The sequence below is a fragment of the Bradyrhizobium sp. SZCCHNS2022 genome (assembly GCF_032377575.1).
In the GTDB taxonomy this organism is placed as follows: domain Bacteria; phylum Pseudomonadota; class Alphaproteobacteria; order Rhizobiales; family Xanthobacteraceae; genus Bradyrhizobium; species Bradyrhizobium aeschynomenes.
Genome location: NZ_JAUHHZ010000001.1, coordinates 2,049,687 through 2,164,094 on the forward strand (window position 1 = coordinate 2,049,687; position 114,408 = coordinate 2,164,094).

103 protein-coding genes, 3 tRNA genes and 1 pseudogene (2 of these 107 running past the window's edge) are annotated in these 114,408 nt (G+C 63.7%); 43 read left to right on the top strand and 64 right to left on the bottom strand.

Annotation, left to right across the window (positions count from 1 at the left end):
* Positions 1-77 carry the beginning of a nitrogen regulation protein NR(II) gene (locus tag QXZ94_RS09085; RefSeq protein WP_315720126.1) on the bottom strand. The gene continues 1,099 nt to the left of window position 1, outside the view, so only the first 77 of its 1,176 coding nucleotides appear in the window; the start codon lies at positions 75-77; its stop codon lies beyond the left edge, outside the window.
* Positions 74-1,075: a tRNA dihydrouridine synthase DusB gene (gene dusB / locus QXZ94_RS09090; protein ID WP_315726168.1), complete on the bottom strand. Its 1,002-nt coding sequence runs from the start codon at positions 1,073-1,075 to the stop codon at positions 74-76. The genes QXZ94_RS09085 and dusB overlap by 4 nt, the downstream gene beginning before the upstream one ends.
* A gap of 395 nt (positions 1,076-1,470) precedes the next feature.
* Here dusB and QXZ94_RS09095 point away from each other — a divergent pair, with 395 nt between their 5' ends.
* Both QXZ94_RS09095 and QXZ94_RS09100 read left to right on the top strand, forming a co-directional pair.
* Positions 1,471-2,652, top strand: coding sequence for a bifunctional 2-C-methyl-D-erythritol 4-phosphate cytidylyltransferase/2-C-methyl-D-erythritol 2,4-cyclodiphosphate synthase (locus tag QXZ94_RS09095; RefSeq protein WP_315720127.1), 1,182 nt, complete (start codon positions 1,471-1,473; stop codon positions 2,650-2,652).
* A 342-nt stretch (positions 2,653-2,994) separates the two neighbouring features.
* Complete coding sequence (locus QXZ94_RS09100; protein WP_315720128.1) at positions 2,995-3,606, top strand: CinA family protein; 612 nt, start codon at positions 2,995-2,997, stop codon at positions 3,604-3,606.
* 296 nt (positions 3,607-3,902) lie between these two features.
* On the opposite strand, the gene QXZ94_RS09105 is transcribed toward QXZ94_RS09100, so the two are convergent.
* Together QXZ94_RS09105 and QXZ94_RS09110 are read right to left on the bottom strand one after the other, a co-directional pair.
* On the bottom strand, positions 3,903-4,250 hold the full coding sequence (locus tag QXZ94_RS09105) for a DUF1127 domain-containing protein (RefSeq protein ID WP_315720129.1): 348 nt from the start codon (positions 4,248-4,250) through the stop codon (positions 3,903-3,905).
* A 247-nt stretch (positions 4,251-4,497) separates the two neighbouring features.
* On the bottom strand, positions 4,498-5,055 hold the full coding sequence (locus tag QXZ94_RS09110) for an HD domain-containing protein (protein WP_315720130.1): 558 nt from the start codon (positions 5,053-5,055) through the stop codon (positions 4,498-4,500).
* Positions 5,056-5,902: 847 nt separating this feature from the next.
* On the opposite strand from QXZ94_RS09110, the gene QXZ94_RS09115 reads away from it, so the two are divergent.
* Positions 5,903-7,165: a methyl-accepting chemotaxis protein gene (locus tag QXZ94_RS09115; RefSeq protein WP_315720131.1), complete on the top strand. Its 1,263-nt coding sequence runs from the start codon at positions 5,903-5,905 to the stop codon at positions 7,163-7,165.
* A 380-nt stretch (positions 7,166-7,545) separates the two neighbouring features.
* Here the strand turns inward: QXZ94_RS09115 and QXZ94_RS09120 are convergent, their stop codons facing one another.
* Both QXZ94_RS09120 and lipA read right to left on the bottom strand, forming a co-directional pair.
* On the bottom strand, positions 7,546-8,019 hold the full coding sequence (locus QXZ94_RS09120; protein WP_315720132.1) for a type II toxin-antitoxin system RatA family toxin: 474 nt from the start codon (positions 8,017-8,019) through the stop codon (positions 7,546-7,548).
* A gap of 10 nt (positions 8,020-8,029) precedes the next feature.
* Positions 8,030-8,989, bottom strand: coding sequence for a lipoyl synthase (gene lipA / locus QXZ94_RS09125; RefSeq protein ID WP_315720133.1), 960 nt, complete (start codon positions 8,987-8,989; stop codon positions 8,030-8,032).
* A 134-nt stretch (positions 8,990-9,123) separates the two neighbouring features.
* Here lipA and QXZ94_RS09130 point away from each other — a divergent pair, with 134 nt between their 5' ends.
* On the top strand, positions 9,124-9,747 hold the full coding sequence (locus QXZ94_RS09130; protein WP_315720134.1) for a DNA-3-methyladenine glycosylase: 624 nt from the start codon (positions 9,124-9,126) through the stop codon (positions 9,745-9,747).
* 109 nt (positions 9,748-9,856) lie between these two features.
* Here QXZ94_RS09130 and QXZ94_RS09135 read toward each other — a convergent pair whose 3' ends face one another.
* The 5 genes from QXZ94_RS09135 to QXZ94_RS09155 all read right to left on the bottom strand — a co-directional run bounded on the left by QXZ94_RS09135 (position 9,857) and on the right by QXZ94_RS09155 (position 16,765).
* Complete coding sequence (locus tag QXZ94_RS09135) at positions 9,857-12,721, bottom strand: valine--tRNA ligase (RefSeq protein ID WP_315720135.1); 2,865 nt, start codon at positions 12,719-12,721, stop codon at positions 9,857-9,859.
* A 265-nt stretch (positions 12,722-12,986) separates the two neighbouring features.
* Positions 12,987-13,739 carry a DUF2497 domain-containing protein gene (locus QXZ94_RS09140; protein ID WP_315720136.1) on the bottom strand — a complete coding sequence of 251 codons (753 nt, stop codon included), beginning with the start codon at positions 13,737-13,739 and terminating at the stop codon, positions 12,987-12,989.
* 378 nt (positions 13,740-14,117) lie between these two features.
* The gene (locus tag QXZ94_RS09145) at positions 14,118-15,503 is read right to left on the bottom strand and encodes a TolC family outer membrane protein (protein WP_315720137.1); all 1,386 of its coding nucleotides are present in this window, start codon (positions 15,501-15,503) and stop codon (positions 14,118-14,120) included.
* 284 nt (positions 15,504-15,787) lie between these two features.
* On the bottom strand, positions 15,788-16,453 hold the full coding sequence (locus tag QXZ94_RS09150; RefSeq protein WP_315720138.1) for a protein-L-isoaspartate O-methyltransferase family protein: 666 nt from the start codon (positions 16,451-16,453) through the stop codon (positions 15,788-15,790).
* A 126-nt stretch (positions 16,454-16,579) separates the two neighbouring features.
* Positions 16,580-16,765 (bottom strand): hypothetical protein, encoded by a 186-nt coding sequence (locus tag QXZ94_RS09155; RefSeq protein WP_172108807.1) that lies wholly within the window; start codon positions 16,763-16,765, stop codon positions 16,580-16,582.
* Between the two features lie 256 nt (positions 16,766-17,021).
* Between QXZ94_RS09155 and QXZ94_RS09160 the strand changes: the two genes are divergently transcribed.
* The 3 genes from QXZ94_RS09160 (at position 17,022) to QXZ94_RS09170 (ending at position 19,256) form a co-directional block, all read left to right on the top strand.
* Positions 17,022-17,096, top strand: a tRNA-Asn gene (locus QXZ94_RS09160).
* 226 nt (positions 17,097-17,322) lie between these two features.
* A complete protein-coding gene (locus tag QXZ94_RS09165; RefSeq protein WP_315726170.1) occupies positions 17,323-18,636 on the top strand; it encodes a tyrosine-type recombinase/integrase in 1,314 nt (437 codons plus the stop codon).
* A gap of 14 nt (positions 18,637-18,650) precedes the next feature.
* Positions 18,651-19,256 carry a thermonuclease family protein gene (locus QXZ94_RS09170; protein ID WP_315720139.1) on the top strand — a complete coding sequence of 202 codons (606 nt, stop codon included), beginning with the start codon at positions 18,651-18,653 and terminating at the stop codon, positions 19,254-19,256.
* Here QXZ94_RS09170 and QXZ94_RS09175 read toward each other — a convergent pair.
* On the bottom strand, positions 19,251-19,499 hold the full coding sequence (locus tag QXZ94_RS09175; RefSeq protein ID WP_315720140.1) for a DNA -binding domain-containing protein: 249 nt from the start codon (positions 19,497-19,499) through the stop codon (positions 19,251-19,253). The genes QXZ94_RS09170 and QXZ94_RS09175 overlap by 6 nt on opposite strands.
* A 259-nt stretch (positions 19,500-19,758) precedes the next feature.
* Here QXZ94_RS09175 and QXZ94_RS09180 point away from each other — a divergent pair, with 259 nt between their 5' ends.
* A complete protein-coding gene (locus tag QXZ94_RS09180; protein ID WP_315720141.1) occupies positions 19,759-20,208 on the top strand; it encodes a hypothetical protein in 450 nt (149 codons plus the stop codon).
* Between the two features lie 60 nt (positions 20,209-20,268).
* Here QXZ94_RS09180 and QXZ94_RS09185 read toward each other — a convergent pair whose 3' ends face one another.
* Positions 20,269-20,652, bottom strand: coding sequence for a hypothetical protein (locus QXZ94_RS09185; RefSeq protein WP_315720142.1), 384 nt, complete (start codon positions 20,650-20,652; stop codon positions 20,269-20,271).
* A gap of 209 nt (positions 20,653-20,861) precedes the next feature.
* Between QXZ94_RS09185 and QXZ94_RS09190 the strand changes: the two genes are divergently transcribed.
* From QXZ94_RS09190 to QXZ94_RS09205, 4 genes are all read left to right on the top strand, one after another.
* Positions 20,862-21,251, top strand: a complete 390-nt coding sequence (locus tag QXZ94_RS09190) for a hypothetical protein (protein WP_315720143.1) — start codon at positions 20,862-20,864, stop codon at positions 21,249-21,251.
* 633 nt (positions 21,252-21,884) lie between these two features.
* Positions 21,885-22,430 (top strand): hypothetical protein, encoded by a 546-nt coding sequence (locus QXZ94_RS09195; RefSeq protein ID WP_315720144.1) that lies wholly within the window; start codon positions 21,885-21,887, stop codon positions 22,428-22,430.
* A 46-nt stretch (positions 22,431-22,476) separates the two neighbouring features.
* Positions 22,477-23,142, top strand: a complete 666-nt coding sequence (locus QXZ94_RS09200) for an SOS response-associated peptidase (protein ID WP_315720145.1) — start codon at positions 22,477-22,479, stop codon at positions 23,140-23,142.
* Positions 23,143-23,262: 120 nt separating this feature from the next.
* Positions 23,263-24,747 carry a gamma-glutamylcyclotransferase family protein gene (locus tag QXZ94_RS09205; RefSeq protein ID WP_315720146.1) on the top strand — a complete coding sequence of 495 codons (1,485 nt, stop codon included), beginning with the start codon at positions 23,263-23,265 and terminating at the stop codon, positions 24,745-24,747.
* Positions 24,748-25,234: 487 nt separating this feature from the next.
* Here the strand turns inward: QXZ94_RS09205 and QXZ94_RS09210 are convergent.
* The 9 genes from QXZ94_RS09210 to QXZ94_RS09250 all read right to left on the bottom strand — a co-directional run bounded on the left by QXZ94_RS09210 (position 25,235) and on the right by QXZ94_RS09250 (position 29,374).
* Positions 25,235-25,998, bottom strand: a protein-coding gene (locus QXZ94_RS09210) for an IS5 family transposase (RefSeq protein ID WP_315719298.1) whose coding sequence is annotated in 2 segments (ribosomal slippage) — positions 25,235-25,660 and positions 25,663-25,998 — 762 coding nt in all. Because the reading frame shifts where the segments join, the coding sequence is not laid out codon by codon here.
* A gap of 381 nt (positions 25,999-26,379) precedes the next feature.
* Positions 26,380-26,757 (bottom strand): hypothetical protein, encoded by a 378-nt coding sequence (locus tag QXZ94_RS09215; protein ID WP_315720147.1) that lies wholly within the window; start codon positions 26,755-26,757, stop codon positions 26,380-26,382.
* Entirely contained in the window at positions 26,741-26,929 is a 189-nt protein-coding gene (locus QXZ94_RS09220; protein ID WP_315720148.1) for a hypothetical protein, read from the bottom strand. The genes QXZ94_RS09215 and QXZ94_RS09220 overlap by 17 nt, the downstream gene beginning before the upstream one ends.
* 184 nt (positions 26,930-27,113) lie before the next feature.
* Positions 27,114-27,848: a hypothetical protein gene (locus QXZ94_RS09225; RefSeq protein WP_315720149.1), complete on the bottom strand. Its 735-nt coding sequence runs from the start codon at positions 27,846-27,848 to the stop codon at positions 27,114-27,116.
* A gap of 77 nt (positions 27,849-27,925) precedes the next feature.
* Positions 27,926-28,144 carry a hypothetical protein gene (locus QXZ94_RS09230; RefSeq protein ID WP_315720150.1) on the bottom strand — a complete coding sequence of 73 codons (219 nt, stop codon included), beginning with the start codon at positions 28,142-28,144 and terminating at the stop codon, positions 27,926-27,928.
* Positions 28,145-28,153: 9 nt separating this feature from the next.
* Positions 28,154-28,501: a hypothetical protein gene (locus QXZ94_RS09235; protein WP_172182138.1), complete on the bottom strand. Its 348-nt coding sequence runs from the start codon at positions 28,499-28,501 to the stop codon at positions 28,154-28,156.
* A gap of 3 nt (positions 28,502-28,504) precedes the next feature.
* The gene (locus QXZ94_RS09240; protein WP_315720151.1) at positions 28,505-28,873 is read right to left on the bottom strand and encodes a hypothetical protein; all 369 of its coding nucleotides are present in this window, start codon (positions 28,871-28,873) and stop codon (positions 28,505-28,507) included.
* A gap of 35 nt (positions 28,874-28,908) precedes the next feature.
* Positions 28,909-29,127, bottom strand: a complete 219-nt coding sequence (locus QXZ94_RS09245; RefSeq protein ID WP_315720152.1) for a hypothetical protein — start codon at positions 29,125-29,127, stop codon at positions 28,909-28,911.
* Positions 29,128-29,194: 67 nt separating this feature from the next.
* Positions 29,195-29,374 carry a hypothetical protein gene (locus tag QXZ94_RS09250; protein WP_315720153.1) on the bottom strand — a complete coding sequence of 60 codons (180 nt, stop codon included), beginning with the start codon at positions 29,372-29,374 and terminating at the stop codon, positions 29,195-29,197.
* A 96-nt stretch (positions 29,375-29,470) separates the two neighbouring features.
* Between QXZ94_RS09250 and QXZ94_RS09255 the strand changes: the two genes are divergently transcribed.
* Positions 29,471-29,803, top strand: coding sequence for a hypothetical protein (locus QXZ94_RS09255; protein ID WP_315720154.1), 333 nt, complete (start codon positions 29,471-29,473; stop codon positions 29,801-29,803).
* Positions 29,804-29,944: 141 nt separating this feature from the next.
* Entirely contained in the window at positions 29,945-30,775 is an 831-nt protein-coding gene (locus tag QXZ94_RS09260; RefSeq protein ID WP_315720155.1) for a hypothetical protein, read from the top strand.
* A gap of 135 nt (positions 30,776-30,910) precedes the next feature.
* Here the strand turns inward: QXZ94_RS09260 and QXZ94_RS09265 are convergent, their stop codons facing one another.
* The 4 genes from QXZ94_RS09265 to QXZ94_RS09280 form a co-directional block, all read right to left on the bottom strand.
* A complete protein-coding gene (locus QXZ94_RS09265; RefSeq protein WP_315720156.1) occupies positions 30,911-31,933 on the bottom strand; it encodes a ParB/RepB/Spo0J family partition protein in 1,023 nt (340 codons plus the stop codon).
* Complete coding sequence (locus QXZ94_RS09270) at positions 31,930-32,172, bottom strand: hypothetical protein (protein ID WP_315720157.1); 243 nt, start codon at positions 32,170-32,172, stop codon at positions 31,930-31,932. The genes QXZ94_RS09265 and QXZ94_RS09270 overlap by 4 nt, the downstream gene beginning before the upstream one ends.
* Positions 32,173-32,428: 256 nt before the next feature.
* Entirely contained in the window at positions 32,429-32,608 is a 180-nt protein-coding gene (locus QXZ94_RS09275; protein WP_315720158.1) for a hypothetical protein, read from the bottom strand.
* A gap of 320 nt (positions 32,609-32,928) precedes the next feature.
* The gene (locus tag QXZ94_RS09280; RefSeq protein ID WP_315720159.1) at positions 32,929-33,429 is read right to left on the bottom strand and encodes a terminase small subunit; all 501 of its coding nucleotides are present in this window, start codon (positions 33,427-33,429) and stop codon (positions 32,929-32,931) included.
* A 1,008-nt stretch (positions 33,430-34,437) separates the two neighbouring features.
* Here QXZ94_RS09280 and QXZ94_RS09285 point away from each other — a divergent pair.
* The 6 genes from QXZ94_RS09285 to QXZ94_RS09310 all read left to right on the top strand — a co-directional run bounded on the left by QXZ94_RS09285 (position 34,438) and on the right by QXZ94_RS09310 (position 38,177).
* Positions 34,438-34,680 carry a helix-turn-helix domain-containing protein gene (locus QXZ94_RS09285; RefSeq protein WP_315720160.1) on the top strand — a complete coding sequence of 81 codons (243 nt, stop codon included), beginning with the start codon at positions 34,438-34,440 and terminating at the stop codon, positions 34,678-34,680.
* Positions 34,681-34,983: 303 nt separating this feature from the next.
* On the top strand, positions 34,984-35,487 hold the full coding sequence (locus tag QXZ94_RS09290) for an NUDIX domain-containing protein (RefSeq protein WP_315720161.1): 504 nt from the start codon (positions 34,984-34,986) through the stop codon (positions 35,485-35,487).
* Between the two features lie 35 nt (positions 35,488-35,522).
* Positions 35,523-36,368 (top strand): EamA family transporter, encoded by an 846-nt coding sequence (locus QXZ94_RS09295; RefSeq protein WP_315720162.1) that lies wholly within the window; start codon positions 35,523-35,525, stop codon positions 36,366-36,368.
* A gap of 234 nt (positions 36,369-36,602) precedes the next feature.
* Positions 36,603-37,049 carry a response regulator gene (locus QXZ94_RS09300; protein WP_172108801.1) on the top strand — a complete coding sequence of 149 codons (447 nt, stop codon included), beginning with the start codon at positions 36,603-36,605 and terminating at the stop codon, positions 37,047-37,049.
* Entirely contained in the window at positions 37,046-37,462 is a 417-nt protein-coding gene (locus QXZ94_RS09305; RefSeq protein WP_315720163.1) for a response regulator, read from the top strand. The genes QXZ94_RS09300 and QXZ94_RS09305 overlap by 4 nt, the downstream gene beginning before the upstream one ends.
* Before the next feature lie 535 nt (positions 37,463-37,997).
* Positions 37,998-38,177 (top strand): hypothetical protein, encoded by a 180-nt coding sequence (locus tag QXZ94_RS09310; RefSeq protein ID WP_172108797.1) that lies wholly within the window; start codon positions 37,998-38,000, stop codon positions 38,175-38,177.
* A gap of 146 nt (positions 38,178-38,323) precedes the next feature.
* Here the strand turns inward: QXZ94_RS09310 and QXZ94_RS09315 are convergent, their stop codons facing one another.
* Entirely contained in the window at positions 38,324-40,066 is a 1,743-nt protein-coding gene (locus QXZ94_RS09315; protein ID WP_315720164.1) for a methanol/ethanol family PQQ-dependent dehydrogenase, read from the bottom strand.
* A 79-nt stretch (positions 40,067-40,145) separates the two neighbouring features.
* Positions 40,146-40,721, bottom strand: a complete 576-nt coding sequence (locus tag QXZ94_RS09320; protein WP_315720165.1) for a ubiquinol-cytochrome c reductase iron-sulfur subunit — start codon at positions 40,719-40,721, stop codon at positions 40,146-40,148.
* A 323-nt stretch (positions 40,722-41,044) separates the two neighbouring features.
* On the opposite strand from QXZ94_RS09320, the gene QXZ94_RS09325 reads away from it, so the two are divergent.
* The 7 genes from QXZ94_RS09325 (at position 41,045) to QXZ94_RS09355 (ending at position 48,208) form a co-directional block, all read left to right on the top strand.
* Entirely contained in the window at positions 41,045-41,353 is a 309-nt protein-coding gene (locus QXZ94_RS09325) for a hypothetical protein (RefSeq protein ID WP_315720166.1), read from the top strand.
* A 173-nt stretch (positions 41,354-41,526) separates the two neighbouring features.
* Positions 41,527-41,600, top strand: a tRNA-Cys gene (locus QXZ94_RS09330).
* 603 nt (positions 41,601-42,203) lie between these two features.
* A complete protein-coding gene (locus QXZ94_RS09335) occupies positions 42,204-43,202 on the top strand; it encodes an ATP-binding protein (RefSeq protein WP_315720167.1) in 999 nt (332 codons plus the stop codon).
* 58 nt (positions 43,203-43,260) lie between these two features.
* On the top strand, positions 43,261-45,822 hold the full coding sequence (locus QXZ94_RS09340; RefSeq protein WP_315720168.1) for a S8 family peptidase: 2,562 nt from the start codon (positions 43,261-43,263) through the stop codon (positions 45,820-45,822).
* 292 nt (positions 45,823-46,114) lie between these two features.
* Positions 46,115-46,891 carry a dCTP deaminase domain-containing protein gene (locus QXZ94_RS09345; RefSeq protein WP_409998739.1) on the top strand — a complete coding sequence of 259 codons (777 nt, stop codon included), beginning with the start codon at positions 46,115-46,117 and terminating at the stop codon, positions 46,889-46,891.
* Complete coding sequence (locus QXZ94_RS09350; RefSeq protein WP_315720170.1) at positions 46,891-47,244, top strand: hypothetical protein; 354 nt, start codon at positions 46,891-46,893, stop codon at positions 47,242-47,244. Before QXZ94_RS09345 ends, QXZ94_RS09350 begins: the two co-directional genes overlap by 1 nt.
* A complete protein-coding gene (locus tag QXZ94_RS09355; RefSeq protein WP_315720171.1) occupies positions 47,216-48,208 on the top strand; it encodes a hypothetical protein in 993 nt (330 codons plus the stop codon). The genes QXZ94_RS09350 and QXZ94_RS09355 overlap by 29 nt, the downstream gene beginning before the upstream one ends.
* A gap of 120 nt (positions 48,209-48,328) precedes the next feature.
* On the opposite strand, the gene QXZ94_RS09360 is transcribed toward QXZ94_RS09355, so the two are convergent.
* The 15 genes from QXZ94_RS09360 to QXZ94_RS09425 form a co-directional block, all read right to left on the bottom strand.
* A complete protein-coding gene (locus QXZ94_RS09360) occupies positions 48,329-48,547 on the bottom strand; it encodes a hypothetical protein (RefSeq protein ID WP_315720172.1) in 219 nt (72 codons plus the stop codon).
* Positions 48,537-49,034 carry a hypothetical protein gene (locus QXZ94_RS09365; protein WP_315720173.1) on the bottom strand — a complete coding sequence of 166 codons (498 nt, stop codon included), beginning with the start codon at positions 49,032-49,034 and terminating at the stop codon, positions 48,537-48,539. The genes QXZ94_RS09360 and QXZ94_RS09365 overlap by 11 nt, the downstream gene beginning before the upstream one ends.
* Positions 49,035-49,262: 228 nt before the next feature.
* Positions 49,263-50,369: a hypothetical protein gene (locus tag QXZ94_RS09370; protein ID WP_315720174.1), complete on the bottom strand. Its 1,107-nt coding sequence runs from the start codon at positions 50,367-50,369 to the stop codon at positions 49,263-49,265.
* Between the two features lie 71 nt (positions 50,370-50,440).
* Positions 50,441-50,803, bottom strand: a complete 363-nt coding sequence (locus tag QXZ94_RS09375) for a hypothetical protein (protein ID WP_315720175.1) — start codon at positions 50,801-50,803, stop codon at positions 50,441-50,443.
* A 442-nt stretch (positions 50,804-51,245) separates the two neighbouring features.
* On the bottom strand, positions 51,246-51,671 hold the full coding sequence (locus QXZ94_RS09380; RefSeq protein WP_315720176.1) for a hypothetical protein: 426 nt from the start codon (positions 51,669-51,671) through the stop codon (positions 51,246-51,248).
* Positions 51,668-52,558, bottom strand: coding sequence for a hypothetical protein (locus QXZ94_RS09385; protein WP_315720177.1), 891 nt, complete (start codon positions 52,556-52,558; stop codon positions 51,668-51,670). Before QXZ94_RS09385 ends, QXZ94_RS09380 begins: the two co-directional genes overlap by 4 nt.
* A gap of 278 nt (positions 52,559-52,836) precedes the next feature.
* On the bottom strand, positions 52,837-53,055 hold the full coding sequence (locus QXZ94_RS34395; protein WP_409998740.1) for a helix-turn-helix transcriptional regulator: 219 nt from the start codon (positions 53,053-53,055) through the stop codon (positions 52,837-52,839).
* An 86-nt stretch (positions 53,056-53,141) separates the two neighbouring features.
* Entirely contained in the window at positions 53,142-53,807 is a 666-nt protein-coding gene (locus QXZ94_RS09390; RefSeq protein WP_315720178.1) for a hypothetical protein, read from the bottom strand.
* Positions 53,804-55,036 (bottom strand): tyrosine-type recombinase/integrase, encoded by a 1,233-nt coding sequence (locus tag QXZ94_RS09395; RefSeq protein ID WP_315720179.1) that lies wholly within the window; start codon positions 55,034-55,036, stop codon positions 53,804-53,806. The genes QXZ94_RS09390 and QXZ94_RS09395 overlap by 4 nt, the downstream gene beginning before the upstream one ends.
* 232 nt (positions 55,037-55,268) lie before the next feature.
* A complete protein-coding gene (locus QXZ94_RS09400; RefSeq protein WP_315720180.1) occupies positions 55,269-55,442 on the bottom strand; it encodes a hypothetical protein in 174 nt (57 codons plus the stop codon).
* A gap of 50 nt (positions 55,443-55,492) precedes the next feature.
* The gene (locus tag QXZ94_RS09405) at positions 55,493-56,233 is read right to left on the bottom strand and encodes a tRNA-uridine aminocarboxypropyltransferase (RefSeq protein WP_315720181.1); all 741 of its coding nucleotides are present in this window, start codon (positions 56,231-56,233) and stop codon (positions 55,493-55,495) included.
* Between the two features lie 39 nt (positions 56,234-56,272).
* Positions 56,273-59,377 (bottom strand): efflux RND transporter permease subunit, encoded by a 3,105-nt coding sequence (locus QXZ94_RS09410; protein WP_315720182.1) that lies wholly within the window; start codon positions 59,375-59,377, stop codon positions 56,273-56,275.
* A complete protein-coding gene (locus tag QXZ94_RS09415) occupies positions 59,377-62,505 on the bottom strand; it encodes an efflux RND transporter permease subunit (protein WP_315720183.1) in 3,129 nt (1,042 codons plus the stop codon). The genes QXZ94_RS09410 and QXZ94_RS09415 overlap by 1 nt, the downstream gene beginning before the upstream one ends.
* Positions 62,506-62,535: 30 nt before the next feature.
* On the bottom strand, positions 62,536-63,927 hold the full coding sequence (locus QXZ94_RS09420) for an efflux RND transporter periplasmic adaptor subunit (RefSeq protein WP_315720184.1): 1,392 nt from the start codon (positions 63,925-63,927) through the stop codon (positions 62,536-62,538).
* Entirely contained in the window at positions 63,917-65,440 is a 1,524-nt protein-coding gene (locus tag QXZ94_RS09425) for an efflux transporter outer membrane subunit (RefSeq protein ID WP_315720185.1), read from the bottom strand. The genes QXZ94_RS09420 and QXZ94_RS09425 overlap by 11 nt, the downstream gene beginning before the upstream one ends.
* A 297-nt stretch (positions 65,441-65,737) precedes the next feature.
* Between QXZ94_RS09425 and QXZ94_RS09430 the strand changes: the two genes are divergently transcribed.
* The 4 genes from QXZ94_RS09430 to QXZ94_RS09445 all read left to right on the top strand — a co-directional run bounded on the left by QXZ94_RS09430 (position 65,738) and on the right by QXZ94_RS09445 (position 70,358).
* Complete coding sequence (locus QXZ94_RS09430) at positions 65,738-67,051, top strand: NAD(P)/FAD-dependent oxidoreductase (RefSeq protein ID WP_315720186.1); 1,314 nt, start codon at positions 65,738-65,740, stop codon at positions 67,049-67,051.
* Between the two features lie 7 nt (positions 67,052-67,058).
* A complete protein-coding gene (locus QXZ94_RS09435) occupies positions 67,059-67,901 on the top strand; it encodes a DUF1365 domain-containing protein (protein ID WP_315720187.1) in 843 nt (280 codons plus the stop codon).
* Between the two features lie 109 nt (positions 67,902-68,010).
* Positions 68,011-69,243 carry a cyclopropane-fatty-acyl-phospholipid synthase family protein gene (locus QXZ94_RS09440; protein WP_315720188.1) on the top strand — a complete coding sequence of 411 codons (1,233 nt, stop codon included), beginning with the start codon at positions 68,011-68,013 and terminating at the stop codon, positions 69,241-69,243.
* Between the two features lie 80 nt (positions 69,244-69,323).
* On the top strand, positions 69,324-70,358 hold the full coding sequence (locus QXZ94_RS09445; protein ID WP_315720189.1) for a cysteine synthase A: 1,035 nt from the start codon (positions 69,324-69,326) through the stop codon (positions 70,356-70,358).
* 81 nt (positions 70,359-70,439) lie between these two features.
* On the opposite strand, the gene QXZ94_RS09450 is transcribed toward QXZ94_RS09445, so the two are convergent.
* Genes QXZ94_RS09450 through QXZ94_RS09465 form a run of 4 tightly spaced genes read right to left on the bottom strand, consistent with a single transcriptional unit; the run spans position 70,440 to position 75,038 of the window.
* Positions 70,440-71,183 (bottom strand): amino acid ABC transporter ATP-binding protein, encoded by a 744-nt coding sequence (locus QXZ94_RS09450; RefSeq protein WP_172108771.1) that lies wholly within the window; start codon positions 71,181-71,183, stop codon positions 70,440-70,442.
* 25 nt (positions 71,184-71,208) lie between these two features.
* Positions 71,209-72,729, bottom strand: coding sequence for an amino acid ABC transporter permease (locus QXZ94_RS09455; protein WP_315720190.1), 1,521 nt, complete (start codon positions 72,727-72,729; stop codon positions 71,209-71,211).
* Between the two features lie 58 nt (positions 72,730-72,787).
* Positions 72,788-73,993, bottom strand: a complete 1,206-nt coding sequence (locus QXZ94_RS09460) for an amino acid ABC transporter permease (RefSeq protein WP_315720191.1) — start codon at positions 73,991-73,993, stop codon at positions 72,788-72,790.
* 28 nt (positions 73,994-74,021) lie between these two features.
* A complete protein-coding gene (locus QXZ94_RS09465; protein WP_315720192.1) occupies positions 74,022-75,038 on the bottom strand; it encodes an amino acid ABC transporter substrate-binding protein in 1,017 nt (338 codons plus the stop codon).
* Between the two features lie 326 nt (positions 75,039-75,364).
* Here QXZ94_RS09465 and metC point away from each other — a divergent pair, with 326 nt between their 5' ends.
* Together metC and QXZ94_RS09475 are read left to right on the top strand one after the other, a co-directional pair.
* The gene (gene metC, locus QXZ94_RS09470; protein WP_315726172.1) at positions 75,365-76,558 is read left to right on the top strand and encodes a cystathionine beta-lyase; all 1,194 of its coding nucleotides are present in this window, start codon (positions 75,365-75,367) and stop codon (positions 76,556-76,558) included.
* A 122-nt stretch (positions 76,559-76,680) separates the two neighbouring features.
* Positions 76,681-78,378 (top strand): Na/Pi cotransporter family protein, encoded by a 1,698-nt coding sequence (locus QXZ94_RS09475; RefSeq protein ID WP_315720193.1) that lies wholly within the window; start codon positions 76,681-76,683, stop codon positions 78,376-78,378.
* Between the two features lie 217 nt (positions 78,379-78,595).
* Here the strand turns inward: QXZ94_RS09475 and QXZ94_RS09480 are convergent, their stop codons facing one another.
* The 6 genes from QXZ94_RS09480 to QXZ94_RS09505 form a co-directional block, all read right to left on the bottom strand.
* Positions 78,596-78,934, bottom strand: coding sequence for a lipid-A-disaccharide synthase N-terminal domain-containing protein (locus QXZ94_RS09480; protein ID WP_172109779.1), 339 nt, complete (start codon positions 78,932-78,934; stop codon positions 78,596-78,598).
* Positions 78,934-79,671, bottom strand: a complete 738-nt coding sequence (locus QXZ94_RS09485) for a glycosyltransferase family 2 protein (RefSeq protein ID WP_315720194.1) — start codon at positions 79,669-79,671, stop codon at positions 78,934-78,936. Before QXZ94_RS09485 ends, QXZ94_RS09480 begins: the two co-directional genes overlap by 1 nt.
* Before the next feature lie 93 nt (positions 79,672-79,764).
* Positions 79,765-80,556: a phosphatase PAP2 family protein gene (locus tag QXZ94_RS09490; protein WP_315720195.1), complete on the bottom strand. Its 792-nt coding sequence runs from the start codon at positions 80,554-80,556 to the stop codon at positions 79,765-79,767.
* Positions 80,557-82,299: a glycosyltransferase family 39 protein gene (locus QXZ94_RS09495; RefSeq protein WP_315720196.1), complete on the bottom strand. Its 1,743-nt coding sequence runs from the start codon at positions 82,297-82,299 to the stop codon at positions 80,557-80,559.
* 51 nt (positions 82,300-82,350) lie between these two features.
* On the bottom strand, positions 82,351-84,576 hold the full coding sequence (pbpC, locus tag QXZ94_RS09500) for a penicillin-binding protein 1C (RefSeq protein WP_315720197.1): 2,226 nt from the start codon (positions 84,574-84,576) through the stop codon (positions 82,351-82,353).
* Positions 84,573-89,804: an alpha-2-macroglobulin gene (locus QXZ94_RS09505; protein ID WP_315720198.1), complete on the bottom strand. Its 5,232-nt coding sequence runs from the start codon at positions 89,802-89,804 to the stop codon at positions 84,573-84,575. The genes pbpC and QXZ94_RS09505 overlap by 4 nt, the downstream gene beginning before the upstream one ends.
* Positions 89,805-90,263: 459 nt before the next feature.
* On the opposite strand from QXZ94_RS09505, the gene QXZ94_RS09510 reads away from it, so the two are divergent.
* Positions 90,264-90,340: transfer RNA gene (locus QXZ94_RS09510), tRNA-Arg, on the top strand.
* 212 nt (positions 90,341-90,552) lie between these two features.
* On the opposite strand, the gene QXZ94_RS09515 is transcribed toward QXZ94_RS09510, so the two are convergent.
* Positions 90,553-90,777 carry a hypothetical protein gene (locus QXZ94_RS09515; protein WP_315720199.1) on the bottom strand — a complete coding sequence of 75 codons (225 nt, stop codon included), beginning with the start codon at positions 90,775-90,777 and terminating at the stop codon, positions 90,553-90,555.
* A gap of 132 nt (positions 90,778-90,909) precedes the next feature.
* Positions 90,910-92,085 (bottom strand): S8 family serine peptidase, encoded by a 1,176-nt coding sequence (locus QXZ94_RS09520; protein WP_315720200.1) that lies wholly within the window; start codon positions 92,083-92,085, stop codon positions 90,910-90,912.
* 634 nt (positions 92,086-92,719) lie between these two features.
* Between QXZ94_RS09520 and QXZ94_RS09525 the strand changes: the two genes are divergently transcribed.
* Complete coding sequence (locus QXZ94_RS09525; protein ID WP_315720201.1) at positions 92,720-93,457, top strand: FkbM family methyltransferase; 738 nt, start codon at positions 92,720-92,722, stop codon at positions 93,455-93,457.
* A gap of 243 nt (positions 93,458-93,700) precedes the next feature.
* Here the strand turns inward: QXZ94_RS09525 and QXZ94_RS09530 are convergent, their stop codons facing one another.
* Positions 93,701-95,437: a hypothetical protein gene (locus QXZ94_RS09530; RefSeq protein WP_315720202.1), complete on the bottom strand. Its 1,737-nt coding sequence runs from the start codon at positions 95,435-95,437 to the stop codon at positions 93,701-93,703.
* Positions 95,438-95,956: 519 nt separating this feature from the next.
* On the opposite strand from QXZ94_RS09530, the gene QXZ94_RS09535 reads away from it, so the two are divergent.
* Positions 95,957-96,115 (top strand): hypothetical protein, encoded by a 159-nt coding sequence (locus QXZ94_RS09535; protein ID WP_172108745.1) that lies wholly within the window; start codon positions 95,957-95,959, stop codon positions 96,113-96,115.
* A gap of 91 nt (positions 96,116-96,206) precedes the next feature.
* Here the strand turns inward: QXZ94_RS09535 and QXZ94_RS09540 are convergent, their stop codons facing one another.
* Together QXZ94_RS09540 and QXZ94_RS09545 are read right to left on the bottom strand one after the other, a co-directional pair.
* Positions 96,207-96,419: a hypothetical protein gene (locus QXZ94_RS09540; RefSeq protein ID WP_172108743.1), complete on the bottom strand. Its 213-nt coding sequence runs from the start codon at positions 96,417-96,419 to the stop codon at positions 96,207-96,209.
* Between the two features lie 116 nt (positions 96,420-96,535).
* Entirely contained in the window at positions 96,536-97,009 is a 474-nt protein-coding gene (locus QXZ94_RS09545) for a hypothetical protein (protein ID WP_315720203.1), read from the bottom strand.
* 1,459 nt (positions 97,010-98,468) lie between these two features.
* On the opposite strand from QXZ94_RS09545, the gene QXZ94_RS09550 reads away from it, so the two are divergent.
* Positions 98,469-98,624, top strand: a complete 156-nt coding sequence (locus tag QXZ94_RS09550; RefSeq protein ID WP_012043977.1) for a hypothetical protein — start codon at positions 98,469-98,471, stop codon at positions 98,622-98,624.
* A gap of 267 nt (positions 98,625-98,891) precedes the next feature.
* On the top strand, positions 98,892-99,167 hold the full coding sequence (locus tag QXZ94_RS09555; protein ID WP_315720204.1) for a hypothetical protein: 276 nt from the start codon (positions 98,892-98,894) through the stop codon (positions 99,165-99,167).
* A 29-nt stretch (positions 99,168-99,196) separates the two neighbouring features.
* Here the strand turns inward: QXZ94_RS09555 and QXZ94_RS09560 are convergent, their stop codons facing one another.
* Both QXZ94_RS09560 and QXZ94_RS09565 read right to left on the bottom strand, forming a co-directional pair.
* On the bottom strand, positions 99,197-99,580 hold the full coding sequence (locus QXZ94_RS09560; RefSeq protein WP_409998741.1) for a PRC-barrel domain-containing protein: 384 nt from the start codon (positions 99,578-99,580) through the stop codon (positions 99,197-99,199).
* A gap of 241 nt (positions 99,581-99,821) precedes the next feature.
* Entirely contained in the window at positions 99,822-100,040 is a 219-nt protein-coding gene (locus tag QXZ94_RS09565; protein ID WP_172108733.1) for a DUF6894 family protein, read from the bottom strand.
* A 307-nt stretch (positions 100,041-100,347) separates the two neighbouring features.
* Between QXZ94_RS09565 and QXZ94_RS09570 the strand changes: the two are divergent.
* A pseudogene (locus tag QXZ94_RS09570) lies at positions 100,348-101,072 on the top strand (SDR family oxidoreductase); the annotation flags it as partial.
* A gap of 183 nt (positions 101,073-101,255) precedes the next feature.
* Here the strand turns inward: QXZ94_RS09570 and QXZ94_RS09575 are convergent.
* The gene (locus tag QXZ94_RS09575; RefSeq protein ID WP_315720205.1) at positions 101,256-101,450 is read right to left on the bottom strand and encodes a hypothetical protein; all 195 of its coding nucleotides are present in this window, start codon (positions 101,448-101,450) and stop codon (positions 101,256-101,258) included.
* A gap of 227 nt (positions 101,451-101,677) precedes the next feature.
* On the opposite strand from QXZ94_RS09575, the gene QXZ94_RS09580 reads away from it, so the two are divergent.
* The 3 genes from QXZ94_RS09580 (at position 101,678) to QXZ94_RS09590 (ending at position 110,419) form a co-directional block, all read left to right on the top strand.
* The gene (locus QXZ94_RS09580; protein WP_315720206.1) at positions 101,678-102,079 is read left to right on the top strand and encodes a DUF4142 domain-containing protein; all 402 of its coding nucleotides are present in this window, start codon (positions 101,678-101,680) and stop codon (positions 102,077-102,079) included.
* Positions 102,080-102,735: 656 nt separating this feature from the next.
* Entirely contained in the window at positions 102,736-108,912 is a 6,177-nt protein-coding gene (locus QXZ94_RS09585; protein ID WP_409998503.1) for a HAMP domain-containing protein, read from the top strand.
* 13 nt (positions 108,913-108,925) lie between these two features.
* Positions 108,926-110,419, top strand: coding sequence for an HWE histidine kinase domain-containing protein (locus tag QXZ94_RS09590; RefSeq protein ID WP_315726176.1), 1,494 nt, complete (start codon positions 108,926-108,928; stop codon positions 110,417-110,419).
* A 15-nt stretch (positions 110,420-110,434) separates the two neighbouring features.
* On the opposite strand, the gene QXZ94_RS09595 is transcribed toward QXZ94_RS09590, so the two are convergent.
* Together QXZ94_RS09595 and QXZ94_RS09600 are read right to left on the bottom strand one after the other, a co-directional pair.
* Positions 110,435-112,720, bottom strand: coding sequence for an FdhF/YdeP family oxidoreductase (locus QXZ94_RS09595; protein ID WP_315720208.1), 2,286 nt, complete (start codon positions 112,718-112,720; stop codon positions 110,435-110,437).
* Between the two features lie 318 nt (positions 112,721-113,038).
* Entirely contained in the window at positions 113,039-113,599 is a 561-nt protein-coding gene (locus tag QXZ94_RS09600; protein WP_315720209.1) for a type 1 glutamine amidotransferase domain-containing protein, read from the bottom strand.
* A gap of 159 nt (positions 113,600-113,758) precedes the next feature.
* Between QXZ94_RS09600 and QXZ94_RS09605 the strand changes: the two genes are divergently transcribed.
* Positions 113,759-114,115: a hypothetical protein gene (locus QXZ94_RS09605; RefSeq protein WP_315720210.1), complete on the top strand. Its 357-nt coding sequence runs from the start codon at positions 113,759-113,761 to the stop codon at positions 114,113-114,115.
* 81 nt (positions 114,116-114,196) lie between these two features.
* Here the strand turns inward: QXZ94_RS09605 and QXZ94_RS09610 are convergent, their stop codons facing one another.
* Positions 114,197-114,408: the 3' portion of a hypothetical protein gene (locus QXZ94_RS09610; protein ID WP_315720211.1), read on the bottom strand. The gene runs 19 nt beyond the window's last position; only the last 212 of its 231 coding nucleotides appear in the window; its start codon lies off the right edge, out of view — the gene reads right to left on this strand; it ends in the stop codon at positions 114,197-114,199.

Genomic DNA, 114,408 nt, shown 5'->3' on the forward strand with positions numbered 1-114,408 from the left:
ACCGGATTCGGCAGAGCGTTGAGGATGGCGTCGCCATCCGAGGGAAGGCGCTTGCGCTGTTCTGCGGCTGAGCTCATGCGGCTGCACTCCAGGCAAAATCGTCGAAGGCGTCACGCAGCGCCCGATGCACCAGGGACGGCTGCTCGGATGTCAGGATACGCTCGCGCCACGCCTTCAGTTTTTCGGCAGGCGCGTCGGCGTGCCGGGCGGCGACGTCGAGCCCCCAGCCGAGATGCTTGCGGGCGTGGCGCAGGCCGACCCGCTCGCCGTAGTGGCGGCAGATCTCGTCATAGAGTGCGGTGAGAAGACCAAGCTGCTGCGTCAGCTCGGGCGCACCCTCCTCCGCGCCGCCGTCGAGGCGGCGGCCGATCTGGCCCGGCAGCCAGGGGGCGCCCTGCGCGCCGCGGCCGATCATCACGGCATCGGCGCCGGAGGCGTCGAGCGCCTCGCGCGCATCCGCGTAGGTGGTGATGTCGCCGTTGACGACGACCGGCAGATCGACGGCGTCCTTCACCGCGCGCACCGCGCTCCAGTCCGCCTCGCCCTTGTAGAACTGCTGACGCGTGCGGCCGTGCACGGTGATCAGCTGCACGCCGGCGGCTTCGGCGCGGCGCGCCAGCTCCGGCGCATTCAGGCTGCGCTCGTCCCAGCCGAGTCGCATCTTCAGGGTGACCGGCACGTCGACAGCCTCGACCGTCGCCTCGATCAGGGTCAGCGCATGGTCGAGATCGCGCATCAGCGCCGAGCCGGACTGGCCGCCGGTGACGTGCCGCGCCGGGCAGCCCATGTTGATGTCGATGATGTCGGCGCCGCCATCCTCGGCGACCTTGGCGCCCTCGGCCATCCAGCGGGCCTCGCAGCCGGCGAGCTGCACCACATGCGGCCCGATGCCGCTGGCCTCGCAGCGCAACCGGGATATCCAGCGCCCGCGCACCAGATCGTCGCTTGCGGTCATTTCGGACACCACCAGCCCGGCACCGAGCTCGGCCGCGAGTCGGCGGAACGGCGCGTCGGTGATGCCCGACATCGGCGCGAGAATGGCCCGGTTCGCGAGCGAAACGTCGCCTATCTTCAAAGCGTTGGCAGGTGTATTGGCCGGACCGGTCACGAACGACTCTTAAAGCTCTTCCGACGCATCATTGCGTCTGCCTGCACTCTTGAGCACAATTCTTGGGCAGTCAAGCGTCATGCCTACACTTTAGCCAAAACCCCCAGCATTTCAAGTGCAGTGCAGCAAAATATGCTTGTTCGGCAGTCATGGTAAACCCTTGAGCCGCCGGATTTTTGCATGGCTCGCGGGCGACCTCCGCGAGCCGGTCGTCGGACCCACGATGCGTCCTGCACCTGCGTCGGGCTTGCAGCCGCCGCTCATGCAATGTGTGATCCTGCTCGCTTAACATCCTCTGCAGATGTAAGAAGCCGCGACCATTCACCGCTTCCTCATCTCCTCAGCACCGATACCCTGTTCCCATGACGACTTCTCAGCGGACTGCAGCCATTCTCGTCGCGGCCGGACGCGGCCTGCGTGCCGGCGCCGGCGGTCCGAAGCAATACCGCACGATCGGCGGCCGCACCGTCATCCATCGCGCGCTCGCGGCGTTCGCGGATCATCCCGACGTGGCCGTCGTGCAGCCGGTGGTGAACCCCGATGACATCGACGTCTTCAATGCCGCGGTATCGGGCCTGCGCCACGAGGCGCCCGCGCATGGCGGCGCGACGCGCCAGGCCTCGGTGCTATCAGGACTCGAAGCGCTGGTGCCGCACAAGCCGGAGATCGTGCTGATCCACGACGCCGCCCGCCCCTTCGTGACGCCGGCGGTGATCTCGCGCGCGATTCAAGCTGCGAACAAGACCGGCGCCGCGATCCCCGTCGTGCCGGTCACCGACACGATCAAGGAGGTCGGCGCCGGCGGTGACATCACCGCGACGCCGGAGCGCGCCAAGCTGCGCATTGCGCAGACTCCGCAGACCTTCAAGTTCGAGGCGATCCTCGAGGCGCATCGCCGCGCCGCGCGCGAGGGCCTCACCGAGTTCACAGATGATGCGGCGATTGCCGAATGGGCGGGATTGACCGTCGCGACCTTTGAGGGCGATGTTGCCAACATGAAGCTCACCACCCCGGAAGATTTCGTGCGCGAGGAAGCGCGGCTGGCAGCCTCGCTCGGTGACATCAGGACCGGCACCGGCTACGACGTCCACGCCTTCGGCGAAGGCGACCATGTCTGGCTGTGCGGCCTGCGTGTGCCGCATAGCAAGGGCTTCCTGGCCCACTCCGACGGCGACGTCGGCCTGCACGCTCTGGTTGATGCAATTTTGGGCGCCCTGGCCGACGGCGACATCGGCTCGCACTTCCCGCCCTCCGACATGAAGTGGAAGGGCGCCTCCTCCGACCAGTTCCTGAAATACGCCATCGAGCGCGTCACCGCCCGCGGCGGCCGCGTCGCAAATCTCGAGGTCACGATGATCTGCGAGCGCCCGAAGATCGGCCCTCTCCGCGACCAGATGCGCGCCCGCATCGCCGAGATCTCCGGCGTCGACATCTCCCGCATCGCGGTGAAAGCCACCACCAGCGAACGCCTCGGCTTCACCGGCCGCGAGGAAGGCATCGCAGCGACGGCGAGCGCGACGGTCAGGTTGCCGTGGGGTGTGTAGTCAGTGAGATTGGATTGATCTGAAGCAGCGGCAAACTTTGACTGCTGACGCGCGTTACAAGATCGGTCCAATCAGAGTTTGAGTCACGCTATCACCGCGACCGCGGTGCGCCCCCTCGCCCCGTTCTTACGGGGAGAGGGTTGGGGTGAGGGGCAGCCGCACGGGTGGTGCGTGTTGGTGGACCTGTACCCCCTCACCCGGATCGCATCTGACGATGCAATCCGACCTCTCCCCGCAGGCGGGGAGAGGTGGAGATCGCGGCAGCGCTTCGAACTCATCGAACGCCGTCTCATTCGGTGAGGTCATTCTGAGGTAGCTATCAGTTCGAGGATAAGCGGGGACATGGCGAGCGAACGTCAAATCGGCTCCACCAGCGCGCTGGCCCGCTCGCTGCTCGACCTCTGCCGGTCGCGCAAGCTGATGATCGCCACCGCCGAGTCCTGCACCGGCGGCCTGGTCGCCGCCGCGCTGACCGAGATCCCCGGCTCCTCCGACGTCATCGACCGCGGCTTCGTCACCTACTCCAACGAGGCCAAGCGCGCGATGCTCGGCGTCGAGGCCTCGACCCTGCAGACCTTCGGCGCCGTCTCCAAGGAGACCGCGATCCAGATGGCCGTCGGCGCGCTCGAACGCGCCGACGTCGACCTCGCGGTGGCCATCACCGGCATCGCCGGCCCCGGCGGTGCCACCCCCGGCAAGCCGGTCGGCCTCGTGCATTTCGCCGTCGCCGCCCGCGACGGCCGCATCACCCACCGCGAACACCGTTTTGGTGCCATCGGCCGCAGCACGGTGCGGACACGGTCGGTGATCGAGGCACTGCGCATGCTGATGGAACTGGCGAGGCCGAAGGTGCCGGCCAAGCCAAAGCGCGCGGCGGCGACCCGGCTGCGTCCGCGCGTGGCACGGGCGCCGCGGCTGCATCCGGTGAAGCGGCCGAGACGGCCACGGACTTGACTGGCCACAGGATGCGGGCCGCACGAGTCGTGAAGCGAAGCCTCAGAGACCGTGCTTGGCCCATATGGCCTTGATCTCGTCTGCCGCCTCACCCTCCGTCGTCATCCCCGCGAAAGCGGGGATCCAAAACCACAGGATCCCGTGTGGCGGCACGTCGGTGGCTCAGATCTCATTCCACCACACCTGCTGCGGCGTATGGACCCCGGGTCGGCGCCTCCACTGCGCTTCGCGCCGTTCCAGCTTGCCCGGGATGACAATTGTGGGTGGGCCGCCACCTCGGTCTCAGCTCGAAGTCCTCATGCGCGCCAGAACGGCCGCCGGCACAGCCGCCGCGCTTCGTCGCGCGTCAGGCCGTAGTCCTCCAGCACTTCGTCGGCGAGCCAGGGCAGCTCCATGGCGAAGCGGCGACGCTCGCTCCAGCGTGCCCACCAGAGCCGAAGCAGCGATTTTGACTCGGGCTCAGCGCGGGCGGGGTCGGCAACCACATGCGGCAAGTAGTAGACGTTGCCTCCAGGCTTCGGCGAAGCAGGACGTCGCGCGGAGCGATCGCGACCGCGCTCGAAGATCCGCGGCCCATGCGCGACACCACGAAATCCGCGCGTGCCGATGGCGCTGAGGCTCGGATCGTCGGTCGTGCTCTGCATGGCGGACTCCCTTGAAAAGAAGAACCTGCCGGCAACAAAAAAGCCGCCAGGTTCCTGGCGGCTGTTCGGATCAAAAACTGCAATTCATCAGATTGCGCGTGATCCTCCCGCCGCCCGCGAGCTACGGTGCGTCCAACGACCGAAACGATGGGTGGCGACGGTGATCATGGTTGGCTCTATAGCTGATCGATCTGAGGTTGTCATCTGCCGGTCCGGCCAAAGATCGGCACCCGCCCTGTCCAATCTGTCAGGCCGGAAACGTGTCCACCGCCCGCGCAAGCTGCCGCGCCAACGATCCCGGCAACGCCTGATCGAAGATGTTGCTCAGCGTTTGGTAGTACCAGATCGTCCCGTCCTTGCCGCCGGTGAAGCGTTGCCACACCATCTCGCCGACTTCGTCGAGATCGCGCGCGATTGCCTCGGCATTGTCGACCTTGTCGGCGAGCGAGACCAGGAGCGATGACGCCGGCTTGTCCGGCAGTTTCGCGAGATAGGCTTCCTTCCGCGGACGCCAGAGTGGTTTCGGCTCGACCCAGGAATCCGTGCAGTCCGCGACGATGTCGGCGACGCCGTCGCCGAACCGCCGCCGGATCACGTCCAGCGTCGGCTGACCGCCCTGATCCTCCGCCGCGTCGTGCAGCAGGCCGGCGATCGCCTGCACCTCGCTGCCGCCGGCGGACAGCACACGGCTGGAGACGCTCAGCAGATGCGCGATGTAGGGCACGTTGCTGCCCTTGCGGAATTGGCTGCGATGCAGCTGCGCTGCATAGACCAGCGCGTCGTCGTAGATTGTCGAGAGTGACATCGGTTCGCTTTCTTCTCCTCGTGATCGCAGATCATCGTCGCAGACGTGAGATGTAGCCAGTCGCCCCAGGGGACATCGTGCGCCAGCATAGCCCGCCCGTCGGGCAAATCAGCAATGCTCCCGGCTTGCGGCGGTCGCCGTTTCCACCCTGCAGCGGCCGGAAAGCGCGACAGAAGCCGTGCGTCGCGCGGCGAATTTCTCCTGTGCATTCAACACCCGACTCACTGTCCAGTCCTCACAGCAAAAATATCCTACTTTCATTTTTCCGAATTTCATGTTTTCTCCCCTCATCCCGCCTCGACACGAGGGACGTATCGCGATCGTCACGAGACGCGAGGTGGGGAGGCGATGGCCGCCGGTGAGCCCCAGCGCGTCCAAGGACGTGCCGACGAACGGCTCTTGGCGGACGTGAAGTCGCAGCGTCCTGACGCCCCGATGCTGGTGTCACGCCGGCGGTGATGATCCGCCGGTCACGGGGGCAAGATAGCCGGTCCCCGGGGAGACTGCGTATAAGCGTGAAGACCATCGCGCAGGGAATGCCGGATGTCGGCTGAACCTGTGGTGACTGCCGCCTGCTTTTTTGTTGCAGGCGGGCCATGGGTTGCGGCCAGCGCCCGGCATTCCCTGCGCCCTCGTGATTGTTCCGAGGGTGATCGACGAGCACAGCCCGGGCGTCATCGCGCCGCGGAAGACGCGGCTGCACGCCCGCAGCCACTCTCACCCGTATTTGTCCGGAACGCGCCCCTCCCGATGAATATCGCTCACCGACCGTGCGCCGAAAGGTTTTGGTTAATTTTGTCCTGCTACCTCTCGCTCATTCTTCTCTGACAGTGGATTCGGTATCCCCATGGCTTTCTTCTCCGGCAAGTCGGCCGATCGCGTGCACAACCTCCTGATGGCCGAGCTGTTCGAACGCCATCGCGACGCCATCCTGGTGATGTCCGAGGGCAAGATCATCGCCTGCAACGAGAGTGCGGTGCGCTTCGGCGGTTTCCGCAGCAAGCAGGATCTGCTGTCGCGCTCGCCGGCGGCGATGGCGCCGGAAGTCCAGCCCAACGGCAAGAAATCCGCCGACGTGGTGCGCGAGATGGACGCCAAGGCCAAGCGCGAGGGCCATGCCAGCTTCGAATGGACCACCAAGCGCGCTGACGGCAGCCCGGCGCTGGTGCAGATCACGCTGGTGCCGACCACGATCGAGGGCCAGACCTACGTCTTCAGCTTCCGCCGGGATCTCTCCGACCTCGTCGCCGCGCGCGAGGAGAAGAAGCGTGCGCTGGACCGGATCGCCAAGGATTTCGAGGCTAGCGTCGGCGCGATCGCCAATGCGATCTCCGGCGCCTCGCGCGAGGTCGAGACCACCGCGGCGTCGCTGACCACGACCGCCGACCAGGCAGCGCAGCGCGTGGCGCTGGTCGCATCGGCGTCAAGCTCGGCCTCGTCCAACGTTCAGTCGGTCGCGGGTGCGACCGAGGAGCTGTCGAGCTCGGTCAGCGAGATCAACCGCCAGGTCGCGACCTCCTCGACCATTGCGGCCGAAGCGGTCGAGGCGTCCTCTCGCACCAACGACCTCGTCAACAGCCTCGCGGATGCGGCCGCCAAAATCGGCGCGGTCACCGACATGATCAATGCGATCGCCAGCCAGACCAATCTCCTCGCTTTGAATGCCACGATCGAGGCGGCGCGGGCCGGCGATGCCGGCCGAGGTTTTGCCGTGGTCGCCTCGGAGGTGAAGAGCCTGTCGAGCCAGACCGCCAAGGCGACCGACGAGATCTCGGCCCATATCAGCGCGATGCAGCGAGCCACCAGCGACACGGTGGCCGCCATCCAGGGTATCGGCGGCACCATCGGCCAGATCAGCGAGATCGCCAAGACGATCGCCACCGCGGTCGATCAGCAGGGCCACGCGACGCAGGAGATCGCGCGCTCGGTGAGCCAGGCCGCCAGCGGCACCCGCGAGGTGGCGACCAATATCGGCTCGGTCAGCCAGACGGTGGAATCCGCCGGCGGCGCCGCGCGGCAGATGCTGGGAGCTGCGGGTCAGCTCTCCAAGCATGCCGACGAGCTGCGCGGCAAGGTGAAGGACTTTTTGACCGCCGTGCAGGCGGCGTAGGGTCTTGGTCGCAGACTGACCGTCCGCGATCAGACCGGCTCCGCGACGATGTCGCGGAGCAGCTGTTTGAAACGTGGATAGGACTTTGAAGCCAGGTCGAGCTGGCAGCGGCTTGATAGGGGGCAGCTTTGCTGTGAGTTGGCACGCGGCCGACCAACCCTCCGCCGTCGTCCCGGGCTTAACCCGGGACCCATACTCTGCGGCGGATGTGGTGAGACGAGATCGGAACGACGGGCGTACCGCCACACGACATCCTGTGGTTATGGGTCCCGGCGTTCGCCGGGACGACAACTGAGGGTGAGGCGCCCTCTGTCGTCTACCATCGGCTGGCATGGAGAAAGACTTACGTCGTCGTCTACCAGGCAGCCATAGAGAAAGACTTACGTCGGCGACACCACCGGCTTGCGCCCGTAGATCGCGTCCGCCCGCCTCTCGAACGCCGCCGACATCCGCGCGAAGATCGTGTCGAACATCGAGCCCATCAGCATCGCCAGCATGCGGCTCTTGAACTCGTAGGCGATGAAGAACGTCACCTCGCAGGCGCCCTCGCCTGTTGGCTCGAAGCTCCAGCGGTTTTCCAGGCTGGAGAACGGCCCGCTGACATATTCGACCAGGATGTTGCGCTTGGCGCGGTCCAGCGTGACCCGGCTGGTGAAGGTCTCCTTCACGAGCTTGAACGACACCGTCATGTCGGCGACGACCACCTCGGTGCCATCGGGCTTCGCGTTGCGCTGGCGCACCACCAGCCGCTCGCACAGCGGCACGAATTCGGGATAGCGCTCGACATCGGCAACGAGGTCGAACATCTGGTCGGCCGTATGCGCGACGCGGCGCTTGTTGGAAAATCTCGGCATCTCGTCTCGATCAGCGCGCGAGCGCGTCGCGCGCGGCCTTCAGCTTGGCGAAATCCTCGCCGGCGTGGTGGGAGGAGCGCGTCAGCGGGCTGGCCGACACCATCAGAAAACCCTTGGTGTAGGCGACGGTCTCGTAGTTGGAGAACTCCTCCGGCGTGACGAAGCTCATCACCGCATGGTGCTTCTTGGTCGGCTGCAGGTACTGCCCGATGGTGAGGAAATCGACCTCCGCGGAGCGCAAATCGTCCATCACCTGCAGCACCTCGTGGCGCTGCTCGCCCAGGCCGACCATGATGCCGGACTTGGTGAAGATGGTCGGATCGATCTCCTTGACCCGCTGCAGCAGCCGGATCGAGTGGAAGTAGCGCGCGCCCGGGCGGACCGAGAGATAGCGCGACGGCACGGTCTCGAGATTGTGGTTGAAGACGTCCGGCTTGGCGGCGACGACCTGCTCCAGCGCGCCCTCCTTGCGCAGGAAGTCGGGCGTCAGCACCTCGATGGTCGTGGTCGGACACTTCGCGCGGATGGCGCGGATGGTCGCGGCGATATGGGCGGCACCGCCGTCGGCGAGATCGTCGCGATCGACCGAGGTGACGACGACATGGGCAAGGCCGAGCTTGAAGGTCGCCTCGGCGACATGCTCGGGCTCACCGGCATCGAGCGCGGCGGGCATGCCGGTCTTGACGTTGCAGAAGGCGCAGGCCCGCGTGCAGGTGTCGCCCATGATCATGAAGGTGGCGTGCTTCTTGTCCCAGCACTCGCCGATGTTCGGGCAGCCGGCCTCCTCGCACACGGTGACCAGGCCGTTCTCGCGGACGATGTTGCGGGTGTCGGCATAGCCGCGGGTGGTCGGCGCCTTGACGCGGATCCAGGCCGGCTTGGCGGGCGAGACCGAGTCCGGCCGGTTCACCTTCTCGGGGTGGCGGGGGCGCAGCGGCGTGTTCGCGTTGATGTCGACGATGGTGACCATGATGCCCAGCAAATCTCTGTTGCGCCCTAGCTATTCCGTGGCGGGCTGCGCCGCAACCGGCTGGCCGAGGATACCAGGGCATGGCAGATATGGGCAGCGCGGAACCGCGCTGATCCCGGCGGAATTCTTCAAGAATGGCGCAAAAACCGGCAAGAACCACCGGAGTTTCCCGGCCCTCGCGCGCAGCGCCTGGCAAGCGCCTCACGCGGGCGTTCTTCGCCCGCGACGTGCTCCAGGTGGCGCCGGAGCTGATCGGGGCGACGTTCCTGGTCGACGGCGTCGGCGGCGTGATCGTCGAGGTCGAGGCGTATCACCACACCGACCCGGCGGCACATTCATTCCGCGGACCGACCCCGCGCAACCAGGTGATGTTCGGCCCGCCCGGCTTCGCCTATGTCTACCGCTCCTACGGCATCCATTGGTGCGTGAACTTCGTCTGCGAGCCTGCGGGCTCGGCCAGCGCGGTGCTGATCCGGGCGATCGAGCCGACGCTCGGGATTGGCGAGATGCAGCGACGGCGCGGGCTGGAGGATATCAGGATGCTGTGCTCGGGGCCGGGCAAGCTGACGGAGGCGATGGGGATCACGATCGCGCATAACGCGCTGCCGCTCGATGCTCCGCCGATCGAGCTGTTCGCACGATCTGCCGATGTCGAGATCGTCACCGGCGTCCGCATCGGCATCACCAAGGCCGTCGAGAAGCCCTGGCGCTTCGGCCTGAAGGGCTCGCGATTCCTGAGCAAGCCGTTTCCGGGCTAACTGCTGGGCCGTCATTCCGGGATGGTCCGAAGGACCAGACCCGGAATCTCGAGATTCCGGGTTCGATGCTTCGCATCGCCCCGGAATGACGGAGAGAGAGAGCGTCGCGTCAGACGCCCTGCAGCCGCGACAGCGCCTCCTGGAACTTGGCCTTGCGCGCCAGCGCCGCCTCGCGCTTCTCCTTCTCCTCCTCCACGAGCTCCTCCGGCGCGTTGGCGACGAACTTCTCGTTACCGAGCTTCTTGTCGACGCGCTCGATGTCCGCCTCGGCCTTGGCGATCTCCTTTCCGAGCCGGGTGCGCTCGGCGGCGAGATCGACGACGCCCTTGAGCGGCAACGCTGCCACCTCGCCGCGGATGACGAGCTGGGCCGAGCCTTCCGGCGCGGTGTCCGCAAAGGTGATGTCCGACAGCCGCGCGAGGCGCTTGATCACCTCGCTCCAGCGCGGCGCGCGGTCGCGGGTCTCGGCGGAGGCACCGACGAGGGCGAGCGGCATCAAGGTGGCCGGCGGGATGTTCATCTCGGCGCGGACCGAGCGGATCGCGGTGACGAGATCGACCACCCAGCCGATCTCGGCCTCGGCCGCCTCGTCCTTGAAGCTGGCGGCATCGAATGACACCAGCACCGGCGGCACCAGCGGATCGCCGAAGCTGGCAGCGGACAGCGCCGCGATCTCGGCGACGGTCGGCGTGTCGACGCGGTGCGGCCACGGCGAGAGCGTCAGCAGGCTGTCGCGCTTGGCCGTCGACTCCCACAGCGCCTCGGTGATGAAGGGCATGAACGGATGCAGCAGCTTGAGGATCTCGTCGCGCGCCCAGGCGACCATCGCCTTGGTCTCATCCTTGGCCGGCCCCTCTTCGCCCAGCAAGGTCGGCTTGGAGAGCTCGACATACCAGTCGCAATAGACGTCCCAGACGAAGCGGTAGATCGCGTTGGCCGCATCGTTGAAGCGATAGGCCTCCAGCGCCTCGGTCACCTCGCGCGTGGCGGCGGCCGCCTCATGGGCGATCCAGCGGTTCAGCGTCTCCTTCGCGGAGGCAGGATCGAAGCCCTCGGGGACGGTGCAGCCGTTCATCTCGGCAAAGCGGCTGGCGTTCCAGAGCTTGTTGGCGAACTTGCGGTAGCCCTCGACCCGCTGCGTCGACAGCTTGATGTCGCGGCCCTGGGCGGCCATGGCGGCGAGCGTGAAGCGCAGCGCGTCGGCGCCGTGCTCGTCGATCAAGGCCAGGGGATCGATGACGTTGCCTTTCGACTTCGACATCTTGGCGCCCTTCTCGTCGCGGACGAGCGCATGGATGTAGACGGTCGAGAAAGGCACCTCCTTCATGAAGTGGATGCCCATCATCATCATGCGGGCGACCCAGAAGAAGATGATGTCGAAACCGGTGACCAGCACGTTGGTCGGGTAGTAGCGCTTCACCTCGGGCGTGTCGTCGGGCCAGCCGAGCGTCGAGAACGGCCACAGCGCCGAGGAGAACCAGGTGTCGAGAACATCTTCATCGCGGGTGATGAAGCCCTCGCGCTTGTTGCGGTCGAGCGCCATCTCACGGCCCTGCTCCGCCGTGATCACTTCTTGCTCGACGTAGTAGCCGATGGCGTGGCCGACGGCCTCCTCCTCGGTCTCGGCGACGAACACCTTGCCGTCGGGGCCGTACCAGGCCGGGATCTGATGGCCCCACCACAGCTGGCGCGAGATGCACCAGGGCTGGATGTTCTCCATCCACTCGAAATAGGTCTTCTCCCAGTTGCGCGGCACGAACGTCGTCGCGCCCGAGCGCACGGCCGCGATTGCCGGCTGCGCCAGGGTCTTGGCGTCGACGTACCACTGGTCGGTCAGATACGGCTCGATGACGACGCCGGAGCGGTCGCCATGCGGCACCATGTGCGTGTTCGGCTCAATGCGCTCGAGGAAGCCGAAGGTCTCAAGCCGCTCCAGGATCTTCTTGCGCGCAGCGAAACGCTCGATGCCGTGGAACTCCTTCGCAAACTCCTCGGAGCCCTCCGGCAGGCCGCGCAGATAGTCCTCGTTGTCGACCAGCGCGATGCAGCCCTCGCGATCGAGGATGCTGATCTGCGGCAGGCCGTGGCGGCGGCCGACCTCGAAGTCGTTGAAGTCGTGCGCCGGCGTGATCTTGACCGCGCCGGTGCCCTTCTCCGGATCGGAATAGGTATCGGCCACGATCGGGATCTCGCGCCCGACCAGCGGCAGGATCACGCGCTTGCCGACGAGATGCTGGTAGCGCTCGTCATCGGGGTGCACGGCGACCGCGCTGTCACCCAGCATCGTCTCGGGACGCGTGGTGGCGACGACGATGAAGCTCGAGGGATCCTCGGGACTGAAGGTCTTGCCCTCGATCGGGTAGCGCAGGTACCAGAGGTTGCCCTTGACCTCGATCTGCTGGACCTCGAGGTCGGAGATCGCGGTCAAGAGCTTCGGGTCCCAGTTGACGAGGCGCTTGTCCTTGTAGATCAGGCCGGCGCGGTGCAGCTCGACGAACACCTTCACGACGGCCTTGGACAGGCCCTCGTCCATGGTGAAGCGCTCGCGGCCCCAGTCGCAGGACGCGCCGAGGCGCTTGAGCTGGTTGATGATGGTGCCGCCGCTCTCGTCCTTCCATTGCCAGACGCGCTCCAGGAACTTCTCGCGACCCATCTCGCGGCGGCCCGGCTGCTGGCGCTCCATCAGCTGGCGCTCGACCACCATCTGGGTGGCGATGCCGGCATGGTCGGTGCCGGGCTGCCACAGCACGTCGCGGCCGCGCATGCGCTCGAACCGGCACAGGATGTCCTGCAGCGTGTTGTTGAGCGCGTGCCCCATGTGCAGCGAGCCGGTGACGTTCGGCGGCGGGATCACGATGGTGAAGGGATCGGCGCCGCGGCGATCGGGGCGGCCGGCGGAGAACGCGCGGGCATCCTCCCAGATCAGGGACATGCGTCCCTCGAGGTCGGCGGGCTGATAATTCTTCTCGATCATGACACTTCCAGCGGGCGCAAGGCCGCCGTCCAATTCGGGATGGCGCGGCTCGTCCGGGTCTTCATCGCGACCTGAAAAAGCTCGCGCAAGCTATTGGGGCTTGGGCTCTTTTCGGACCGACGTCCGGCCACCTATCGCGCTCTCGGAGACCTCTCTCCGATCCGCCCGGCCGGCATCAGCTTGAACAGGCTAGAAAGCCGCCGCGGGCCGCCAAGTCAACAGCGGCGGCCAACATTGACGGCAGCGTGAGAGCCCCGCCCTGTCCTCAGCGGCCCCGCGAGACCCGTTCGATCTCGGCCTTGACGATGCGCTCGACCAGGGCCGGAAGATTGTCGTCCAGCCAGGATTTGAGCATCGGGCGCAGCATCTCCTTGACGAGATCCTCCAGCGTCCGGGCATTGTTGCTCAGCACCGTGTTGGCCAGCGCGTTGAACGCCGACTCGACGGCGTTGACCGTGGATGGCGCCATGATCGGCTGCTTCGGCGAGACCTGCTCGAACGAGGTTTCGAAGCTGGCGGCCTTGTGGTTGAGCCGCCCGGACTCGATGAACTCGATGTCGTCCTGCGGATCCACCTTGCGGAAGGAGGCCGCCGCGGGGGCCGGAGCGGGGGTCGGTGGTGCCACTGCCATGTCGTCCGTCAACTCGAGTACTTCTGGTTCGGGCTCAGGCTCGGGTTCCGCCGGCCTGACCTCGGCGACCGGAGTCGTTTCATCCAAACCCGCCAGCAATGCGTCAATGTCGTCCTGATTGTTCGTCGCAGCCGGCGCAGGCGGCGGCGCCGGTGGGGGTGGCGCAGGCTTGGCAGGAGCCGCCGCAATCTTCGACGGCGGGATGTCGTTCATCACGGGCTTGGGCGCTGGAGCGGGCGCAGCAGCAGGCTTCTCGGCCTTCACGGGCTCGGGGGCGGCCGCCTTCTCGGCTGCCGGCGGCTTGGCTTCGTCGTCGGCAATGATACGCCGGATCGACGCCAGAATCTCCTCCATGGAGGGTTCTTGGACCTTCGCAGGCTGCGTCATTTCCGACTCCAAATCAGCGATGCCGCCGCACGCGTCGGCTTAGCGCAAAAGTCCCGGGCGCCGGATCCAATTGGCTTGGACTTCTCAACGGACATGCCAAACTGTCTCCAGACGAGGCCCGATTGATACAAAACAACAGAACGATACTGCTCATCTCGGAGTCTATTCTTGGAACAACATCCGACGTAGTCCGAATCGTTCGGCGGCCATTTTGAGGCTATGTCATGGCAACAAATGAATGCAAGCAACGCCCGCCGCGAACCGGTGGAGCACGGAGTTCGCCGGGCAAGCGTCGCGCAATCATCACAACCACAGCATGTGCCATAAAAAAATCCCCCGGCCAAGGACCGAGGGATCAGCACTGATATTAAGATTTCACTAACGACCATCGGGGGTCCGTGCACCCGCCCAACTGTCCCGAACCTGCTGGTAGTGCACGCTCGGATCGTAGGTTGTCGTCGGCAGGTTCAGCACCTGCGGCGAAAGGCGTCCGACGGTCTGAAGGACCGAATAGGATGCAACCACACGGTCGTGCTGGGCGGTCACCAGCGAGACCCGCGCGTTGACGAGCGCCTGCTGGGCGTTCAGGACGTCGAGAGTGGTGCGCTGGCCGGCCTTGGCCTCCTCGCGGACGCCGTTCAAGGCGATCTCCGAGGCCGAGACCTGGGCCTGCGCCGACTGCACCTGGGCCTTGCCGGCGAGCAGCTTGCCCCAGGCAGATACCACGTCGGAGCGAGCCTGATCGCGCGTCTGCTCAAGGACCAGACGCTGCTGCGACAACGACTCCTTGGATTGACGGATCAGCGCATATTCCGCGCCTCCGTTGTAGATCGGGACGTTCACCGAGGCGACGGCCGAAGCGGTGAACCCACGGTAGGACTGCAAGCTCGACTCATAGCCTTGCTGGGCTTGAGCCTGGAGATTGACCGTCGGCAGCAGCGCACCTTCGTTGATCCTGACCTGCAGGTATTGGACGTCGATGCCATACATCGCCGAGGTTACGCTCGGGCTTTCCGTCAGCGCCGTTTCGATCGACTGCTGCAGAGACGGCGGCAAGTACCGGTCGACAGGAGAGCCTGGAGCCAAGTTCTCGGGATCGTTGCCGATGATGCGGCGGAAGTTCGAGCGCGTCGCGGTCAGGTTGGCTTCGGCCGTGAGCTGCTGGGTGCGGCCCGCGGCGAGCTGCGCTTCGGATTGTGCGACGTCGGTTCGGGTCACCTCGCCGACGTTGAAACGATCGCGGGTCTGCTTGAGTGTCTGCTCCAGCACCCGCGTGTTGCTGCGCTGGACCTCGACGATCGCCGCGTCGCGCAGATAGTCCATGTAGATGGTAGCCGCCTGCAGCAGGACCTGCTGCTCCAGCACGCGGAGGGCCTCGCGTTGCGCCGAGACGTTCGCCTCGGCCCTGCGCACGCCGTTTGCCGTCTGCTGGCCGTTGTAGAGATTCTGGTTGACGGTCAGACCGACGCTGCGGGGCCTCTGTACGCCGTTAACGGCCGGTGCCCCCGGCGCTGCCTGCAAGTCCGTATATTGAATGCCCGCCGTCGCAGTCAGATTGACCTTCGGCCGATACCCGGAGAGCGCCTGTGGGACGCCTTCGTCGACCGCACGCGCCTGCGCCCGCGACGCGTTCAGTTGCGGGTTGTTCTGATAAGCGCGCACCAGCGCAGCCTCGATCGTGTCGGCAAGCGCAGGCGCCGGCCCCGCACAAGCCATCACGAGAACCGCAGCCGCCGCCGCGGTGACGAGCTTCACCCCAAACATCCCTGTTCCATTCATTTTGTTACCGGCTCGAACGCCAGAGCCGGGCCGTAACTTGTTGAAGAGACTCCCGCGCACCTCGCACCTTATTCCCCATGCAAGCGCAACGGAACCACCCTCCCCTGGAACTCCTGCGGAAATCTCCCCACGTGCAGCATCCGGGCCACACTTCTGATTTGAAACAGAATTTTGCCTGAGCGGAGCCGCCAAGACGACTCAACGACGGCCCATTGCACGACCGGATGACCGCACGCCCGAGCGAATCGAGAGGGAACGTCGATGAACGCCTAGAACACGAACTCGGGGACCCGTTCGAGACCGGGAAGGACTGGTGCCGCGGCATCGAAAAGGACCCTGCTGCCGATGTCACCATGCGATCGCGTAAAGATCATGGCACGGGCGGGCCTGGTTTTGCCGAAGACGCCGACGAGCCGCCCGGCGTCCTTGAGCTGGCGACAAAGGCCGTCGACAGCGATCTCGGTGGCCCCATTGAGCAGAATCACGTCGAACCGGCCGTCGGCCGGATCGCCCTGCACGGCCGGCGCGACACGAATCGTAACGGGGCACCCTTCGGCCGCGCCGAGCAACTGCTTGGCGCGTCCTTCCAAGGCGGGATCGATCTCGGTGGCGGTCACGCTGCCGGCCAGCCTGGCGGCCAGGGCCGCGAGATAGCCGGTCGCGCAGCCCACGACGAGGACGCTGTCGGTCGGCTTGATCTCGGCAGCCTGAAGCAGCTTTCCTGTCAGCATCGGCTTCATCAGAAACCGCTTCGCGCCAGCAGTTTCAGAGACGTCGAGATCGAGATCCAGATAGGCCAGCGCCTGCCGGTCGGCGGGAGCGTAAGCCTCCCGCGGCACGGTCAACATGGCGTCCAGCACGCGGTGGTCGGTCACGTCGTTGGTCCGGACCTGACCATCGACCATTTTTTGGCGCGCCGTCGCGAATGAAGACATGAGCAGACCTGCAAGCAAAGCGGATGGACCGCGAACGATCTGCGCAATCTTTTGGTACAAGGCTCCCGAAAAGGCAACACGCGGTTCGAACGGACACACCGCGATGTCGGGTGATCGTCGACGGGACTACTCGATCACCACAGCCAGCCGGCCGATCAGTTGCACGATCTCGTCCAGCTGCTCCGATTCGCCGCGTGTCACGGCATCGGCCAATCGCGTGAGGCACTCGTCATCGCTGAGACGCTCGAGCGGGTCGGGAATCAGCGAGGGCGCAGCGACAGCCTGGGTGAACTGGATGATGGTGTTCGGCATCTGACAACACTCCCTGACCCCGGTGACTGGCAAGTTCCAGCAACTATCGGTGCCGGTTTGCCGCTGTCCAAGTGAAATTCTTGTCATCCAACTGTGGGCGCCAGCTGCCCACCAACCGTTCAAAATCAGAGTAAGTTGCTGAAAAATCGTGAAATTGGCTGAGCAACCGTAATTGTCATCAAGATGCGATTTCGTTCTATGCAAGGCGAAAGGGCTTTGTTATACGCACCCCGCTCGCGAACATTGCTTCGCCTGTTCCTCGGTAGCTCAGCGGTAGAGCATTCGACTGTTAATCGAATGGTCGCTGGTTCGAATCCAGCCCGGGGAGCCAGACACTTGGCTCTGGCCCTTCCCAAACAATCCAGATCGATCCAAAACACAGGCGTAACACCCTGCTTTTTCTCTGGCTTTTGCCCTAGGGTCCTTCCAACCCCGTCTTTTGACGTTCGAAGCAGCGCCCGAGCATGGGGGTAGCGGTTGGGGGTACCGGCCTTTGGGGGGTGCAAAGTTGGGGGTATCATCCCTCCGTTCCAAACGGAGCCCGGAGATGCCCCCAAATGAAAGCGATCCATAAGCTTACCGACGCCAAGATCAGAGCGGCCAAACCGGCCGAGAAGTCGTTCAAAATGTCGGACGGCGGCGGCCTTTACCTGCAGGTCGTGGCTCATGGGCGCGGCTATTGGCGATACAAGTATCGGATCGGTGGCAAGGAACAGACCTTCGCGATCGGGACCTATCCGACCGTCACCTTGGCCGAGGCGCGCGAGGAGCACCGTCAGGCGGCCTCGCTGGTCCAGCGCGGCGGCGATCCCAATGCCGAGAAGCGCAACCGCAAAGAGGTCCAGAAGCAGGCGGTTCCCTTTCGTGAGGTCTCCGCCCTCTGGCTGAAAGAGCAAGCCTTGGGCGATGGCGTCGCCAGCAAGACGGCCGACCGCGCCGAACGCATGGTCCGGTATCTCGACAAGGCCTTCGGCAAGAAGCAGATCGCAGAGGTCAAAGGGTCCGATCTGGTCGAGGTGCTGCGCGCTGTCCAGGCCGAAGGCAAATATGAGACCCGCGTCCGGCTCCAGGGCGTTGCCCGCAAGATCATGGGCTTCGCTGTCGGCCGCCACTACATCCCGGTCAATCCGTTTGTCGGCGTCAACGACGACGGCAACTCCTTCCGGGGCACCAAGAGAAGCCGAAAGAAGCGCCCCGCTCTGATCACCGAGACCGAGTTCGGCCAATTGCTCCGGGCAATCGACCAATACGAAGGCCGCGAGGGCAATCTGACGGGCATTGCATTGAAGCTGCTCGCTCTGACGTTCGTCCGGCCGGGCGAATTGATCGGTGCCCGATGGGACCAGATTGATTTCGAGGCCCGGAAATGGTCGGTGCCCTTCAATGTCCTGAAGCAGCGGACGCAGCGGACCGAGGCGGACGATCCCCGCGCGGGCAAGCCTCATGAGGTCCCGCTCGCAAGGCAGACCATCGCCCTGCTCGGCGAACTGCACGACCTGACCGGCCACACGCCGTACCTGTTCCCTGGCCGCCAGTCGGCCCGGACCATGAGCGAGAACACGCTCAACGTCGCCCTCAAGGCCATGGGCTACACTAATCGCCATGTCGCCCACGGTTTCCGGTCGTCCGCCTCGACCCTCATCAATGAGGCTCGAATCGAGCGGAACGGTCGTCCGGATTGGCTTTGGCCGGAGCAAGGCACCCTCGTTGAAATGCAGCTCGACCACAACGATGATTCGACCCGGTCGCTCTACAAGCGATCGGCCGATGGCGCGTGGCGCGAGCGGACCGAGATGATGCAGTTCTGGGCCGACAAGATCGACCAGCTGCGCGACGCGCCAAAGCCCGATCTGCGTGTGGTTGCCGCGTAGAATCGAGTTCTCAGATGAAGACCGTGAGCCGCTCATTGCTTCTGCGCTTGGCGCTCGCCTCCGCGTCTTGGGCTCTCACCGCTGACCTCGGGCTTGCCGACGAGATCGTCGGCCGTGCCACGGTGGTCGACGGCGACACCATCGAAATCCACGGCGAGCGCATCAGGCTTTGGGGGATCGATGCCCCGGAGAGCGATCAGCTTTGCCGCAACAGCGACAGCGATCTCTATCCGTGCGGCCGACAGTCGGCGGCATCGCTGGCCGCGATCTTGTACGCAATTCCCCGCCCGGTGACCTGCACTCCGAAGGAGAAGGACCAATATGGCCGGACAGTCGCGGTCTGCCTGCTCGGCGTTCCCGGCCCCGACCTTGGCCAATGGCTCGTCTCCAAGGGCCTTGCCCTCGACTGGCCCAAGTACTCGCAGGGGCAGTATGCGGAGCAGCAGCGCGCCGCCGAGAAGGCCGAGCGCGGCATGTGGGCGGGCAGCTTCGTTGAGCCGTGGCGCTACCGGGAGTGTGTGCGTGCTGGCGGGCGACCGGCAGCCTGCTCGGACGATCCGGCGCCGCCGCAACAATCAGGAAGCCCCGATCAACCCGGCGCTCGCAGGAAACCCTTATAACCCTTGCTCTGACAGCCACCGAGCTCGCTCAAGGTGGCTGTCATAGACGCGCCGCGTCCGATCTGGCTCCGCATCCGGGTCGCGATGCAGCACGATCCGCGCCACCTCCCGCCAGTCGGCTCCAGCGTCGGCGGCATCGAGAAGCCGGAGGTAAGTGACGAGATGGTCCTCGTCATACTCAGTCAGGACTTCATCGGCGGGTGCCAGGTCGGCGACATCTGGATCAAGCGGCGGCTTTTGCATCGGCGCTCCGGGAGGACTGACGATCTCGACGGCGAAGTTTCCGCCCATCGACGCCTTTACCAAGGCGAGCCGGAATCTCGGAGGGCTTATCACGTGAGCTTGACGGGCTTACCTCTTGGGGTTGAATGGACCCATGAAAGCGGGGGCTGTCATTGTTCTGCTGGGGCTCACGGCCCTGGTATCTTATTCGGTTGGGCGGCAAGGTGCGCCCGGCAATGGCACTCCTGCGCCCACTCCTGCCCCCGCCGCGCAAGTCGCCGTGAGCAAGCCGGTGGAGTTTGTTGCCGTCCCGACCGAGACCGCCAGCCCGTCGATTGCCAAACCGGAGACGACTGCCCGTCCGATCAGTCAGACGCCCACCAGCCTAACCCCGCCAGCCAAGCAGGAAGGCGATCGCCAGCCAGCGCCGACGCCGACCAAGCTCGCGCCGCCAGAGAAGCCCGCCCAGCCCGATACTAAGCGCAAGGTGGAGACCGCGCTCACTGCCGCCGCCATCGTCGCGATCCTTATCAAGGCGAGCCGAGAGCAGTACTACGCCACAGGCCACCCGTGCGCTTGTCCGGATGATCTGATGAGAAACGGCAGAGCGTGCGGGGCACGCAGCGCTCATTCAAGGCTGGGAGGCGCGTCGCCTCTGTGCTATCCGAGCGACGTCAAGCCGGAGATGATTGAGGACTATAGACGTCAAGCGGCGCAGGCCAGCCGATAGGATCGGGTCGAGAACATCAGCGGCATGGGCTCCCCGCTTCAGCGTCCCGCGCACCCGGCATCAACCCTGCGGCTTCATCCCAAGGCGCTCGCCGCACATGCTGCCGTAGGCTCCGACAACGCCGAGCAAGCCGTCACCTGCGTTCGGGTCCTCGGTGTTGAGCTGCTCAATGATGCCGGTCGGCGATGTGACCACGCTGACCTTGCAAGCGTAGGTCTTCGCGCTTCTGTCACTCGTCAACGTGGTCTCAGTCGCCAGCTGCCAGACGTGGGACGATTGACCGCTGTTCATCCGGAAGCTGCTTGTCGGCGGCCCCCACTTCATAACCAGGGTATCGACATTCTTCCCGACGTATTCCTGACCGAGGCGCGCACGGACCTCCGGCGCAGACGCTGCACATGCTCCCAATACGGTGCAGATGGCCACCACCCCAAGCAATCTCATCGGCTCCCCCTCTGATCCCAATGAAACGGAATCGTTTGGCTCTGGCAACACCCAAGGTAGCGCCGCGAACCGTTTTCCGACCGATCGCTGGCATTCGGCATCGTGCCGATTGGCTAGACGTCACAACGTCCCGCAGGTTGCGACGCGCTTGTGCACAGCCCCAAGACCTAGCGGCTTTCCATAAGGCCGGTTCACCGGGATCATGTGGTATGAGCACCAAGTCACGCGAACGCCTCTACGGCACGGCCATCCGCATCGCAGCGGAGCAAGCCGCGCGCGCCCGCAAAGAGGCCGATCGCCTCGCCTGCATCGCCTGGAACAAGCTCATGCTTGAAGCCGGTGGACCGGGGCAACCCTCGCCGACCCTGGGTGACGCCTTGAACGGAGGCTTCGGCTATCTTGAGGTCCGGTGCCTCGGCTGCGACACCAACCAGACCGTGGCGCTCGACGTCATCAGGCGACCGAAGACGACGCCGATACACGAGCTGGAGCGCTACATGCGCTGCAAGGATTGCTCGCAGTTGCGTGGGTATCAGCGCAGTGCGCTGGTCGCGCTGCGTGAGATTAAGGTCTCGACCGTGAACTCCAGGCCAATTTGATCGCTGATTAACAGAGGTTGAGCATTTCGGTACCGCCCCCCAAAGGTTGACACGGCAACCGGGGCAAATATGCTTTGAGTGATACTCATTGTGGCAGGTGATCCATGTCGAGATTGCACCTAGTCATTCTTGTGTCGGCGCTATTGTTAAACTCCGCTCGCGCGAAGACCGAGACCTTAACTCTTCCTCCCGGATCGCTCAGGTCGAACTACCCGATCGTAAGCTATTTCACCGGGGAGATGATCTGGAACGACACGGAAAAGGGGCCAATATGCGCAAGTGCATGGGGAGTAGCACCCTGCTCATTGGTTCGCGAATGGAGAGATCGCATAAAGTTGGATTTCTCGGACTTCTATATTCACTATCGGGCAGGTCAGATCGTCTGGAACGATTCGACACAGGGACTCATCTGCGTACCACCTAGGGGCGGTGCCGCCCCATGTGGGATAGTTTGGGAACGGATGACTAGCCTCTCGCGAGGTGGTCTTTTAGGCAACTTGCCGCAGCTTCCATCTCAGCCGCCAACCGATATTTATCGCCATAACACGCCGCTTGCGCCGGGCGTAATCGCTCCCGGAAGGCTTATCGAAGAGAGACCTTGGGGTTTCTGTCCACCGCCATGTGATAAGTAGTATGACGAAAGATGCGGATCAACTCACCGAGATCTACAATCTGCTTTGTCGCAGCGCGCTGAATAAGGAATACTATGGCCGACGGCTTCATAAAACCCAAACGCTGAGTGACGTTTTGGAGATATTGATTGCCGTCGGCACGACGGGAAGCGGTGTCTCGGGAATTGCGGCATTCACCATTGAGCCATACGGACGCTGGATTTGGGGATTCTTAGCATCAGCTTCGGCCTTACTTGCAGTGGCAAAGCCAATTATACAAATCAGCAAGCGAATTGAGCGACTAACCCGTCTCTATGTCGGGCATACCGACAACTACACAAACTTACTAATACTCGTGAGCCGTATAAGGCGGCACGGCGGACTCAATGACGAAATGATGAACTTGTTTGAGACGGCAGAGGCTCGTTTCCTGGAGCTCGCGAAGGAGGATGATCCACACCCTGATCGGCATCTACTACAGCAGTGTGAAAGCATGATCCGCGAGCGGCACCCTCCGCAGTCGGCTTGGTATCCTAAGGCCTCGTCTGAGATGCTTGAACATCCCTAACGCTCCAATCAGCGACTGGAGCATTCGCCGCAGCCGACAATCACAAATGTGCAACCTCTACAGCATCACGACCAATCAAGCTGCGATCGCTGAACTGTTTCGGATCGTCCGGCGCTACGAAGGCAACCTGCCGCCGATGCCCGGCGTGTTCCCGGACTATCCGGCCCCGGTCGTGCGCGGCAACGACGAGGACCGCGAGATGGCGCTGAAGCGATGGGGCATGCCGCCCCCGCCCCGAACTGGTGGGCCGCCGGTCACCAACATCCGCAACACGTCGTCACCACACTGGCGCGGCTGGCTCAAGCCGCAGAACCGCTGCCTTGTGCCCTTCAACAGCTTCGCTGAATACGCGCCGGAGCCGAATCCGGAGACCAAGAAGAAGGACGTGGTTTGGTTCGCGCTGTCCGACGATCGGCCGCTGGCCTGCTTCGCGGGCATCTGGACCGAGTTCAGGGGCGACCGGGGCACCAAGTCCAAGCCGGTCCCCGGCCCGCATCTGATCTATGGGTTTTTGACGACAGAGCCCAATGCCGTTGTCGCGCCGATCCATCCCAAGGCAATGCCGGTGATCCTGACCACGGCTGAAGAGCGCGAGGTGTGGCTACGCGGACCATGGGACGAGGCCAAGAAGCTGCAGCGACCATTGGCGGATGATGCGCTCAAGATCGTCGCGCGGGGCGAGGCAAAGGAAGATAGTTCCGCATCAAGTTGACCCAGACGCCATTCCGCCTGAGCATGTAGCCTGTTTGCTTTCCCATCCCGCGCTACCGCCCCGGATTTTAGAACCCCCGGCGACTCGTCTATATTCGAGTTTTTGCCGTTGGAGCCAGCCATGCTGAAAGCAACGGAACAGGAGATCGAGGAAGTCCGGGAATATTTTGAATGGCAGGCACCCGACCTTGAAGTGACTTTCATGCAGAAGGTCTATTCAGAGGTCGTCGTGAACACGTGCCACGACGTCTGGGACATTCACACCGACAAGGATCGCTGGTGGGTCATCACGGGCGGCATGAACCTCTATTCTCAGCAGCAATTCCCGAACATGGACCTTGCTCTGACATTCCATATAGGCTTGGCCCTACGCATCCCTCGTACGGAGGAACAGCAGGAACACGATCTGCACATTCTCCAGTTCGGCCCCGTGTTTGAGAAGATGGATGAAGCCGGAACGGCCGTAATACAGGCGCAGAGCCTTGCCGACTATCAAGCCGTTGGAGTCCGCTGCCGCGAAGCGCTACTCGAATTGATCGGGGTCGCGCAGGACGCGGCGATATGGACTGACAACCCGCCACAACGGGCGAACTTCCGGGCCTGGATAGACATCATATGTAACGATCTCTTGCGAGGCGAGACCAACAAAGAGCGTCGCGGTGCCCTCAAGGGTGCCCTTGAGTCTGCATGGACGTTTTCCAACTGGCTAACGCATTCGAAGTCGGCCACCTGGATTGACGCCGACATGGCCCACTCGTTGATCCAACACGCCAGCGGCATGGCGATCGGAATAATCCTGCGCGCGGTGCGCGGTGTGCCTGACGAATGTCCGAGTTGCGGTTCTCCGCATCTCGAACCACAACAGGGTGAGAACGGAGCCGCACCCGGCGTAGTTTGGGAACGACCGCGTTGTGCCGACTGCGGATGGACCGGAAGGGCGGTCCCTATCCTTGATCTGGGGGATGGACAGCCGATCATCACTCGCGAGGGCATCAAGACGGACGATCATAGTATTATGACTGTTCCGCTGCGAACGATCCTTCGGCCGGGCGATCCGCCGATTGAGCCGCTGAAAAACGCAGACTCTGGTCCGCCCGAGCCCGTCGTCTATTTCGCCTATGGGTCCAACATGTTAACCGCTCGCCTTCGCGAGCGCATGCCAAGCTGTAAACCAATTGGCGTTGCTACTTTGCAGGGTTACGAGCTTCGATTTCATAAGCGCAGCAGGGATAAATCTGGAAAGTGTAACGCGTTTGCCGTTGGCAACAACAAGGCCGTGATCGGGGTCCTGTTCAGCTTCGATCCTGCCGAGCGCGGTAAGCTGGATGAAGCTGAAGGCGTCGGCGGCGGCTATGAGCACTCGATGGTTACGGTCACGAACGACAAAGGCCGCCGGCGCAAGGTCCTCACCTACATCGCCACCCCTAACTACATCGATGACACGCTGAAACCTTATGGCTGGTATAGGGACCTAGTCCTTGCGGGCGCCAGAGAACACGGTCTTCCACCCGAGTATATCGCAGAATACATCGAATCGGTTGAGGCGGTCGAAGACAGCAACAGGAGCCGGGACCGGAAGCGGCGCGCCACACTCCCGGCGCGGTGACAGAGTTGGAGCTGAGCTAGCGACTCCGCTGCCCGGGCGGCCCTAGTGATTCGCAATGATTAAGTCGCCAAATTAAGTAATAATAAGTTGATGGGGCTTCGGCTGCGGAGTCTCTCCGCAAGGAGGCAGTTACGCTATCTTGTTGCTCAACTACAACAAACAAGGGAGGACTTTCGCGTCGCACAAAGGAGTCAAAATGCTGAACAACCTCACTTGGATCAAGAGTACCACCAATACTTGGCTACCACTCCCGTTCAACTTCGCCAGTGTCACGCCGACGATCGGTACGTACATCATCTGGCACGGCGGTCCCGTCCCTCGGACAGTCCGAGTTGGTCAGGGAGACATCTCAAGCCGTCTATCGGCTCATAGCCGCGATCGCGAGATCATGGCCTATGCCGGGTTTGGGCTCTCCGTCACGTGGGCAGCCGTACCGTCAATGTATCTTGACGGCGTTGAGCGCTTTCTCGCGGATCGCCTGACCCCACTAGGGCGTGGACTCATAAGCCCTGGCCCAGAGGCGGGTTGAGCCGAGTGCGACAGCCGCGAGAAAGTTGCGAGCGAGCTTGTCGAAACGGGTCGCGATGCGCCTGAAATGCTTGAGCTTGCAGAAGAAGCGCTCAACCAGATTTCGCTTGCGATAGATGCGGCGGCTGACGGAGCGTTGGACCACTCGCTGGCTGGTGGAGGGAATATGAGCCCTAGCTCCGTGGGCTCTGATCATGTGCAGGAGGGCATCGGCGTCGTAACCACGGTCGGCCACAACATCACGGCATTTGAGCCCTTGGAGCAGAAATGGCGCAGCACGCAGATCGTGGGCCTGCCCCGGGGTTAGCATCAGCCGGACCGGCAGTCCGTTCTCGTCGACGACCGCATTGATCTTGGTGCTCAGTCCTCCACGAGAACGGCCAATGGCGTGATCCTCGCCCCCTTTTTACCCCCAGCGGCGTGCTGATGGGCGCGGACGATAGAACTGTCGATCAGCGCCATCGACTGCGGCGAGCGAGCTGCCAACACCTCGAAGATCTGGACCCAAACGCCTGCCTTGGCCCAGCGGTTAAAGCGGTTATAGACCGTCGTGTAAGGGCCATAGCGTTCCGGAAGATCTCGCCAGGGCGAGCCTGTCCGCAGCACATAGAAGATGCCGTTGAGAACCCGCCGGTCGTCGACCCGACCGACACCGCGCGGCTTATTCGGCAGCAAGGGCTTGATCAAAGCCCATTCTCGATCGCTCAGGTCAAACCGCGCCATTTCACCCCCCAAATCACCTAAGGGGAGTGAATCACCGTCCGTCAGCTAACGGAATCCATTTATGAGTACAGAACCTAGTCGGAGACCGCTTCCCCGACCGGATTCCGATCCCCGTAAACCTGCCGTGGGCTGCGTAGCATCCATTCCCTCTAGAAGGGCTTCGCTCGCTTCTCTCAGCTTCATGAGTTGATACCAGACCCACGGGGGCTCGTTCCCCGTGGCTAGCTTCGTTACGGCCAGATCGCGAATGCGCTCAAGATCAGCTTTCATCATGGTGCAAATCCTCGGTGCTTCGCAGTTAACAGGCCTTTAAGAACCAAGTTCCCGTATTGCGTTACGAGGTCGAGATGGTGTTTTCGCGATCGCAGCACAGCGTTGGTGTTAGGCTGTTCCCAAGCTGAACCGAAGCACGCGCGCGATGCCGGCGTGTGTCACTGTCAGCGCAGCGGGCTGGGTCGCATCCCCCACCAACGGCTCGAATGCGCCGTTCGATGCCAACCCCAGCCGTTGGACGATCTGACCGGGGATGATGCGCTCGCCTTCGCCAGCCGGCTCCAGCTCGTATCCGGCTTCGGTCAGCTCATCGATCAGGGGCGATCCAGGCAGGCACTCGACAATCACCGGCTCGGCCCCCGGAAAAGACACGATCCAACCGCCGCGTGCCGTCACCCACCCATTGAGCGCGGCGAACCGCTCCAAGCGGGTCCTGTTCTTGACCACGCCTATGGGACGGTAACGCGTCTCATCTTTCGGTTTCATGGGCCATCGCCATCACTGCATTGACGTACTGCTGCAGGGTCTCGCGTAGCCCAGCCACGTCGCGCTTGGTGTTCTTGGGCAAGAACCGCATCGTCGTGAGCCGCACGACGACATTGGCGGCAAGGTCCTCGACGTCGCGCATGGCGTAGTCCTGACGGGTGGGGATCGGCATCAGTGCACCCTGAGCCGGATCGAACCGGCTGCATCGGCCCCGAACCGATCCAGCACCGCGGCAACGACATCCGCGCGGGTCAGCGGACGCGGTGCCTTTACGCCGCAGGGACACCAAGGATGCGGCAGCCGGTCATGCATCCACAGGTCAACGACGGCATTCACGGTCGGATCGTCGCTGTATGTCACCCCTGCCCCCCATATTGACCGGATGCGAGCATCGCCAAGTAACGCCGCTTATTGGCCGCGTACATCCGCTCTTTGTCGTCGTCCGTCATGTGCAGCCCGCTGACCGCACCGAACGAATTTCGGGCAATGGCCCGCTCTTCAGCACTCAGCGTCAGTGGCCCGCTCTCCCGCCTGCCAGACGCGGTGGGTACGCCGCGCGAGACCGGCGCAGAAACCGGAACACGTCGAGCCGGGACCTGAGCGAAAGATCGCTGCGGCGTTGCTGCCGATCCCGGAACGCCCTCGGTGGTATCGCGCCGGACCGGAGCGATGGTGGATGTGGCAGACGCGGCCGGGTCGGTCCGCAGTGGCGCGTTGCGCGTCCGCTCGATCAGCTCAATGTCGGCCGTGACACCTCCAAGAATGCGGCTCTTCATCGCCTCGGTGTCGTCCTCCACGCCATCCGCCAAGGCCGCTGCATAATGCCGAGATGCAAGCGGCGCGATGGACGGGTCCATGAGCCTCGGGAACTGCCGCAGCGTCTCGCGCTTGAACTCGCTGATGCCGGGGATGCGGTCAATCTGCTGGGCGATGGTGGGCGGACGCGGCGGCGGCTGCCTCGCCAGTTCCTCGGCGTGCCGCTGCGCCTCCAAGGCCAGCTTGATCGGGTCAACAGCGTCGGCGACAGCAGCGGTTGCGACCGGTGACACGGGCGATACGCTTGGCTCCGGGGCACGATCAACGAACGGCACGGCTCCGCCATCCTTGAACGCCAGCGGCTTTCGATACTTCCGACGCACGACCACGAGAACACCAGCGGCTTTTGATGTCAGCTTCCGACGCGTCGGACGTTCGGCAGGTAGTCATCCTCGCCGACATGGTTCTTGTCGGTCCGGCCGGGTCCGCCTGCCTTGGGCTTCTTCTGACCGCGATGGTACGAATTCTCGCTCGCGCGGTTGGCCCAATAGTCCAGCGTCGACCGGTCCCGGCTCTCGCCGGACGGGCCAGCCTGCCGTTTGTATTCGCGGAGCCTTTCCAGTCGTGACATCGGTCTCTCCTATCGGCTGCGGGTCTGGAAGGTCGTGACTTCCATTGGTTGCCCAAACTCGTCGACCCGGACGTTGGCATCGCGCATCTGTTGCTCTGGCCGATGACCGCGCGCGGCCTCCTGCAGATATGAGCTACGCGTGCGGTTGAGATATTCGGCGAGGGCAACGGCGACATCACCGCGCGTGCCGTAGATGTTCGAACATGGCCGCGTTCCTGCGGGGTGCTCGATCTGCGCTGACCACTGTTTCGGGTTGTTGTTCATCTGCGTGGCGCGGGCGATGCGCTTGGCGCCATCGGCCTCAAGCTCGACGATGTAGACCTCAGCAACTCGGCTACTCTTCAAGGTCAGAACCATGGCTCACCTCCGGACCGTGCCCTGATCGTCGCGGTAGCTGCCGTCGCGGCGCATCTGCTGATACTTCGATTTCTGGCGCGCATACATTTCGATCTTCTGATCGCGCGACAGGTTAGGGTTCTGGCTGAAGTTGCCGGCGACCTGCATTTCTTCGTCGCTCAGGCCATACGGGTTCTGCTTCCGGGCCGCCGCCTGCGTCTGCGTGTAGTGCGTGTTGGCGCGCTGCATGAGCGATACCTCCTGCGCGTCCAATTCCAGGATGCGGTGCGCAGCGTAGTTCACCCTACTGGGGTCCTCGTTCATGCGGCCGGCTTCAAGCTCGGCATTCAGCTCGGCCCGTTCGGCTGCGATGCGCTCGGCCTGCGCGGTCATGATGTCTTCGTAACTGTACGCCATGGGGTCCTCCATCAGATTGGGTCTGCAGATGCGCCGCGACTGGCGCCGTTGGAATGCGGCTGTCGCACCGCTGCGAGCGCACCATGCTGCATCAGATGCACGTTGAGCGCCTGCCGCAGATGGTCCGATCTGTCCATCAACGATGCCTCGGCGAGCAACTGCAGCGCGTCGAATTGCTCCGGCGTGGTCCAGAACTCCAACTTGATCGGAAAGCGCGGTTGTTTTGCCATTACAGCGTCCTGTCACTTGCATGCAGTGAGCCAGCGTTGAAGCCGCTCGCAACGTAACGCTGTCGCGTCACCGACGCGGCGCGACGCCGCCGCTGCAATCGCGGTACTCGCTCCACGCATCTGCCAATCGATCGTTGGCCCTGTTCATCTTGTTGGGGGTGCCGCCGCGCCGGTAGTCCTCCATTGCTTTGCGGACATCGTCCTCAGCAGCAAGGACGTCGGCAGCAGCTCGTTCGAGACCTGACATGATCACAGCCTTCTAGACAAAGAGCGTTGACACGTTCATTTTATGCGAACGACACGGCGCAAACAAGAAGTTGTTAGTATTCAACGGAGTACCAACATGATGCCAACCTACGTGACGGCCGCGTCTGGCACGATCTCACCTTGGCGGCTCGTCAACTGGCATACGACGCCGATCAATATTGGGTTCGGCATCCTCACTTCGGGCTTGTCCAGCCAGTACACATTGCAGATCACCTTTGACGACCCGACAGGCGTCTACCCCTCATCGGCGGGGCCGACCGTATTCAGCGCATCCGCTGTAAGCGCCATCGTCACCAGTTCAGCCAACCAAGCCGGCTCGATCACGCAGCCGATCGCGGCATGGCGCATTAGCAATACATCGACTACGGGCTCAATCACCGTCACGGCCCTACAGGCTGGTATTGGTTGACAGCCCGCAGACCGGCTTATTCCAAGCGGAATTGGCATCAAGTGAATTGCGCAGAGATATCCTGCGATGTATTACCTTAAGTTGCGCCCCTCGCATTGTTTGACGTACCGGGATCAGCATCGACTGGAGAGCGAGGCTATCATGACTCGTGAAGGCACCTTGCCGCCCGAACCTCGGGATTTTCCGATCCAACTAAATCCGGATGGGGTAGCAGCCCCGGCAAGACAGGCGGCCATGGTCTGTCGTGAAGTCATCGATCTGTATTTCCAAGCTCTTGACTCAACTGACCTGAGCAAGCCGCCCCCCGCGTCGACAAGCAATTTCTTTCGCTTCAGCTCGCCTGCACCTGAGTGGTCGACCATCGAAAGGCGCGCAGTCCACGAAAACTGGATACTACCTAAGGCATTCCAGGAACTGATGAGGGGCGTTCGTGCTTCCCTGGAAGAGGCATATTTCTTCGCCCAATTGGCTAGCATCGGCCGCCTTCAGGTTCGATCGAGTTCTACTCTGGGCGAGATTCTTGCTCCATTTCGCGAGAAAGCGACAAAAATGAACTTTCCCTCACTACTGGCAGCCGTGAATCTCCGGCTCGACACGCCTTTGGAATTCGCAGACGCGTTTGAATCGATGCAGAAAGCCAGGAACTGCCTGGAGCATAGGAACGGCGTTGTTGGCGGGGTTGACGTAGACGTAAACGGCGAAATGAGACTTCGCTTCCCTCGGCTGAAAGGCTTTGTTCTGAGAGGCGGGCATGAACTTGAAATCTATCGAGATATGTTTGTCGAAGCGGGCGAGAAGATTTTCTTTCGGACGGACGTCAGGATACGCGTCTTTCGCGCAGGAGACCGTTTGACGATAACGTCAACGGACTTCGATGAAATTGCGTTTGCTTGCTCGCAGTTCGCCACAGACCTGGCTGCTCGATTGCCGAAGGTCGCGACAGCACTGACGCCGCCGCCCCCCAAACCCTAGCCTGCCCTTGAGACGGCACACGCGGTTTTCCGGACAATCTGAGCCTCATCAAGGTTGCACAGCCATTCGAGCTGCTGCGCGCCAAGATGTACGACAGGGATGCAAAAGCCGAGCTGGACGCTCTCCAAGCACATGCTATGGCCGCACATGCCGCGGGACTCGGCGGTGGCCAGCATTCGTCGCTGATTTGCTCTCAATCGCTTTTTTGCGAAGGCGCGCACACGCTGCGAAAAGGTCCGCAGCAGCTTTAAACATTGCGGCATCGGGCTCGCCTAACTCGCCGTTTGGCCAATAACTAGCATCGAACTTCAACATAAGCCTTTCAGCGTCCTCCGCGGGTTTCATGGAACGGACCGAAAGGTGCCTCATAACCGTTGCCAGCAGCTCGGTCGTTGCCTTACGAGAATGGCGTTCTTTGTCGACACGGTTCTCGTGTTCAGCCAGAGCATCCTGCGCTGTCATGCGTCCTTCGTTGACCAACGCAACAAGGTCCGGCGCATCGGCCCCAATCTTGGCAAGCTTGGCCTGATCGGCCTGTCGAGCCTGCAGCCGCTCAATGGCTTCATCAAGGCTGATGCGGGTATCTTGAACGAGTGACAGCAGGTCGGGTGCTTCTCTTGAGACATACTCTCGCTTTTCCTGCTCCTCCCGCTTAGCTTCTTGGTTGGCCCTCGCGCTCTGGTAGGCGGCATCGAGGAATTTGGTACCCGCCATGACGTCTTCGGCAGCCGCACGGCTGTCTGCGAGCACGGCGCGAGCCATAGAGAGATTGTTTTGGAACGTCTTGACGCTCTCGCCTTGAGTCTTCCCGACATCGGGAAGACTCTTACCCGGTGTTGGTGTCGGGTACATCATAGCCACCGCCATCGCTCGTTGGCCCGAGTTGAGGTGCCGCCGCTTGACGTTGGTGGACAGGATGAACGCCAGATGATCCTCGTCTTTGAGCTTATGATAAGTCGGCTGGACTTTGGCCAGTTCGCATGCGCGCAGCCGATTACGGCCATCAACAAGCACCTCCTCGCCTTCATGCTCGCCGATGACAATCGGATGTTTAAGGCCATTCTCCTTAATGTCCTCGGCAAGGTCCGCGATCTCCTCCTCCGACATCATAGGGAAGATAGCTGCAGCCGGATGCACCGGATAAGATTTGATGCTCATGCCGCGACCTCTTCAAACGGCTGCAGAACGCCCAGCTCTCGCCCGTACTCGACCGGGTCGATCGAGACAGCCTCGATGTTGTTGTGGAGGTTGTCGACCACGTAAAAGTCGCCGAGATCGTAGTACCAACGCGAACTACTGCGACAGCGCCGCATTGCGAGGTAATCATGCGCAAGCTTCCGGTTGATGCGCGCAATCAGCGCCCTCATCGTCACCGGCACCTTTGTCTCTGCCGTCATGTGTATCTCCCTCGTTCAGCGAGCGGAGACTACATGCATCAGCGCGGCCGTGAAGATGTGCGGCCGTGATTGGGTGTCGATAGCGCAAAATCAGTTGTCGATAGCGGCGAGAACAACAGCGGCATGACTGCAGGGTGTTGCAGCCGTCTCTTGATGGGAAGTCTGCCCGTACGCCCCATTTCTCCGGCCCATGCAGAAGCGGCCGTGCGCAGCCAACGCGTCAGGACCCGGTTTCCGGCCCGGTGGGGGCCGCTTCTCAGTCCGAGTCCGTCCAGCCATCGACGATCCCGTACTTCTGCTTGAGCTTCCGGGCCTCGGCTTCGGCATCCTCCCGTGTCACACACACCAGCGAGATGTCCGGGAGACCGCCCCCGTCGATCTCGACATGAAACGTCCCGTCATCCTGCTCGACAATCTCAACTCGCGGCTTGCTCATACCGACCTCAACCAAAACTGGTTCCCATGAAAACCCTACCTCCTGGACAGGCGGGACTCCAGGAGCGACGCATGGTGGAACAGATTTTCCAAGAGGACCCGTTCTATTAGTCGGGGTGCCGGTGGTGGGGGTCCCCTCCCGCCGCTCGGAGGCGGGTGCAGGGTCCGGTCGGCTTTCCGTGGCACGGCGACGACACCAGGGGCGTCGATCAGTGCCTCGGCGTTCCGCTTCCCGAAGGAAGGAGAACATGCTCCAGGGTGAGGAGCAAATCGACGTTGATAACACAAGATTTTCTGCTGTTTCTTGAAATGTGCCCCCAACTATCCCACCGAAAGCGCCCTGTCAGCTGCCCGACGCCGCGCGATGTCGAGCATGAACTCAAGCTGCTCGACCAGTTCGGCAGGCCCGCCGCAATCAGCCTCCATGCACTCGATGACGTCCTCGGGCGTCTGGCAGGCGTCGAACTCGCCCACGCCGCCGACCTCGATCTGATCGCGCAGCAGGCCCGTCAGCTTGCCGATCAGGGTGAGGCTGCCATTGACCGCGCCGAACTGCTTCGCCGCGCGGGCGGCGTCGACCGTCGCCTGCAGCTCCGTGAGCAGAGACGCGACAGTAACGCGGGTTTTGGGCACGACATCGCGGCGTAGTTCATTGATCCTGGCGTTCACGGCAACATTCCTTAACAACCGACTTCCCGCCGCATCGGCGACATGGCGCTCTGCAACGCCGTAAGCGGCCTGATAGGCCTTGCCTGCGTTCATGTGATTGCGCAGCAACTCGTTGCAGAAGTTCTCACGCTTTCGGTTTGGTAATTCGGGCATCAGCGAGTCGATGTCAGCGTTGTATGCGCCAGCTGAAGCTGCGCTCTCGTGAGCGTACCATACGTTGGAAGCTGTCGCGCAATCGTTTCGAGCATCGTCTTGCGGCTCGGCGTCTGCGCTCGCCTGATCGCCATCGAGATCAGCAGGCTGTGTCGTTGAGAACTCGGCTGGGTAACCATCGTGATCTCCTCATACGGCGTGTGACATGCGCTTCGCCTTCGGGCTGCGCTTCTGTCACGCGCCTGCAGTCCGTGTCCGTGTTTGATGGTGAACGTTTGAGTGGGCACACTTCGCCCTACCGGGAGCGAAGCGTCCCTGCGGTGTTTGACGGAGCCACGTCGTCGCAAGCACACGCGATCGACAGAGCGCCGATGTTCGGCGACGCCGGGGTTGCCCTGTCGGCGTCAAGTAACTCTGCTGTTTCATGCAGCGGCGGCACCAACCAGCCGATCGCGCAGCTCGGCGGTGCGTGCATGGCAATCACCATGCGTCCTTGTGTAGTTCGTGGGATGCCCTTCCCGATCCATGCCCGGTCCTGTCTTCCGGGGCACTCATGCGCATTGGGCGCTGGCTATCGACACCAGGCCGCGCATTGAGGACGGAATTGCTATTGCCGGAAAAAGAAGCGAGGGCTATTACGTTTCTCGCTTGTGATGCTCAGGGGCTTTGGAGTTGCTGCCTTGCCCCACGCTTACGATCTCCGGCCTTGCGTTCCGCCAGAACGCGGGCCGTTTTCGTTTTACGGCTGATCCGAACGCGGCTCAATCCCACGACTTGAGCAAATCGGCCGATCCGTCAGCGAACTTGAACAAACTGTTCACAAACAACTTTAAGAGCACGACTTCAACCCGTTGAGGAGTCGCGCAGTTTATTTCTGTTTTGTCTTTCGAGAATTTTTTCCGACGAGCTATCGACACTCGATCGAGCTGACCGTCTTGTTAGTTCCGGCTGCTTCCTATTAGTATCGCCGCCGTCCAATCTTGGACGATCTCAAGCCTGAGCGGAGACATGACTACATCGGCCGCGCGGTCCAAACCGCGCATCTGCACCGTCAAGGAAGCCTGCGAATACGCCAAGATCAGCAAAAGCCAACTCTATGTCCGGTTGGCTGCCGGAGAGGTGAAGGCCTACAAGCGCCACGGCACCACGCTCATCGACATGGACTCGCTCGATGCCATGAACTCCGACCTGCCGGAATGGAAGCCTGTCGGCGGGCCCGGTCCGCGCCGCCAGCGGAAGGCGAATCAGTGAACCGAGGCGCGGGCAAAGTTGGGGGCACATTTCGCCCGCGCTTCCTAAACACTGTCAAAATAGGCGTGCTGTAACAAAACTTGATCCAGCCCGGGGAGCCATTCTGGCCATGCCGAATGGTTCTTCTTCACCCCCACCTCTTCCCCCACGAATAATCCCTCTCGGCGTTCGGTGCGGACCGATGCGCTGCCACATGGCCAGCCCGGACGATCTCCAGCCGGGATCTGCTCGCGTGCGGCCCGTCTTGACGGCGCATGAGGGCTCGGGCAAGCGGGGCCGACCTCCTGCGAGCGACGACCCGCGATGCCCATTTCCGACCATCTGAAAGCCGTCCGCAGCAAGATCGGCCACGATCTCCTGGCGACGACGGCGGTCTCGATCTCCATTTTCGACGACAAGGGCCGAATCCTTCTGGGGCGCGACGCCGAAACCAACCTTTGGACCTTGCCCGGCGGCGCCATCGATCCGAACGAGCATCCGGCCGACGCAGCCAGCCGAGAATGCTTCGAGGAGACCGGGCTCATCGTTCGGCCGCAGCGCCTGCTCGGTGTCTTCGGCGGACCCGAATTTCTCATCCGCTATCCCAATGGCGACCTGACCTATTACACCGTGATCGCCTTTGAAGCCGTGATCGTCGGCGGGGCGCTCGTGCCCGACGGCGAGGAGATTGCAACCCTGCGCTTCGTCGATCGCGAGGAATGGGAACAGCTCCCAGTGTCGCCGTCGAGCCGAATCATCTCTCGCCAGGCGTTTGACCAAGACACGGCACCGTATTTTGCTGCAGCAGGCTGGCGGCCCGAGAACTGACCTCCGAGCCCCGATCTCACCAAGGCCCTGCAACGTTGGACCCCGTCGCTGCCATTCTGATGCTGCTGGCTGGTCTGCTGCATGCGACCTGGCATGCGATCGTCAAGACCGGCAGCGGGCTGTCCATCCTGGCCGGCATGGGTCTGGTCAGCAGCGTGCTGACGATGCCCTTCATGTTCGTCGTTCCAATGCCATCCAGATCGACATGGCCGATCATTCTCGCCTCGCTCGTTTTGCACGCCGGATACAAGACAAGTCTGGCAACGGCCTACCGCTCGGCCGAGTTCGGGCGCTCCTACCCGATCGCCCGCGGCACCGTGCCACTGTTCGCGACGCTGCTCGCCTATGTCGGGCTGCAGCAACGGCCCGGCCTCGAGCAGCTCGTCGGCATCCTCATCGTCGTCCTTGGCATCCTCGGCCTTGCACGTGACCGCATCCATGGTCCGATCGACCGCCGCGCGTTCTGGGCTGCAGTCTCTGCCGCGGCCATGGTCGCCGCCTACTCGGTCGTTGATGGCGCGGGCACCAGGCAGATCGAGGGATGGGCGTCATTCACGGTCTGGGTGATCGTGCTCGACAGCGTCGTCTTCTTCGTTGTCGCGTCGGCACTGCAAGGACCGGCAATCCTGTCGGATATTCGTAACGCCCTGCTCCCGGTCCTCGTCGCGGGAGCATTGGGCGTCATCTCGTTCGCCGTGTTCCTGTGGGCCCTGAGCCGAAATCCGATCGCCAGCGTTGTCGCCTTTCGCGAGTGCAGCGTCTTGTTTGCGACGCTGATCGGTGTCCTGTTTCTGAACGAGCGTCCAACGCCACGACGGCTCTGTTGCGCGGCACTGATCACAGGAGGCCTGGTCGTCATCGCATTGCTCAAGCCGGCCTGAGCTGGCCTGTCGCTGCGTCCTGTGGAGGAACGCTGCCGAATGCCATAGTTCCATGTTCATCGCAGTGTGCATAGATGTGCCACGATGATGCACGCCAACGAAACCTCCGTAAAACTCCTGGTTGCAAATCGGAGGCAACTAATTCAGTGTTAATCACTTTGTCATTTTTGAGTCCCAGCCCTATTGTCCTTGTAGCGTGAGAGTCCTTCAGTCCAGCTGATACTGAGGTGGCCCATGCCTACCGTCCTCATTATTGATGATGATTATGCCACGCGCGCTGCGCTGGAAACGTTGTTGAAGAAGAAGCGATTCTGCGTGTTTCTCGCGCCGGACGGACCCACCGGCATTCGGCTGATCGGCAGCGTCTCGTTCGATGCCGTCGTGATCGACATGTTCATGCCGGGCATGGACGGAATCGCGACCATTCGCGAGCTTATCAAGATTGATCCCACGGTGCCGTTCATTGCGATCTCCGGCTACGCCTTCACCGACAAGAAGCAGGGAGCTCCGGACTTCCTCGGCATGGCGATCAAGCTCGGAGCGACGGCGGCTCTGCAGAAGCCGTTCGACATTCTTGACCTGCTCGAAGCCGTGGATCGTGCGATCGAGGTCCGTCAACAGCTGCTGGTCGAAGCCCGGCAACCCGGCTCCGCAGCCACATCTGTCAGGAAAGCCTCATGACGAACATCCTGGTTGTCGATGACGAAGTTGGCGTCTGCTGTGTCATCCAGCATCTTCTGGTTCGCGAAGGCTATGCTGTCACCGCCGTCACGGACGGTCGACTGGCGATGGACGCCGTGGCACGCGACGATTTCGCCGCCGCCCTGATCGACCTCAACTTGGCCGACATGGACGGTAACGACGTCATTCGGGCCGCGCGAGCAGCGCGGCCGAACATGCCGATCGTGATGATGTCGGGCATGGTCCTGGAGTCCGGACACGGGACGCCCGACTTCCTCGGACTCTCGGCCCGGGTGGTCGGCCTGCATCGTCTGGCAAAACCGTTCAAGCCACGCGATCTGTCGCAGCTGATGCGAGACATTCTCGCTCACGACTCCGAGCCCCTTGCCGTCGCGACGATGACCCGACAGTAGGATGACCCGGACATGAGCCGTTGACACGCGCGCCCGCTCCGCCCTTCATTGCGGGACGGCATGCGTCGCCGACAGTCCAGGGCCGCCGCGCGGGAGTTGCTGAATTGCAGCCGTGCGCATCCAGGCCGGAACGCGCGCTTGGCAAGTTGGCTCGTCAGCCCCGGACGACCGCGAATCGCCTGACCGGTCGGCGCCGGACTGATGCGAGAAGGAACAGGTTCAGAAAGAGCTTGAGCGTCGAGCTCGGCGAAGCTCGAGAGCCTGCGACAAAGCGTCGTCCGAATCGCGGCTTCATCTTCTTCATCCCATCTCATGCGGACACGCGAAGTCCTGGAGCCATTTAGGAACGATTAAGTTCGATGGGATGTGACCTCGTTCACACCAGACGGCTCGCAGACTGAGATACCTATCGCTGGAACGAAAGGCACCGGTAACCAATTAGGTCTTTCGCTCCGGATCGTTAGAATTTGAGTGATCCGCTCAATTTGAACAAAGTGAAGCTTTGCGATCTTGCTCGCAGTTGCGCGAGGGCACGATGAGCGAAGCCGAATACGAGTTGTTGATGGACGTTGTAAGAACGGCTATTGCGCCAGAGCTTGAGATCGATTCCATGGCCCGCTTGTTTTCAATTTCAACCTTCCCCAAGGCTGCCAACGACAATCAGGGCGCTTGGCCGCTGATCCCGTTTCCGGATGGCTGGTTCGCGGCCTGCTGATTCGCGCCTGCGGATTCGGGCCTGTTCTTGATGCGTCCGGCTCGCCCGGCGATTGGGTCGACGGTCGTCCTCTGACTTCACCCGAAACGGTTCCCGTTGATGCAATGGCGACGGCGCGATGGCCGCCGCCTTGCTGATCACACCAGCTATTTCTTGACGGCGAACACCCAGACCACGCCGCCTTGCGGCACGTTGTCCTCCAGCCCCGTGTTCCCCTTGGCGAGCGCATCCTGGATGCGCTGCGCATCGACGCCCCAGCCGGACTGCACGGCGATGTACTGGGTGCCGTCGACCTCATAGGCAACCGGCATCCCCATGATGCCCGAGTTGGTCTTCTGCTCCCACAGCAGCTCACCGGTCTTGGCGTGGAAGGCGCGGAACATCCGGTCGTTGGTGCCGCCGACCAGGACGAGATCGCCCGCGGTCGCCGTCACCGAGCCGAACAATTGCGACTTCGGGAAGTTGTGCGACCACACCTTCTTGCCTGACGCCGGATCCCAGGCCTGCAGCTCGCCGAAATGATCCGCGCCCGGCCGCACCGTCAACCCGATGTCCTCGGCCTTGGTGCCGAGCCAGAGCTGTCCGGGAACGAGCGGCAACTTCTCGCCGGTAAAGCCGCCGCAGAAGTTCTCGTTCGCCGGCACGTAGACGAAGCGCGTCTTCTGGCTGTAGGCCGCCGACGGCCAGTCCTTGCCGCCCCAGAGCGACGGACAGAAATCGACGCGCTTGCCGAGCGTCGGCTTGTGCGCGGGATCGACGATCGGCCGCCCCGTTTCCGGCTCGATCCCCTTCCAGACGTCGGTGTGAACGAAGTTCCAGCCGTTGACGTATTTGATGTGCTCCGGCGTGCTCTCGAGCACCCAGAAGATCGCGTCGCGTCCGGGATGGATCAGGCTCTTGAAGGTGCGGCCATCGCGCTGCAGATCGATCAGCATGGGTGCATCGACCTCATCCCAATCCCATGAATCGTTCTGGTGATATTGGAAGTGCGTCTTGATCTTGCCGGTGGACGGATCGAGCGCGATGACCGAGCTGGTATAGAGATTGTCGCCGGGATGCAGATTCCCCGGCCATGGTGCGGCGTTGCCCACGCCCCAATACACGGTCTTCGTGTCCTTGTCGTAGGTGCCGGTCATCCAGGCGGAACCACCGCCGTTCTTCCAATCATCGCCACTCCAGGTGTCATGCCCGGGCTCGCCCTCGGCCGGGATCGTGAAAGTGCGCCACAGCTCCTTGCCGTCCTCGGCATCGTAAGCGGCGACATAGCCGCGCACGCCGAACTCTCCGCCCGAGCCGCCGACCATGACCTTGCCGTCGACGACGAGCGGCATCAGCGTGAGATATTGTCCCTTCTTGTAGTCCTGGACCTTCTTGTCCCACAGCACCTTGCCGGTCTTGGCGTCGAGCGCGACGAGATGATCGTCGGTGGTGGCGAGATAGAGCTTGTCCTGCCACAGCCCGACGCCGCGGTTGGTCGGATGCAGCTGGAACAGATCCTCGGGCAGCTCGCGCTTGTAGCGCCAGTACTGATCGCCGGTCTTGGCATTGAGCGCGATCACCTGCCCCATCGGCGTCGTGATGAACATGACGCCGTTGTTCACCAGCGGCGGCGCCTCGTGCCCCTCGACCACGCCGGTAGCGAAGGTCCAGACCGGCACCATGCTCTTGACGTTGGTGGTATTGATCTGGTCGAGCGGGCTGTAGCCCTGGCCGTCATAGGTGCGGCGATAGAGCATCCAGTTGCCGGGCTCGGGATTTTCGAGCCGCGCCGGCGTAACCGGACTGTAATTGTCGATCGGACCGGCGATGGCCGCCGGTGCGGCGAGACAGCTGAACGCGACGGCGCTCGATAGCAGCCATTGTTTGATCGTGATGGACGTGATGGACATGGACAAACCTCCCCTGCTTCGTTTTTCGCTTCAATGCTTGTCGTGACGATGCGAGTTCCGATAGGCACACGAGATCTCATCAGCCCTGCTGGCCACCTACCTTTCCGATGAAAGGTGCGGCGATCACGAGCACGCCGTCCTTGATCACGAGGGGCAACGCGGCAAGCCGCCGCGGCGCGGGACCGAACACGACCTGCGCCCCGCGCCGTGGATCGTATTCGGAGTTGTGGCACATGCATTTGAAGACATCGTCGTTGCCTTCGCTGGCCTTGATCCAGGCCGTTACCGGACACCCCGCATGCGAGCAGATCGCCGAATAGGCGACGATGCCCTCCACCGCGCGCGAACGCGTATTCTCGTCGAGCTCGTTCGGATCGAGTCTGACGAGAAGCACTTCGTTCAGCCGCGAACCGTCGCGCACGATCGCATCAATCGGATCCTTCGGCCATGCATGGACCGGTGGCTCTCCGACCTTCATGTCGCCCAGCGTGATCGTCTGTCCTTCGCGGTCCCCTTCCGAGAAGACGAGCAGGTCGCCTTTTTGTGGCCGCTTCTCCTTACGAGGATCATCGTCATCGGCCGCCGCGCCTGCGACCGACGCGCAAGCGGCAAGCGTGCCGAGAACCACCGAACGACGTGTCGGATGCTCGTCCATGACAGATCTTTGCGTGTGATGTTGTGTGTGAGTTCTGGGAATGCTGCCTTACACCCGCCGTCCCGCAGCGCACCCTGACATAGAATGATTAGAACAATACAACCCGCCGAAATCAAGGCGCGCAGCGCGATTTCGCCGCGATGTTTTCAAATATCGTCGCTGCTTCGCGTCATCGCGGATGCAGCAGCCGGCGAACGCCGCGGTTGCAGGGCGTGCGCTCACGCACTACGATTGCGTCACTGATCGCGCTTGAGCATCCTGCAGCAAGGCTCCGACAGTCGCAGCGTGGGAGCCTTCATTTTGCAGCGGCCGATCATACGGATATGCAGGACATCGAACTCGATGCAAGGAACTGGAGAACGCCTGACGATTTCCGATCGGCGCTCAAGGGCGCGATTGGAGCGCCGACATGGCACGGCGACATCGTAGGTGCGTTCTTGGATTCCATTTTTGGAGGTGGCTTGAACACGCTCAAGCCGCCTTACATCATCAAGATCGTCAACACGGCGGGCCTATCAACCGAGCTGAAGGCATTGCTCCACGATTTGTCCTCCGCAATTGATGACACGCGAACTCGGAGGCTTGCACGCACAGGCGAGGATGTTGCTGTTGGTCTCACCATCGCGGAATGAAAACCGCGACGTCATGTTGGGAGCCATGATCGGATCTCGCCGGACGATCGGCCATGTAGCCTGAAAACATACACGGAACGTGACACCCGGCGGGTGCGTGACGATGCCGCCTCCGCTCGGCGAACCGTTGCACTTGCGACATGCGACGGAAAAGTCTAAGGCATGCGCCATGGGGCCACGTGGCGGAGTGGTTACGCAGCGGTCTGCAAAACCGTTTACACCAGTTCAATTCTGGTCGTGGCCTCCACTCAATCAAATCAAGCACTTAAGTCGGTTCTTGGCACTAAGGACGCGAGGCTGTTTTTTCCGTTTAGGGAGACTGTGGGGAGACTGGCCCTTCTAAATGAAGATCGCGATCCCATCGGCAGCAAATGTTTCGAGCTGATGTGCTGCCGGCCTGGCCTTTCGGAATGTTCCCACTGTCGTTGCCAGCATGATCGAGGATGGGATTGACGGCGTTCTCACCTTGACAGACGACGATCAGGATTTTGAGGAGATTGCGGCTCCGTCACCAAGGCGACCGGATGCCCGATCTGGTACGAATTGACCGACATCCAACGCTGAGCATGTTCGCCCCCGGTTCTTCCTGCACCACCGCGGCACGGTGTATTCTTACGCAATGCAGCAGCGCCCCCCGGCCGGCAGCAATCCCCCGAACAGGCTAACTTTTCGCGTTGAAGTAGAACGAAAGTCTCGACCGACGATTTTGTCTCGTTACTAGGAGGAATCGCTAGGCTAGGCTAAAGCCGAGAACAGAGGCCGAGCCCGGTCGTTAACGTAATTCTTGAACCCGACCTTAAGCGCCGCGGCGCTTACTCGAAGCCTTGCCCACGGAGATAAGGAGGAGAGCATGTCGACGAAGCACCTGGTCGCGCTCCTCAACTCCCATATCGAGGGTGATGCAGAGCAATTCCTTTCGATCGCCCTTCAAGTCGCGGCACAAGAGGCTCGTCAAGGTCGCACCGAGGAAGCCGACCAACTTAAACGCTTGGTCCAGAAGGCTCGCGACCAGCAGCGCCGGGGGCGTCCGACGGGTGGTCAAACGCCGATCCCGCTCGCACGGCCGCGCGGCGAGCTGCAGGGGCTTGTTGAGAGCACCTATCCCAAAGTCACCTTGGCCAGCATGGTTCTTTCGGAGGACGTGCACAACCGCTTAAGCCGCATTGTGCGCCAGCAGCAGGAGCGAGCGAGGCTGCGCGACCATGGGCAAACGCCGAGCACGCACATGCTCCTAGTGGGGCCACCAGGCACCGGCAAGACCATGACGGCCTCAGCGCTGGCGGGTGAACTTCATCTGCCGCTGTTCACCGTTCGGCTTGAAGCGCTGTTCAGCCGCTACTTTGGCGAGACCGCGGCGAAGCTGCGCGTGCTCTTCGATCAGATCGCGCAGACGCGGGGCGTTTATCTGCTGGATGAGTTTGACGCGATCGGCTCCCGTCGCAACGATCCGAACGACGTGGGCGAAATCCGCCGCGTACTCAACTCGGTTCTCGCCTTCATGGAGGAGCCAAACTCGACGGATAGTCTTGTGCTCGCGGCTACCAACCACGTTGCGATCCTCGACGAAGCGTTAGCGCGACGGTTCGACGAGGTGATTGAGTACAGCTATCCGGATTGGAAAGTAGCGCGAGCGATTCTTGAGCGACGGCTCGGAAAATTCAAGCTGAGTGGCTCGTGGGCATCAGTCGAGTCCGCGCTCGACGGATTAAGTCAGGGCGAGCTTGTCCGTGCGGCCGACGCTGTCGTTAAGGACGCAATTCTTGAAGGCGCGTCGAAGGTATTGCCGAACGCTCTCGGGCGCGCGCTTCAGAACCGTCAGACCCTGAAGGATAAATTCCAACGGCGTTAGCGAAAACCCTTTGCATGCCGAACGGGATGAAACATTCATGCTCAAGGGTTAGCGGCAAATGGCGGGGGCTGATGAAGACGATTATGGGACGCCCAATCGTCCGCACATCTCATTCAACGCATTTCGTGAAGCGACGCAGTACGAATTTCCGTCGCGCAGGCAGGAACGAAGGCCGCTGCGAGAAGATTACGCTGCGCACGCGGACGCCCTCCTTAATCAGCTAACGCACGCCTTGGGCGACCTGCCCGCGTCGGCCGATGATGCGCGCCTGCGAATCGAAGGGCTGAAGCCAGGTACGGTGGTCGAGATTTCGACGCGCCCACCCGACGAAGGGTCACGTACAAAGGCGGCGAAGGTACCCGCGGGGCTGGACTTTCCCGCGCAGGACATCATCGTCCTGCGAACCGAGCGGAGAGAAGATCGTACAGAGAGCGCGCTCTTGTTCGTACCTGATGACGCGCGCACCTTCCTTAAGGGACGCATTACGCAATACGGACGTGACCCGGGCAACGAGCGGCGCGCTGACGTTGATCGCTTCGAGGTCGTCGAAACGATCGCGCCCGTGTCCGCCCGGTCACTCTTCGTCGGCGACGTCGATTTCACTGTACCGGACTTTGTCTGGTGGGAGCTCTGGGTTCAAAACGGACCGGACCGGGCCGACAGGGTGGCCGAACGAGCCCGTGCTGCCGAACTCGACGTGCATACCGATCGCCTCTTCTTCCCCGATACGACAATTCTGTTCGTCCACGGCGCGGCAAGTGCGATCGCCGCTTTCGCTTCCCGAGTGCCTGGGGCAATCAACGAAATTAGGCGTGCGCTCGGGACTATCGAGCCTTTTTTGGACCGGAGTGGACCCGGACTGGATCAGCACGACTGGGTGGCTGAACTTGCAGAACGCGTGATACCGTCGCCAAAGGATGTATCTGTCGTCTGCGCACTCGACACTGGCGTCTCCGCCGACCATCCACTCATCGCACCAGGCCTGAAAGGCGCATGGGCTTACGATGCGGCTTGGCAAACAGATGACCACGTCCCTGATGGTGGACACGGAACGGGTATAGCCAGCCTTATTCTCTACGGCGACCTTGAGCCGCACGTGAACGGAGCACAGCCCGTCGAGCTGACACACGGCGTGGAATCCATGAAGCTACTTCCCCCGCAAGGCTTTCCGCCAACCAAGCCGCCGAGCTATGGAGTTGTCACCCAAGGCGCCGTTGCTAAGGTCGAAATCGAACGGCCGGGCGTGATGCGCGCATTCTGTCTCGCGAACTCAGCGATTGATTTCCCGTCGAGCCGGCCATCGACTTGGAGTGGAGCACTTGATCAGATCGCTTCGGGCTCAATGCCTGGCGATGCGGCCGATGGGGTTCCCGCGTCCTCAGCGCCAAAGCGGCTCGTCATCGTAGCGGCCGGCAACGTCGACGGGGGAATGCTCGTCGACGTGCAATCTTCACATCCAATTGAGGACCCGTCACAAAGTTGGAACGCGCTGACAATCGGCGGCTTCACTCGGAAGGATCAGATGCCGGCTCCTCCGCCGGCGTGGGAGCCAGTCGTACCCGCCAATCATCGTAGTCCTTTCAGCCGAGGGTCCCAGTCGCTTCCCGACGATTTGACACCGATCAAGCCGGAAGTGCTGTTCGAGGCCGGTAACATGCTGTCCGACGATATCGGATTCTGCGGATGGCACCCGGCAGTCTCGCTGCTTGCGGCTGGATCAGACGTTGTCGTCGAGCCCTTAGTGCCCTTTTGGGCGACGAGCGCGGCGGCTGGGGTCGCCGGTCACTTTGTTGGACGGCTTCAGGCGGCCTTGGCTGAGCGGTGGCCCGAAACCCATCGGGCGCTTGCCGTCGATAGTGCAACTTGGCCAAAGCCAATCCGGAAAAAGCTGATCGGCAAGGGCGCACACTGGAAGACCACCAACTCAAAGGCTGAGAGGCAGAACATCATTCGCGAGATAGGCTACGGCGTGCCGGATGTTGAGCGCGCGATCTTGTCGGCCCGGAATGACGTGACGTTGGTTGCTGAAGCAGAGATCCAACCTTACACCGTCGGCAAGGATGGTCGCACCGGCGTGTTTAACGAGATGCATTTCTACGACCTGCCCTGGCCACGTGCGGCGCTAGAGCAACTCGAGAATGAGATCGTCACCATGAAAGTGACGCTATCCTACTTCATCGAACCAAATCTGACAGGCCGAGCCTCAACGCGACCCGACACCTATCGGTCTTTCGGCCTGCGTTTCGCGATGAAGAAGCGCACCGAAACTGCTGCTGCGTTCCGAGCGCGCATCAACGCTGCGCAAGACCGGGACGGAACCACGGCAGATAAGGAAGCCGACTGCTGGTTGCTCGGTCCAAAGGCTGTACAAGCCGGGTCACTCCATTGCGATCTATGGCGCGGGTACGCAGTCGACTTAGCGGGTCACGATGCAGTTGCAGTGTATCCGGTCGGCGGTTGGTGGAAGTCGCACCTGGGCAAGCAACGCGTGACCGACAAAGGACGCTATGCCCTCGTCATATCGATCGCAGCGCCAGGGCACGCGGTGGATCTTTACGCAGAGATCGAGGCCGCGATTAGGGTGGCGACGGAGGTGGAACTTACCTCGGGCCAAGCGTAGGCGTGAGACCACAGTGTGCCAGCCAGCTACGTTCGGCGTGACGATGCTACGTTCGGCCTTCATAAATTCTACCATGCTAAACAGTGATGACGAGAAGAATCTGCCGCGCACACCATTGGCAACGCTGGCTCGCGGACCGTATGAACAACCCGTGCGCAGGAGGCATCCCATCTATCTCTCGTTGAGAACCGTATGTGGGACGCGAAATTTACTTTCCCGCACTGTTGTGACGCGATAGCACTGAGCCGACGAAGATAAGCATCAAAGGTCAGCTTAAGCCAAGCGGGGTAAGATGACGACGCTAAGTGACGTTGACATCAGTGCTGAAATCCAAGCCCGGGGTTTAATCCGCGGGGCTGATCCGGGTAGGCTAGCGGGAGCTTGCTACGAATTGCGGATGGGCACCGTCTATTACGATCTGACCGAGGGCGGAAAGCGCTTCACACTTGCACCGAGTGAGATGGTCCTGATCAAGCCGGGCCACCGGGTAGTGCTCATTACCGCTGAGGAGCTGGAGGTGCCATCCGATATTCTTGTGCGAGTAGTGAGCAAAGGCTCTTTGTTCAGCGTTGGCCTGAGCCCAGTTGCCACCTATGCCGATCCTGGCTTCGGCGGAAATTTGGGCATCGTAACCCAGAACGTCAGCGATAAATATATCCAGCTGCCGCAAGGAGAGCCGATCGCAAAGGCTGATTTTACGCGGCTCACTAGCCCCTCTGCCCGTCTATATCAGGGGCAGCACGGGTTTCAGGCCGGCATTTGGCCCATCAAAACGCACCTGCAGAAAGAACACCACGAGGTCGCGAACGACCCTAGAGTGCTCTCAGAAAAGGAGGAAGCATTTGCGCTTCTTCCTGCAGCGACACGAACCGCCATCCGTCAGGTTGAGCAAACTCAGCGTTTGACAAACATCGGACTTGTTTTGGCGATCGTTATTAACTCGGCGCTGCTATTCTTGGTCAGTGGTAGGCTCTTGGACCTTTTCACCGGGATAGTTGGAAGTCTAATTGCCAGCGGCATCATTGGGCTCGCCACGGTCTTTGCTAACCCTATGCGTAGGACTCGATAATGGAGCTTTCAGACCTCATCAAGAAGCAAATCGATGCTGACGAGCGCCGCGGTTTCCCAGTGATTTTTGAAACTGATGCCGAGCGGCACGATCAACTCATGCGCGACCTCGTGGGTCTAATCAGCGAAGTCGGGGAGATTGCCGACCCTCTGAAAAAAGTTGGTTTAGCGATGTCGACCCCAGGCTACGTGGGACCTAGTCTTGCGGAGGTCATGCCGCAGCTGCGTTCCGAGCTAGCCGACGTCGCGATTTATCTGTTTCGTCTATCTGCAATCCTAGGAGGTGATCTTGAGCAAGACCTTCTTAAAAAAATGAAAATCAACGATGAGCGATATCGCCACTTGGAGCGATAGGCTCGTCTTTCTTCTCGCCGTCAACACCGGCTTCGTCACACGTGGCGCGCCGGATGATCGCTTTCTGGAGTTTTACAGGAGCCGAAGTTCGCCACGACTGCACTGCGCAATCGTGGGCAATGTTACGGTGCCAGGCGGCTTTGGGAGCAATGCCGCGACGCCACATCTTACAACCGCTTCAGTTTGGGCCGATCTCGCTACCGCAATCCGATCAAGAGGGACGCTACCAGGCATTCAGCTGGCGACCGCGTGGAGCGGGTATGTCGGCTCGCGGAAATTTGTATCATCCGCCTCGCATGTTTTCATTCCGTGGGCGCGCAATCTGGTAAATGAGATCGGACCGGAAGCGATCTATGCGTTTCTCAATTCATTTGACTCGGCAGCAGACATCGCAACCCAACACGGGTTCGGCCATATCCAAATTCACGCTGCTCACGGCTATCTGCTCAGCCTATTAGTTGACAATCGCATCTATCGCAACGCCACGCAGGTGCTGGACAGGCTATCATTGCTCTCTGAGCGACTGCGGCGACAAGGTCTGCAAACCTCCATACGCATCTCGCTAAAATCCGGCGATCCAGAATTTGATCGTATTGGCTCGGTCGAATTTCAGGACACCATCGCTCGGCTTCCATTCGACTTCGTTGATCTTTCTTCCGGCTTTTACAATATCGACAAGAGGCTGATTTACCCAGCGCGCCCAGACGTCCTCATAGAGCGGCTCCGAGATAGCGTCGCCATTGGAGTGCGACACCCGATGCGCTCATTCATCTTTTCTGGCCGCATCCTAGATGTCGACTGGACCGGCATTCCTTCCAATATGCATCCGGGCCTCTGTCGCGACCTTATTGCGAACCCCCAGTTTCTGCAGCAACTCCACAATGGATGCCGCAACCATGGGAAGTGCCACTATTTCTCCCGCGGCAGCAATCATTTGACTTGCGCCAGGTGGGCCGAGCACTAATCCAAAGCGGAGGTGTTGCTGAGCCGAGCAGTAGCCTTCGAGAACTAATGCTCCGATGTGATCCGTCGATTTCAGCGTACGTCGCTGAGGTGCGTCAGCACGATACTCGATCGTCGCCGGTCAACTGTCGAGCAGTTCCGTTTTGGCTTCATCAATCGCTTCCCGTAACCGTTCGAGACCTGTTATCAGTGCCGCAGCGATTTCGGCCGCCGCGCGGGCCTGATCTGCCGGAGGAAGGAGCGCAATCGCCGCCTTGGCCGCATTGACAGTGCTGACAATTCTCGCGTCGAGGTCAGCGATGAATTCTTCGTGGCTGCGGTCATCGCAATCATTGTGCACTGTCGATGTCCCTCCATGTGGCGGTTTTCTCAGCGAGCGCACTCGTCAGCCGCTGTCGCAAATCAAATGTCTCTTGCTCGACCGTGCGGCGGCCTCCCAGGTTATGCCCAGCCAGTCGCGCGGGAAGGGCAGATAGTTCGGTCAAGACTAGACCCGCAAATCCGTCGATCACTTCAAAGCAATCGGCAACTTCGATTAGCCGCCTCTCATCCTCTGCAATTTTGATTTGGAGATGCCGCGCCTTCAAGTCGCGGTATCTCGTCTCAGCTTCCGAACGCGCAGATCGGCGCGCCGGGTCGCGGAGCCATCGAAGATATCCGATGCGGCCTGCGTCGAGATCAACCTTGCCGTCGGCTTCCATTGCGATCCGCCCTTGCCCCTCCGTTGCAAGCCAGCGCGACATGTATTGCCTCGAAACGTCAAGGTGCAAAGCAAGTGCCGAAACCGAGACGAGCTTCCCGCTGCTACTGTGCTTTTTAATTTTCATTTGTCACCGCAACCGCAAAAATGGCCAGACCAAATACGCAGAATGATCGAGGTCGCGCGTACCCCTCATTGATTCCGCCTCCCAGAGGACCCGGCAGGCCTCCAGAGGGTCCTTACCGGCTCTCCTCCCCAACCCGCCGGCCTCACAGGAACGCACCACGGGCCGCCGTATCCAATCCTGTGTCCTGTCTGACGAAGAAGGCTCTGGACCTGGCTGGCCGCCGAGCCGTCAACGCGTCTCGATGACTTGCGCCGCCTTGGCAGCCATGCCGAGCGGCTTGCTGCCTTCCGGTTCTACGATGACCTGCAGCTCGACGCCGAGCACCGCGCGCGGGTCGGCGTCGGTGCGGTGCTCGACCGGCAGGCCGTCGCGTTGCAGGGACCAGACCAATGAAGCTTCAGACCGCTCGATCGCCAGCTTGTCTTGCGCAATCTCGGAGAGCTTTCGTTCGCGATCCTGCGGCGACAGCGCGGTAGCGTCATCGGAGATAGCATCAATCTCCCGTTCGAGGCGTGCGACCAAGGCGTCTCGGTGCAGCCAAACGAACAGCGCCGCCGTATCGATGACCTCGCCCATAGCGTTGCCAACAATCTGATCGCCGGTTTTCCCCACGATGGCGGCCAGCCCCAACCGCTGCATGGTCAGCGGCCAGCCGATGGCGTGTCCTGCTTCGACCAGAGGGGAAACGTCTGGCGTGCCGCGCTCGGCCAGTTGCTCGACAGCCGCGCGCGCCTGAGCCTTGGCGTGTGTAGCTGGTAGGGGTGCGGATTTGACGCGGTGCTCGTCGGCGCCCAGCTCGCGGAGGCGACGACGAATGCGATCGAGCGCCACCGCGACAGTCTCGCCCTTCTTCAGAACCGAGGCGACGTCGATCTCGTCGGCAGGGACGATCGCTGTGCCGCCCGGCCGGCCTGTCCGAAGCCAGCTTTCCAAATTTGTCACCGACGCTCCGGCATTGCGCGAGCGGGCCTGCCTGGTCTCGAGCAGTTCGTTCAGCCGGGTCATCTCGGCATCCACGGTGGCGAGCTTGCGCGCGGCGTCGATCACACTCACGTCGTCGTCATCCAGACCCGGACCGCCCTGGCCGCGCGGTGTCTTCAGGTGGGCGATCCGCGCGTTGAGGCGGTGCCGGTCAGCGCGTAGCTCGCCAAGCTGGTCAAACAGCGGCCGTTGCAGGTTCATCGCATCTTCGGCGTGTTGGCGCAGCGAAAGCAGAAGCGGTTGCCGCGACGCCGGCAGCAGGTCGACGACGTCGAGCGGCGGCGGAAGGCCGGGTGAGAAACCTGGAATGATGTTTGTAGCGTCCCACGGTGCCTGTTCAAACGATCTTGCCATGGTTGTCCTCCTACTTGTCGACCACTACCATGGCGGCAGGCGTTGGCCACGAATAGCCCGCGTGCGCGATTTTATTTGTCGCCATGGCCGCCGAGCGCGCGGCGAATCGTGCGTGCTGCAATCGGCGCGTCGCGCGTCTGCAGGATGCGCCAGCAGACCTCGCGCAACGAGCCGCGATGACGCGGCGGACATGACGTCTCAGTACAATCCCGTCGCCATGCCGTGCCCCGATAGTCTGCCAAGCCGCGCGCCAGCTTCGTTGCAGCGCCGTTCACGGACAAGCCTTCACAAAATCGCGACGCGGCTTCGCGCAACAGCCGGTCGCGCTCGCGAAGCGCCCGCACTGTCGCAGGGAGCCGATGCCCTGGCCCGCGTGGCATCATGACGGCATCGTCGGCGATCAGCTCGGCGCTCGCGACGTCGATCGCGCGCAATGGCTTCATGGCAGCACCGCGCGCGGATCGAGGAAGCATCCGCCTGGCACAACCTGCTGGAGCACGCGAGCTGCGGCTTCATCAATCGCGGTCGGGTCGTCGCCCCTCCAACAATCGCAACAGAGGCCTGCAACAGCCGCCTGCTTCGGCGCTTCGCCGGACCAAGCGAACAGGTGCGCGGCGGGATACGGCGATACAGCATCGCAGAGGAAGCAGGTCGCCGACGAACCGCTCGTTCGCCAATGCGTCGCCGCGCGGCATAGAAGGTCGCCGCGCGGGTGCAAGCTAATCTCTTCTACGGCCAGCAACGCAGTTTCCAACGTCCGGCGACCGCGTGCGAAGCGAGACACGCGAGAAAGCCGAGCACGACGCTGCGCGCGGTTGCCCGCATCATCCGTGCGCTGTTCTAGCGTTGCCGTCATGACGCGGCTTCCCACGGCATCTACGGGTACACGCTGCGCCGAATGCCGTCCGGCAGGCGACCCGTGATCTCGTCCACTGCCAACTTCTCCGTCGCAGCCGCGGCAGAACGTCGGCGTGCTGGCCGCTGTGCTGTCGCTCTGGCCTCCGCCAGCCGGCGCTCAGCCTCGGCTTTGTCGACGATTGTGGTCCAGCCGTCCGACGATGCGAACTCCCTGGTCGCGGTCCCCTTGCCAGTGACCTTGATGAAACCTAATGCGATTAAGTCCGGAACGCCGCTCATCACAGCGGTGGCCGATAGTCCCGCCTGGAGAAAAAAAACCGTGCTCAACTGCGCGGCCCCACTGGGAGCGTCGATCTCCTCCAAAATCACGCGCAGCACGGACCTCCCGGACCCGCCCAGCGCGGCATAGGCTGGCGACGTCAGCATCGTGGTCGACGGCTTCATCGCGAAGCCTCCATCGGCGTTGGCGGTGATGGAAATGCCGGCCGGTCATGGGGGCAGCGGATGCGTGGCAGGAGGTCCAGCCCCCCGGTACAAGCCACCGGAAGGCCCGCTTGCCGGTCGATCATTCCCGAGGTGGTCGGCTTCTTCGGGGAAGAAACCCTAAGAAGGGTGCCCGAAGAAGAAAGGGCACCTTCGGGAATTATTGAGTTTTTCCTGCTCGTTTTCCGAGGAAGGGCACCTTCGGCAAAATCAATAGGTTGCGGCGGTTCTAGGTCCGGAAGCGACCATGACCAACCTGCGTTGAGGCCGGCTTTCCGCGTGACGACGCCGAGCTGCCCGCGAGCCGTCCGTAGCACTTTGCCGGGCCGGGTGTCGCCGGCTTTGGCAAGGCCCTGCGCGACCGCCATGCGCACGATTTTCGCGACCGGAAGCGGTCCATGCGCCAGCACGCTGCGCAGGAAGTCCGCGGCACTCACATGTCCCGGTGCCTTGGCGGACTTGCGTTTCTCATAGTTGCGGCGGGCGCGTTTGCGGTCCTTCTCCGCACACAAGCGCTTCCACTCGGCGTAGTCGAGATCAACCGGCCAAATTGCGTACGCGCGTACGTCGGGATGCATGCGCTCTGCGTTGGTGAGCTGGAGCCGTGCACCGATCGTCTTGCGGGTAAGCTTCTGCGGTCGGTTGGCAACGTCTTCGATCAGATCAGCAACCTCTTCCGCTGTCGCCTTCCATCCCGCCCATTGTTTGTATGTCTCAGTGACGACGTGAGATAGATCGCTGTAGGGCAGTCCAGCCGCGGCGACATGGACAAGCAGCCCAAGGTGGCTTCGGCCAACCTCGCTGTCGGGCAATTCAACGCCAAAGCGAAGCGCGTAAATCCGCTTCAAAGGCTTCCGGAAGAGTGAGTGCGGCCGCGGTCGCCATCGTGCACTTCTACTGCGGGGGCGACGCCCCCGTGGCGGGTCCGGCAACAGATCAGGATCAGGCCGACGGCCTTTCGCGGCGCATGCCGCCAAGTAGCCGACGGATTGATTATGATGACATGGCGGGATATACACGTCGCCTCCAAGCCTCGATTTGCGCCGGCCTGCAAGCCACACAGCGCAATCTAAGTTCGCATTTAAAGCCGGCGTCCTTCCCGCCGAGGAAGCGCCGGCTTTTTTCGTCAGGCAGTTGCTGCTGTGCTCGCGCGAACAGGCTCACGCCGCTGTGCGCCGAGCCACGCTTCGATGTCGGCACGACGATAGAACACGGTCCTGCCGACTTTTACGAAACTCGGACCCCGTCCCAAAGTGCGCCATGCGGCGAGGGTCTGCCGCCTCAAATGGAGCGCGTCCGCGACCTCGTCAGCCGGGATCAGCTCATCTGTCGAGATGTGGTGCATCGGCGTCGCCTTTCGTCGATCAAGATCAACGGATCATGAGGGTCGGCCGGACTGCTGGCAAAACGGTACTTTCGCTTTTTTTGAAACTACCGTGTCGATTGTCGACCTGCTCGCCCTTTCTCAAAGTCGCGAACACGACGTTTCTCCACCTCGATGATCCGCTCTGCGGCTTCGGCTCTGATGTCTGTTACGCCGCTGACCGCGGCGACCAGAAACCGGACCGCAGGACTATTCGGCTTTCTTGTTCCCGCACCCGTGGCATTGCTCGGACGGCCGGTGGTGAGGGGAAGTTTCAGCAAACCGGTCCACGTCCTCAATGCTAAGTCGTAGAGCAGATCGCGAGCGGGGTCAGTGTTGCCGCGATGCGCTTTCTTGAGCATATCCAGGCCGTCCACGGGCTCGGACGCCAGCAGACAGCTAAGTGCCGCATCGAGATGGCCCGCCAGGGCTGCGTTGCCTGTTTTACTGGCGTATTGTCGCGCCGCCGAAATGTGATCGCGAGCTTCAAGAGTTTCTTGTGCTCGCGAGCCATTCGCGAAACGGGCCTTGTGGGCGGCTGTCATAGTTAGATAGCCAGCCGCTGCCGCTTCCAGTTGCGCACGAACCTCAAACATCAGCACAGCATCGTTAGACGCGACTGCCGGAATCTGCGCTACGATCTCGCTCCATTGAGTGGCGCTATATCGAAACGGCAACGTATTCGACTGATCCGTATCAGCTGACGTGGTCGGAACGGTGCGCCGATTTGTCATTGTGGCACTGGCCGCTTGCGCGATCTCTTAAACTTGACCACGTTGTCAGCTTCGAGCGCTGGTTTCTTTGAAAGTGCGGCTTGCATGACGGCGCCGAGATCATCGTTGACGGAAGCGACGATGTCCCGCGCCAGATGGGCATACCGCTTTGTTGATGCGATTGCCCGATGGCCCAACAATGCGCCAATGGTTTGCAGTGACACGCCGCGACCAGCTGCAAGCGAGGCGTAGCTGTGGCGGAGATCGTGCAAGCGCACGTCATCGAGGCCGCCGTAGGCGCGAGCGATGATCCAAGCCCGCGAGAGATTTTTGTAGGGCTCTCCCGCTTTCGCACCGGCAATGATGTAAGGCTCGATGCGCGGAATGCTCCGCAATACTTCGACGGCGGCGTCGCTCAGATGAATGGTTCGCGCTTCGTTGTTCTTGCTATCAGGCAGTCTAATTATCCGTCGCGACCAAACGACGTGGCTCCATTGCGCGGCGATGATCTCGCCGCTCCGCGCGCCGGTGAAGAGAGCGAGACGCAATCCAGCTGCAGCGTGTGGGCCGATCACGCCTTGGCCTTCCGCTGTTTCGATGGCGGAGCCGGCTTTGGCGATTTCCGCTTCACTGAGGAAGCGCTCACGCTGCCGCTCGCGGTAGAACTCGATGCCTTTGCAGGGGTTCGAGTGTGGCGGCCTGATCTTCATCAGTTCGGCGTAGTTGAGCAGAGCGCGCAAGGTGCTGACGCTATAGTTCGCGCGCCGCGGTGTCCGCGCCATCTTGGCATGAAGGGCTTCGACGTCCGCGAATGCCAGCACCTGCACGGGCAGTTGGCCGACCGCCGGGTTGATGTGCTGCTCGAACAGCTTTTGATAATCATCGAGCGTGCGCGGCTTGAGTTTGCTGCGGCGGTTCTCGATCCACTGGGTTGCCAGCTTCTCGACGGTGATCGCGCCGTCTTCGATCGCCTTCTGCCGAGCCGCCTTTTCGAGGGCAGGATCACGACCTTGCCGGAGAGCGTCGAGCGCAGGTCGAGCTTCGCGCTGCGCCGCCGACAGGCTCATCTGCGGGAAGGTGCCTAGTGTCGACCGGCGGAGCTTTCCTCCGACCCGCGCCTCCACCCGGAACAGCTTTGTGCCGGCCGGCGTCACCCGAAGGATCAGCCCGGCGACCTTGGTGTCGCTGAAGGTCTGATCCTTGCCGTTCGCGCCGACAGCCTCGATGAAATCCGTCGTGAGTTTTGGCATAGACAGTCTACGTGAAAAGTCTCCCTGGGGAGACTTTTTCCATAAACTTCCGCCAATGTAAACGGACTTCCATGAATGATTGTTACGTCATTTCAATGGGCCTAGTCTCCCCGCAACCCGCGTCTACACCACCCAACGAGCCTGCAAAACCGTTTACACCAGTTCAATTCTGGTCGTGGCCTCCACTCAATCGAATCAAGCGGTTGGACCGCCCGTCGCGTCGAGACCGGCGCTAGATGGGCAGATCGTCGATGCCGCCGGGATAGCTGGCCTGTGCGCGTGGCCAGGTCAGAACCGCCCCTCGCTCGCCAGCCGAGACACCGGCCCGTTCGGACCCGGACCTGCCGGCCCGCCGGGGCGCATAGTCTCGGAACTGCACCACGTTGGTTTTTTCTGCTTCCTGCATGGCTCTCATCCTCGTTCCATGCTGCAATGCAAGAAGCGTACCCGGGGTTCCTAAATCCGGCGTTTACGGCCACGCCAGTCGGGCTTGCGGGGCTTGGGCCGCGGGGTGAGCTCGGGGTGCGCCTTCTCCACCTCCCGATACCTTGCCAGCATCCGCTCGAAGCTTGCATCGAGGGTCGTGGCAATCTCCGGCCGGCGCTCCAGCGCCGCCATCAGCAGGCCCGCCGCCTCGATGGTCGACAGACCGTCGCGGCGCGGCTCGCGGCGCAGATGCCCATAGCGGGATGGGCGGCGCGGTCCGAGAATGACGCGCTGGCATTTCAGCATCCACGGATTGCGCCACCACAGCGCCTTGGCCTGGCTCCAGGTGCCGTCGAGCAGGATCACGCCCTCGATCGATTTGAGGATGCCGCGCTGGTTCTCGGCCATCTCGCCCTTGCGGGTCAGCGCCATCACCTCGCTCTCGGGATCCAACTCGGCCGCCTTGGCCGAGCCGAGATAGAGGATCGCCCACCGGGCCGGGTCCGCAACCGGCCGGCCCAGCGCCTTGGCGAGGCTCGGCCAGGACAGCCCGACCTTGACCACCGCGTTCTTGAAATGCTGCGCGGCCAGCCGCGCGGTGCCGAGCGCGCGGTCCTGCTCCTGCGGGTGCTGCAGAATCAGGAGCCCCAGCCGGCTCTCCAGCGGGACGACGCTGTCGCAGATGCACAGCGGCAACGGCTTCTGGCAGCGCGGACAGTCGGGTGGCGGCTCGGCGGTGAGCGGCGGATGGTCTTGAGGCTGGTCGGACATATCGCGCCTATACGCGCCCGCAGGCAGCGCGACAATCGCTCATTCCGCGGGCGCGGCCAGCGGCTCGGGCGCGGAGCGGCGGCGCAGCCGGTCGATCAGGAGGTAGATCACCGGCGTCGTATAGAGGGTGAGGATCTGCGACACCAGCAGGCCACCGATGATGGTGATGCCGAGCGGCCGGCGCAGCTCGGTGCCGGGGCCGGTCGCGATCACCAGCGGCAGGCCGGCGAACAGTGCGGCCAGCGTCGTCATCAGGATCGGCCGGAAGCGGACGCGGCACGCCTCGAAGATCGCGTCCGCCGAGGACATGCCGCGCTGGCGCTCGGCTTCGAGCGCGAAGTCGACCAGCATGATGCCGTTCTTCTTGACGATGCCGATCAGGAGGATGATGCCGACGAAGGCGATCACGGTGAGCGGCGTATTGGTGATCTGCAAGGCGAGCAGCGCGCCGAGCCCGGCCGACGGCAGGGTCGAGATGATGGTCAGCGGATGCGCCAGGCTCTCATAGAGCACGCCGAGCACGATATACATCGCGACCAGCGCGGAGAGGATCAGCAGCGGCTGCCGTCCGCTGCTCTTGTTGAAATCGCCGGCATTGCCGTCGAAGCTGCCGCGGATGCCCTCGGGCATATGCAGCTCGTCGACGGCGCGCTGGATGTTCGTCGTTGCCGCCTGCAGCGGCACGTCGGGCAGCAGGTTGAACGACACGGTGGTCGAGGGGAACGACTGCGAGTGATAGACCGCGAGCGGCGACAGGCCGCGCTCGGCCTTCACCAGCGCCGAGAGCGGGACCTGCGCGTCCCCTGCCCCGGCCACATAGATGCGGTCGAGATTCGACGGATCGGTCTGAAGCTTCGGATCGATCTCCAGCACCACCATGTACTGGTTGCGCTGGCTGTAGACGATCGAGACCTGGCGTTGCGCAAACGCGTTGTTGAGCGCGTTGTCGATGTCCTGGACGCGCACGCCCATGCTCGCCGCCTTCTGCCGGTCGATCTTCAGCGCGAGCTGCAGGCCGCCGGGATCGCGGTCGCTGGAGATGTCGGTGATGCCCTCGACCGTCTCCAGCCGCTTGGCCACGATCGGCGCCCATTTCTGCAACAGGTCCAGGTCGGGGCTGCTCAGCGTGTATTGATAGTCGGAATCGCTCTGCCGACCGCCCGTGCGCACGTCCTGGGCGGCGAACATGAAGAGACGGATGCCGGGAACCATGAACAGGCTCCGCCGCAGACGATCGATCACGGCCTGCGTCGAGACGCCCCCCCGCTCCTCCGGCGGCTTGAGATTGATGAACATCGTGCCGCGGTTCGACGTCGCGCCGCCCGGCCCGCCGCCGCCTCCGATCGTCGAGCCAAGGCCAGCCACGGCGGGATCCGCCATCACGATGTCGGCGAGCCGCTGCTGCAGGCTCAGCATCGACTGGAACGAGATGTCGGCGGAGGCGCGCGTCGCGCCGATGATGAAGCCGGAATCATCGGTCGGAAAATAGCCCTTGGGCACCTTGATGTAGAGCGTCACCGTGAGCGCGATCGTGGCGAAGAACACGAGCAGGGTCAGGAACGGAAACATCAGCACGTAACGGAGCGTCCACGTGTAGAAGCCGACCATGCCCGAAAGCGCGCCCTCGACGATGCGGTCGAACCAGGTGGCACGGTCGGACGGCGTCTCCTTGATGTAATGCGCGCAGATCATCGGCGTGACCGTCAGCGACACCACGGTCGACACCACGATCGCGAAGGTCAGCGTCAGCGAGAACTCGCGCAGGAGACGGCCGACGACGCCATCCATGAAGATCAGCGGCACGAAGGCGGCAATCAACGAGAGGCTGATCGACAGAACGGTGAAGCCGATCTGGCGCGCGCCGTCGAGCGCCGCGCGCATCGGCGACAGGCCATGCTCGAGATTGCGGTACATGTTCTCGATCATGACGATGGCGTCGTCGACGACGAAGCCGACGGAGATCGCCAGCGCCATCAGCGAGAGGTTGTCGATCGAGAAGCCGGCGAGCCACATCGCGGCACAGGTGCCGGCCAGCGCCAGCGGCACCGAGACGCCGGCCGCGACCGTCGGCACCAAGCGGCGCAGGAACAGGAACACGACCACCATCACCAGCACGGCGGTCGCGAGCAGGGTCCACTGCATGTCCTCGACCGAGGCGCGGATGGTGCCGGTGCGGTCGACCAGAGTGGCGATCTCGATGCCCGCCGGCAGCCATTGCTTGAGCTCCGGGATCAGCGCCTTGACGCGGTCGACGGTCTCGATCACGTTCGCATCGCCCTGCTTGGCGATCTGGATCAGCACCGCCGGCTGCTTGTTGAACCAGGCGATCGAGCGCACGTTGCGCACGGAATCCTCGACATCGGCGACATCCGACAGCCGTACGAAGCTGCCATTGCTGCTCTTGATCAGGATGTCGCGGAATTCCGCGGCGGTGCGCATCTGCTTGTTGACCGCGATGGTCTCGCTCTGCCATCCGCCCTCGAAGATCCCGACCGGCCCGATCGGATTGGCGTTGACGATGGCCGTCCTGACGTCGTCGGTCGAAATCCCGGCATTGGCGAGCGAGACCGGATTGAGCGCGATGCGCACTGCCGGCTGATCGGCGCCGCTGACCGTGACATTGCCGACGCCCGGCACCTGGAACAGGCGCTGCGCCAGAACGGTGTCGGCGACGTCGTACATCGCGCTCGGCGTCAGCGTCTTCGAGGTGAGCGCCAGCACGAACACGGGAGCAGCCGCCGTGTTGGCCTTGCGGAAGCGCGGCAGCGCCGGCAGGTCGCTCGGCAGGTCCGACAGCGAAGCGTTGATCGCCGCCTGCACGTCGCGCGCCGCCTTGTCGATGTCGCGGCCGATCGAGAACTGGATCTGGATGTTGGTGGTGCCGAGCGAGCTCGTCGAGGTGATCTGGTCGACGCCCGCGATCTCGCCGAGCCGCCGCTCCAGCGGTGCTGCGACCGTCGCCGCCATGACCGAGGGATCGGCGCCCGGCCGCGATGCGCTCACGAAGATCGACGGGAAATCGACATTCGGCACCGGCGCGACCGGCAGGAAAATGTAGGCCACGATGCCGAGCAGGAACAGGCCGATCGAGAGCAGCGTGGTGCCGACCGGCCGGCGAATGAACGGCTCGGAGATCGAGGCCATCACTGGATGCCTTCGGTGGCACCCGCGATCGGCGGCGATGGCAGGTCGGGCGCAGGCGGCAAGGCGCGCTCGAAGCGGCGATTGATCCGGTCGAGCGCAAGATAGATAACCGGCGTCGTGTACAGTGTGAGCAGCTGGCTGAGCAGCAGGCCGCCGATGATCGAGATGCCGAGCGGAAAGCGCAGCTCCGAGCCGGTGCCGCTTTCGATCGCCAGCGGCAGCGCGCCGAACAGCGCGGCGAGCGTCGTCATCATGATCGGCCGGAAGCGCAGCAGGCAGGCCTGCACGATCGCGTCGTAAGGCGTGCGGCTGTCGTGCCGCTCGGCCTCGAGCGCGAAGTCGATCATCATGATCGCGTTCTTCTTCACGATGCCCATCAGCAGGATGATGCCGATCAGCCCGATCACGGAGAGATCCTGGCCAAACAGCATCAAGGCGAGGATGGCGCCGACGCCGGCCGACGGCAACGTCGAAAGGATCGTGATGGGATGGATATAGCTCTCATAGAGCACGCCGAGCACGATGTAGATCGTAATGACGGCGGCCAGCAGCAGCCAGGGTTGACCCGCCAGCGATTTGGCGAATTCGGCAGCATCGCCCGAGTACACGCCGATGATGCTGCCGGGCATGCCGATGCGGTTCTCCGTGGCGTGGAGCGCGTCCACCGCCTCGCTCAGCGCGACGCCGGGCGCGAGGTTGAAGCTCAAGGAGACCGCCGGAAATTGCGCCTGATGCGAGATCGCCAGCGGCGCCGTGGTGCGCTTCAGGCTGGCGACCGCCGAGAGCGGCACCTGGCCGCCGGCGCCGGGCAGATAGAGCTTGGACAGGATCGACGGATCGCGCTGATACATCGGCAGCGCCTCCAGCACCACGCGGTACTGGTTGGCCTGACCGTAGATGGTCGAGATCTGCCGCTGCGCGAAGGCGTCGTTGAGCGTATCCGTGACGCCCTGCAGGCTGACGCCGAGTTGGCCGGCGCGCTGGCGATCGATCGTCAGCTCCGCGCGCAGGCCCCCCTCTTGTGCCTCTGAGGAGACGTCGCGGAACAGCGGATCGCGCCGCATCTCCGCCACCAGCTGCCGCGCCCATTTCGACACGTCGCCGGCATCGGCGCCGGTCAGCGTATACTGGTATTGCGAGCGGCTCGCCTGGGTCGAGATCTGCACGTCCTGGACCGGCTGGAAGTACACGGTCATGCCGGGGACGCCCGACGTTTTCTGCTTGAGCCGGTCAATGACCTCGGAGACGCCATCCTGGCGTTCGCCGAGCGGCTTCAAGGTCATGACCAGGCGGCCGACATTGGTGGTCGGGTTGACCGATCCGGCGCCGATCACCGAGACCACGCCGATCACATCGGGATCGGCCTGGATGGCGGCCGCGACCTCGGCCTGCCGCTTCTTCATCTCGGTAAACGAGACATCGGGACCTGCCTCGGTCACCGCGGTGATCGAGCCGGTGTCCTGCAGCGGCAGGAATCCCTTGGGCGCGGCGACATAAAGCGCCAGCGTCGCGGCCAGGGTCGCGAAGGTGACCACCAGCGTCTCGGTCTGGCGGTCGAGCACCCAAAGCAGGCTGCGGTGATAGAGCGCCACCGTGCGGTCGATGAAGCGGCTGACCGCGTTCAACCCGGGCAGCACCCATTCCTCGCTGGCGTGCTTGAGCAGCCTCGAGCACATCATCGGCGTCAATGTCAGCGACACCACCGCCGAGGTCACCACCGCGATCGTCAGCGTCAGCGCAAATTCGCGGAACATGCGGCCGACCAGTCCGGACATGAACAGCAGCGGAATAAAGACCGCGATCAGCGACACGGTCAGCGAGATCACGGTGAAGCCGATCTCGCGCGCGCCGCGCAGCGAGGCATTCATCGCGCTCTCGCCGTTCTCCATGTGGCGCACGATGTTCTCGATCATGACGATCGCATCGTCGACGACGAATCCGGTGCCGATCGTCAGCGCCATCAGCGAGAGATTGTCGAGACTGAAGCCCGCGAAATACATCACGCCGAAGCTCGTGATCAGCGACAGCGGCAATGCGACGCCGGCGATGATCGTGGCGCGGATGGAGCGCAGGAACAGCAATACGACCAGCGTCACCAGCACGACGCTCAAGACCAGCGTGAACTGCACGTCGTGCACCGAGGCGCGGATCGTGACAGTGCGGTCGCTGACAGTAGCGAGCTTCACGCCGGCCGGGATCGTGCGCTGCAGCTTGGGGATCTCGGCGCGGATCTGCCTGACGACCTCGATGACGTTGGCGCCCGGCTGGCGCTGGATGTCGAGGATCACGGCCGGCACGCCCTGGTACCAGCCGCCGGTGCGGTCGTTCTCGAGTCCATCGACGATGGTCGCGACGTCGCCGATCGTGACCGGCGAGCCGTTGCGGTAGGCGATAATGATCGGCTTGTAGGCGTCGGCGGCCGCGATTTGATCGTTGGCCGTAATCAGATAGGCCTGCTGGGCGCCGTCCAGCGAGCCTTTGGGACCAGAGACGTTGGCGCCGGCGATCGCGGCGCGCAGATCCTCCATCGAGATGCCATAGGCCGCGAGCCGCGCCAGATCCGCCTGAACACGGACCGCCGGCTTCAGCCCGCCGAGCACCGACACGCGGCCGACGCCGGACACCTGACTGAGCCGCTGCGCCAGGATCGTATCGGCCATGTCGCTCATCGCGCGCAGCGAGATCGTGTCCGAGGTCAACGCCAGCGTCATCACGGGGGCGTCGGCCGGATTGACCTTGGCGTAGGTCGGCGGATAGGGCAGCGACTTCGGCAACACGCCGGCGGCGGCGTTGATGGCGGCCTGCACGTCTTGCGTGGCGCCGTCGATGTCGCGTCCGAGATCGAATTGCAGCGAGATCTGGCTGACGCCGAACGAACTCGTCGAGTTCATCGCCGAGAGCGAGGGGATCTGACCGAGCTGACGCTCCAGCGGCGCCGTAATCAGCGAGGCGATCACGTCAGGGCTGGCGCCCGGCAGCTGCGTCGTCACCTGCACCGTCGGGAAGTCGACCTGCGGCAGCGCCGAGACCGGCAGCGCGAGATAGCCGAGCAGGCCGCCGATCAGAAGCGCGACGCCGAGCAGCGACGTTGCGATCGGACGGCGGATGAAGGGTTCTGACACGCTCATCGCGACCTGCTCGTCAACCTCTCATTCGGGTCATGGCTGCGCCCTCGTGCCGCGCCCTTGCTCACCACCTCCCTGGGATGGCGCACCGCCGGTGTCGGTCTGGCCGTCGGCTTGCGGTCTGCGACGGCGCTCGCCATCCTTCGGCGCGCCTTCGGGCGGAGCGCCCTCCTTCGCCTGATCCTTGCCCTGCGGGTTGCGGCCACGCTTGCGCGGCGCGAGATCGGCCTGCGGCGTCTGCTCGGCGCGTCCGATCACGACCTTCACACCATCGGCGAGATTGGCGAAGCCCGTCGTGACAACCCGATCCGAGGGGCTCAACCCGCTCGCGATCACCGCCTCGCTCTCGTTCTGCTGCACCACGGTCACCGGATGCGCCGAGGCGATGTCACCGTCCCCGATCACGTAGCTGAAGGTGCCGGCGGGCCCGCGCTGCACCGCCGACGTCGGCACCGTGATGGCCTGGGACAAAGTCTCCACCTTCAGGCGGACATTGACGAACTGGCCGGGCCAGAGCTGAAACTTGGCATTGGGAAATTCCGCCTTCAGCTTCAGCGTGCCGGTGGTCTGATCGACCTGATTGTCGATGCCCCTCAACGTCCCGGTGTCGATGACAGTCGCGCCGTCATTGCCGAACACATCGACCGAGAGCGGTCCTTTCGCCGAGGCCGCATTGACCCGCATGATCTGCTGCTGCGGCAGGCTGAACTGCACCGCGATCGGCTGCAACTGCGTGATCACGACGAGCCCGGTCGCATCCGACGAGCGGATGATGTTGCCCTGGTCGACCTGGCGCAGACCCGCGCGGCCCGAGATCGGCGCCACGATCTTGGTGTAGCTCAGTGTCGCCGCGGCATTGTCGATCGCGGCCTGATCGGCCTTGATCAGCGCCTGCTGCTGCGCCACGACGGCGCGCTGCGTGTCGGCCTGCTGCTTGGAGCCGGCACTGCTGGCGGCGAGCTGCTCATAACGGGCGAGGTCGAGCTTCTGGTTGGCGAGCTGCGCCTCGTCCTGCGCCTTCTTGGCGACGGCCTGGTCGTACTGGGCCTGATAGATCGCCGGATCGATCTCGGCGAGCACGTCGCCCTGCTTGACGTCCTGCCCTTCGACGAAATTGACCGCGATGAGCTTGCCGTCGACCTGCGAGCGGACCGTCACCGTGTTGAGCGCGCGCACCGAGCCGACGCCGTCCAGATAGACCGGCACATCCTTGATCGCCGGCGACGCCGCCAGGACGGGTACGGGAAGGTCGGGCCGGGCGAAGCGGTTGTTGGCCTGCTGCTTCTGCTGCATCGCCATCCAGCCGATATAGCCGAGGCCGCCGACGATCAGCAGCGTGATCGTGATCGACACCAGCCGCCGGGCAACGCTCGACCGCGCCCGCTTCACCGCGCCTGCCCCTCCTTCATCCGGTTTAAAGAGCATCGGCCGACTTCTCCATGCGCGGCTCCCAGCCGCCGCCGAGCGCCTGATAGAGGCTCACAAACGCCTGCAGGCGGGCCAGCTGCGCCTGCCATAGCGCGTCCTCGGCCTGGAACAGTGTCAATTGGGTATTCAAGACCGTCACGATGTCGGCAGTTCCAGCGCGCAATTGCTGCTCCGAAAGCTCGAACGCGCGGCGCGAGGCGGCCACGACCTGGCGCTGCAATTGCAGCCTCAGCGTGGTCTGCTTGATCGAGAACAGCGCATTGTTGACGTCGGTGAAGGCCTGGATGACGGTCTTGCGATAGGTCTGCAACAGCTCGTCCTGACGCGCCCTCGCATTCTCGAAATTGCCCAGGATCCGGCCGCCGTCGAAGATCGGCTGGGTGAGGCTGCCGGCCAGGCTGAAGAACGCCGCATGCGGCTGAAACAGCGAGACGAGCGCAGCACTCTGATAGCCGCCGTTGCCCGTCAGTTGGATGCTCGGGAAGAACTGCGCGCGCGCGCTGCCGACGTTGGCGGTGGCCGATGCGAGCTGTGCCTCCTGGCGGCGGATGTCCGGCCGCTGCGTCAGGAGCTCGGACGGCAGCCCTGGCGTGACGCGGGGCGTCCTGATCTGATCCAGCGATCCGCCTGAAATGCGGATGCCCTCGGGCGAGCGCGCCACCAGCACAGCGAGCGCGTTGACGTTCTGATCGAGCGTCTGGCGAAGCGGCGGCACCGCGGCCTTCTGGTTGGCGAGCACGCTCTCCTGTTGGGCGACGTCGAGATCGTTGCCGGTGCCCGCCTTCTGCCGCTCGCGGATCGCATCGAGCACGCGCGTGGCGCTTGCGATGTTGCGCTCGGCGGTGCGAATGCGATCCTGCGCCGCCAGCACCTGGAAATAGGCGTTCGCAACGGTCGCGAGCGTCGTCAGCTGGGTAACGTCGCGGTCGAAGCGGTTGGCGACCGCGGTCTCCTCGGCCGCCTGCAGCGCATCGCGATTCTGGCCAAAGAAGTCGAGCTGATAGCTGGCCGAGAGCGAGGCCTGGTAATTGACGACCTCGCGGCCGCCATTGGTGAGCCCGCTCGAGCTCGAGCCGGACGTGCGCGAGTATGTCTCCTGCCCCGTCGTCGACAGGCTCGGCAGCAGCGCGGCACCGGCCTGGCGGGCCAGCGCATCGGCCTGCCTGAACCTTGCCACGGCAGCGGCGATATCGAGGTTCACGCTCTGCGCCTCCTCCATCAGCTGCGTCAGCTCGCGCGAACCGAAGCCGCGCCACCAGTCTAGGGGCGGCGGTGCCGCTAGGTCGGCGCCCGAAGCAGACTTGTAGCGCCTTGGGAGGTCCAGGGCCGGATCGGGGATGTCTTGCGTCAGGAGGCAGCCGGCCGAGCTGGCCGCCAGTCCGACCGCAGCGATCCAGCGGGCGAAATGCCGCAGGCCCGCCCGGTTGCGGCTCTCGCGGTTTCCCGCGACGGTCCGCGTGTCAGCGGACGCGCGGCAAGGCTCGTCGACGGCGATTCCCACTGGTGACACTGGCGTGATGCTTCCCTGTCGTCTTGGGAATCATTCTAGCCGCAGCCCATGGCGGCGGACAGCCCTGCAGCCGTGCTGTCCCCGGTGGGCGAGACCGCCATCGCGGGACCGAGAATCAACGAATCTCCCGTAATTCAGCGGGTTTTCGAGCCACAAAGGCCACAGGTCTCCCACCATAGCCTTACCAAGATTTCATCTGTCGACGGCCATTTTGGGCGTGGTGTGACGCGGGGAACGCGCTCTGAAACCCTTTGCCGGGGGAGCCGTAACTTGCACGTGAACTTCAGGGGGGAATGCATGCGAGTTGCGGTGGTCGGAACGGGTATTGCGGGAAATGCCGCAGCCTGGTCCCTGGCGAAGCGTTATCCGATCACCGTCTATGAGCGCGATATCCGTCCGGGCGGCCACAGCCACACCGTGACCATCGACTATGACGGCGCCCCAGTCTCGGTCGATATCGGCTTCATCGTCTACAATGAGCTGAACTATCCGGATCTGACTGCATTGTTCGATCATCTCGGGGTCGAGACGGTCGAGAGCAGCATGAGCTTCGCAGTAACGGCGGATGCCGGCCGCTTCGAGTGGAAAGGCGGCGGTGACAACTGGCTCGACACCGCCAGAGGATTGTTTGCTCAGCCAAGCAACCTGCTGTCGACATCCTATCTCTGGATGCTCAGGGACATCCTCACCTTCAACGAGCAGAGCGTCGCCGATTTCAAGGCCGGCCGGCTGGGGGGGCTGACGCTCGGGGACTATTTCCGGCGCAACCATTTCGCGCCAAGGCTCCTGACCGACTATCTGGCCCCGATGGGCGCCGCGATCTGGTCCGCCCCGGCGTCCGAGATGCTGGAATTTCCGGCCGAGAACTTCGTGGCGTTCTTCAGCAACCATCGGCTGCTGCAGTATGACCGCCCGATCTGGCGCACCGTGAAAGGCGGCAGCCGCCGCTATGTCGAGAAGCTGACGTCCAGCTTCCGCAACCATGTCAGGCTTGGCAGTGCGGTGACCAACATCGAGCGCACGCCCCAAGGGGTTGTGATCGAGGACAGCAGCGGCCATCGGGACTGCTATGATCATGTGGTGATCGCCGCCCATAGCGATCAGGCGCTCGCGATGCTCGGCGATGCGGACGAGCATGAGCGCAGCGTGCTCGGCGCGATCAAATACTCGCCCAATACGATCTACCTGCACCGTGACACCAGGCTGATGCCGAAGCGGCGACGCGCCTGGGCGTCCTGGAATTTTCTGCGCTGGCAGCGCGAGGGCGTTCCGATGAACGACGTTGCCGTGACCTATTGGATGAACAATCTGCAGGGCATCGACCATCACAGGCCGCTGTTCGTCAGCCTCAACCCACCCTTCGCTCCGGCTCCGGAGCTGACCTTCGGCAAATATGTCTGTGAGCACCCACAATACACCGCTGCCGCCTTTGCGGCGCAGAAGCGTCTGGCAACGATTCAGGGGCAGCGCCATACTTGGTTCTGCGGGGCCTGGACCGGCTATGGTTTTCACGAGGACGGGCTGCGCTCGGGCCTCGCTGTGGCGGAGGCGCTCGGCGCCGGTGTGCCGTGGCGCGGGCTTCCTGCCGGGCTCGCCGAGGCGGCGGAATAGACGCGAGATGGATACGGACCCAAGCGCACAGCACCAGCGAGAAGCGGCTGCGCTCTATGTCGGCGAGGTCATGCATGCCCGCATGCGGCCGACAACGCACCGCTTCCAGTATCGCGTGATGAGCCTGCTGGTCGATCTCGGCCGGCTCGACGAGGCGGACAGGCAGTCGGTGCTGTTCGGCGTCAACCGCCGCGCGCTCTACAGCTTTCACGAGCGCGACCATGGCCGACGTGACGGCTCCTCGCTGCTGGCCTATGCGCAGGACTGTGCCGCCGAGCACGGCATCGATCTCGCCGGAGGCCGCGTCCTGCTGCTGTGCTATCCGCGGCTGCTCGGCTACGTCTTCAATCCGCTCTCGGTGTATTTCTGTTTTCGCAGCGACGGCACCCTGGCGCTGATGATCTACGAGGTCCGCAACACTTTTGGCGAGATCAAGCCCTATGTGCTGCCGGTTAGGGCGGGCGAGCTCACTGACGCCGGACTGCGCCAGGAGCAGGACAAGACATTCTACGTCTCCCCCTTCATCGACATGGCGATGCGCTACCATTTCCGGGTCACGCCGCCCGGCGACAATGTGAAGTTGCGGATTCTCGAAACCGGTGGCGACGGCCCCCTGCTCGCCGCCACCTTCTTCGGCCGCCGCCGTGCGCTCTCCTCGCGATCCCTGCTGGCGGCGTTCGCGTCCCTCCCCCTCGTGACCCTCAAGATCTTTGGCGCCATTCATTGGGAGGCGCTACGGCTCTGGGCCAAGGGCGTCCGCCTCGTCCCGCGGGGCGAACCCGCCGCAAGCCCAGGAACCAATACTGGCTTGGCGGGAAACGGCAGCCACGCTTATATATCTCGGCGCTGACCATCAGCGGCCAGCGCGCTCTCGTCCGATCAGTCGAGCCCGACCAGGTGTCCATCGCGCGCCGTCCGGGAGACTGGGACGCCGAGCTGTTTGCGTGAATGGACCTGCCATGCCGGACGTCATTGCCGTCACTCCTGACAACATCGACGAGGTGCTCGCCGACCTGCCCCGCCTGCCCAGGCTGGCGCTCGGCTTCGGCTCGCGGTTGCGCAAGGGAACGCTCGACGTCACGCTGCCCGACGGCCGCATCGTCCGGCTCGGCGGCGCCGAGCCGGGGCCGGCGGCGGAGATGATCCTGGCCAATTACGGCTTCGCCTCCGGCATCATCAACGGCGGCGATATCGGAATTGCCGAGGCCTATTTGAACGGGGACTGGGATACCCCCGATCTGACGCAGTTTCTTTATCTGTTCTGCGTGAACCAGCATCTGCTGCAGTCGATGCTGGAGGACAAGCCGCTGATCCGGTTTGCCCAGTTGGTGCGGCACTGGTTCAACCGCAACACCAAGCGCCAGGCGAAGCGCAACATCTATGCCCATTACGACATCGGCAACGCGTTCTATTCGCGCTGGCTCGATCCCAGCATGACCTATTCCTCGGCCCTGTTCGAGGGGCACACGACCGACCTCACTGCGGCGCAGACCAACAAGTACAAGCGGCTCGCCGAAGCGATCGATCTGAAGCCCGGCCAGACGCTGCTCGAGATCGGCTGCGGCTGGGGCGGCTTTGCCGAATATGCTGCCAAGACGTACGGCGCCAAGGTCGTCGGGCTGACGATCAGCGAGCAGCAGCGCGACTTCGCCCAGCGCCGCATCCAGGAGGCCGGGCTGGCCGACAAGGTCGAGATCCGTTTGCAGGACTATCGTGACGAACGCGACCGCTACGATCGCATCGCGTCGATCGAGATGATCGAGGCCGTCGGCGAGCAGTTCTGGCCGAAATATTTTTCGCAGCTGCGAGACCGGCTGCTGCCGGGCGGACTGGCGGGTGTCCAGGCGATCACCATCCAGGACAGCCTGTTCCAGCACTATCGGCGCGAGGTCGACTTCATCCAGCGCTATGTGTTCCCCGGCGGCATGCTGCCGACGCCTCAGATCCTGAAGTCGCTCGGCGAACGCTTTGGAATACCCGTTATCCGCGAGCGCATCTTCGGGGAAGATTATGCCAAGACGCTCGCGATCTGGCGAAGCAATTTCCGCGCGGCCTGGCCGGACCTGACGCCCGCGGGATTCGACGAGCGCTTCCGCCGGCTGTGGGAGTACTATCTGTCCTATTGCGAAGCAGGTTTCCTCTCCGGCAACATCGACGTCAGGCAGGTCGTTTTTGCCAAGTCGGGGTCCTGACGCGGCGGCTTACGCTGCTCTGGATATCGGGCTAGGGTCCTCTTAAGTGTGATCGAGGAAACTCCTACGGTATCTGCAAAATGACCATTCATAACGACGTCGTCGCGGCGATCGGCAACACGCCCCTGATCAAGCTCCAGCGCGCCTCGGAAGCGACCGGCTGCACCATTCTCGGCAAGGCCGAATTCATGAATCCCGGCCAGTCGGTCAAGGACCGCGCGGGCAAGTGGATGATCCTGGAGGCCGAGAAGCGCGGCGACCTCAAGCCGGGCGGCCTCGTGGTGGAAGCCACGGCCGGCAACACCGGCATCGGGCTCGCAGTGGTCGCCAGCGCACGCGGCTATCGCACCCTGATCGTGATTCCGGAGACGCAGAGCCAGGAAAAGAAGGACACGCTGCGGCTGTGCGGCGCAGAGCTGGTCGAGGTACCGGCGTTGCCGTTCAGCAACCCCAACAACTACCAGCATGTCGGCCGCAGGCTCGCCGACGAGTTGCGCAAGACCGAGCCGAATGGCGTCCTGTTCGCCGACCAGTGGAATAACCTCGACAACGCCAAGGCTCACTACGAGTCGACGGGTCCGGAGATCTGGGAGCAGACCGGCGGCAAGGTCGACGGCTTCGTCTGCGCGCTCGGGACCGGCGGCACCATCGCCGGAACGAGCCGGTATCTGAAGGAAAAGAGCAAGGATATCGTGATCGCCTGCGCCGACCCGCACGGCTTTGCGATGTACGAATGGTTCAAGAACGGCGTCGTCAAATCCACGCCGGGCGACTCCATCACCGAAGGCATCGGCATTGGCCGGGTGACGCCGGTGATCGAGACCGCGAAGGTCGACACGGCCTTCCTGATCTCGGACGAGGTCGCCATCAACACGATCTACGACCTCGTGCAGCACGAGGGCCTGTGCCTGGGCGGGTCGAGCGGCGTCAATGTCGCCGGCGCGGTGGAGCTGGCCAAGCATCTCGGTCCGGGCCACACCATCGTGACCATCCTGTGCGACTCCGGCAACCGCTATCAGTCGAAACTGTACAATCCGGCCTTCATGCGATCGAAGGACCTGCCGGTGCCGGCCTGGCTCGAGCGGCGCAGCGGGATCAAGCCGCCATTCGTGTGATAGCGAGTAGCGAACGGATCGTTCCTCGAATCGAGGCTCGCAATCCCTCTTCGCTATTTCCCATTCGCTATTCGCCCCTCGTCAATGCCGCAGGATCTGGCTCAGGAACAGCTTGCTGCGCGCATGCTGCGGATTGGCGAAGAACTCCTGCGGCGTGTTGGATTCGATGATCTGGCCGGCGTCCATGAACACGACGCGGTTGGCGACCTCGCGGGCGAAGCCCATCTCGTGGGTGACGACCAGCATGGTCATTCCCTCCTTGGCGAGGTCGACCATGGTGTCGAGCACCTCCTTGACCATCTCGGGATCCAGCGCCGAGGTCGGCTCGTCGAACAGCATGACCTTCGGGTTCATCGTCAGCGCGCGGGCGATGGCGACGCGCTGCTGCTGACCGCCCGACATCTGTCCCGGATATTTCTGCGCCTGGTGCGGGATCTTGACCCGCTCCAGGAACTTCATCGCGGTCGCCTCGGCTTCCTTCTGCGGGATGTTGCGCACCCAGATCGGCGCCAGCGTGCAGTTCTCCAGCACGGTCAGATGAGGGAACAAATTGAAGCTCTGGAACACCATGCCGACCTCGCGGCGGACCTCGTCGACCCGCTTGAGGTTGGGACCGAGATCGATGCCGTCGACATTGATCTCGCCCTCCTGGAATTCCTCCAGCGCGTTGATGCAGCGGATCAAGGTCGACTTGCCCGAGCCCGAGGGCCCGCAGATCACGATGCGCTCCCCCTTGGCGACGGACATGTTGATGTCCCGCAGGACATGGAACTCACCATACCATTTGTTGAGGGCGGAAATGCTGACGATCGAATTTGCAGCCATTGATCTGTTACTCGATGATCTCTGTTCAATTGCGCCGGTGCGCGTTGAGGCGGCGCTCGACCGACAGGGAGTAGCGTGACATGCCGAAGCAGAAGGCGAAGTAGATCAGTCCGGTGAAGGCAAAGCCGGTGAAGGCCGTCGTCGGGGTCGCCCACACCGGATCGGCGAACGAGGCCTTGAGGCTGCCGAGCAGGTCGAACAGCGCCACGATCGACACCAGCGAGGTGTCCTTGAACAGCGAGATGAAGCTGTTGACGATGCCGGGAATGACATGGCGCAGCGCCTGCGGCAGCACGATGAAGCTCGTGGTCTTCCACCAGGACAGGCCGAGCGCGCTCGCCGCCTCGGCCTGGCCGCGTGGAATGGCCTGCAGACCGCCGCGGATCACCTCGGCCATGTAGGCGCCGGAGAACAGCGCGACGCCGATCAGCGCCCGCACCAGGCCGTCGACGCGCACGTTGCCGGGGAGGAACAGCGGCAGCATGTAGGTGGCGAAGAACAGCACCGTGATCAGCGGCACGCCGCGCACGAGCTCGATGAAGGCAATCGAGAAGATCCGGATCAGCGGAATCGTCGAGCGCCGGCCGAGCGCCAGCGCGATTCCGATGGGCATCGAGGCGACGATGCCGATCACCGAGACGACCAGCGTCACCAGCATGCCGCCCCACAGCCGGGTGTCGACGATCGGAAGGCCGCCGCGATCAAGACCCATGACGGCAATGACGATCGCGATGCCGACGAAGGCCGCGGCCGTCGCAATCACGCTGCGCAGTGCCCTGCTCCCGCCGCCGACCACGAATACGAGCGCGGTCACCACGATGGCCGTGAGCGCGAGATCGTTCCACACCGGCTGGTGCGATTGCTGCAGCTCATGGCGGACCCACACCAGCGGCCAGATCACCCACGACGCCAGCGTTCCGATCAGCACGACGAGCTTGCCGAGCAGCCACAGCAGCATGCCGACCACCGGCACGCTGTCGCCTGCACGGACCAGCGCGTTGCCCGCGGTATCGATGCTCTCCACGAACAGCTGCAGCGTGCTGGTCGTCCAGCTCACGCCGAAGCCCGACAGGCCGCCGCCATACAGCAGGAAGAATGCGACCACCGGCAGCGCGAAAAAGAACAGACCCGCATTCAGGCCCTTGGCCGGCAGACGGGGGATCAGCAGCGGGACCAGCAGCACCACCGCGAGCGCGTAGGTCAGATTGACCCGCCAGCGCTCGGCGTCCGGATAGAAGCCGTACATGAACTGGCCGAACTTCGCCGTGACGTAAGGCCAGCAGGCGCCGACCGCACGGCCGGCGTTCTCCGCGAGACAGGCATCGCGATCATTGCCGACCCAGACCGCATCCACCAGCATGAACTTCAAGGCGGGGATGACGGTGAACCAGATCAGCAGCGCGCTCACCAGCGTGAGCAGGATATTGGTCGGCGAGTTCAGGAGCCGGGTGCGGACGAAACCGACGAAGCCCGTCGTCTTGACCGGCGCCGGCCGCTCCCCGGCCAAGTCCTGACGAATGAAGGTCGAAGCGGTGATATCGGTCATGCGCCCATTCTCGTCATGCGCCAAATCTTCGTGCGACAAATCTTCATGCGCCGAGCGTTCATGCACCAAGCCTCTTGCCGAGCCGCCAGCTGTAGAAGCTCATCATCGCGCTCGTGATCAGCGACAGTGCCAGATAGACGCCCATGGTGATGCCGATGATCTCGATGGCCTGTCCGGTCTGGCTCATGGTCGTGCCGGCGAATACCGAGACGAGGTCGGGATAGCCGATGGCGACCGCGAGCGACGAGTTCTTGGTCAGGTTCAGATACTGGTTGGTCAGCGGCGGCAGGATCACGCGAAGCGCCTGCGGCACGACGATCAGGCGCAGCACGGTGCCGCGGCTCAGCCCCAGCGAGAGCCCCGCTTCCATCTGTCCCTTGTGGACCGAAAGAATGCCGGCGCGCACGACCTCGGCGATGAACGAGGCCGTGTACATGGTGAGCGCCAATGTGAGCGCGACGAGCTCGGGAATGATCCGGGAGCCGCCGGCGAAGTTGAAGCCCTTGAGCGCCGGCACTTCGAACGCGATGGGCGCGCCGAACACGACGATCGCAACGACCGGCAATCCGATCAAGAGCCCCATCACATAGGGCCAGATCCGCATCGCGTGGCCGCGCACGAACAGCTCGCGCCGCGCATAGTAGTGCAGACCAATGGAGCCGACGATCGCGACACCGAGCGCGATCAGGAACGGCATCAGGCCGGGCTCCTCGACCGGGCGCGGAACGATGAAGCCGCGGTTGTTGAGGAAGAAGGTCGAGAACAGCGAGATGCTCTGGCGCGGTCCGGGCAGCGCCGCCAGCACCGCAAGGTACCAGAACAGGATCTGGAACAGCAGCGGCAGGTTGCGGATCAGTTCGACATAGGCGCCGGAGACACGCGACAGCAGCGCGTTCGGCGACAGGCGGCCGAGTGCAACCAGGAAGCCCAGGATGGTCGCCAGCACGATACCGATGACCGAGACCAGCAGCGTGTTCAGGACGCCGACGATCAGCACGCGGCTATAGGTGTCGGACCCGGAATAGCCGATCAGGGTCTGGTTGACGTCGAAACCGGCCGTGTTGTTGAGGAACCCGAAGCCCGACGTGATGCGCTGGGCTGCAAGGTTGCTGCGTGCGTTGGCAACGATCTCATAGCCAACCCACACCAGGACTGCGACGAACAGGATCTGCAGGATGATGCCGTTCCATCCTGCCTTGCCCCCGAGCATGCGCTTCAGACGAAGCCCATATTGCGGAGGCGGTAGCCTCGCTTCGATACTCATTCGCCGCAGCCCCGATATCGTGCAGGTCTTAGCGGATCGGCGGTGCGTATTGCAGGCCGCCCTTGTTCCAGAGCTGGTTCAGACCGCGCGCGATCTGCAGCTTGGAGCCGGCGCCGACGTTGCGGTCATACATCTCGCCGTAATTGCCGACCGCCTTGACGATCCGCGAGAACCAGTCCTTGGTGAGGCCGAGCTGCTCGCCGAGATTGCCGTCGGTGCCGAAGGCGCGCTTGAACTCGGGCTTGTCGGACTTGGCCATCTCGTCGGCGTTCGCCTGGGTGACGCCGAGTTCCTCGGCCGTGATCAGCCCGAACAGCGTCCACTTGACGATATCGAACCACTGGTCGTCGCCGTGGCGGACCATCGGGCCCAGCGGCTCCTTCGAGATCACCTCGGGCAGCACGACGTGATCGGCCGGATTGGAGAGCTTCAGGCGCTCGGCGTACAGGCCCGAGACGTCGGTGGTGAACACGTCGCAGCGGCCGGACTCATAGGCCTTCACGGTCTCGTCGGCGCCGGCGAACGCGATCACCTCGTACTTCATCTTGTTGGCCTTGAAGTAGTCGGCGAGGTTCTGCTCGGTCGTGGTGCCGGTCTGCACGCAGACCGAGGCGCTGTTGAGCTCGAGCGCCGAATTGACCTTGAGGGCCTTCTTCACCATGAAGCCCTGGCCGTCATAGTAGGTCACGCCGGCGAAATTGGCGCCCAGCGAGGTGTCGCGCGACAGGGTCCAGGTGGTGTTGCGCGACAGCACGTCGACTTCACCCGACTGCAGCGCGGTAAAGCGGTCCTTGGCGGAGAGCGGAACGAACTTGACCTTGGTCGGATCGTTGAAGATCGCCGCGGCGATGGCGCGGCAGACGTCGACGTCGAGCCCGGTCCAGTTGCCCTTGTCGTCGGGCGACGAGAAGCCCGGGAGGCCCTGGCTGACGCCGCAGGCGAGCATGCCGCGATCCTTGACGGTCTTGAGCGTTTCGGCCTGAGCGCCGACGCTCGCCAGCATCGGGGCGAGAGCAAGAGTGAGAGCCAGAGTGACGCGTTTCATAAATACAGCCTTTCGCAAGTCGTCCTTGGGGAGCGATGAAATCTCAGCGCGTGGATGGGCCGACCTGAATCCGCGTCTGCAAACGCCGTACCAACAATATGGCGTCCACCATGCACAACGAAGCCGTGCATGCTTGATCGAGCGGAAATCGCGGCAAGCCCCTCAACGTGCAGCGATCGAATTGCGCCGGCATCACAGAACGACTGGCGGTCCGGGTCAAGGGGTTGACGGCCCTCTTCTGCATTCTGTTATTAACCACCGCAGTCCTGCCCGAATTCAGCTATTTTCAGCTATCCCGGCAGACCGAAAAGAGAAAAGACACGCTGATGGCATCATCGAACGACCCCGCTGCGGCGGTGCGACAAAACGTCGAGACTCGGCTGGTGACGGCGGGACGGGACACGAAGGCGCAGCACGGATTCGTGAATCCCCCGGTCGTTCATGGCTCGACCGTTCTGTATCCGACCGCAGAGGACCTGCACGCGCACCGCGGCGAATTCCAATATGGCCGTCACGGCACGCCGACGACGAAGGCGCTGCAGCAGGCGCTGATGGCGCTGGAGGGGCCGCAATGCGCCGGCGTCGGCATCGCGCCGTCGGGCCTGGGAGCCATTTCGACCACCCTGTTGTCGGTGCTCAAGGCCGGCGACCACGTGCTCGTCTGCGACAGCATCTACCGCCCGACCCGCAATTTCTGCAACGGCATGCTGGCGCGGTACGGCGTCGAGACGACCTATTTCGATCCATTGATCGGCTCAGGAATTGAGCAACTGCTCAAACCGAATACACGCGCGGTGGTTGTCGAGGCGCCCGGCTCGCAGTCGTTCGAAATGCCGGACATCCCGGCCATTGCGGCGGTCGCCCACGCCCATGGCGCGCTCGTCATCGACGACAACACCTGGGCCACGCCGCTGTACCACCGCTCGCTCGACCAGGGCGTCGACATCAGCATGCAGGCGGCCACCAAATATATCGGCGGCCATTCCGACATCATGTTCGGCACGATTTCGGCCAATGCGAAGGCCTGGCCTCTGATCTCCGAGGGCATCCGCCTGCTCGGTGTCTGCGCCGGCCCGGACGACGTGTTCCTCGCGTTGCGCGGCGTGCGGACGCTCGGGGTGCGCCTGGCCCAGCATCACCGGTCCGGCCTCGAGATGGCGCGCTGGCTTGCCGCGCGCCCCGAAGTGATCGCGGTGCTGCACCCGGCGCTCGAGAGCCATCCCGGCCACGCGATCTGGAAGCGCGACTTCACCGGCGCCTCCGGCCTGTTCAGCATCGTGCTGCAACCGAAGCCGCAGGCTGCCGTTGATGCCATGCTCGATTCGCTGACCCTGTTCGGCATGGGATACTCCTGGGGCGGCTTCGAGAGCCTGGCGATCCCGTTCGACTGTGCCGGTTACCGCACCGCGACGACCTGGTCCCCCGGCGGTCCAACGCTGCGTCTGCACATCGGCCTCGAGAATACCGACGACCTCAAAGCCGATCTCGATCTCGGCTTTGCCGCGTTCAACGCGGCCTGACCATACCGCCTGCAGGAACCGAGCGCCGCCGGTTCGAGCAACCGTGGCCGACAAATTGGCGTTGATCCCCCACCAATTGGGCGTAGCCTTCGCCTGAACACACGTGGGAATGAACGCGAATCATGGTTCTGCTCGATCTGATGGGCGGCGTAGCGCTGCTGCTGTGGGGCCTGCACATGGTCCACAGCGGCATCCTGCGCGCCTTTGGCCCGGATCTTCGGCTGCTGCTGTCACGTGCGCTACGAAACCGGTTCAGCGCACTCGCCGCCGGACTCGGCCTCACCGCGCTGCTGCAGAGCAGCACGGCGACCGCGCTGATCACCACGTCCTTCGCAGCGGAAGGTCTGGTCGGGCTGGTCCCGGCGCTGGCCATCATGCTCGGCGCCAATATCGGCACCACGCTGATCGTCCAGGTGCTGTCCTTCAACGTGGCGGCGATCGCACCGATCCTGTTCGTAATCGGGCTGGTGGCGTTCCGCAGCGGACCCAGGTCACGAATCAAGGACATCGGCCGGGTGTCGATCGGCCTCGGCCTGATGCTGCTCTCGCTTCACATCCTGATCGACACGCTGGCGCCGGCCGAGGAAGCGCCGGCCATGCGCGTGTTCATGCAGGCCATCACCGCCGACGTGACGCTGTGCATCATCTTCGGTGCGGTCGTGACCTGGATCGTGCATTCGAGCGTCGCCAGCGTGCTGCTGGTCATGTCGCTGGCCTATGCGCATTTCATCACGTCCGATGCGGCCCTGGCGCTGGTGCTCGGCGCCAATCTCGGCAGCGCGGTCAATCCCGTGTTCGAGGGGGCGCGCCGCGACAATCCGGCGAGCTATCGTCTGCCCGTCGGCAATCTCCTCAACCGCATCATCGGCGTGGCGCTGATTGCGCCTTTCCTGCATCCGCTGGCCGCACAACTGCAGCTCTGGCAGCCGGATCTGTCGAAGCTGACCGCACAGTTCCACATGGCCTTCAACCTCGGGACGGCGGTGGTCTTCATCGGCCTGCTCGGCGGCATGGAGAAGCTGCTCGTCAGACTGTTTCCGGACCGTCCGGCGGAAATCGATCCGGCCAAGCCGCGCTATCTGGACGAGACCGCGCTGGAAACCCCGTCGCTGGCGCTCGCCGATGCGGCGCGCGAGGCGTTGCGCATGGGCGACCTGGTCGAGACCATGTTGCGCAACGTGATGACCGCGATGATGACCAATGATCGCGGCCTCGTCGATCAGGTCTCTCGCACGGACAACATCGTCGATCGGCTCGACGAGGCGATCAAGCTCTACATCACCAAGCTGACCCGCGGCAGCCTGGACGAGCGCGAGGGTAAGCGCGCGATGGAGATCATCTCCTTCGCGATCAACCTCGAGCACATCGGCGACATCATCGACAAGAACCTCAGCGAGCTCGCGACGAAGAAGATCAAGCGCCGATTCCAGTTCTCGATCGAAGGCGCCGATGAGTTGCAGGCGTTCCACCGCCAGATCATGGAATCGCTGCGCATCGCGTTCGGCATCTTCATGTCGGGCGATGCCCAGCAGGCGCATCAATTGCTCGACCAGAAGGCCGAGCTCCGCAATGCCGAACTCGCCGCCACCGAGCGGCATCTCGAGCGCCTGCGCGAGGGCCGCTCGGAAACGCTGGAGACCACCTCATTGCATCTCGACGTGCTGCGCGATCTCCGGCGCATCCACTCGCACATCTGCTCGGTCGCCTATCCGGTGCTGGATGCGGCCGGCGAAGTGGCGACGCGCCGGAGTGAAGTGGCGGACAGCGTGACGCCAGTCAGCGCCCTGCCCGCATCGCGGGCTCAGCCGCTGCCGCGCTGAACTCTTGGCGGGCTATGAGTTATTCGTTCCGTCATGGCCGGGCTTGTCCCGGCCATCCACGTCGTCCGGCATGCTGAGCACGACGTGGATGCCCGGGACAGGCCCGGGCATGACGGAGTCACTCATCGGCAGGATCGTTCGCCGGATAGCTCTGGACTTCCACGTGCGATCGCCCTGCCTGCGCCCGGGGCACAGCGGCAAGCCGGCGCAGCCCCGCTCAATTGCTCAGCGTCTGCGATTCCCGCTGGCGGTTCTTGAAGATCAGCATCACGTTGCGGACGTAGATGATGTTCGACAGCAGCTGGCCGAAGATGATCACCGGCTCGCGCTTCACGAGGCCGTAGATCAGCGTCATCAGCCCGCCGCCGATCGAGAAGAACCAGAACGCGAGCGGCACGACGCTCTTGCCCGCGCGCTCGCTCGCGATCCACTGCACCAGGAAGCGCGCCGCAAAGGCGAGCTGCGCGGCGAGGCCGAACACCAGCCAGAAATCAAACTTGGCGATGAAGATGTCGTAGAGATAGTTGCTGAAAGCCTGCCCGAATTGAATCAGCATCATGTCACCTCGATCGCGACCGGCGTCGGCTTCTTGCGGCGGATCAGCCACCACACGCCGGCGAGATCCATGATCCCGATCCACAGCCGGTCGAAGAATCCGTAGTTCGATACGCCCGAATGCCGGGGACGATCGATCACGTCGATATAGGCGATGTCATAGCCCTCGCGCCGCACCAAAGCCGGCAGAAAGCGGTGCAGACCATCGAAATACGGCATCATCAGGAACACGTCGCGGCGAACCGCCTTGAGGCCGCAGCCGGTGTCCCGGGTGCCGTCCTTGAGCACCGCGTTGCGAATCTTGTTGGCGATCCGCGACTGCAGCTTCTTGAAGCCGGTGTCCTTGCGGCCGACGCGCTGGCCGGCGACGAGACCGACGCGCGCGCCGCCCTTTTCCAGGGCCGCGATCAGCTCGGGAAGAAAGGCCGGATTGTTCTGTCCGTCGCCATCGAGCGTCGCAACCATGCCGCCATGTGCGGCGCGGATGCCGCTGCGGACGGCGGCCGATTGCCCCGACGACTTCTCATGGCGCAAGACGCGCAGATTCGGCCGGCGCGCCATCTCCTCGGCGAGCCGCTGCGCGGTGTCGTCGGTGGAGCCGTCATTGACGTAGATGATCTCGTACGGCCACAGGCCGTCGAGCGCAGCCGCGATCTCGGTGATCAGAGGCGTGATGTTGCCGGCCTCGTTGCGCACGGGAACGACGATGGAGACGGCAACGGGGGGTTCGGTCGACAAAATGAGACTCGTGATGGCTTGATCGGGCCGGTTCCTGCCCCGGGCGCTGCGGCGGAGGCTTATTATGGGGCTTGGAGCCGGCTATCAACCCCCTTAGCGCGGTACGATTTGGCCGTCCTTGGCCAAGCGAAAACCGAGCCGCCGGGCTGCGAACCAGTAGCGGACCAGCATGGCACAGGCGAGGCCCACCACGGCGCCAGCCACGACGTCACTCGGATGGTGGGCCAGCAGAACGAGCCGGCTGAAGGCGATCACGACGGCATAGATGAACATCGCAATCCGCAGCCGCGGCCAGACGGCGGCGATGGCGAAGGCCAGCGCAAACGCCGTCACCGCATGCGCCGACGGCATGCTGAAATAGGCCGGAGTGCCGTTGAACGGATCGAAGTTGAAGGCATTTGCCTTGCCGCCGACGAACGGGCGGCCGCGTCCGATGATGTATTTCAGCGCCTGTGCGGCCAGCAGCGATGTCAGCACGGCAAAGAAGACATACTGCACATGGGTCGCGAAGTTGAGCAGGCGGCTGCGTGTGGCTTCGGGCCACAACGGCGCGATCAGGATGGTCAAGACCACACCGGCCGCCAGCAGACTCAGCACGTAGTCATCCTGGCCGAACTCGGTGATGATCCGCACCGGCCACAGGCTCGGGGTGCCGCGCGGCGGCATCAATCCGATCTCATAGGCGTCGAAGGCAACCATCAGCACCAGGATCGTGCCAAGGCCGATGGCGCCGAGCAGGAGGAGCTCGCGCCACAGGCGCTGCCGGCTCGCCGCATCCGGTGCCGTCTGCGGACGCCGCACCAGCCGGCCGAGCAGGAATTTCCCGACCAGTGCGAGCTGGGCGAAATAGCCTGACGAGGTCGGCGGATTGTCGGGGGCGAGCATCTATTCGGTGCCTTCCGAACGGTAGATCGCGATCGACACCGGACGGCCCTGCGAGATGTTGTAGCCGTCGATACGCTTGGCCACGTTGTAGCGCAACCCGATGGCTTCGGCGCGCTGCACGAAGGCGCGTTCGGTGCGCTGCTCGATCAGGGCAAAACGGCAGGTGCCCTGGCTCAGGAAGTCGGCGGCGCCGGAGCCGTCCGTCAGCTGCGTCGACGTTCCCGTCATGAACACGAGGCTCGGTTCGTGGAAGCCTGCAGCGGCCGCCTTGGGCCCGACGCAGACGACGTTGCGCAGCGCGCGCGCAATCTCGGCGCTGGGGAACAGCGGCGTCAGTGCCGGCAGCACCGCGCCGTAGACCACGAATGCCAGGAACATCGCCGCCACGCCGGCATTCAGCAGGGAGCGCTCGGCACGGCCGTCGTCATAGAGCCACCATGCGAACAGGCCGAAGATCAGCGACGCAGCCACGAACGGCCATGCCAGGAACACCGGCTGATGCGTCACGATGATGGCACCGATCACCGCGACCACCGAGGTGATGGCCGGAATTGCAAACCACCAGGCCGCGCCGCGCCGCAGCCAGGAGCGTGACAGCACGCGCCGCTCCAGCGCGCCCGCGGTGAGGATGGCGATCGCCGGATACAGCGGCAGCACGTAATGCGGCAGCTTGGTGAGCACGGCCTCGAATACGATCCACGACGGCAGCAGCCAGGCCAGCAGGAACTGCGCGCCCGGCTCGCGCCGCGCCCGCCACACCGCGGGCGCAGCCATCGCGGCCAGCGGCGCGCCGGGCCAGAAGGTGATGAACAAGAGGAGCAGATAAAGCCCGGGCGGCGCGCCATGCGACTCCTGTGCACCGATCTTGCTCAGCATGTCGCCGCCGACGGAGTCCGCAAAGAAGGTGTCGCCAGCGCGCAGGAAGATCAGCACGAACCAGGGCAGCACCAGCACGAGCATCCACATCAGCCCCCAGACCGGCCGTAGACGCCACAGCCACGCCGCGCCGCGATCCATGATCGCGAGCGCAACGATCGTGAGGCCAGCGAACATCAGGATCAGTGGGCCCTTGATCAGGATGCCGCCGGCCAGAGCCGTCCAGAAGATCGCCGGCGGGCCCCACGGCGGATGCTCCGGATCCTCGCCGCGCTGCCATGACAGATAGACTCGCGCCAGCGCCCCCATCGCGGCCACGACGGTGAACAGCAGCATGGCGTCGGTCTTGGCGAGCCGCGCCTCGACGCCGAGCAGCACCGAGCAGCACATCAGGAGCGCCGCGAACACGGCGCCGCGCCGCGTGACGAAGGCGAGCGCTGTCCAGTACGTCAACAGCACCGCGCCGATGGCGCCGATCAGCGAGGGAATGCGATAGACCCAGATGCGCAGCTGCGCACGCGGCAGCCCGATCGCGGACGCGGTCTCAACGGCAGCCGATTGCAACCAGTAGATGCCGACCGGCTTCTTGTAGCGCACGTCGTCCTGGAAGCGGATGTCGACGTAGTCGCCGCTCTCGACCATCTGCTTGGTCGCCTGCGCGAAGCGCGCCTCGTCGCGATCGATCGGCGGGATCGTGAAGAAGCCGGGCAGAAACAGCAGCAGGCCGCAGACGAGCAGGAACGCGACCGCCCTGGGGTGGCTCACGGTGACGGCATCGATCATCCGCACCAGCCGATTGCCTGGGTTCACCAGGTTCTTCGGCTCGCGCGGCTCTCCAAAACGGGGGCGGGCATAGGTCTCGACCATGGGGTTCCGAATACGCTGAAACCACCATGCCGACAACCGCTTAGCGAACGGTCACTGGATTCTGACCACAACTGTGTCCGCCGCGCCCGTGGCGTCGATGACGGTGAGGCGGGCAAAGCCCGGCCCAGGCGGGTCGATCAGGCGCTGGCGCCGGCTGTCGATCTCGCCGACCGGCAGGCCGTTCACCAGCATCGTCAGCGGCAGCACGCCGCCCGAGACCTTCACGGGCATCACGGACGCTTCGGGCCCTGCGGAACGGTCGACGTCAATGCGCGAGCCGTTCAGCGGGAACTGGATGTGCGGCGCCTGCTCCGCGCCCGTGCGCACGAGTTCACCGACCGGCCGGAACCGGCGCAGCGGCAGCGGCAACTTTGAATTGCTGGCGACCAGCGCGGCCTTGGGCGGCTTCGGCAGCGCCGCCGGCAGCTTGCCCGAGCGTGCGAACGCGTCGAACAGGATCGGCGCCGCCGCCACGCGGCCGATCAGGCCGGGTACTGGCGCGCCATCGGGACGGCCGACCCAGACGCCGATCGTGACGCGGCCGTCGAAGCCGACCGACCAGGCATCGCGATAGCCGTAGCTGGTGCCGGTCTTGAACGCGATGCGGTTGCGCGCGGCATTCTCCGGCGGCGGCGTTCCCAGCAGAACGTTGCCGACCTGCCAGGCGGCTGCCGGATCCATCAGCCGCATCGGCTCGCGCGCGTCGTCCTTGTCGTCGGCGGTCATGATCTCGCGCAGCGGCCGGGTGGTGCCGAGCCGCGGGAAACCCGCATAGAGCTGGGCGAGGTCCTGCAGGGTCACGCCGACGCCGCCGAGGCCCATGGCCAGACCCGGGGCCTCGTCCTTCGGCAGCACCAGATTGCCGCCGGCCTGTTTCAGCCGCGACGACAGCCGGCTGGCGCCGACGCGGTCGAGCAGCACGATCGCCGGTACGTTCAGCGACAGTTGCAGCGCCTTGCGCACCGGCACCGTGCCCTGGAACGTCATGTCGAAATTCTCCGGCGCATAGGAGCCGAAGCGCACCGGGCGGTCCTCGATCAGGCTCTCCGGATGTACAAAGCCGTCCTCGAAGGCGAGGCCGTAGATGAACGGCTTCAAGGTCGAGCCCGGCGAGCGCACCGCGCGGGTCATGTCGACCTGCCCTGCCCGCTTCTCGTCGAAATAATCCGCCGAGCCGACATGCGCGAGCACGTCGCCGCTGTCATTGTCGATGACGATCATGCCGACCGAGACGCTCGGTCCCAATGCGATGGCGCGGTCGCGCGCCAGCGGCTCCAGCACCTTCTGCAACGAGGCATCCAGCGTCAGCCGGATGACCGGCTGGTCCTTGATGGCGGCCGACGCTTGGTCCGCGGCGTGCGGCGCCAGGATCGGCATGGGTTTGCGGAACGCCGGCACCGGCTGCGCCTTGGCCTGCGCGGCCTCCTCCGCGGAGATCACGTTCTCAGAGACCATGCGGTCGAGCACGCGGTCGCGGCCGCGGCGCGCGGCTTCCGGATGACGGTCGAGCCGGCGCGTCTCCGGCGACTGCGGCAGCGCGACCAGCAGCGCAGCTTCCGCCAGCGACAGCCGCTTCGGCTCCTTGCCGAAATAGGCGATCGAGGCTGCGCGGATGCCTTCGAGATTGCCGCCGTAAGGCGCGAGCGTGAGATAGAGATCGAGGATCTCGTCCTTGCTCAGCTTCCGCTCGAGCTCGAGCGCGCGCACGACCTGCCTGAGCTTGGCATGCAGCGAGCGCTGCCGCCTGGGCTCAAGCAGCCGCGCCAGCTGCATCGTGATGGTCGAACCGCCCGAGACGATGTGGCCATGCGATCCGAGCTGGATCGCGGCGCGCGCCAGCGCGCGCGGATCGACGCCATGATGATCGAAGAAGCGCTGGTCCTCATAGGCGAACAGCAGCTTCAGATAGGTCGGGCCGACATCCTTCTTGGCGCTGACCGGCAGCCGCCACCGCCCATCCGCCATCGCATAGGCGCGCAGCAGCTTGCCGTGACGATCGACGACCGTGGTGGAGACGGCTTTTGCCTCGCGCAGCGGCAGCGGGCCTAGGGAGATGGTGTAGACGGTGAGGGCCGTCGTTATGACCAGGATCAGCAGGAGCGCAAGTGCCACTAGACGTTTTGCGACGCGCCCTCTCCTCTCGTCATGCCCGGGCTTGACCCGGGCATCCACGCCGTCCTCGCGCGCGGCCGTGGATGGCCGGGTCAAGCCCGGCCATGACGACGGAGAGTGGAGCTCCGTCGTGCGTCCATCACCGCTGGTTCCACCCTCGCTCATTTCGCCGCGCGGACCTCCACCGAGCCCGTCCCGGTGCGACCATAGCGCGAGGGGTTGTACATGTCCTCGACATAGGCCTGCGGCAGCACGTATTTGCCGGGCGACACCGCACGGACGATGTAGGCGACCGTGAACACCGACTTCGAATCCGCGGCGCGGTCGAGCGCGGCGGTGAAGCGGTCGTCGCGGAACTCGGTATTCACCGGCTCCTGACCGTCCTCGATCCAGTCCAGCGTGCCGCTGTCACCCGACGACACCAGGCGCGGATTGTCGATCTCGAGCCCGGCCGGCAGATAGTCGGAGACCATGATGTGCCCATATTCCGGCTTGGCCTCGGTGACCTTGAGCACCACCGCGAAGCGGTCGTTCTGCTTCGCGATCTTGATGTCCGCCGGCTTGCCGTCGAGCGTGTAGTAGCTGCGCTCGATCTTGAAGCCGTTCGACGCCGCCGGCTCCGGCGTCAGCGGCGAGCCGGACACCGAGACCACCGCCTGCACCGGCGCCTCGCCGGTGTTGGTGATCTTCAGCGGCTGGCCCGACAGCTCGGCCGCCTTGTAGCTGCGGTACAGCGCCTGCTTCACCGCCTGGCCGTTGACGTCGAGCACCAGCGTCTCCTTGGCCAGTGCGCGCGCCGCCAGCACCATCCACGCATTCTCCTGCGTCGAGGTGTAGGGCGTCAGCCCGCGCGCCGCTTCGACGCGGGCCACAGCCTGCGTGAGCGTCGCGCGCGGCGCGTTGCCCTCGCCCGCGAGCGACACCAGCGCCGCGGCATCGCGCAGGTCCGAACCGTAGTCGGTGCGGCCGAACACCAGCACCGGCTTCGGCGCGAGGCTGTCGGCCGCGGCGCCGTAGACCCGCTCGGCACGGGCGCGGTCGCCGACCAGCGCGAGCGCCGCGGCAAGCTGCGCCTTGGCGATCGGCGTTGCGAGATTGCCGAGCTTGGTGTCGGCGAGATAGCGCAGATCGCCGATCGGCGCCGCGCCGTTGCGCGCCAGCACGTAGAGACCGTAGGCGAGATCGCGGCCGCCGGTCTTCTCCGGCTCCTCGGCATTGACCACCGAATTCCTGACGCGGTCGAGCGCGCTCTTGAACAGCACGTCCGGCACCGCAAAGCCCTTCTCGCGGGCGCGGGTCAGGAAGTCCGTCACATAGGCATCGAGCCAGGGATCGTCACCGCCGGCCGACCATAGGCCGAACGAGCCGTTGGATCCCTGACGGGCCAGGAGGCGATCGATGGAGTCGCGGATGCGCTGGTCGACCTCGGTGTCCATGGCAAGATGCGCGCCGGCCGCGAGTTCGTTGACATAAAGCAGCGGCATCGCGCGGCTGGTGATCTGCTCCGAGCAGCCGTGCGGATAGCGATCGAGCGCCTTCAGGATCGTCGCCGCGTCGAGCGCGGTCGACAGCCCCGCCGACAGCGACACCGTGCCGGTGCCCGCCACGAGATCACTGAACATGTCAGAGGTCAGCGTCAGGCTCTCGCCCTTGGCCAAGGTGCGGATCGATCGCCGCGCCAGCACCTGCGTCGCCGGCTTGACGTCGAGCTGATAGTGCCGCGCCAGCGACAGCCCATTCGGTCCCTTGATGTCGACATCGAGCTGCGCCTTGCCGGTGCCGCTGGCTTCCAGCGGCAGCGTCGACGACGAGCGCTGCTTAGCGGCGAGCTTCAACGTGACATTGGCATTGCCGGAGACCTTGACCGGCCCGCTCGCCTTGACGGCCACGACATAGTCGCCGGGCGCGCCCTCGACATTGTCGACGTCGAACGACAGCGTGCCACGGTCGCCGGAGAGCAGGAAGCGCGGCAGGGTCGCGGTCAGCACCACGGGATCGCGCACGGTGACGTCGACATTGGCGCGGCCGACCTTGGTCGCGCTCCACGCCACCGCCATCACGCGCGCCGTGCCGGCGAACTCCGGAATGTCGAAGCTCACCTCCGCCGTCCCATCAGACCCGACCGTGACGATGCCCGAATACAGCGCCAGCGGCTTCTGCGTCGGCGGCGAGCCCTGCAGCTCGGCACCGCCACTGTCACCGCCGGAGCGGATCTGGCCGCGCGAGCCCTGCATGCCGTCGATCAGCTGGCCATAGAGGTCGCGGATCTCGGCCGAGAGCTGGCGCTGGCCGAGATAATAGTCGTCCGGGGCCGGCGGCTTGTAGTTGGTGAGATTGAGGATGCCGACATCGACCGCCGCGATCACGATCTTGGCGTCCTCGCCAGGATTGAGCCCGCCGATCTTGACCGGGATCTTCAGCGCCGAGCCCGGCCGCACCAGCGCCGGCGGGCTCAAGGCGACGTTGAGCGTGCGCGCTGACTTGTCGATGCCGAACCAGGCGAGCCCGAGCGCGCGCCCCGGCATGCGCTGCGCGGCCGCATCGAGCGGACGGCGGAGCGTCGTCACGACATAGGCGCCCGTGCCCCAGTCCTTGCCGACCGCGAGCTTGACCTGGTTGGTGCCTTCCTTGACCTCGGTGGTCTGCGTCGTCAGCAGCCGGTCGCCGAGCACGTTGACCGTCAGCTTGCCGGCGGTGCGCGCATTCACCGTGACGACCATCGTGTCGCCCGACTGATATTGCGGCTTGTCGAGCGAGGTCTCCAAGAGATCCGGCGTATCGGCGCTACCCTCGGTGTACCAGCCGACGTCGAACTGCAGCGAGGTCACCGGACCATCGGCATCGGCCGACTTGACGTCGAGCCGGTAGCGCCCGGCCTCCGGCTGGAAGCTCAACCGCGCCGGCTTGTTCGCCGCGATCGTGACGTCGCCATTGCCGACGCGCTTGGTCGACTTCACCGGCTCATAGGCCCAATAGGAATTCTGCCGATACCATTGATAACGCGACTCGATCTTGAGCAGCTCATAGCGCAGGCCATTGCGCGCCAGCGTCTTGCCCTCCGGCGAGACGAACACGACGTCGAACTCGGCCTTGTCGCCCTCGCCGACGCTCCTGCCCGAGAAGGACGGCTTGATGCCGATCTGCGCCGCCTTCGGCGCCACCGGCAAGGTCAGCTTGCGCTCGACGGCGCGTCCGCCGGTCTCGGCCATGCGGACGTAGATCTGCGCCTCCTGCGGCCGGCTGGAGGACGGCGGCTTCGGCAGGCTGACCGGGAAGGTCGCCGCGCCCTTGTCGTCGGTCTCGGGCATGCCCTCGATCGGCGTGCGCTCGTTGGAGGCGCTCTCCTCGTCGGCGACGCCGAACTGATAGCCCGGAAAACCCGGCCGCTCGGCGGCGGTGGTGACCAGCAGGTCGCCCTCGAGCTGGAGGCCCGATGCCGGCGCGCCATAGAGGAAATGGCCGTCGACCTTCACCTCCACCGGAGCATCAGCCTTCACCTGCTTGTCCTTGGACGACAAATCGAATTCCAGCCGCTCGGGAACGTAATCCTCGACCATGAAGGTGGTCTCGCCGACCGCCGTTCCCTTGGGATCGGTGAAGGCGCGCACGCGATAGGTCCCGGTCGGCACCGCCGAGTTCAGCGCCACGCTGAGCGAGCGCCCGCCAGCGCCCTGGTCGGGCAGCACGGCGCGGCGGAACTCGACTCCGTCGGGACGCTCGACGACGAGGGTCAGCGGCGTGCCGGTCATGGCGTTGCCCTTGCCGTCGCGCAGCAGGGCTGTCAGGTAGACGGTCTCGCTGGAGCGATAGACGCCGCGCTCGGAATAGACGAAGGCATCCGGCCCGGCCGGCGCCTCGCGCCCGGCGACGCCGCGATCCGACAGGTCGAACGCCGTCGTCTTCAGGCTCAGGAAGGCGTAGTCGGCCTTCTCGCCGGACACCGTCAGCATCGCCGGCGACAGCCCGCCCTCGCCCTTCGCCAGCCCCGTCTCGAACAGCACGTGGCCGGCCTCGTCGGTCTTACGCGTCGCCAGGATCTCGTTGTTGCGCGCCACCAGCCGCACCTCGGCACGCGCGACCGGATCGGTCGACGCCAGCGAGTTCACGAACACGTGGATGCCGTCATTGCCGGAGAACGCGGCGATGCCGAGATCGGAGACGATGAACCATTGCGTGGCGAGCTGGCCGCTGTCCTCGTCGCTGTTGCCGCTGGCCGGGCCCTTCGGCGCCGCCGTCATCACATAGACGCCGGGCTGCATGTCGCTGATCGCCTGGTCGACCGGGAACGCGGTGGTGACGTCCTGGTTCAAGGTCATCGCGGTCGAGAGCTCGCCGCTCCACACCTTCATGCCGCGCTGGTCGCCGAGCTCGCTGAGCTGGTAGCTCGACAGCGGCCGCTGGAAATCGCTGTCGATGACCGTGTTGATCAGGTTGCGGTCGCCGATCCGGAACACGCTGACGTTCACCGCCGGCGTGTTGACGCTGACCAGCGGAATGCCCTTCTGCCCGGTGCGCGGCAGCACATAGGCCTTGCCGGTGAAGCGCACGAACGGCTTGCGGTCGCGGACATAGATGTTGAACTCGGCCGATTTCGGCAGGCTCTCCTTGACGCCAGAGGGCAGGCCGGCACGCAGATTGATGTTGTAGCGCTCGCCGTGCTTGAGTCCCTCGACGCAGAGCTGCTTTTCCTCCGAGGTCAGCGCCGGCTTGTCATTGCCGGCCTGCGCCACGAAGGGCGAGAAGTCGGTGCGCTTGGCGAGATCCTCGGAGAACTGGAAGCAGGCGCGCGGGCTCGCCGAGTCCGAATCCACGGTGTAGTCGAGCAGCTTGAAGCCGTGCTCGTCGCGCATCCGCTCATACTGTCCACGGACATCCGCGACCTCGCGCAGCTCGAGCGACATGCGCAGCGTATCCAGCGCCGGCCGCCACAGCTTGCGCTCGGCCATGGTCTTGCCGAGCACCGCGAGCGCATCCGCCTCCTCGCCGGCATTGCCGGCGCGCTGATAGGCGATGTAGGCCGCCGTCGAGGCCCGCTCCAGCAGGAAGGTCTGCTCGGACGTGTTGATCGGCTTGATCTGGTTGAGCACGGTGCGCGCCAGCCGCAGCCAGTTGCCGGAATCATCCGGCGCCGCGGTCGCGATCTGGCCGAGGATCTGCAAGCCCGTCCGCAGGTCGTTCCGCCGCAGCGCCGCGTCGGCATCGGTCCGCAAGGTCGCCAGCGGCTTGTTGACCGCCCCCGCCTCGCTCTTGATCTGCGCCTCCAGCTTGATGGCGGCGTCCGCCAGATCGTCGCGCTTGAACGCCTTGTCGGCCGCGTCGGCCGAACCGGCGGCAAGGACGAGGCCGAGCGCCATGACGGCGCAGAGGACGGCGGCGCGAACCAGACCGATCATGGGACAGCTCCTTGCAAGGATCTTTGGACGGATCTTTGGGCGGCTCTTCGGCACGAGCGGAAGGCCGTGCGTGTTTGGCCGATTCGTGGCGAGAATGGACGCGAAATGGTGACGGACTGATGGCAGCGGTTGCAGCGCCAGACTAGCGCCCCGCCGTGGGGGGCGGCCATCGGCGGGCGGTCCGGCCGGAAAAATCTGTTCATCAACGGCAATTCACAGGACATGGCATACCGGCAAGGCCCGCGGCGGCCGTCAACCGGCGCCACGACACGGAAACGAGGGCGAGCGCCCTCCTCCGCCTCCGCTTGGTCGCGCCGCGCCCCGTTCCGGTTCGGCCGGACTTGGCGAAACCAAAGATTTTTCATATGACCCGTGCTATGAATGCCGTGCCGGCCGGGCCTCCCAGCCCGCAAGCGTTCATCCCGTGACGTCCTCGCCCGACGCTCACGCCGTGACGACGGTCCCATAGCTCAACTGGATAGAGTAGCGGATTTCTACTCCGCGGGTTGCAGGTTCGAGTCCTGCTGGGATCGCCACGCGGGCATCAGGCCGATGACGTCATGCAAGGACGTCCCTCAATCAGACATCGGGTCGCCGATTTCCGTCTGTACGTACGGCGAGCCCTCGCTGGCGGCACCACCATTTCGGTCGAGTGCCGGCCTGAGCCGCAAGAGCCTTGAAATTCAGAAGCCCGGCGGAATTGTCCGGCCGGGCTCGTCCACTCGCGGTCTCGCTGCGCGCCGCTCGCTCAGGTGTCCGGCGCCAGCTGAAACACGCCCGCCTCCTCCACGCGCTTCACGCCGGGGACGGCCCGCAACGTCGACAGCTGGGACGGATCGATCGAACCGGTCACGATCGCCAGCCGGGGCAGGACGCGATCGACCGTGACCCCTGCGTGGCTGAGCTTGCCGAGCAGAACGGCGTCGTCACCGGACACCGGCTCGCCCATCAGGATCGTCACATTCAGTTTCATCGCGTTTCGCCTCCTCAAGGGAGAAAACATCGAGATCACAAGCCCTTGGAGCATGGCCGAAGGATGACGGAGCGAAGCATGCCACATCTCTATTTCGTCCTTCTTACGGGGCGCTCCAACGCGCCAACATCGTCAACGTTCCGTGAATGGCGACTGAACCAAGCCCGCGCCGACGTCTCCTCTCGCCCCATGCAGCGACTTTGCATTCGAGGTCAAAGCCGTCCATAGCGCACGACCGCGCAGGCTAGCGTCCATTTCCGCCCAAAGACAAGCAACGCCCGCAACATGCGGCGCCGCCATGCTCGTCCCGCGAAGCCGCCTGTACTGACGCGGCATCGGCACGGCGGAGAAAACGCCTGCGCCCGGCGCAGCAATGTCGACACCGCCGATGGCCGCTGCACTCGCTCCTGGCGCGCTACCATTCGAGAAATTGGCAACACGGAGCCTGCTGTCGACAGCTCCCACTGCCATGATCGATGGAGAGTTTGCAGGATAATCGACCGGCGCGATGTGACCGACGTCACGACTGCTGGAGTTACCAGCAGCCGCTATCAGCAGCACACCAACATCGAGCGCGGCACTTGCCACGTCATCGTAAATCGAGTGTGGCAACGTGCCCGATGCGACACCTCGTCCGAATGACATGGATATCACGTCGCAACCATCCTCCAGTGCCTTCTCGATGCCGGCAAGAACGTCGCCATCGGTACCGAAGCCCTTGTCATTCAGCACTTTGTAGATGTGCAGATCAGTTCCGGGCGCAACGCCGTAGCGCATGCGCCCCGTCGTCGCATGCGGTCCGGCAGCAGTCCCAGCGCAATGCGTGCCGTGCCCCTGAAAGTCATCACCCGCGCAGCCAAAGGCGCTCCACATCTTCACCGGACGTCCCGCGAAGTCCGGATGCGTCTTGTCAAATCCCGAATCCAGTATGCCGAGCTTCACGCCGGCGCCCGAGAACGAACATCGCGACGCACCGATGGCGTCCACACCCCAGGTCACTTCAGCAGTGTCCTCATGGATCGAGTCGCCTGCTTCGTCGTATGAAAACACGAAGAATTCCGGCATCACACGCCTGATCCCCGGCATGTCCTCAAGCTCTGCCGAACGGCTGCTGACGTCATCCGTACCTTTGAGGACGGCAACGCCGAGCCGGTCGAGAACGACGGCATCGGCGATCTGGACGAGATCCGTAAGGTTCAAGGCCGTCGATCGATACTCGCTGGTCGCGGCGATATGGCTGTTGCCGCCAAGACTCTGCTGAAGCAACGTTTTCCTGACATGGGGACTAACATCCTTCTCGAACTTCACCAGCCAGTTTCCGGTCGCAACCACTGGGGCGGCTGCGCTGTGAAACCTGTACGTATTATGCGAAGGATCGTCGGAGCGACCTTCCCCGGGTCCACCTGGCGCCGGCAACGACATAAGAAAAGCCTCTTCTAAAATTCAGAAAACAATCTGGATCGAGTCCCCAGCATTTGCTGCAACTATTACTACTTGCGGTAGTTTCCGAAAAGGAAAAGATAGGACAGCATCGCAGCCATACACAGCTCCGATTGTCGAGGTAGCCGGGTGCGTTCGCGTGCTTGCCCTCCAGTGTCAAACCCAGCGGACGACTACACGGTGAAAATGTCCCTCGCAAAAATCGGACAGCATCGCCCCGTGCTCGATGTCGCGTTTGGCAGCGATGCATTCACCACCCCACTGTCGTTGGGCCAAATCCCGGGGTCATGACCACCGGCCGACGAGCCCACAAACCCGTGCGCAGCCAACATCCAACCGGGACATTCCATCGCCGTCTCCAGCAACGCCAGCCGTCGTCACCGTAACGCCATGCTGCCGCCGCGGCCGGCCTTCATGTCTGAATGTTGCGGGAACGGCGGGGAAGGCCTAGGCATGCGGCCCAAGAATCATTGGCGGGACCGACTCGTGGTCGGAGGGTTGATTGGCAACGCATGAAGCACTTCGGTTCCTGGTGAGGGTCTTGCGATCCAGGTATCGCGACCACCGGACCGAGCTGGCCGAGCTGCGGCGAAACATCAGGCCCGGCGACATCGTCTGCGACATCGGCGCCAACAAGGGCAGCTTTCTTTATTGGCTCGCGCAATGGTCCGCGCCGGGGCGTGTCATCGCCTTCGAGCCGCAGCCGGAGCTCGCCGCCGGATTGTCCCGGCTCTGCCGCAGGTTTTCGCTCGACAACGTCGTCGTCGAACCACGGGCCGTTTATTCGTCGTCGAGCAGGAAGACGCTGTTCGTGCCCGAGGGGCATCAGCCCGGCGCTTCGCTGCTGGAGCCTGCCGAGACCTCGACGGCGATCGAGGTGCAAACGACGTCGCTGGACGATTACCTTCCAGAAACCGGCAACGTCTCCGCGCTCAAGATCGACGTCGAGGGCGCCGAGCTCGACGTGCTGCGCGGCGCCGAGCGCACCTTGCGCCGTTGTCGGCCGCTGATCGTTGTCGAGTGCGATCGCCGTCTCGCCACGCTGGACCGGGTGAAGGACACCTTCTCGCTGCTGCGCGGCCTCGGCTATGCCGGGGAGTTTCTCAGCAAGGGCCGGCTGCTGCCCTTGTCTGCGTTCGATCCGGAGATTCACCAGCGCGCTGACGGTGAATGGTTCTGGAAGCGAAAGGACTATTGCAACAACTTCATCTTCAGGAACGCGGAGGCGCGGGCGCCATAGCGGGATGGCGCGAAACCGACCCGCGGCCGAACGAAACCGTTTCCCCTGCCCCACGACAACGTCCGGAAACAGAAGGCCGGCATCCTCCTCCCACGTGATCAACCGGTGGGGCGACCGATGTCCGCAGTGCTGAATTTCATCTTCGAATCCTACTGCCTGAGCTGCCGGGCGATGTTCCCGGAGCTGGATGCCGATCGTCCGGCCGTTACGGACTGAGAGTCGCGGCCTCGGATCGCCGGGACATCACCTGCGCACGCGCCACACCGCGATCTTGGCGGACGGGCCGACATCCACCGGCTCGAGAAATCCGGGCGTCTCGCCTCGAAACAGCATTGCCTCCAGGCCGTTGGGAGCGCGCCCCATCACCAGCCGGTTCGGCGCGGTCCGGCAGGTGACGACGTAGTCGACCTGCCGGTCCAACAGGATCTGATGCGCCAGCAGACCTGGCGCGAGCATCAGCTGGAAGAACGCGAGATTGCCGTCATTGTTGCGATGATACGGGGCGGCAAAGACCTCGTGGTCGGTCTCGACGAGAATGGCGGGGCCGATATCGGTCGGCGCCATCACGCGTCCCTTGGGAAGTCGCCGCATCGGCGTGGCATCCGAAACGCTCCGGCACATCGTCGCCGGGTCGTCGAACACCAACGGCTCCCACTTGAAGACAGCGGCAATCAGCGGCTTGGCCGTGCCGGACAGCGTCGCAAACATCGCCGGCGAGACGACGAAGGCCAACAGCACCAGATTGCCTCCGATCGCGAGCGATGGCCAGAGCACCGCGACCCCTGCCGCGAACACCGGCGCAGCGACCATCGCAGCCCCGGCCGCCCCGCGCATCTCCCACAGGCTCACTCCGAGCAGCGAGGCGAGCGTCAGGATCACGATCACCCAGCGGAACCGATCCGACGGATCGGAGCGCAGCAACGCCGCAACGGCGACCCCCAGCGCAATCACGGGACAGGCATAGAAGCCGAGCGCCTCTTCCGGACCGAGCCGGAGCATCTTCGGCAGCGAGATCGTCTCCTGCACGTTGTCGAGCCATAACGAGACGACCAGCGGATCGAGCTGCGCGTACGGAAACATCAGGGACTTTCCGAACAGCAGATAGGATGCCGCCAGCAGAGCGGCCGCAACTCCCATTGCAGCGACGAGGCGCAGCGGCGGGCTCGAGCGAAGACGATCGAGCCCGACCATGAGGATCAAGCCGGCGCCGCCGCCGACCGTCAACAGCAGCAGCGGCCCGCCGAGCGCGTCCATGACCGGCGCCGCGAGCGTGGACATCGGGAGCAGAAGCAGCGCGAAGCCCAGGGATGACGCGGCGAGTGCGCCGGCGAACGCCGAGACCTGCCGCGCGACCGGCGCGCCCCGCCATATGAAGAGACCCGCCACGGCAACGCTGACCGTCGCGATCGCCGGCAGCATCTCAACGCCGACGGCCAGCGATGCCGACGCCGCAACGCCGGCACATGCGGCCTTGAACGCGCTGCGCTCGATCTGCAGCGCGAACAACATCATGGCCAGCACCAGGACGATCTGCGCGTTGTGATGATCGATGCTGCCCGGCCGAAAATGCGCCAGGGCCGGCATTGCCAGCATTGCCAGCACGAGGGCTCCCAGCATCGCCGTCGGCGCGCCGCCGCTCATCTGCCGGGCGATTGCAGCAACCAGCGCGAGCGCGACCGCAAACAGCAACAGCGGCCATAGGGTCAGCGTCACCAGTTCGGCCTGGTGCGTTCCCAGCAGAGGTTTCAGCAGCAGGATCGAGAGGGCCAGCGGCAGATCGATCAGCCGCGACCAGTGCATCAGGAGGCCGGGCGGATCCAGCCGATATTGGTGGAGGTCGGACCAGGCCTGGCCATTGATCAGATCGCGAACCTCGACCAGTCGCATGGCGTCGTCGGTCGACATGGCATCCAGCACGCCGGTCTTGATCCAGAGCACCTTGATCGCGAACGCGGCCGCAAGTCCGAGCACTGCGACCACGAGGCCGGCGCTCCACCTTCGCCGCTCCTTTGGAACAAGGCTCGAAGCTGAAACGAGATCTGACATGCGGAGCCCATCAATCTGCGAGGCGATGACGACCGACGTGCCCCTCGTTGGCGGCACCTGTGGCGATGGTCCGCGCAAGGTTCGTGGCGATCAGGTCGCGCTCGACGGCCATCGGGCCGGACCCCGGCCAAGCCGTCCTCGCTCGCGTCAGCGCGCCATCCACCCCACGCAACGTTCAATCCCATGACTACGGCTCATTGCCTAAGGTAGCGTGAACGGTAGCCGGTCCGGCATCGGGCTCCCGCGGCCATCGGGGGGCCAATCGCCCTCTCTGCCGCACCGGAACGTCCGAAAAGCCCCCTGCAGACCGCGGTGAACGCCGCGCGGCCAGCCTGCGCGGGACCCGCCGGACCATCCGGACATGGTGTTAAGCTTTCCGCTTCAGCTTAACGGCGGCTTCCGTTTGACGCCTGCGGCTGCATCCGCCACGTCGTCACTGGTGGAGCTTTTGACATGTTCGAACTGGCCATTTTCAGCGCATTTTGTTTGATTGCCGCCGTTGCCCTCGTCACGATCTACCAGCGGCGGCAGGACGTCCTTTATGGACCTTATATCGAGGACGTCTCCTGGCCTCCGGCTCGACCTGACGACAGCATCGGGGCATCGTCCTGAGCCAGGTGATCTCCAGGTGATCTGATGATGAGGACCGGACCTGTGAGCAGGCTCGACACCGTCATGCCCAAGCGCCCGCACTGGGCTGGCATCACAGGCCGACGCGGCCTCCGGAATCGCTGAGCAACGCGTCCAGCCGGTCCGGACTGATGCTCTGGCCGCCGGGCGTCTCGATGCTGACGCAGGCGGCGCCCAGGCGCAGATAGGTGTTGGCCGTGAGCAGCGCATCCTGCGCGCTGCGGCACCTGATGGTGGCGATCGCGCTGACACTCTCGGCCCGGACGGTGAAGGAGGCAGCAGCCATGAAGGAGAAGCCCGTTTGCCAGCGGCGGCTGAAAGGAAGCCGGAGCTTATGCAACGGGACCCGACGGCCTCATTGAGCTGGATCAAACCGCGCGGGCGATGGTGGCCGCGCCGTCCTCAGCCTCGGCCGAGCGACAGGCTGATCCGGGTCACCAGGCCGTCCCAATCGCGCTCCCAGGCCCGGGGATAGTTGATGAGAACGCAGTGCACGTAACGGCCGACGAAGTTGCAGCGGTTGTACCAGACGTAATCGCCCTTGTAGCTCGACACGGCGAAGAAGCGTGCGGTGATGCGCTTGTACTGGATGTTCGGTGGAGGGTTCTTCCTGGCGAGGAACCGCGCTGGCGAATCCCCGGTGACGTTCGCCATCGACTGCACCGTGAGATTGGCGCGGCCGTCGGCGGTCTGGAAGCGTTGGCCGTAGCCATCGGGTCGACCGGCCATGTCGCTGAAGACCGAGACGGGAATGTCGACCGAGGTGCCGGTCTCCGGGATGCGATAGGTGCTCCAGCGTACCGGCTCGGCCTGTGCGCCGGCGCTCCAGCAGACGGCGCATGCGAGCGCGGAAAGAGCCTTGATGATCGATGTCATGTCTGTCGTTCCGAACAGCCTGGGAAAGCCGCGACGTTAGCTCAGCTTCGCGGCCCTGCGAAGGCACCGCTACAGTCTCGCCGGACGAACGCACGGCAACGCCCAAGGTTCATGGCGCGCCCCGAACATCCAGCGGACTCGCCGCTCGGCGCGGCCAAACGCGGTGTCCGGCACGAAGGGCTCGCTCGCGCGAAACCACCCGGCCCTGCCCGTCGGCCAAATCGCCCTCCATCGCGCGCGCCATGCCCCGCCGATTTCAATGCAACGCGGACCATTGATGCCTGCGCGCGGAACGTCATTTCACGAGTGCGCTCAAGGTGATTTGGGCTGTCCAGTCGTCCGCGGAAAAATATCGTTGTTTCCTTTTTTCGGAATTCGTGTTGACTGTCTTCGTCCCGCCTCGCAGCAGAGGGGCGCATCGCGATCGTCACGAGCGTTGGGTGCGGGATACGATGGGCGCAGCGGACTGCAGCATGCTGGTCATGCGGACGAACAGTTCATTGCGCACGGTCAAGTCGCGCGGTCCTGATATCCCGACGCTGATATCAAGGTCGTGAGCTCGACGAGGGCTCCGACCGATGGTGGCCAGAAGCCGGCGCACCAGGGAGAACGCGAAGCAGCCGTTAAAGCCATTGTGCAGGGGAGGCCGGGAATGTCCGGCTGCGCCTGTGGTTCCTGCCCCGTGCAATCTTTCAGCACGGGGGCCGCGGGTGTCAGTGGATGCCCGGCCTTCCCTGCGCCCTCCTCCTCGAACGAGGGCAAAGCGACTGCCATGACTCGGGCATAAGGTGCCGCGAGAGCGCCAGCGCTCGGCCGGCGCAACCTCCCCGCCATGCCGACGCCTCACCTGGGCTCAACGCGCGACGCGCGTGGGATACGACCTCGATGATTATGCGGCTGTTGTTGGATGAGCACATCCACAGAGAGAATTCCGAAGCGGCCTTCCGTCGACGTCATTCACATGATACCAGTCATGCCACAGATGCTGGCGACCTCGTGGCGACAACGCCACAGGGGTTAATGCCTCGCCACATATTGGCCGAGCGCGCGACATGCCGGCCCTATACTTCGAGTTGCTTTTGCAACCCGCGCGACGGACGGGCTCACTGGCCGTTCGCAACGATCCGGCCGGGCAGGCCAGGATCGCTCAGAATGCTTTTCCGACAAGAATTAAGCTTACCAACGTGCGCGGCTGCGCCTCGGCAACCTGGCAACTTCATTCAGCAGCCGAGACGTGCAACAATACTATGCGCAACTAATATCAACCTGAGATTTAATTTACTGAACATTTACTTTCCTCAACTTTGCCCCAAAAACTGCACGATGCTGGGTTCCTCTTTCACAATTAGAACTCTTCTGGAGCCCTACAAAAACACCGCCCCAGAACGGGTTCTAACAAGCCTCGAATATTCTTTCATCACTCACTCTCCGTCTTCGTTTCGCGTACAGAGGTCCCACCATGACGACACTGACCAAGGCTCTCCCGACCCATCTCGAAGAGACGCGCATCGACTCCGAGAAGCTGCGGACGATTCTGATGCTTTGCGGCGCAACGGCGTTCGGCTTCATTCTTCACGCCACCTACGGCCTCGATCTCAGCTACGCCTTCTTCTGATTGGATCAGCCTTCCGGCCGCGGCTGGCGGGCTTTTCGTTCCGGACGCGATCGTCGTCCGTCCCGGCTCGCGGGGTTCTGGAATCAGCCCCGCGCGTCGTTTTGTCGAAGCGCGACGCGTGTCACGCGAGAATGTTGGCAGAGGCCCGCCACCCCAGGCTGATCGCAATTTTGCACAGGCTGGACGCGCCGCTCCCACAATTCCGCCTTGACCACGGGACACGCTGAGGGTGTCGAGACTTGCGGTTGCTTGAGGACGAGTAGCGTCATGCGTTCGCCAGTATATGATCTGTATCAGATGAAGCAGGACCGATTGCCGAAGGGAGCCCGTTCGGCTTGGCTGAGAACGCGGCCGAACGAGCCGCCGGCCTCGGCGGATGATTGGGTGTTCGTCGGCAAGGAACGCCACCCGAGCCGGTGGACCATTGCCGAGATGAACGAGAAGGGCACCTGCTATCGTGAGATTCCGATCTGGCTGTCGAGCCGGCGGAGCATGATGGCCGGATCAGCCGCCGACGGCAGCGTGCAGACGCCCGCGGCCTGAGCGCGGAGCGCAGTCGGGACGCGGGGTTCTCAGGCGAGCCGGACCCCGTAATAGTCGTCGACCTTGCGGCCGGTCGCGAGATCACCCCAGTCCCACTCGCGCTCGTCGGAATATCGCGGCGCTCCTCGGAGCTGATCCTCGGTGACTCCCGTGACGTAGCCGCCGAGCCGCGTGTCGTATTTCAGCGACTGCCACGGCAGCGGATAGTGGTCGTTGCCGAGACCGAGAAAGCCGCCGAACGCGAGCACGACATAGGACACGCGACCGCTCAACTTGTCGATCATCACGCGCTCGATGGCGCCGATCTTGTTGTCGTCGGCGCCATAGACGGACGTCCCCTCGACCTTGTCGCTTCCGATCAGATTGCCATATTCACGCTGCTCGAGCATCGATGTATCGACCATGGATGTCATTTCGGCCTCCACTCCTTGCAAAGAAAAAACGTCAGCCCGCGCCGGATGGGTCAGCGGGGTCCCGACGCCTTGCGGTCCTTGTCATCAGGACGCCCCGTCGCCTCACGGCTCGGCGCGTCGGGCGACGTCGTCTGATGTGCGAGTTGCGCCCGATCCTTGTCGGCAGGCTGCTCCTCGCCACGACCTGTTTTGATGATGCCTTGGCTCGTCCGATCCATCGCAGACCTCCTTCATTTTCCTGTCAATGCAGCACGTCCAGCGGAACGCGGCAGATCTCGTCGCCCTCCTCATTGGTGACCAGAACTGCGTAGTTCTGATTGCGCAGCTCGGGATGATCCGAAACCAGCTGTCGCGCGATCACGTCGGCCGAGTCCATTGCCTCGACGTCGCCGGGCAACTCGACGTAACGATCACCAGCGATCGATTCGCTGTTCGTCAAATCAAAGTGATAGAACGGCATGATCCCATCCGAGCCTTGCATCGCGACGCTCCAACCGCGCGACGATCCGCAATCGAGATTTCCCTGACACGACGCGTGCTGGCGGCATTCGTTCCCTGCTGAGCCAATACGTCTCAGTCACCATCAGGGCGCAGGATCGATTGCGACGGCGTGCATTTTCAACCTCGTGAACGAACGTTCACAGCGGTCGCCGGTTGGTGATCACCATCATGAGGAGAACCCGAATGGCGGACGAACGCAGACATTCGATGTCGCGCCGTCAAATGGTCGGAGGCACTGCGACACTCGCAGCCGCCTCATTGACATCAGCACCGGAGGTGACTCCGGAATGGGCCGCGCGGCGGCGATCGCCTATGCGCGCGAGGGCGCCGATGTCGCCATCAACTACTATCCGACCGAAGAGCCAGATGCGCAGAAGGTGGTTGCGCTCATCAGGGCCGAAGGACGACGGGCGGTCGCCATTCCCGGCGATCTGCGCGATGAATGCTTCTGTCAGCAGCTGGTCGCACAAGCCCTCGAGGCGCTCGGCGGTCTCGACATCATCGTCAACAACGCGGCGCGTCAGCAGACCCGCCAATCGATCCTCGACGTGTCATCCGAGGATTTCGACGCGACGATGAAGACCAACATCTACGCCCCGTTCTGGATCATCATGGCGGCCTTGCCCCACCTCAAGCCAGGCTCAGCGATCATCGGCACCTCGTCCGAACAGGCCTATGATCCGTTTCCAGATCTCTACGACTATGCGCAGACCAAGGCCGCGACCATGAACTACGTGAAATCGCTCGCCAAGCAGCTTGGCCCCAAGGGCATTCGGGTCAATGCCGTTGCACCGGGCCCGATCTGGACGCCCCTGCAAGTCTCGGGCGGGGCGACGACGGAGAAGCTGGAGAAGTTCGGCGGGCAGACGCCGCTTGGTCGGCCAGGGCAGCCCGCGGAGCTGGGATCGATCCATGTTCAGCTGGCAGCAGCAGACGCGAGCTACGCCAATGGCAGGTCTACGGATCATCCGGAGGGGCGGGACAGCCGTGAGTCTGTCCCCTCACCTCAGATGTGGGTCACGGGTTGCGGAAGCGAATAGGCTTCCGTATGGACCTGGCGGATTGTGGTCAGCGCCGCGGCCGCGGAGGCTACGCTGAAGGCAGTGAGCAGTGCGATGAGAACGATACGGGGGGCCATCGTGAAGTCCTCCATTCCCGATCCGATCTTCCAAGTCTATTCGTGGAGCGGCTCGCCCCTCCGCGGCAATACCGGAGCGACCTCGCCGTCGAGCCATTCCTGTTCGTTCGCCAATGCGTGCCAGCCCTGGGCCATGCGCGTATAGCGACGAAATGCCGGATCACTCTCGGCTCGCTCGGCGAGGTTAAGGCAGTTGTCCGCGTTTTCTCTGAAGAGATCTGACTGTTTCATTTGAACTACCTGGGAGCCCCGCCGATCTGACGCAACCGCGTTACGTGATATTAATGTTGAGCGGAACTTGCAGGCGCCGCGGTCATTGTCGGAGAATGCGTTACTCTGTCGTCCTCACCGCCACCGTAGTTCTTGCGTGCCTGTCGCCTTGTGCAGCCCAGCCAGAGACGGCTTCGCATGGCTCCTCGGCCGCTGCAGCTCCCACAGCCTCGCAGCTGATTGCAAAATTGAACGAGTTCAACGCATTTCAGAAGAACGCGTATGACCGTACTGCGTCGCTCGACCGATCGGATCTCGCGAGTGCCGCCTCGGTGCGGGCGGAAGCTGCGGCACGACGTGCCCGTGCGCTTGCCGCGCTCGAGATCAGCACCGGAGTGAGCGCTTACCCGGCGTCAAAGCAGTCGCTCGGAAGGGAAACCATGTTGGCCGACGTGAGTCCCACGGATGGGACGGATTTCGTCCGCCAGTTCTATGCAGCAGAAATTGCGGAGTACGAGACCACGATCGCGGTTCTGCAAAGCTATCTCGCCGCGCCTGACAATCAGGAGGTCAGGCGCTTCGCGATGGTGGAACTCACAGATCTGCAGATCGAGCTAAACGACATCAAGAGCGCACTCGCGGAAAAATAGCCAACCCGCGCTCAGCGCGGCTTTGGTTCTGCTGGGCGGGCGGCCTAACGCTGCCATTGCTCTCCGGCATCTTCTCCCGGCCCTGATCTCCATTGTCGTCGCGGCCGCCCGAGGACGACGACTTGCTCCCGCTGGGATTGTCTCTGGCAGCCTCGGAGGTTGGCGCAGACCGCGGATTTTCGGAGCTTGCGGCGGGGTCGCCAGTCACGGAACCAGGTCCGCTCGGCCCTCCCGATTGGCCGAGCGCCAGGGCGACGGCAAGACTCAACGAAATCGTGTTCTCATCAGCTTCTCCTTGCCTACACCAAGCCATTGCGCTCCCCCGGTTCCAACAGATCTGGCGCAGCGTCCCACGGACTGAAATTTATTTGGAACGATTGGCGATGGAGCGTGTTGAGCCGCTTGTGCCATCTCCGACGGGTTCCAATTGTTGCGAGAAATGGCATCTGGCTTGATTTGAGATGTTGCCGCGGCTTGTATGCCGCCCGCAAATGAGACTCGGATTCTTGCCGGCACGCATGCTGCCTCGGGGGAACTTGATGAGCGATCTCGATCCTGCTGATAGTCCGTTGCCGGGCCGGCAAGGCTTCAGTCGTCAGGGAAATGGCGCGGAGGGACCAGATGCGAGCCAGGATCTGCTTCGCGCTCTCCAGGCGATGCGTTCAGGCGACTTCTCCGTCCGCATGAGCGGTGACTATCTCGGCATCGACGGCAAGATTGCCGATACGTTCAACGACATCATTGCCGCCAATGAGCGCATGGCGCAGCAGCTCGAACGTGTCGGCCAGGTCGTCGGCCGCGAGGGCAAGACCCGGCAGCGCGTGAGGTTCGGCATCGCCAGCGGCTCCTGGGCCGATATGGAGAGTTCGATCAACACGCTGATCGACGATCTGCTATGGCCGACCCGCGAGGTCACGCGCGCCGTCGCTGCGGTGGCGCAGGGCGATCTGCTCCAGACCGTAAAGCTGGACGTCGACGGCCGGCCGCTGGGAGGCGAGTTCCTGCAATCGGCCACCATCGTCAACACGATGATCAAGCAGCTCAGCGTCTTTACTTCGGAGGTGACGCGCGTCGCCCGCGAGGTCGGTACCGAGGGCAAGCTCGGCGGCCAGGCCCAGGTTCCGGAAGTCACCGGCGTGTGGAAGGATCTGACCGAGAGCGTCAACTCGATGGCCAACAATCTGACCGGCCAGGTCCGCAACATCGCCGAGGTGACCATCGCGGTCGCCAATGGCGACCTGTCCAAGAAGATCACGGTCGACGTGCGCGGTGAGATTCTGCAGCTGAAGGAGGCCATCAACACGATGGTCGATCAGTTGCGCTCGTTCGCCTCCGAAGTGACGCGCGTGGCCCGTGAGGTCGGCACCGACGGCAAGCTCGGCGGCCAGGCGATCGTGCCGGGTGTGGCCGGCACCTGGAAGGACCTCACCGACTCCGTCAACGCCATGTGCGGCAACCTGACCGCGCAGGTCCGCAACATCGCCAACGTGACCACGGCGGTGGCGCGCGGCGATCTCTCGCGCAAGATCACCGTCGACGTGCGCGGCGAAATCCTGGAGCTGAAGGACACCATCAATACGATGGTCGATCAGCTCAATGCCTTCGCCTCGGAAGTGACGCGCGTTGCGCGCGAGGTCGGCACCGAAGGCAAGCTCGGCGGTCAGGCGCAGGTGCCAGGCGTCGCCGGCACCTGGAAGGACCTGACCGACAACGTCAACTTCATGGCCTCCAACCTCACCGCCCAGGTCCGCAACATCGCCGACGTCGCGACGGCGATCGCGAGCGGCGACCTGTCGAAGAAGATCACGGTCAACGTCTCCGGCGAGATCCTTCAGCTGAAGGAGACGCTGAACACCATGGTCGACCAGCTCAATGCCTTCGCCGGCGAGGTGACGCGCGTCGCGCGCGAGGTCGGCACCGACGGACGGCTGGGCGGCCAGGCCAATGTGCTCGGCGTCGCCGGCACCTGGAAGGACCTGACCGAGAGCGTCAACTCGATGGCGTCGAACCTGACGGCACAGGTGCGTAACATAGCCGAGGTGACGACGGCGGTGGCGAATGGTGACCTGTCGAAGAAGATCACGGTCGATGTTCGTGGCGAGATCCTCGAGCTGAAGGACACCATCAACACGATGGTCGACCAGCTCAACGCCTTTGCTGGCGAGGTGACGCGCGTCGCGCGCGAGGTCGGCACCGAAGGCAAGCTCGGCGGCCAGGCCATGGTGCGCGGCGTCGCCGGCACTTGGAAGGATCTCACCGACAGCGTCAACTCGATGGCCTCCAACCTGACGGGACAAGTCCGCAACATCGCGGAGGTCGCGACCGCCGTCGCCAAGGGCGACCTCTCCAAGAAGATCACGGTCAACGTCTCCGGCGAGATCCTTCAGTTGAAGGAAACGCTGAACACGATGGTCGATCAGCTCAATGCCTTCGCAGGAGAGGTGACGCGCGTCGCGCGCGAGGTCGGCACCGACGGCAAGCTCGGCGGCCAAGCCGAGGTTCCCGGCGTGGCCGGAACCTGGAAGGACCTCACCGACAGCGTCAACTCGATGGCCGGCAATCTCACCGCCCAGGTCCGCAACATCGCCGAAGTGGCTACGGCCATCGCCGGCGGCGACCTGTCGCGCAAGATCACGGTGGACGTTCGCGGCGAGATCCTCAGCCTGAAGGAAACGCTGAACACGATGGTCGATCAGCTCAACCGCTTCGCGGGCGAGGTGACGCGCGTCGCACGCGAGGTCGGCACCGAAGGCCGGCTGGGCGGTCAGGCCAACGTGCCCGGCGTCGCCGGAACCTGGAAGGACCTGACCGACAGCGTCAACTCGATGGCCGGCAATCTCACCGCCCAGGTCCGCAACATCGCCGAGGTGACCACGGCGGTGGCCCGCGGCGACCTCTCGCGCAAGATCACCGTCGACGTGAAGGGCGAGATCCTCGAGCTGAAGAACACCATCAACACGATGGTCGACCAGCTCAACGCCTTCGCCTCCGAGGTCACGCGCGTCGCACGCGAGGTCGGCACCGAAGGCAAGCTCGGCGGCCAGGCCGAGGTGCCCGAAGTCGCCGGCACCTGGAAGGATCTGACCGACAGCGTCAACTTCATGGCGTCGAACCTGACGGCGCAGGTGCGCAACATCGCCGAGGTCGCGACGGCGATTGCCGGCGGCGACCTGTCGAAGAAGATCACCGTCGACGTGCGCGGCGAGATCCTGCTGCTCAAGGACACCCTCAACACGATGGTCGAGCAGCTGCGTTCGTTTGCGGCCGAAGTGACGCGCGTCGCGCGCGAGGTCGGCACCGAAGGCCGGCTTGGCGGACAGGCCGTGGTGCCGGGCGTCGGCGGCACCTGGAAGGACCTGACCGATAACGTCAACCTGCTCGCGGCCAATCTGACGACGCAGGTCCGCAACATCGCCGAGGTGACCACGGCGGTGGCGCGCGGCGATCTCTCGCGCAAGATCACGGTGGACGTGAAGGGAGAGATCCTGGAGCTGAAGAACACGATCAACACCATGGTCGACCAGCTCAACGCCTTCGCCGGCGAGGTCACGCGCGTCGCGCGCGAAGTGGGTACCGAAGGCAAGCTGGGTGGTCAGGCCCAGGTGCCGGGCGTCGCCGGCACCTGGAAGGACCTCACCGATACCGTGAACTTCATGGCCGCCAACCTCACCGAGCAGGTGCGCGGCATCGTGAAGGTGGTCACCGCGGTGGCCAACGGAGATCTCAAGCAGAACCTGACGGTGAAATCGAAGGGCGAGGTTGCTGCGCTCGCCGACACCATCAACAACATGACGGAGACGCTGGCCACCTTCGCCGATCAGGTCACCAGCGTCGCCCGCGAGGTCGGCGTCGAGGGCCGCCTGGGCGGCCAGGCGAACGTGCCCGGCGCCGCCGGCACCTGGAAGGACCTGACCGGCAACGTCAACCTGCTGGCGGCCAACCTGACCTCACAGGTCCGCGCCATCGCCGAGGTCGCGACCGCCGTGACCAAGGGCGACCTGACCCGTTCGATCCAGGTCGATGCGCGCGGCGAGGTCGCCGAGCTCAAAGACAACATCAATACGATGATTACAAATCTGAGGCTCACAACCGACCTCAACACCGAACAGGACTGGCTCAAGACGAACCTCGCCAAGTTCACCAACATGCTGCAGGGCCAGCGCGACCTGACCACCGTCGGCCGCCTGCTGCTGACCGAGCTGACGCCGCTGGTGAACGCCCACCGTGGCGTGATCTATCAGGTCGAAACCGAGTCGACACCGCAGCTGCGCCTGCTCGCCTCCTATGCCGACGACGGCGTCTATCCGCACCGGCAGCACGTCCAGTTCGGCGAAGGCCTGATTGGACAGTGCGTCTTCGACAAGCGCCAACGGCTGGTCTCGGAGATTCCGTCCGACGTCATTCCCGTGGGCTCCGCCCTGCTCCGGGCCGTCCCGAAGAACCTGGTCGTGCTGCCGGTGTTGTTCGAAAACCAGGTCAAGGCCGTGATAGAACTGGCCTCGCTCAGTCCGTTCACGACCTCGCAGATGACGTTCCTCGAACAGCTGACCGACTCCATCGGCATCGTGCTCAACTCGATCGAGGCCACGATGCAGACCGAGGGGCTGTTGAAGCAGTCGCAACAGCTCGCCGCCGAGCTGCAGGCACAGCAGCGCGAGCTGCAGCAGACCAATGAGCAGCTCGAGCAGAAGGCGCAGCAGCTCGCCGAGCGCAACGTCGAGGTGGAGCGCAAGAACCAGGAAATCGAACAGGCCCGCCGCGCGCTCGAGGAGAAGGCGACCGAGCTCGCCTTGACCTCCAAGTACAAGTCCGAGTTCCTGGCCAACATGTCGCACGAGCTGCGCACGCCGCTCAACAGCATCCTGATCCTCGGCCAGCAGCTCACCGAAAATCCCGACGGCAACCTCACCCTCAAGCAGGTCGAGTTTGCCCGCACCATCCATGGTGCCGGCACGGACCTGCTGAATCTCATCAGCGATATTCTCGATCTCTCCAAGATCGAGTCCGGAACCGTGACCGTCGATGCCGAGGAGATTCTTACTGCGAATCTGCTGGAATCCGTCGGACGTCCGTTCCGGCACGAGGCCGAAAACCGCCTCCTCTCCTTCAACATCGATGTCGATCCGACGCTGGCGCGCAGCATCGTCACGGACTCCAAGCGCCTGCAGCAGGTGCTGAAGAACCTGCTCTCGAATGCCTTCAAATTCACCGCCGAAGGCGGCGTCCGCTTGAAAGTGTTCGCAGCGCTGGGGGGCTGGAGCACCGAACACCCGGTGCTCAACAATGCGCCAGCCGTGATCGCCTTCGAAGTGTCGGACACCGGCATCGGCATTCCTCAGGACAAGCAGAAGCTGATCTTCGAGGCGTTCCAGCAGGCCGACGCGGGCACGAGCCGCAAATATGGCGGCACCGGACTCGGACTCGCGATCAGCCGGGAGCTCGCCAACCTTCTGGGCGGCGAGATCCATCTCAAGAGCGCGCCGAGCAAGGGCAGCACCTTCACGCTGTATCTGCCCCTGAAATATTCGGGGCCCGCGACGGCCCCGCGCGTCAGCCCCGCCGCGCCCGTTCCCTATCTCCAGACCCCTGCCCTGCAGGCTCCGGTGCCCGAGCGCGCCATCGAGCAGTTGGCGGATGATCGGCTGCACCTCGAGCCGGGAGACACAATCCTGCTGGTCGTCGAAGACGATCCGCACTATGCCCGCGTCCTGATCGATCTCGCGCGCGACAAGGGCTTCAAGGTTCTGGTCGCCGGCCGCGGCGCGGAAGCGCTGGATCTGGCCAAGCAATATCAGCCGGCCGCGATCTCGCTCGACGTGTTCCTTCCGGACATGCTCGGATGGACCGTTCTCAGCCAGCTCAAGCACAATCCGTTGACGCGGCACATCCCGGTGCAGATCATCACGCTCGACGAGGACCGTCAGCACGCTCTGGCGCGCGGCGCCTTCTCCTTCGTGAACAAGCCCACCACGACGGAAGGCGTCAGCGCGGCGCTGTCTCAGATCAAGGAATACGCCAAGCCGCGGCGCAAGCGATTGCTGATCGTGGAGGACAATGCCGCAGAGCAGATGAGCATTCGCCAACTGCTCGATCACGACGACATCGAGATCGTCGCGGCGGAGACTGGCGCAGCCGCGCTCGATGAGCTCCGCAACGCGCCTTGCGACTGCGTCGTGCTGGACCTTCGTCTCCCCGACATGAGTGGCTTCGACGTGCTCGACCAGCTGCGCTCCGACGATACGCTCTCCGGCGTTCCCGTCGTCGTGTTCACCGGACGCGAATTGTCGGCCGAGGAGGACGCCGAGCTGCACACGATGGCCCGCAGCATCGTCGTGAAGGGCGTGGAGTCCCCCGAGCGGCTGCTCGACGAGACCTCGCTGTTCCTCCATCGTGTGATCACGGAACTGCCGGTCCAGAAGCAACGCATGCTGGAGAAGCTGAACAGCTCCGACGATGATCTGATCGGGAAGACGGTGCTGCTGGTCGACGATGACGCACGCAACATCTTCGCCTTGTCGAGCGTGCTGGAACGCCGCGGCATGCGCGTGCTCACCGCAACCACCGGCCGGGAGGCGATCGAGCTCGTCCAACGAAGTCCCGAGATCGCGATCGTTCTGATGGACATCATGATGCCCCAGATGGACGGTTACCAGACCATCGGGGTCATCAGGCAGACTCCAGCCTTCGCCCGGCTGCCGATCATCGCGTTGACCGCGAAAGCCATGAAGGGAGATCGCGAAAAGTGCCTCGAAGCAGGCGCGTCCGATTACCTGGCGAAACCCGTCAACACCGAGCAGCTGCTTCTTGCGATCCGCATGTGGCTGCACCGCTGAACGGTTGATCATGATGGAACATGAGAAGGTCAATATTCTTCTGGTTGACGATCAGCCGGCGAAGCTGCTCGCCTACGAAGTCATCCTGAAGGAGCTCGGCGAGCATCTGGTGGTGGCCACTTCCGGCCGGGAAGCGCTCGAGATCCTGCTGAAGAACGAGATCGCGGTGATCCTCGTCGACGTCTGCATGCCTGAGCTCGACGGCTTCGAGCTGGCGCAGATGATCCGCGAGCATCCGCGGTTTCAGAAGATCGCCATCATCTTCATCTCGGCGATTCAGGTCAGCGACTTCGATCGGTTGCGCGGCTACGAGATGGGGGCCGTCGACTACGTGCCGGTCCCCGTGGTCCCGGAGGTGCTGCGCGCGAAGATCAAGGTGTTCGCCGAGCTCTATCGCAAGACACGCGAGCTGGAGCACTTGAATCGCGAGCTGGAAAACCGTGTTCGCGCGCGCACGGCCGAGCTTGAGAGATCCACGGCTCAGCTGATCGAAAGCGAGCAGCGCCGCAGCATGGCCATCGCCGCCGGCAGGATGGGCTCCTGGGACTGGGATGGGGTGAATGGCGACTGGATGTGGGACGAGGGGCAATATCGCATCTTCGGAGTGACACCGCAGGGCTTCGAGCTCAACAGCGTGAACATCATGGGCCTGCTGCATCCTGAGGATGCGGCCCGCGCTAGCCAGGTGATCGCGGAGTTTGGGCTCGGCACGACGTCCTACGAGACGGAGTTCCGCATAATCCGACCGGATGGCGAGGAGCGCTGGTGCGTCGGAACGGCGGCCGCGACCACGGACAGGACCGGTCGGGTGATCCGCGTCAGCGGCGTCACCATCGACATCACCGAACGCAAGCGCGCGGAGGAGCGCCAGAACCTGTTGACCCGCGAGGTCGATCACCGTGCCAAGAACGCGCTGACCTTGGCCCAGTCGATCGTTCGATTGACCAAGGCCGACAGCGTCGGGACGTATGTCAGCGCCGTCGAGGGCCGCATCAGCGCGCTCGCACGCGTTCACACCATCCTCTCTCTGTCGAGCTGGCAGGGCGCAGAGATGAGCCGGCTCGTGGCCGAGGAGCTCGCGCCCTATGCGACCGGCGGACAAGTGGAGTTCGGCGGCGCCGAACTGCAGCTTCAGCCCGCGACGGCGCAGACGCTGGCGTTGGCGTTGCACGAATTGGTGACGAACTCCGCCAAGTACGGCGCTCTGTCGGTCCGGTCGGGGCAACTGTCGGTGAAGTGGACGATCGAGCATGATCGCCTTGATCTGGTCTGGATCGAGACCGGCGGGCCCCTGGTCCACGTCCCGACCTCCCGCGGCTTCGGCACCCGCAGCCTGATGGCCAGCGTCGAGAGCCAGCTGGGCGGACGCGCGTTGTTCGACTGGCGTCCCGAAGGGCTGGTCTGCCGTCTGCTCGTTCCGCTTCGCCCGGGAGTGACCCCGCCGGAAGCAACCAACGCTTTCGCGGTGCCCGTCGCCGATGGTGTACGACAGCGCGCCACCGGCTGACGGCGGCGGCGCGGCTCAGCCGGATGCGTCTCTGGTGATCCGCACCGGCACCGATTTGGCGGCGGGTACCTTGCTGCCCTCGGCATAGTGCCAGAGCGGGATCAATCCGTTGCATTCCGGATAGTAGGCCGCGACGCTGCATCTCGGAATGTCGAACGCAACGCTCTGCAAGCCTCCGAGCGAGCGCTCGATCCCGTCATGGGCAACCGTCGACAGACGGACAAGATCGCCCTGCATGATGCCAAGATCGGCCATGTCGCTTGCATTCATGAAGATGACTTGACGGCCGCCCGTGACGCCACGGAAGCGGTCATCCTCGTTGTAGATCGTCGTGTTGAATTGGCCGTCCGCGCGCAGTGTCATCAACTGGAACACGCCGTTGCCCTCCTCGGGCGGATTCAAGGCCGCCTTCGGGACCGTGAAGTTCGCCTTGCCGGTCGACGTCTTCCATTTACGCTCGCGGGCGCCGAGCGGCCGCGGAAACCCACCGGGCTGAAACAGTCGCTTGTTGAAATCCTTGAACTGATCGGGATAGGTGCGCTCGATCGCGTCCCTGACCAGCGCGTAGTTGCCAACCCATGCGTCCCAGTCGACGTGCGGATTCGGCGCCAGGGTTGCCTTTGCAAGACTGGCAACGATGGCCGGCTCCGATAGCAATCCATCCGCGACGGGCTGGCGCTGTCCCCGCGAGCCATGAATGCAGGTGGTGGAGTCCTCCATCGACACCGCCTGCTCTCCGCCGGCCTGCCGATCGATCTCGATCCGACCCAGGCACGGCAGCAGGTAGGTGACCGCACCGGGAACGAGATGGCTTCGATTGAGCTTGGTCGCGATCTGCACCGAGAGCCGTAATCCTGACCAGGCGGGCTCCATGAGGGACCGCTCCGGCACCGCGCGCAGGAAGTTGCCGCCGAGACTGACGAACCCCTTCACGTCGCCCTTGATGATCGCCTCGCAGGCATCGACCGTGCTGAGTCCGTCCCAGCGCGGCGGCTCGAACGCGTAGAGTTCAGCCAGCCTGTCGAGCGGCACCAGCTTGGTCTTCTCGGAAATCCCGACGGTACGCTGCCCCTGCACGTTCGAATGTCCGCGAACGGGGGAAATGCCTGCACCCGGCTTGCCGATGTTGCCGCGCAGCAGGAGCAGGTTCACGATCATTTTGGCGGTCTCGACGCCATGACGATGCTGTGTGATTCCCATTCCGTAGTTGGCGATCACGGCGTGCGCCGACGCATAGACCTTGGCTGCCTCGAGAATGTCGGCGCTGCCTAGACCGGATGCGCGTTCGATATTGCTCCACGACGCTTGACGGCAATAGTTCGCAAACTGCTCGAACCCGGACGTATGCTGCTCGATGAAGGCCACATCCAGAACGCGCGGGCTTCTCGTTGCGACCGCTGCGTCATCCGCCTCGATCACGGCCTTGCACATGCCGAGTAGCGCGGCGCCGTCGCCGCCGACCCTGAGCTGATGGTATTGCGTGCTGATCCGCGTGCCGCCGGTCAGCACCATCTGGATGGGATCCTGCGGATTCGTGAAGCGCTCCAATCCGCGCTCGCGCAACGGATTGAACGTGATGATGGGGACACCGCGCTGCGCGGCACGCTGCAGCGGATGCAGCATGCGCGGCGAGTTCGTCGTCGTGTTCTGGCCAAAGAAGAGAATGCAGTCGGACTTGTCGAAATCCTCCAGGAGTACTGTGCCCACCGGCACGCCGATGACCTCCGGCAGCGCGACCGAGGTCGACTCATGGCACATGTTGGAGCTGTCTGGAAAATTGTTCGTGCCGTACATCCGGCCGAACAGCTGGTACATGTAGCTCGTTTCGAGCGATGCCCGGCCGGACGTGTACATCACCACGGCGCGGGGATCGAGACCGTTCAGCTGAGCGCCGATGTCGCGAAACGCGTCGTGCCAGCTCACGGCCACATATCGATCAGTTGCCGCGTCGTAGCGCATCGGATGCGTCAAACGCCCCTGCTCTTCCAGCTGGTGGTCCGACCACGTCCGCAATTCGGCGAGCGTGTGCCGCGAGAAGAACTCCGGTCCGACCGTCTTGCCGGTGATTTCCCACGCGGTCGCCTTGGCGCCGTTCTCACAGAATTCGAAGGGATGCGGCTTTGCCGGTTTGGCCCAGGAGCAGCTGACGCACATGAAGCCGCCCGGCTTGTTCTGCTTGAGAAGAATCTCGCTGCCGAGCAGCGTGACCTCCTCCTGCGTCAGGATGCTGGCGACAGCATGAACCGAGCCCCACCCGCCCGCCGGTGCCTTGTAGTCTTCAATCTTCGCCTTCTCACTCACGGCACATCTCCGCGGCCCGAAAACCCGCCAACCCGTGATCGAAGCGCAAGTTCCCTCCGTTCACGGGAGCTTGCGACCGGCGCGCCGGCAACGGCAAAGGACAAGAGATGCGAAAGAGAGTGAAGCGGGCGCTGCATGTCAGACGGCGTTAGGAACGACGCGACGTGCCAAACGTCTTCCCTGGGTCTCCGGCGGCGTTCCCCCATCTCGCTGGAGGCACTCCGTGTGGACTGCGGCCCAGCGTTCGACCTCTCGGGCGCTGGGCCCGTCCATCCGGGGAAGCCGGGCATGCGGACCCGGCTCCCTCGCCCGCTCGTCTCACGCGGCACTGCGTTGGAGATGGCGGCCTTCCCTGACCTCTTCGATGATCTTGGCGCTGAAGGCTTCGAGGTCGCCGGGATTGCGCGAGGTGATGACGCCCTGATCGACGACGACCTCGGCGTCCTGCCACTGGGCTCCGGCATTGGCGACGTCGGTCTTGATCGATTTGTAGGACGTCATCTTGCGCCCTTTTGCAATGCCCGTCTCGATCAGGAGCCAGGGCGCGTGGCACACCGCTGCCACGACCTTCTTGGCGTCGAACACATCCTTGATGAACTTCAACGCTTTGGGCTCCACCCGCAGCAGATCGGGATTGATTTGTCCACCGGGCAGCACGATCGCGTCATAGTCGGACGCGGTGGCTTGGTCGAGCGTCTTGTCGACCTTCACGGGCCGCCCCCAATCCTTCTGATCCCAGCCCTTGATCTCGCCTGACGCCAGCGAGACGATCTCGACGGTGGCGCCAGCCTGTATCAGGCGATCACGCGGTACTTCGAGCTCGGATTGCTCGAACCCGTTGGTCGCGAGGATCGCGATCCTCTTTCCTTTGATGTCCATCATCTTCTCCGGTTTGAATTGACACCGCGGGCAACCTTGCGCACGGGACCATCGTTCCCGATGCAAGCCTCGACCGATCGTCACAACTGGTCGATCAGCGGCCTAGACTCCTCCGTGGAACAGCCGACGGCGGACGCTGTTTGTAGAGAGCGAGCAAACTTGGCCGTCCCCGCGCGACGCGGAGGCCTGGCAGCTCTGTCGACGGATGCGATCTGGAGTCCCCTCGTGCCTTACGCATTATTTGAGAACGACGAACGATTGACGCGTCCGTTTCGAACCGAGCGCGAGGTCTGGGAGGCCGCCGAACAGGCTGACCTGGTTACGTTGGACGCGCATGGTGAGAAGGTTCTCGACAACAGTTTCGAGATCAAGCCGTGCGACGCGGCCCCCGACGAACTGGTAGGTTCCGGACAGGACATCGTGATCCCGCGCGCACGCGGTGCCGACACCTCACGCGAGACCAGCTCACAGCTGTCACCTTCGCATCGGACGAATACGACGCAGAGGTCGTCATGAGCCAAGCAGACTGACCATTACGTGTCAGGCGAGCCAGGTCCTCACATCTCGGCACCGCTCTCGGCCTGCGATGCGGACACCTCAGCCGTGTCTGGCCGCCCTGCGACGGGGGACCCCATCAGAGTTTTCCAGCTTGAGCCGCTCACGTTGCTCGCGCAGGTCGTCGAGCGTCGTCAGCATGCGCTTGAGCAACGCCTGCGCCGCTTCTGTGGCAACTCCGGCGCGCTGCAATTGAACGATTTCACGTTGCTGCCGGCCGACCTGAACACGCATCCGGTCGATTTCCGCTCGAA

Bases quoted from the DNA above. Each gene is read 5' to 3' on its own strand.
- QXZ94_RS09095 (WP_315720127.1), top strand. From the start codon at position 1,471: ATGACGACTTCTCAGCGGACTGCAGCCATTCTCGTCGCGGCCGGACGC.
- QXZ94_RS09100 (WP_315720128.1), top strand. From the start codon at position 2,995: ATGGCGAGCGAACGTCAAATCGGCTCCACCAGCGCGCTGGCCCGCTCG.
- QXZ94_RS09105 (WP_315720129.1), bottom strand. From the start codon at position 4,250: ATGCAGAGCACGACCGACGATCCGAGCCTCAGCGCCATCGGCACGCGC.
- QXZ94_RS09110 (WP_315720130.1), bottom strand. From the start codon at position 5,055: ATGTCACTCTCGACAATCTACGACGACGCGCTGGTCTATGCAGCGCAG.
- QXZ94_RS09115 (WP_315720131.1), top strand. From the start codon at position 5,903: ATGGCTTTCTTCTCCGGCAAGTCGGCCGATCGCGTGCACAACCTCCTG.
- QXZ94_RS09120 (WP_315720132.1), bottom strand. From the start codon at position 8,019: ATGCCGAGATTTTCCAACAAGCGCCGCGTCGCGCATACGGCCGACCAG.
- lipA (WP_315720133.1), bottom strand. From the start codon at position 8,989: ATGGTCACCATCGTCGACATCAACGCGAACACGCCGCTGCGCCCCCGC.
- QXZ94_RS09130 (WP_315720134.1), top strand. From the start codon at position 9,124: ATGGCGCAAAAACCGGCAAGAACCACCGGAGTTTCCCGGCCCTCGCGC.
- QXZ94_RS09135 (WP_315720135.1), bottom strand. From the start codon at position 12,721: ATGATCGAGAAGAATTATCAGCCCGCCGACCTCGAGGGACGCATGTCC.
- QXZ94_RS09140 (WP_315720136.1), bottom strand. From the start codon at position 13,739: ATGACGCAGCCTGCGAAGGTCCAAGAACCCTCCATGGAGGAGATTCTG.
- QXZ94_RS09145 (WP_315720137.1), bottom strand. From the start codon at position 15,503: ATGTTTGGGGTGAAGCTCGTCACCGCGGCGGCGGCTGCGGTTCTCGTG.
- QXZ94_RS09150 (WP_315720138.1), bottom strand. From the start codon at position 16,453: ATGTCTTCATTCGCGACGGCGCGCCAAAAAATGGTCGATGGTCAGGTC.
- QXZ94_RS09155 (WP_172108807.1), bottom strand. From the start codon at position 16,765: ATGCCGAACACCATCATCCAGTTCACCCAGGCTGTCGCTGCGCCCTCG.
- QXZ94_RS09165 (WP_315726170.1), top strand. From the start codon at position 17,323: ATGAAAGCGATCCATAAGCTTACCGACGCCAAGATCAGAGCGGCCAAA.
- QXZ94_RS09170 (WP_315720139.1), top strand. From the start codon at position 18,651: ATGAAGACCGTGAGCCGCTCATTGCTTCTGCGCTTGGCGCTCGCCTCC.
- QXZ94_RS09175 (WP_315720140.1), bottom strand. From the start codon at position 19,499: ATGCAAAAGCCGCCGCTTGATCCAGATGTCGCCGACCTGGCACCCGCC.
- QXZ94_RS09185 (WP_315720142.1), bottom strand. From the start codon at position 20,652: ATGAGATTGCTTGGGGTGGTGGCCATCTGCACCGTATTGGGAGCATGT.
- QXZ94_RS09190 (WP_315720143.1), top strand. From the start codon at position 20,862: ATGAGCACCAAGTCACGCGAACGCCTCTACGGCACGGCCATCCGCATC.
- QXZ94_RS09195 (WP_315720144.1), top strand. From the start codon at position 21,885: ATGACGAAAGATGCGGATCAACTCACCGAGATCTACAATCTGCTTTGT.
- QXZ94_RS09200 (WP_315720145.1), top strand. From the start codon at position 22,477: ATGTGCAACCTCTACAGCATCACGACCAATCAAGCTGCGATCGCTGAA.
- QXZ94_RS09205 (WP_315720146.1), top strand. From the start codon at position 23,263: ATGCTGAAAGCAACGGAACAGGAGATCGAGGAAGTCCGGGAATATTTT.
- QXZ94_RS09215 (WP_315720147.1), bottom strand. From the start codon at position 26,757: ATGAAACCGAAAGATGAGACGCGTTACCGTCCCATAGGCGTGGTCAAG.
- QXZ94_RS09220 (WP_315720148.1), bottom strand. From the start codon at position 26,929: ATGCCGATCCCCACCCGTCAGGACTACGCCATGCGCGACGTCGAGGAC.
- QXZ94_RS09230 (WP_315720150.1), bottom strand. From the start codon at position 28,144: ATGTCACGACTGGAAAGGCTCCGCGAATACAAACGGCAGGCTGGCCCG.
- QXZ94_RS09235 (WP_172182138.1), bottom strand. From the start codon at position 28,501: ATGGTTCTGACCTTGAAGAGTAGCCGAGTTGCTGAGGTCTACATCGTC.
- QXZ94_RS09240 (WP_315720151.1), bottom strand. From the start codon at position 28,873: ATGACCGCGCAGGCCGAGCGCATCGCAGCCGAACGGGCCGAGCTGAAT.
- QXZ94_RS09245 (WP_315720152.1), bottom strand. From the start codon at position 29,127: ATGGCAAAACAACCGCGCTTTCCGATCAAGTTGGAGTTCTGGACCACG.
- QXZ94_RS09250 (WP_315720153.1), bottom strand. From the start codon at position 29,374: ATGTCAGGTCTCGAACGAGCTGCTGCCGACGTCCTTGCTGCTGAGGAC.
- QXZ94_RS09255 (WP_315720154.1), top strand. From the start codon at position 29,471: ATGATGCCAACCTACGTGACGGCCGCGTCTGGCACGATCTCACCTTGG.
- QXZ94_RS09260 (WP_315720155.1), top strand. From the start codon at position 29,945: ATGACTCGTGAAGGCACCTTGCCGCCCGAACCTCGGGATTTTCCGATC.
- QXZ94_RS09265 (WP_315720156.1), bottom strand. From the start codon at position 31,933: ATGAGCATCAAATCTTATCCGGTGCATCCGGCTGCAGCTATCTTCCCT.
- QXZ94_RS09270 (WP_315720157.1), bottom strand. From the start codon at position 32,172: ATGACGGCAGAGACAAAGGTGCCGGTGACGATGAGGGCGCTGATTGCG.
- QXZ94_RS09275 (WP_315720158.1), bottom strand. From the start codon at position 32,608: ATGAGCAAGCCGCGAGTTGAGATTGTCGAGCAGGATGACGGGACGTTT.
- QXZ94_RS09280 (WP_315720159.1), bottom strand. From the start codon at position 33,429: ATGCCCGAATTACCAAACCGAAAGCGTGAGAACTTCTGCAACGAGTTG.
- QXZ94_RS09285 (WP_315720160.1), top strand. From the start codon at position 34,438: ATGACTACATCGGCCGCGCGGTCCAAACCGCGCATCTGCACCGTCAAG.
- QXZ94_RS09290 (WP_315720161.1), top strand. From the start codon at position 34,984: ATGCCCATTTCCGACCATCTGAAAGCCGTCCGCAGCAAGATCGGCCAC.
- QXZ94_RS09300 (WP_172108801.1), top strand. From the start codon at position 36,603: ATGCCTACCGTCCTCATTATTGATGATGATTATGCCACGCGCGCTGCG.
- QXZ94_RS09305 (WP_315720163.1), top strand. From the start codon at position 37,046: ATGACGAACATCCTGGTTGTCGATGACGAAGTTGGCGTCTGCTGTGTC.
- QXZ94_RS09310 (WP_172108797.1), top strand. From the start codon at position 37,998: ATGAGCGAAGCCGAATACGAGTTGTTGATGGACGTTGTAAGAACGGCT.
- QXZ94_RS09315 (WP_315720164.1), bottom strand. From the start codon at position 40,066: ATGTCCATCACGTCCATCACGATCAAACAATGGCTGCTATCGAGCGCC.
- QXZ94_RS09320 (WP_315720165.1), bottom strand. From the start codon at position 40,721: ATGGACGAGCATCCGACACGTCGTTCGGTGGTTCTCGGCACGCTTGCC.
- QXZ94_RS09325 (WP_315720166.1), top strand. From the start codon at position 41,045: ATGCAGGACATCGAACTCGATGCAAGGAACTGGAGAACGCCTGACGAT.
- QXZ94_RS09335 (WP_315720167.1), top strand. From the start codon at position 42,204: ATGTCGACGAAGCACCTGGTCGCGCTCCTCAACTCCCATATCGAGGGT.
- QXZ94_RS09340 (WP_315720168.1), top strand. From the start codon at position 43,261: ATGGCGGGGGCTGATGAAGACGATTATGGGACGCCCAATCGTCCGCAC.
- QXZ94_RS09345 (WP_409998739.1), top strand. From the start codon at position 46,115: ATGACGACGCTAAGTGACGTTGACATCAGTGCTGAAATCCAAGCCCGG.
- QXZ94_RS09350 (WP_315720170.1), top strand. From the start codon at position 46,891: ATGGAGCTTTCAGACCTCATCAAGAAGCAAATCGATGCTGACGAGCGC.
- QXZ94_RS09355 (WP_315720171.1), top strand. From the start codon at position 47,216: ATGAGCGATATCGCCACTTGGAGCGATAGGCTCGTCTTTCTTCTCGCC.
- QXZ94_RS09365 (WP_315720173.1), bottom strand. From the start codon at position 49,034: ATGAAAATTAAAAAGCACAGTAGCAGCGGGAAGCTCGTCTCGGTTTCG.
- QXZ94_RS09370 (WP_315720174.1), bottom strand. From the start codon at position 50,369: ATGGCAAGATCGTTTGAACAGGCACCGTGGGACGCTACAAACATCATT.
- QXZ94_RS09380 (WP_315720176.1), bottom strand. From the start codon at position 51,671: ATGAAGCCGTCGACCACGATGCTGACGTCGCCAGCCTATGCCGCGCTG.
- QXZ94_RS34395 (WP_409998740.1), bottom strand. From the start codon at position 53,055: ATGCACCACATCTCGACAGATGAGCTGATCCCGGCTGACGAGGTCGCG.
- QXZ94_RS09390 (WP_315720178.1), bottom strand. From the start codon at position 53,807: ATGACAAATCGGCGCACCGTTCCGACCACGTCAGCTGATACGGATCAG.
- QXZ94_RS09395 (WP_315720179.1), bottom strand. From the start codon at position 55,036: ATGCCAAAACTCACGACGGATTTCATCGAGGCTGTCGGCGCGAACGGC.
- QXZ94_RS09400 (WP_315720180.1), bottom strand. From the start codon at position 55,442: ATGCAGGAAGCAGAAAAAACCAACGTGGTGCAGTTCCGAGACTATGCG.
- QXZ94_RS09405 (WP_315720181.1), bottom strand. From the start codon at position 56,233: ATGTCCGACCAGCCTCAAGACCATCCGCCGCTCACCGCCGAGCCGCCA.
- QXZ94_RS09410 (WP_315720182.1), bottom strand. From the start codon at position 59,377: ATGGCCTCGATCTCCGAGCCGTTCATTCGCCGGCCGGTCGGCACCACG.
- QXZ94_RS09415 (WP_315720183.1), bottom strand. From the start codon at position 62,505: ATGAGCGTGTCAGAACCCTTCATCCGCCGTCCGATCGCAACGTCGCTG.
- QXZ94_RS09420 (WP_315720184.1), bottom strand. From the start codon at position 63,927: ATGCTCTTTAAACCGGATGAAGGAGGGGCAGGCGCGGTGAAGCGGGCG.
- QXZ94_RS09430 (WP_315720186.1), top strand. From the start codon at position 65,738: ATGCGAGTTGCGGTGGTCGGAACGGGTATTGCGGGAAATGCCGCAGCC.
- QXZ94_RS09435 (WP_315720187.1), top strand. From the start codon at position 67,059: ATGGATACGGACCCAAGCGCACAGCACCAGCGAGAAGCGGCTGCGCTC.
- QXZ94_RS09440 (WP_315720188.1), top strand. From the start codon at position 68,011: ATGCCGGACGTCATTGCCGTCACTCCTGACAACATCGACGAGGTGCTC.
- QXZ94_RS09445 (WP_315720189.1), top strand. From the start codon at position 69,324: ATGACCATTCATAACGACGTCGTCGCGGCGATCGGCAACACGCCCCTG.
- QXZ94_RS09450 (WP_172108771.1), bottom strand. From the start codon at position 71,183: ATGGCTGCAAATTCGATCGTCAGCATTTCCGCCCTCAACAAATGGTAT.
- QXZ94_RS09455 (WP_315720190.1), bottom strand. From the start codon at position 72,729: ATGACCGATATCACCGCTTCGACCTTCATTCGTCAGGACTTGGCCGGG.
- QXZ94_RS09460 (WP_315720191.1), bottom strand. From the start codon at position 73,993: ATGAGTATCGAAGCGAGGCTACCGCCTCCGCAATATGGGCTTCGTCTG.
- QXZ94_RS09465 (WP_315720192.1), bottom strand. From the start codon at position 75,038: ATGAAACGCGTCACTCTGGCTCTCACTCTTGCTCTCGCCCCGATGCTG.
- metC (WP_315726172.1), top strand. From the start codon at position 75,365: ATGGCATCATCGAACGACCCCGCTGCGGCGGTGCGACAAAACGTCGAG.
- QXZ94_RS09475 (WP_315720193.1), top strand. From the start codon at position 76,681: ATGGTTCTGCTCGATCTGATGGGCGGCGTAGCGCTGCTGCTGTGGGGC.
- QXZ94_RS09480 (WP_172109779.1), bottom strand. From the start codon at position 78,934: ATGCTGATTCAATTCGGGCAGGCTTTCAGCAACTATCTCTACGACATC.
- QXZ94_RS09490 (WP_315720195.1), bottom strand. From the start codon at position 80,556: ATGCTCGCCCCCGACAATCCGCCGACCTCGTCAGGCTATTTCGCCCAG.
- QXZ94_RS09495 (WP_315720196.1), bottom strand. From the start codon at position 82,299: ATGGTCGAGACCTATGCCCGCCCCCGTTTTGGAGAGCCGCGCGAGCCG.
- pbpC (WP_315720197.1), bottom strand. From the start codon at position 84,576: ATGAGCGAGGGTGGAACCAGCGGTGATGGACGCACGACGGAGCTCCAC.
- QXZ94_RS09505 (WP_315720198.1), bottom strand. From the start codon at position 89,804: ATGATCGGTCTGGTTCGCGCCGCCGTCCTCTGCGCCGTCATGGCGCTC.
- QXZ94_RS09515 (WP_315720199.1), bottom strand. From the start codon at position 90,777: ATGAAACTGAATGTGACGATCCTGATGGGCGAGCCGGTGTCCGGTGAC.
- QXZ94_RS09535 (WP_172108745.1), top strand. From the start codon at position 95,957: ATGTTCGAACTGGCCATTTTCAGCGCATTTTGTTTGATTGCCGCCGTT.
- QXZ94_RS09540 (WP_172108743.1), bottom strand. From the start codon at position 96,419: ATGGCTGCTGCCTCCTTCACCGTCCGGGCCGAGAGTGTCAGCGCGATC.
- QXZ94_RS09545 (WP_315720203.1), bottom strand. From the start codon at position 97,009: ATGACATCGATCATCAAGGCTCTTTCCGCGCTCGCATGCGCCGTCTGC.
- QXZ94_RS09550 (WP_012043977.1), top strand. From the start codon at position 98,469: ATGACGACACTGACCAAGGCTCTCCCGACCCATCTCGAAGAGACGCGC.
- QXZ94_RS09555 (WP_315720204.1), top strand. From the start codon at position 98,892: ATGCGTTCGCCAGTATATGATCTGTATCAGATGAAGCAGGACCGATTG.
- QXZ94_RS09560 (WP_409998741.1), bottom strand. From the start codon at position 99,580: ATGACATCCATGGTCGATACATCGATGCTCGAGCAGCGTGAATATGGC.
- QXZ94_RS09565 (WP_172108733.1), bottom strand. From the start codon at position 100,040: ATGCCGTTCTATCACTTTGATTTGACGAACAGCGAATCGATCGCTGGT.
- QXZ94_RS09575 (WP_315720205.1), bottom strand. From the start codon at position 101,450: ATGAAACAGTCAGATCTCTTCAGAGAAAACGCGGACAACTGCCTTAAC.
- QXZ94_RS09585 (WP_409998503.1), top strand. From the start codon at position 102,736: ATGCGTTCAGGCGACTTCTCCGTCCGCATGAGCGGTGACTATCTCGGC.
- QXZ94_RS09590 (WP_315726176.1), top strand. From the start codon at position 108,926: ATGGAACATGAGAAGGTCAATATTCTTCTGGTTGACGATCAGCCGGCG.
- QXZ94_RS09600 (WP_315720209.1), bottom strand. From the start codon at position 113,599: ATGGACATCAAAGGAAAGAGGATCGCGATCCTCGCGACCAACGGGTTC.